Below are 109,739 nucleotides of genomic sequence, written 5' to 3'. Positions count from 1 at the left end.
CCGGCGACGACGAAGGCGACGATGACCTTGGCCTGGTCGCCATTGATCGCTTCGAGCGTTTTCAGGCTCTTGCCGATCTCGTCCTTGTCATAGTCGGCATTGTCCAGCGCCATGTTGGGGTCGAGGCACTCGCCCTGTCCGGATTTGCGCAAGGCGTCGCTCTTGTCGAGCACGGTTTTCGCCGGATCGATAAAATGGCTCCGCTGCGCTGGATCGATCTCCAGGCCAAGCTGATCGTAGAACGGCCGCACCACCGCCGTTGGTGATCCTGGCTGGATGGGTGCGGCAGGTTCGCTGGGCGGCCATGCAACCGGCGGCGTTGCCGGCTCCCCCGCACCGCCCGGCGTATTGGCGGGCGGCGCCCCGCTGTCTGCAGGAGCGCTGGCCGAGGGCGCGCCTTCGGCCGGAGCGTTCGCCGGCGGGGCGCCAAACAACCCCTGCGCCGCCGCGCCGCTCATACCCCACGCCAGTATGAAAGAAACCGACAATGCCAGAACACAGGAACGGGCCATAACGTCACCAAGGCTTTGGCCAGTCATGCTTTCGATTGGCATGCATTCGATTGGCCGGACATCCAGCCACGCAACCTTCGGGCCTGGTCCAGAACCATGCAGAGTTTGTTGGCGTAGACAAGGCCACGCCATTCAAATTGCTTGCCTGGCGCGATCGATATCGCGCCAGGCAAGCCACATCAGGTTATTTCAGTGCAATGACAGGCGGATTTGGCCCATCACTGGCGTTGCCGTTGATCTCGTTGTTGCCGTAAGACTGGATCAGGCCACCATTGTTGATCGCCGTGCCAGTGGTATTGCCGCTGACCGTAGAGTTGCCAACCCGTATCAGGGTGCCCGGTCCATCGGCCCGAAGGCCCCCATTCGCCCCGTTGTTGGCCGCGACGACACGATCAACCATGATGTTGATGGCTGCACCCCCGGCCGTATTGAACAAGCTGACGCCAGAGTTGGTGTTGCCGGACACATTGCTGTTCGAGACGGTTATGTTGATCCCGCCGCTGCTGCCGGTGCCGTCGGCCTTCACCCCAGCAAGATTGTTGTTCTCGACCGAAGAGTTTTCGATAACGACCTTCGCCGATCCGGTGCCGGTCGGCTGGACATGGATGCCGTCATTGTTGCCGGTGATCTGGGAGTTGCTGACATAGAGTTCAGCTGCCACGGACGGCGCGAAGTTGATACCCATGCCATTTGGCGCGGCGCCCGTATTATCGCGAATGACGCAGTCCTCGATAAGCAATGCGGCCCCGACAAGGAACCGAACCCCGTTGAGACCGGGCGTAGCCGGCGTGCTGTCGATGTCGAGACCACGAAGAACGACAACGTCAGTGGCCAACGCATTGACGATGATGCCATTCGTCCCTGCGTTCAACACACCTGCCTCGACATCCTCGCAAGCGATGGTGATCGATTTGGTGATTGTCACCGCACCGAAGCCACCTGGATCGATGCAGTTGATTTCGCCGCCGGCCGCGGTCTTCGAGATTGCGCCGGCAAAAGTCTTGCAAGGCGCTGTGCGGCTGCAGGGATTGGCATCGTCACCAACGCCGGAAACCCATGTTCGGGTTGCCTGCGCGGAAGCCGGCGTGGCGATCACCGCCATCGCCAAGGCGAGAAACAGCGAAGATAATAGGTAGCCTAGAACTTTCATGATCATTCCCCCTAAATGGAACAAGATATTTGTTCACAACCAAGCGGGAGAAGTTTAGCGTTTTGCCTTGTCAAAAGCAACGTGATGGCAAAACCAGATCGCTGGTTTGAATTTCTCACGCGCCCGGCGATCCGCCAAGCTACGCAGCCGCTGCCGCGCCTTTGTTACATTGCCTTCACACTACATTCGAAGTGCTTGACGTTCCACGAAATTTGGAAAGCGTGCCTCGGGGATGGCGAGCGGCGACCTGAATCCGCCGGATCGACGCCCGCGGCCGGGCCGGCCAAGGCCGTGGCATCATTCCGGATCCTGGCCAGCCATGCATTCAAGCTGACTCAGCGTCCAGTCGCTGGTCTTCGAAGCAATGTCCGATACCTTCCACTTGCCATCGACCTGCTTCAGCGACCAGTGCATTTCGCGTTGCGAATCGTCGCCGTCCGCAGACAGCTTGAAGCTCGCCACCACCTGCGCCGTGTCGCCGTCCACCGTCTCGGACAGTTTCAGTGTCTTGGAGACAGTCTTCTGGTCGAAATCCTGCGCATCGAGACCAGGATCGAAGTCGATACAGGCGACCTGATCGGGATTCTTCTTGGTCGCCTGGTCGTTGAGATCGAACAGTTTCGTCACCGGCGCGGTGAAGCGATCCCGGTATTGTGCGTCAGCCTCGAATTTGACCGCCGGAACATAGAAGAACTTCACGGCGTCTGATGCCGGGCCGGCGAAGGCGACTGCGGGCAAGGCTGTCGATAGGGCGGCAAGGAGCACTGACCGTCGCATGCAGAATCTCCGGCGTTTGGTGGCTTGAATCAATCAACACCACGGATCCTGCATACCGGCTTTTTTGCGGCTCATGAAGCCCTGCCCGGTCTCCTTTCAGCCGTCGAGCCAGACGTTCTGGAGATCCATCTCGAAGGTCTGGTGGACGCCGTAGTTCTTCACCTTCTTGTTGGTGTGGCTGTAGAGCTTCTGCCAGAACGGCTGGATGATGACGCCGGAATCCTGCAGGATCTGCTCGACGTCCTTCATCACCTCCTTGCGCTTGGCGACATCGATCAGCGAGAGCGCCTGTTTGAGCTTGGCGTCGAAATCGGGATTGGAGTAGGCCGATTCGTTCCAGGCCTCGCCGGTGCGATAGCCCAGCGCCAGCACCTGGACGCCAAGCGGGCGCATGTACCAGATGGTCATCGAATAGGGATATTTCGTCCAGTCGTTCCAGAAGGTCGAGCCGGGCAGCACGGTCCGCTTCACCTTGATGCCGGCATCGCGCAACTGGCCGGCGATTGCGTCGCCGGTGTTCTTCTGCCAATCGTCCTCGATTGTGATCAACTCATGCTCGAAGTCGGCCTGGCCGGCTTCCGCCATCAGCTTCTTGGCGCCGGCGGCATCACGCTCCTTCTTCGGCAAGGGATAATATTCCGGATGGATCGGGCTGACATGGTGGTTCTCACCAGGCGTGCCGCGCCCGGCATAGCCGAGCTGCAAGACGGCATTGTTGTCGACGGCCATCTGCAACGCGTTGCGCACCCGCTTGTCGTCATAGGGCTTGTGCGTGATGTTGGTGCGGGCAACGAGCGTCGTTGCCGTCGCGACCTCGGTTTTTTCGAGGCCCATCTTGTCGAGGATGTCGATGAAGTCGGCGGGCGACTCGAAATTGAGGTCGATCTCGCCGGAATCGAAGGCGTTCACCGTGGCGTTGAAGTCGGTGCCGTAGTCGACGAATTCGACGCCGTCGAGCGGCGCCTCGCCGCCCCACCATTTGCCGTTCTCGCGGCGCTTCACCACCGCCTTCTGGCCGACATCGTAAGAGACCAGTTCGAACGGTCCCGTGCCGATCGGCTTCTTGACCGGATCGGCGCCGTCGGCATCGAAGTTGCGGTGCACGAGGAGCGCGGGATAGTCGGTGAAGTTCGGGATCAGCGAAATGTCGGGCTCGCTGAGCTTCAGCTTGACCGTATGATCGTCGACCTTGGTGATCGCGCCGTCCCTCGCCTTGCCGGTTTTTGCGTCGATCAGCGCGCCGACGCGCGCGGCCATCGAATTGCCGGCGACACCTTTCTCGCACCAGCGCGCCACATTGTAGGCGACATCATCGGCATTGAAGGCATCGCCATTGTTCCAGGTGATGCCCTTGCGCACATGCAGGACATATTCGGTGGCGTCGTCGTTGATATCCCAGCTTTCCAGCAGCACCGGCTCGAAGGTGAATTGCCTGGTGTAGCGCACCAGCGGTTCCAGCCAGCTGCGCGAAATGTTGGCCAGTTCCACCCAGTCATAGGTGCGCGGGTCCTTCTGCGCCTTGACCGACATCGAGACGCGCAACGTGCCGCCCTTCTTCGGCTCCTCGGCCAAGGCTTGTCGCGGCGCGGCAAGACCGATCATGCCGTAGGCCAAAGCCGTCGATGCGCCGAAGGCGCTGGCCAGCGCCAGGAACTCGCGCCGGTCCATGCGGCCGGCTCGCGCCTCTTGCGCCATGGCCTCGATAGCGCTCGGGACGCGATCGCCGTTGCTTCTGAAAAGTGTCATTTTCTTCCTCCCTTATGGTTCCCGTCGGGTCTTCGCCCTTTTCGTCAACTCACTGTGTCGGGCAGCTTCTCCTCGCGCCGCGCGATCAGATCCCTGAGACCCTCGGCAATACCCTCATCAAGCTTCGGCTCCTCGTAATCGGCAAGCATGTTGCGGGCCTTCTCGCGGCCGCGCGTGTCGTGGTCCTTCGCCCCTTCGGCATTCCACTGTTCGTAGGAATTGAAGTCCATGATCGAGGGCATGAAGAAGGCGGACTCGAAATGTTCCAGCGTGTGCTGCGTGCCGAGGAAATGACCCTGCGGTCCGACCTCGCGGATCGCCGCCATGGCTTCCTTGAAATCATCGAAGGACAGCCCGCCGGCATATTTGTACCAGCCGACAAGCTGCTCGCAGTCTGTCGCGAATTTCGAATAGCCGCAGGTCAGGCCGGCCTCCAGCCAGCCGGCGGAATGCCAGATGTAATTGGCGCCGGACAGGATGGCGGCATGCATGAGCATGTTCGCCTCGTAGCCCGCCTGGGCATCGTTCAGCTTGGAGCCGACATGGAAGCCCGAGGTGCGCCACGGCAGCCGGTATTTCCGCGCCAGCGCGCCCATCAGATACATCATCTGGGCGGCCTCGGGCGTGCCGCCCATCGGCGCGCCGGTCTTCATGTCGACCGTGACCATGAACTGGCCGTAGACCTGCGGCGAGCCTGGGCGGATAAGCTGGGTCAGCGCCACGCCGGCAAGCGCCTCGGCGTTGACCTGCGCCACAGCGCCGACGGCGGAAGCCGACGTCGAAGCGCCGCATAGCGCGAAAGGCGCCAGGATCAGCGGCTGGTTGTGGCTCGCATAGACCCGCATGGCGTCGATCATGGTGGCGTCCCATACCAGCGGCGAATTGCAGTTGGTGATCGCCACCAGCACCGGGTTGTCGCGGACGAACTCTTCGCCGAAGACGATGCCAGCCATCGCCATCGTATCCTCGGCGCGCTCCTTCGACGTCACTATGCCCATGAACGGCTTGTCGGAATGTTTCAGCGCCGAGTGGATGATGTGCAGATGCCGCTTCGGCACGGCGATTTCCATGGGCTCGCAGATGACCGAGCTCGAGGAATGCAGCGCGGGGGCCATGTAGGCCATTTTGTGAAAATTGTTGAGATCGGCGAGCGTGCCATAGCGCCTGTTGTTGTCGAGGTCGCGGACGTAGGGCGCGCCATACATCGGCACGAAGATCGAGTTGTTGCCGCCGACGCGCACCGTGCGCTCGGGGTTGCGCGCATGGAGCGTGAACTCGGACGGCACCTTCGAGACGAGCTCCATCAGCAGCGCGCGGTCGATGCGGACACGCGTCTCCCTGACATCGGCGCCGGCCGCCTTCCAGAGCTCGATCGCGCCGTCGTCGCGGAATTCGCAGCCCACCTCCTCGAGGATCTTGAGCGATTCCTCGTGGATCAGTTCCACCGCCTCGTCAGGGACGATCTCATAGACGGGGATCTTTCGCACCAAGGTCGGAAAGGAAGCGATCGGCGCGCTTCTAAGCGCCTTGCGGCCAAGACGGCCACCGCCGCGGCGGTGGGTTTGTTCGGTCAATTCAACGGCCGGTGCGTTCATGGAGCCTCCTTCTTCCCGCCACTCACGTTAGCGACCCGAAATATGACTGTGACGCTGGAAAATCCTGATCTTCTGTATAAGCTCACCTTATGCGAAGCCTGCGCCACCTCCTGCCCTCCGCCGGCAGCCTGATCGTCTTCGAGGCGGCCGGCCGGCTATCGAGCTTCACCGCCGCCGGGCGCGAGCTCGGCATGACGCAGGCCGCTGTCTCCTACGCGGTGCGCGGGCTGGAGGAACAGCTCGGAGCCAAGCTGTTCCAGCGCCGCCACCGGCAGGTCAGCCTGACCGAAGCCGGCGAACGCTTCCACGCCGATGTCTCGCTGGGGCTGTCGCATATCCGCAAGTCGGCCGAGGATCTGCGCCTGCAAGCGACCGGCGGCCATGTGACGCTTGCCGCATCGACTGCCTTCGGCTCGTTCTGGATGATGCCGCGCCTGCAGCAGTTCCGTGACGAATTGCCGGGCATCGATCTGCGTATCCAGACCGCCGACCGCGACCTCGACATCATCGCCGAAGGTATTCCGCTGGCCGTGCGCGGCGGCGAGCCCCGGGACTGGCCGGATTATCATTCGCTGCCGCTTGCCGACGAGGAGATCTTCCCCGTCGCAGGCACCAGTTACCTGGCGAAATTCGGCATGCCGAAGACTGTTGGGGATCTGGCCGCGCACCGTCTCATCCATCTCGAAGAGCCATATCGCGAGGCGGCCAGTTGGGACGAATGGTTCCAGTCGGCCGGCGGCAACCTCGGCGACACCGCGCGCGGCCTGCGCATCAACGACTATGGCCTGGTGATCCAGGGCGTGATGGAGGGGCAAGGCATCGCGCTCGGCTGGCGCCACCTCGCCGAGCGGCTGCTGGCGACCGGACTGCTGGTGCAGGTGACGGATCATGTGCTCAAGACCGGCAAGGCCTTCTACGTCGTCTGGCCGAAGAACCGGGAGCTGAGCGAGAATGCACGCAAGGTAAGGGATTGGCTGGCGGCGCAGGCATAAAGCCGTTCGGCGGCAGTTCGCCCTCGCCCGCACGACACGAATCCGCCTATACTGCCGTCATGCCCATTCGCCAGCTTTCCGAAACGATGATCAACCAGATCGCCGCCGGCGAAGTCATCGAGCGTCCGGCGAGCGTGGTGAAGGAACTGGTCGAGAATGCGCTGGATGCCGGCGCATCACGCGTCGAAATCGTCACCGCTGGCGGCGGGCTGAACCTGATCCGCGTCACCGATGACGGTTCCGGCATCCCCGAACCGGAGCTTTCGCTGGCGATCGCGCGCCACTGCACCTCCAAGCTCGTCGAGGATATCAACGACATCCGCTCGCTAGGCTTTCGCGGCGAGGCGCTGCCGTCGATCGGCTCGGTGTCGCGGCTGTCGATCCGGTCGCGCACGGCTTCGGGCGACAGCGCCGCCGAGATCGGCATCGAGGGCGGCCGCGTGCTCCCCGTCAGACCGGCCGCAGCCAACCGCGGCACCACGGTCGAGGTGCGCGACCTGTTCTTTGCCACGCCGGCGCGGCTCAAATTCATGAAAGGTGAGCGTGCCGAGAGCTCGGCCACCAGCGATGTGGTCAAGCGCATCGCCATCGCCTTTCCGGCCGTGCGGTTCACGCTGGCCGGTTCCGACCGCTCGACGCTGGAATTGCCGGCGACAGACGACACTGCGGAAGGCAGCCTGCGCCGAGTCGCCCAGGTGATGGGGGCCGAGTTTCCCGACAATTCCATTGCCATCGACGCGATGCGCGACGGCGTACATTTGACCGGCCATGTGTCGATCCCGTCGTTCACCCGCGCCAATGCGCTGCAGCAATATGCCTATGTCAATGGCCGGCCTGTACGCGACAAGCTGATCGCCGGCGCCATTCGCGGCGCGTTCGCTGATGTCCTGCCGCGCGACCGCCACGCGGTGACGGTGCTGTTTCTTTCGCTCGATCCGGCGATCGTCGACGTCAACGTCCACCCGGCCAAGGCCGATGTGCGGTTCCGCGATCCCGGCCTGGTGCGCGGCCTGATCGTCGGAGCCATCCGCCAGGCACTGGCCGACGCCGGCATCCGCTCGGCCACGACCGGAGCCGCCGGCATGATGGCGGCGTTCCGGCCGGGCGCCGCCTCCTATGATCATGGCGGCCCGGCCAACGGCCATCGTAGCTACGACGCAGCCTACCGCGCGTCCGGCTCCGCCGGTTTCGACCCCGTGCGCTCGCCGCAGCGTCCGCTCGACATGCAATTCGGAGCCTTCGAGCGCGCCGGCGCAAGGCATGGCGGGTTTGGCGAGCCCGGCCAGGCGGCGTTCGATACCGGCCCGCTTGCCAGCGCCGATGCGCGCGCCGGACAGAGCGAAGCGGCCGAGACGCTGCTTGGCACGGTGCTCGGTGCGGCTCGCGCCCAGGTGCATGAGAACTATATCGTTGCCCAGACCAGGGATTCACTCGTCATCGTCGATCAGCACGCGGCGCATGAGCGGCTGGTTTACGAAGCGCTGAAGAACGCCCTGCACTCACGGCCGGTGCCGTCGCAGATGCTGCTTCTGCCTGAGATTATCGATCTGCCGGAAGAGGACGCCGAGCGGCTCGCCATGCATTCCGAAACGCTCGCCCGGTTCGGCCTCGGCATCGAACGTTTCGGCCCGGGCGCCGTCGCGGTGCGCGAGACGCCGTCAATGCTTGGCGAGACCAATGTCCAGCAATTGGTGCTCGACCTCGCCGACGAGATCGCCGACAACGACACGGTCGAGACGCTCAAGGAAAGGCTGGACAAGATCGCCGCGACCATGGCCTGCCACGGCTCGGTGCGTTCCGGCCGGCTGCTCAAGGCCGAGGAGATGAACGCGCTGCTGCGCCAGATGGAGGCGACGCCCGGTTCCGGCACCTGCAACCATGGCCGCCCGACCTATATCGAGCTCAAGCTCGCCGATATCGAGCGGCTGTTCGGGCGACGGTAAGCATGTGAGCGGCGGGTCGACGGTCCGGTTCCAGTTCGAAGCCGAGGTGATCCACTGGAGGGGTCCTACGCCGTACTTCTTCGTGCCAATCCCCCAGCAGCATAGCGAAGAGATCAAGAAAGTCGCGAAGTTCGCGACCTATGGCTGGGGAGTGATACCTGTCGAAGCGACCATTGACGGCTTCATGTTCGGCACATCCCTGTTCCCCAAGGACGGAAGCTATCTTTTGCCCCTGAAGGACGATGTCAGGCGCAAGTGCAATCTGACGGCAGGCGATTCGATTTCTGCTTCCATCGCGATACACCTTCGCGGACGATAACGCGGCCCATGGACGATCCTGTCGATGGGAGCCGTCTCATTTCCTCAGGCGGTACTTCCTGGTCTTGCGGTCAAAGACATAGACCTCCTCATAGCCCGCACGGCCGTCTCGGAAATTCACGGAGATGATGTCCTTGCCTCGCTCGGTCTGCTTCTGCACATTCCAGTAGATCGGCGTCATCAGCATGCCTGCATTGCAGTCTTCGTCGTCGAAATCGATGGTCTGCACGACCTTCTTCCGCTTCTTGTTGATGACCAGCATCTTCTCCATGCAGATATAGTCGTCTGTCTTCGTGTAGATTCCAGCGAACCTATCCGTTGCAGTTTGCGCCCAGAACGGAATTTCGACGTTGCCGTCGATCTTGCCCTCGTGCGTATCGTCGAAGCCAGCGACCCTCTTGAGATTGACCGGAAATTTGTCCGCGCCCTTGCTCCAGTTGCCCGTCAGGACACCGTCGCCGAGTTCCAGAGAAAACGGGCATCCGGTAACGTCGAAGGGCGTTTTGGAGCCGATGACGATGACGCGCTGAAACTCCTTGTCATCGGCAATCTCGCAAAGCACGATGCTGGCGCCATTGGCTTTGCCGTAGAGCGTGATCGGGCTTTGCTTCCCGTCGTAGACGAGGCTGCCCTGGACTGTAAGGCCGCTGCCGAACGCATAGGTCTGCAGGGATAAATGGACGGGGTTGGGACCAATGGAGCCTTCGTAGTTCTCCACATGATACCAACCCGCCGTGGCCTTGCCGCTGAGCAGCAACAAGCAGAAAAAAGCTGATACGAACTGCCTGACCATCCCGCCCCCCCGGTGAATTCCACTCACCATAGCCAGCCGGTGGGGTCCTGTCTGCATCGCAGCGCCGTTCGGCTATCTTGTGGGGTCAAACAATTCCGGAGCGGCTCTCGTCTTGATTCGGGAAAGGCAGACAACCCTTTGATCTAACGCTTCAAATTGACCACGATGACACCGCCGAGCGCCAGCGCGCCGCCGAGGATGCCGAGCAGGGTCGGCACTTCACCCAGCCAGAAGAAGCCGATCAAGGCGGACATCGGCGAGACCAGATAGAGGAAGTTCGAGGCACGGGCGGCCGGGAGACGCGACAGCGCGGTTGCCCAGGCGGCATAGGCGATCAGGCTGGGCACGATGCCGAGAAAGATCACGGCGCCGAGGCCGGCTGTGTTGGCGACTGCAGCCTGTGCAAAGCCGCTCGGCAGAAACGGTGACAGGCAAAGTGCGCCAAGGATCATATTCGAGGCCGAGATGGTCAGCGGGTGATGGCGGGCAAACAGCGGCTTTTGGACGATCGTGTTGACGGCCGAGCACAGCGCCGAGCCAAGAACCAACAGCGCACCCGCATTGAAGTGCAGGCCATTCCCGTCGGCCACGGCGATGATGCCGATGCCACCAAAGGAAATGGCTGTGCCAAGCCAGGCCCACCCCGAAAAACGCTCGCCAAGCAATGCCATCGCCATAATGGCGGTGAAGATCGGGCTGACATTGATGATGAAGCCGGCAGCACCAGCCGAGACAGTCAATTCGCCGAAGTTGAGCATGACGGTGTAGAGCGCGACAAAAATCGCCCCGCCAAAGACGAGGCGCCACACCTCGTCGAGCCTGGGCAGCGCCGGACGCTTGACAGCAAGGAAGATCGCTGCCGGCACAGCGGCGATGGCAAAGCGCAGGGCACCGAGTTCCAGCGGCCCGAAGGCGCCAAGGCCGGCGCGGATGGCCGGAAAGGCCGAGGCCCAGCCGACCACCGTCAGCGCCACGGCGATGGCGGCGGTGGTATCCATCCGCTGTGTCTGATTCAACGTGCCCGTCATCGCGCTCATCTCACTGTCCTCATGCTGTTCCCGTCCTGGAAGCCACAAAACGCCTTTTCCCGCTTGTTGACAAACGACCAAATCGAGGATCAGCTGTGACTATGGATCACAGCTCAGACACAATGGTGCCGCTCGAAACCCTGCGAGCCTTCGATGCGGCGGCGCGCACCGGCAGTTTTTCGGCGGCCGCCGAGAAGCTCAACCTCACCCATGGCGCCGTCAGCCGGCAGATCGCCAAGCTCGAGGACTGGCTGGGCCTGAAAGTGTTCGATCGCGGCGCGCGCGGCGTGACGCTGACGATCGAGGGCAACCGGCTGCATCTGCGCACGTCGGAGGCTTTCGCGCTGATTTCGAGCCATTCCGACCGCTGGGTCGAGCCGCGCGGCACGGCGGTGGTGCGGCTGACTTCGATCCCCTCGGTGAGCGGCCTGTGGCTGATGCCGCGCATGGCGGCTTTGGAGAACAACCCCACCAAGCTGCGCATCGTGCTCGATGTCGATATCCGCCAGGCCGACCTTGCCGATGAAGGCATCGATTTGTCGATCCGCTGCGGCCGGGGCGGCATTCCGGGCCGCATTTCAGTGCAGTTGTTCGAGGAGCACGTCTTCCCCGTGGCCTCACCGGAACTGGCGCGCGAGATCGGGCGCGGCGACCCGGCCCGGCTGCTCAAGTTTCCGCTGATCAACGATTCCGACGCCTCGGCCTGGCGTGCCTGGTTCGCCGCGCAAGGCATGGATTATCGCCCGCGCCCGCAGGACCGGCGCTTCGAGGACTACAATCTGGTGCTGGATGCCGCGGCCTATGGGCTCGGCATCGCGCTGGCGCGTCCGCCGTTGACCGGGCATCAGCTGCAGGCGGGCCGAATCACGGCGGTCGACGAGCGCACCGCGCTCAGTCCGGTGTCCTATTGGCTCGACCGGCCGCTGGGGCGGCCACGCACCGCAGCGTCGGACCTTGCCCGCCGTATCGCGCAGCAAGCCGGATTGGCGCCGGACAAGATCGAGGCGTTCATCGAAGCCGAGCGGTAGGTCTGCTGACCCGATTCGTCGTTCAGCGGAGCAGCAGCAGAACGAAGCCGAAGACCACGGTTGCCAGCAAACCGGTCATGATCGAAATAAAGCCGATTCTCACCAGCAGGCCCTCGGGATTGGGTGCCGCGGCGGCGCCGGATTGATTGGCCGGCCTTCGCCGCCCCGACTGCATCCCCAGGGCGGCGGCGTTCTGCGCCACCGGAACCTGCGGCGGGATAAACGACAGCAAGGACACCCCGACAGCCCTGGCGGGTGCGTTGTCGTTAGCCGTTGCCGAAGGCGGTACGTTGCTGCGCTGCGTTTCGGCTTCGGGCGCTGTTCTCCTTGCCGCGATCGTTGCCAAGACCGCCTCGTCGCGCGTGTCGAGCTGGGCCTGATAGGCCTCGACGATGCCGGAAGAAGCAATCTGCTGCGATTTGACGGCCATCGGCGCCGCTGGCATCGCCAGCAAAGCGGGCGCCGTGCGTTGGGCGAACAAGGAGGGCGCGGCGGGCTGGACCAGTTCCCTGACCAGCGCCGTCCTGACCGGATCGGCTTTAGCCACCGGCACGGGCTCAGGCGTCATCGCCTCCTTGAGCAAGGAAGCCAGGCGGGCGGAAGAAATATCCATCATGCCCCCGATAAAAGCGCTTTTCAGTGTGTCCTAGCGCCTCAGCATTGTCCGAGGCTTGTCGCAAGCTTGACCTGGCGGGCGATTTGTGGCGATGAAATCCGTATGAACCTCGGCACCACCGCATGATGAACCGTTTCGAAGGCCCGGGCGGCAAGGAAGCCCGCATCCGCTATCTCGATGGCGATTTCCAGGTCACCAGCCCCGGCTCGTTCGTGCGCTGCGCGGTGACCGGTGAAAACATCCCGCTGGACGAGCTGAAATACTGGAGCGTCGCCAGGCAGGAGCCTTACGTGAACGCCACCGCTTCACTGCGACGCGAGATCGAGATGCATCCGGAGCTGCGCAAGCGGAGCTAGCTCTTGAGCTTGCGCTGACGCCAGGCATCCAACGTCTCGTGGATGATGCGTTCCGGCACATTGTCGAGTTCGAAAACCGTATCGATTTCCAGCACCTTGAGCTTGTCGAGAAAGTCCTGCGAGGCGCCGTGGCGCAACCGGGCGGCGTCCTTGGCCGTGGTGATGAGGCCGAGGCCTTGGGCGCGCGCCGTCGCCGCCAGTTCGGCGAGTTCGTCCTCGGCATAGAAATGATGGTCCGGAAAGGGCTTTGAGAGAACCACCTCGCCGCCGGCCTCGCTCACCGTGTCGAAGAATTTGTCGGGATGGCCGATGCCGGCGAAGGCGAGGAACCGCTTGCCGGCAAGCCCCGCCTTGCTGCTTGGCTCCGTATGCGCCTCGAAGATCGGCCGGCCGGCGCGCGCCGCCTGGCGCACCACGGCATCGGCGGCGGTGCCCTCGCCCATCTTCAACAGCCCGCTGGTGAAGACCAGCTGGTCCACGATCCTGGCCCTGAGCGGTCCGCCCGGAATGACGCGGCCATTGCCGATGCCGTAGCGGGCATCGACGACGACCAGCGCGTAGTCGATATGGATGCGCGCGCTCTGAAAGCCGTCATCCATGATCAGGAAATCGCAGCCATGCTTTGCCATGAGCAGCCGGGCGCCGGCGGCGCGGTTCGGCGTCACCGCGACCGGGGCATGTTCGGCCAGAAGCAGCGGCTCGTCGCCGACATGTTTGGCGGCATCGTGATGAGGATCGACGACATGCGGCTCGGCGAAGGAGCCGCCATGCCCGCGCGACAGGAAACCGGGCTTCAGCCGCATGCGCTTGGCCTGCTCGGCGAGCGCGATGGCGACCGGCGTCTTGCCCGTGCCGCCGACGGTAAAATTGCCGACGCACAGGACCGGCGCCTCGATCTTCTCGCGCCTCGCCCGCCGCATGCCGCGCCCGGCAACCATCGCATAGATGGCCGACAGCGGCGACAGTGCCAGGACCTTCCAGTCCGGCTCTTCCCACCAGAATGGTGGTGCTTCGGAGGCCACGCTAGCGCCCGTTGGCGCCCTTCAGGCGCGACTTGACGACCAGCGGCTGGATATAGGGTTCGAGCGATTTCAGCGTGCGCGCCAGCGCGCCGCGCATCTCGTCGACGGTCGCCACCCCCGCCGCCATCATCTCGTGGCGCGCCACTTCGTTGGTCAAAAGGAAATTGACCGCGCCGGCCAGCATGTCGCGATCGCGCACCAGCTTGGCGCCGCCGCTGTCGATCAGGCGCTGATAGGCCTCGCGGAAATTCTGGACATTGCGGCCGGCCAGAACCGCGGTGTCGAGCATGGCCGGCTCGAGCGGATTCTGCCCGCCCTCTGAAGTCAGCGAGCGGCCGACAAAGGCAATTTCGGTCAGCCGGAGATAGAGGCCCATCTCGCCGATCGTGTCGCCGAGCAGGATATCGGTGTCGGGCCCGATTCGGTCGCCCTTGCTGCGGCGCGCGACCTTCAGCCCCATGCCGGAAATCTGCGCGGCAAGCGCCTCGGCACGATCGGGATGGCGCGGGACGACGATGGTCAGGAGGCCATGGTGACGCTTGTGCAGCGTCGCATGGACTTCCGCAGCGACCACTTCCTCGCCGTCATGGGTCGAGATCGCCGCCCAGGTCGGGCGGCCGCCGATCTGCCGCTGCAAGGAGGCCAGTACCCGTTCGTCGACCGGCGGCGGGTTGGTGTCGACCTTGAGGTTGCCCGACACAGTGACCGGCCGGGCGCCCAGCGCGCGAAACCGCTCGCCGTCGACATCGGACTGGGCAACGACATGGGCAAGGTTCTCGAACAATGCCTCGGCGATATTGGCCCGCTTCTTCCATGAAGTGAACGAGCGGTCGGACAACCTGCCATTGACCAGCACCTGCGGCACATGGCGCGCGCCAAGCTCTAGGATGGTCATCGGCCAGATCTCGGATTCGGCGATGATCGCCAGGTCCGGCCGCCAGTGATCGAGGAACCGGCTGACCGCCGGTTTCAGGTCGAGCGGTACGTATTGGTGGATGATGCGGTCGCCGAGCCGCTCGTCGGCGACCTGCGCCGATGTCACCGTCCCTGTCGTCAGCACGATGTTGACGCCATAGTCGAGAATGCTTTCGACCAGCGGCACCACGGCTATGGTCTCGCCGACGCTCGCGGCGTGGATCCAGATCACCGGCCCTTCGGGGCGTGGGCGGCCGGCGACGCCGTAGCGTTCGCGGCGGCGGTGACGGTCTTCCTTGCCGCGCGAAGTGCGCCAGGCGACGTAGGGCCCGACCAGCGGATAGGCCGCGGCACCGGCGAAGCGGTATGCCGTCAGCATGGCGCGCGCCCAGCGGCCACTCATCGCCGGCGATCCACGAGACGGTAGGCCTCGGCCGTCGCGGCATTGAGGGCGGTGGTGATTTCCTGGCGCTTTCGCTCCATTTCGGCGTCATCGGCGTCGGCCGCGACAAAGATCGGCTCGCCGATGGTCACCGCGGAACGGCCGAAAGGCAGGTTGATGGTGGTCTTGTCCCAGCTCTTTTCCAGCACCTTGCGGCGGCTGGTGGCGATGGCGACAGGCAGTAGCGGCCGCCCAGAGAGCCGCGCCAGGAGAACGATACCGAGCCCTGCGTCGCGCGGGGTGCCATGCGGAATGTCTGCGATCATCGCGACGTTCTTGCCTGACGTGAGCGACTTTTTGAGGGCGATCAAGGCCTTGGCCCCACCCTTGTCGAGATGCCGGGCATTGTCGCGCCCGCCCGAACCGCGCACCGCCTCGATGCCGAATTTCTCCAGCATCAGCGCATTGAGCTCGGCATCGGCGCTGCGGGACACCATGGCGACCAGCGGCTTGCGCTTGGGGTAGTAGGCCGGCGTCAAAAGATGCTGGCCGTGCCACAAAGCGATGATGCCGGGCTCGAATTCGGAATAGGCGCCGCCCGAAAAGCGCGCCGAGCCGGCGACCAGGGGGCTGGTCAGGCGAACCAGGCGCACGAACTGCGCGAGCAGGCTGGCAATGGCGTTCTTGACGAATCGCGATTGCGCGAGCGGCTCGCGCACCTTGCGCCAGAACGCCTTGGTCGCGCGGCTGCCGCCCCTGCCAGAAGGCGCGGCATCGCCGGCTGGCCCTTTCGCCAGGTCATGCTCCATCGAAGTCAACCGGCGGCCTTGTTGTCGGGATCCAGCAGACGGTGCAGATGAACGACGAAATAACGCATATGGGCATTGTCCACGCTGGCTTGCGCCTTGGCCTTCCACGCCGTGTGCGCGGTTTGATAATCCGGGTAGATGCCGACAATGTCGAGCCCGTCGAGATCGCGGAACTCGGTGCCCCCAAGCTTCTTCAGTTCGCCGCCGAACACCAGATGCAAAAGCTGTTTCTTCCCGTCTTCCGCGGTCATGTCGGTCCTTCACATATTGTGAGTTTGTGACAGGTCTAGACCAAAGCCGCCGACTTTGGAACCTGCGAATGTGCTTTCACGCGTCCAGCCCGGCAATGACGTCGACGAGGACCGCCAGCAATTCACCGCTGCCGCCGGCGAGCGCGCCGTGGCGGATCACCTCGCCGGCATAGAGCGGCGCGCGGCCGTTCGGGTCGAGCAACTGGCCGCCGGCCTCGCGCAGGATAAGATCGGCGGCGGCGATGTCCCAGTCATGCGCATTCGGCTTGACGAAAGTGGCATCCAGCGTGCCGTTGGCGATCATCGCCAGGCGATAGGCCAGCGAGGGGCTGTAGGGCGCCCGTACCAGCCGCTTCTGCCAATCGGACGGCAGCAGGTCGATCAGCTGCTTCAACCCGGAAATCTCGGCCTTGTCGCCAAGCGTGCGCACGCCAATGCGCCTGCCGTTGCGGAACGCGCCCTGGCCGGGCAGCGCCCAGTAGGTCTCGTCCATGGCCGGGCATTCGAGCACGCCGGCGAGCGTGCGGCCTTCTTCGACGACGGCGACGCTGACGCACCAGGTGCGCTGCCCCTCGAGGAAGCCGCGCGTACCATCGATCGGATCGACAACGAAGGTGCGGCGCGCCGAAAGCCGAACTGGGTCGTCGACCGTCTCTTCCGACAGCCAGCCATAGTCCGGCCGCGCCGCCAGCAGCGTGGCGCGCAGATAGGCATCGGCGGCGTGGTCTGCTTCGCTGACCGGCGAGGTGCCGCCCTTCATCCAGACCTGCGGGCTGTTGCCGAAGTAGCGCATGGCGATGACACCCGCCTCGCGGGCGGCATCGCGCAGCAGCGGCAGATCGCCAATGGTATCGGAAGGGGCAGCGGTCAGTTCAGGCTCCGGCAAGGGTCATGCCTTCGATCAGGAGCGTCGGCGCGGCGGTGCCGAAATTGCGGTCGAGGTCATCGGCCGGCACCATGTTGAGGAACATCGTCTTCAGGTTCGAGGCGATGGTGACTTCGGCGACCGGATAGGCCAGTTCGCCATTCTCGATCCAGAAGCCGGAGGCGCCACGGCTGTATTCGCCGGTCACCATGTCGACGCCCTGGCCGAACACTTCGGTGACGTAGAAGCCGCGCTTGAGCGACTTGATCAAATCCTCCGGCGAGCGTTCGCCCGGCTCGATGGCGAGATTGGTGGAGGATGGCGAGACGGAAGAGCCGCTGCGCGAGCCGCGCCCGTTGGTGACCAGCCCCAGTTCCCGCGCCGCCGAGGTCGACAGGAACCAGTGGTTGAGCACGCCCTTTTCGACCATGAGAAGCTTGTCGCCCTCGACGCCCTCACCATCGAAGGGGCGCGAGGCCTGGCCGCGCGGCCTGAGCGGCTCGTCGGTGACGGTGATGGCGGAGGCGGCCACCTGCTTGCCCATCATGTCGCGCAGGAACGAGGTCTTGCGCGCGACGGACGCGCCGTTGATGGCGCCGGCAAGATGGCCGGCGATGCCGCGCGCCACGCGCGGATCGAACACCACGTCGACCGGCCCGGTCGCCGCCTTGCGCGCGCCGATACGGCGCACGGCGCGTTCGCCGGCCTTGCGGCCGATATCCTCCGGCGCATCGAGATCGGCAAAGTGCTGGCGCGAGGAGAATTCATAATCGCGCTCCATGCCGGTGCCCTCGCCGGCGATGACGCTGGCGGAGCGCGAGAAGCGCGAGCCGACATAGTGGCCGATGAAGCCGTGCGAGGTGGCCAGCACTATCCCGCCCAGCCCGGCACTGGCGCCGCTGCCGGCCGAATTGGTCACGCCCTTGACGGCAAGTGCCGCCGCTTCGGCCGCAAGGGCTGCTTCCTTCAACTGGTCGGCCGACACTTCCGTGGCGTCGAACAGGTCGAGATCGCGCATTTGCCTTGCCAGCAGCGCCGGATCGGCCAGACCCTGATAGGGATCCTCGGGCGAGACTTTCGCCATGGCAACGGCGCGTTCGGCGAGCATTGCCGGGTCGGACGCGGCGGTGGCCGAGACGCTCGCCACTTTCTGCCCAACGAAGACGCGCAGCGACACGTCCTCGGCCTCCGACGATTCGGTGGCCTCGACCTTGCCGAGTCTAACCGATACGCCGGTGGAGCGGCCGCGCACGGCAACCGCGTCGGCGGCATCGGCGCCGGCCTTCTTGGCGGCCTCGACGAGTGCTGCGACGCGGTCGGTCAGTTTTTTAGCGTCTGATGTGTCGGCCATGCCTGTGATCCTGCTTATCGCGGCCGGCTTGCGGCCGCGCCCACCCATCTATTGTTCCGGTCCGGCTTGTGCAATGGCACAGGCTTCAATCAAAATGCATCGTTACATGGTTCCCATCGCGAACCCTGTGACGGAAAATCGGCCCGCAGCCTGCACGGAGCATCCTTCATGACACCTTTCCATCTCGCCATCCCGGTCCGTGATCTCGATGAAACCCGCACTTTCTATGGCGAGGTGCTGGGTTGCGCGATCGGCCGCTCCTCGGCGACCTGGGTGGACTTCGATCTTTACGGCCACCAGATGTCGGCGCATTTGCGGCCGCAGGCCGCGCAAGCCGCCAGCGATGGCAAGGTCGACGGCATTCTGGTGCCAATCCCGCATTTCGGCGCCGTGCTCTTGATGGATGACTGGCAGCGTCTGGCGACGCGACTGGAGGCGCGCGACGACATAGACTGGCTGGAACGGCCGATGGTCCGCTTCAAGGGCGAGCCCGGCGAACAGGCGACGCTGTTCATCCGCGACCCCTCCGGCAACGCCCTGGAATTCAAGGGTTTCCGCTCGCTGGAGCAGGTTTTCGCGCACTGAGGCCGGCTCAAGAGCCGGCGACCGGCGTCCAGATCACATCCTCTATTTTCTGTGCGCCGGTGGCCAGCATGACAAGCCGGTCGAAGCCGAGCGCGATGCCGCTGGCCTGCGGCATGATGGCAAGGGCGGCGAGAAAATCCTCGTCCAGCGGATAGCGCTCGCCGTAGATGCGCTCCTTCTCGTCCATTTCGAGGATGAAGCGCCGGCGCTGCTCCACGGCATCGGTCAGTTCGCCAAAGCCGTTGGCGAGTTCGACACCGCAGCAATAGAGCTCGAAGCGCTCGGCGACGCGCGCATCACGCGGGCTCGGCCGGGCGAGTGCCGCCTCGGCGACCGGATATTCGCACAGGATGGTGGCGCGGCCGAGGCCGAGATTGGGCTCGATCTTTTCCACCATCACGCGGCTGAACAGGTCGGCCCAGCTGTCGTCGGTCGCCGTGCGCAGGCCGGCTTGAACGAGCGCAGCGTAAAGTGCGTCCCGGTCGGTGCCGCCATCGGCGGCGACCGTGGCCAGGAGATCGATGCCTGCATGGCGGGTGAAGGCGTCCGCCACCGTCAGCCGTTCCGGCGCGGCGAACGGATCGCAGTCGCGGCTCCGGAAGGAGAAGCGCGTCGCCCCTGCCCTCGTTGCGGCCAGGGCCAGCAGGTCGGCGCAATCGCGCATCAGGCTCTCATAGGTCTCGCCCACCCGGTACCATTCGAGCATGGTGAATTCGGGATGGTGCAAGGGGCCGCGCTCGCGGTTACGCCAGACGGCGCCCAAGCTGAAAATCCTGGTTTCGCCGGCGGCGAGCAGCTTCTTGCAGGCGAATTCCGGCGAGGTGTGGAGATAGAGCGGCGCGCGCGTGCCATCCGGCCCGACCGCTTCCGTGACGAAAGCCGCCAGATGCGCCTCATTGCCGGGCGAGACCTGCAGGGCCGCCGTCTCCACCTCGATGAAGTCGTGGGCCGCGAACCACTCCCGCAGCGCGGCCGTCAGGGCGTTGCGCAGCAGCAGGCGCGGGCGGCGGTCGGCGTGAACGTCAGGCGTCCACCAGGGCGAAGCGGCGGTCATGAGCGATTTGAAGGCGTGCCGGCGCGCCTTGGGGGCTGGCGGTTCGCGCCAAGATGCGCTACCAGCGCCGCACAAGCCGGCAAACGCCCACTCACTCTCGCAGGATTTAAAACCGTGGTGAAAGTCATCGCCAGTTCGCTCCGCAAAGGCAATGTCGTCGACAAGGACGGCAAGCTTTATGTGATCCTCTTTGCCGAAAACATCCACCCAGGCAAGGGCACGCCCGTGACGCAGCTCGACATGCGCCGCATCGGCGACGGGGTGAAGGTGTCGGAGCGCTACCGCACCACCGAGCAGGTGGAGCGCGCCTATGTCGAGGAGCGCGAACACACCTTCCTCTACGCCGATGGCGAAGGTTTTCACTTCATGAACCCGGAAACCTACGACCAGGTGGCGGTGAGCGAAGCCGTGGTCGGCGACGCGGCTCCCTATCTGCAGGAAGGCATGCCGGTGCAGGTCTCGCAGTTCAACGGCATCGCGATCGCGCTCGTCCTGCCACAGCGCGCCACCTTCGAAGTCGTCGAAACCGAGCCGACGACCAAGGGCCAGACGGCCTCGTCGTCCTACAAGCCCGCCGTGCTTTCGAACGGCGTGCGCACGGCAGTGCCCCCACACATCGCGCCGGGCACCCGCGTGGTGGTGATGACGGCCGATGGGTCTTATGTGGAGCGGGCTAAGGACTGAAGGGGCGGAGCGTCAGCGAAGCACTATTGCTTGAAGCAGTGTTCGCGGTGCCATTGCAAGAAATGAGGATGCGGGCGCTCGACTTGCCGGCGAGGCGGAAGCGCGTGGCGGGTCTTGTTTACGAACCCTTGCACGCATTCCAGGTCATTGACCTGCCGTGAGATCAGGATTTCCAGGTCGTCGGAGAGGCTGATCAGTCCGCGATCGAACATCCAATGTGCGGTACCTGATAGAGCGAGCCCATTGTTGACGACATCGGGCCCGTTCGCTTCGACGGGTCGAATATGTGCCGCGGCGACTTCTGCCCGACCACCGCCATTTATCAACTTCAGTCCCGTGATCGCGCAGCGCTCATCATAGGCGCGCAAGACGATACGGCGGAAAATGCGGTCCCGTACGATTCGCGATCCGATGTAACTTATGCGGTCACGGCCGTGCTCGAACTGGAATGGCGCCTCTTCATCCTGAAAGCCGGATGAAATGCCGATTTCATCGACGCGTGGCAGCAGCGGCTCGCGGGCATCAAGGCCCAGATCGAGGATGCGGTTGAAGTCGCTCGGGCTGATCGGTCGTACGGCCGATTGAGCGCGACCGGAAATCCGTCCCTGGTCGTTAAGCAGCCCTCGCTCAACAAGCCCGTCCATCCCATTGAATGGAACGGGATTGGCGAAATCGAGGTATGATCCCGGCTCAATCAACGCGAGATACATGCCCGGCGCCACCGGATCAGGGATAACCTGCTGGACTTTGGCTAGGGCGAAATAGCCACGGGTCTCGTCTACTTTGCTAGGTTCGTAGTAGATGATCCAATCGCCAACGCATGCTTCCACACGGCGCAGATACTGGCCGGGGAACTGATATCGCTCAGCGGGGCTGTCATCGTAGATCGAATCTGAGCGATGGATGAAGACCCCGAATCCCATGATCTGCCTGTAGCTTTGGGGATACCTCGGCAAGATGTAGCATCAAAACTCTTAGGAGCCTGTAGCAAAGGGCTCATCCAGTTCGTCCTTTGAGCGAAGAGGAGAACGCCATGAGAAAACTCATCGTCACCGAATTCATCAGCGTCGACGGCATTGCCGAGGTCGAGAGATTGCCGGGCGTGACCTGGAACGACGAGATGAACAGGTTCAAGGAAGATGAACTTGCCGATAGCGGCGCCATGCTTCTGGGACGCACGACCTATGATATTTTTGCCGGCTCATGGCCTGGGGAGACCGGAGATTTTGCCGACCGGTTCAACGCGCTGCCGAAATACGTCGCCTCGATGAGTTTGAAGGCGCTCGACTGGAAACCGGCTGAATTGCTCACAGGCTCTCTGCCGGATGCGGTGAGGACGCTGAAGCAAGGCAGCGGCGGCAATATCTATGTGCATGGCAGCCTCAGCGTCGCGCAGGAATTGCTGCGCCACGGGCTGGTCGACCGCGTCAGGCTGCTCTGCTATCCCGGCGCCGTCGGCCAGGGCAAGCCGCTGTTTGCGCCGGGCGAACAAGTGCCGCTCGAGCTGATTTCGGCCACGCCGTTCAGCAACGGCGTTGTTGCGCTGGAGTATGCGCCGGCGAAGTCGTAGTCGGCCTGCCGCCGCTCACCCGGTCTTCTTCCCTCGCCTCCCCTTGATGGTGGCGCCGTTGCGCGCCTCCACCACCCGCTCCACCTCGCGCTTCAGCTGATCCTTGATATCAGCCGTCTCGCTCATCAGGGCTTCGATCTTCAGGAAATCGAGCACGCGGTATTTTGATACGGCCGGGCGGACCAGTATGTCGGGGCGGCATTGTTTGAGCTTGTTGGCGATGATCGACTGCATCATCAGCTGCGTGGCGCCGAACATCAGGTCGACGGAGGTGGGATGCTTGCGATCGGCCTCTTCCGGCGCGCCGACGACGTCGACGCCGATGATGATGTCGGCGTCGTTCTCGATGAGATCGAAGGGCACGGGGTTGTAGATGCCGCCGTCGATCAGCAGCCTGCCGTCGCGCGTCACCGGGCGGAACACGGCGGGGATGGCGGCCGAAGCGGCAAGCGCTGAGTGCAGGTCGCCTTCGTCGAAGACAGCGAGCTTGTGGCCGAAATAGTCGGTCGCGGTCACCTTCAGCGGGATTTTCAGTTCGGCGAAGGTTTCGGGAATGGCCTCGGGCAGGAACGCCTTCAGGATGCGCTCGACATTGAACTGGCTGACCCGGATGCCATTCTGCATGGCCTCCGCGATCGTGCCCGGCCGCGCGCGCCACATGCGGCTCGCCACTTCGGCGCGGCGGCCGAGGATCGAGCGGGCATAGTCGTGGATGTCCCTGCCGGTCATGCCCGCGGCCATGCCGGCGCCCATGATGGCGCCGATCGACGAGCCGGCGATCGACACCGGCTTGATGCCGAGCTCGTCCAGCGCCTCGATGACATGGATGTGCGCCAGACCGCGCGCACCGCCGCCGCCGAAGGCTATGCCGAAGGTCGGGCTCATCCTTTGCCGGCTCCGGCCAGCGGCGGCCCGACCACCATGATGGTCGGCTCGGCCGTCAGCAGCTTCCTGGCCGCCGCCTTGACCTGATCGAGCGTCACCGCGTTGATGTAGCCGGCACGGCGCTGCATATAGTCGATGCCGAGATCGTCGAGCTGCAATTCGACCAGCGTCGCGGCGATCGAACTCGAAGAGTCCAGATTGGTGATGGCATAGGCGCCGATCAGGTACTTCTTGGTCGCCGCGAGTTCAGCCTCGGTCGGGCCATCCTCCGCCAACTGCCTGGCGACATCGCGCACGATGCCGAGCGTCTCGGCCGCGCGGTCGGAGCGCGTGCCGKTGGTGACGATCAGCGCATTGGCATGGTCCTGGTTGACCAGCGAGGAATTGACGCTGTAGGCCAGTCCGCGCTTTTCGCGCACCTCGGCGAACAGGCGCGAGGTGAAGGTGCCGCCGCCCAGGATCTCGTTCATCAGCACGGCGGGGAAGAAATCAGCCGATTTGCGCTTCACGCCCGGCCAGGCGAGCTGCAGCGAGGTCTGCGGCAGGTCGTAATTGACCTCGAGGCGCTGCGCCAGCTTCGGCTCGACGTCGGCGACGGGAGCGAGCGCCTGGCTTTGCGGCAGGTCGCCGAACACCATGTCCAGCTTCTTCTTCAGCGTCTCGGGATCGATGGCGCCGACCACGGCGACATGCAGGCCGCCGCGCGCGAACACCGCCTTGTGCAAGGCCTTCAGGTCGTCCTGCGTGATGGCGGCGATGCTCTGCCTGGTGCCCTGGTCGGAGCGCGAATAGGGATGGTCGCCATAGATGGCGCGCGCCCATTTGTGCTGCGCCACCGTGTCGGGATCGTTCTCGCTGGCGATGATGCCGGACAGGATCTGGGCGCGGATGCGGTCGATCGGCGCCTGGTCGAAGCGCGGCTCGTTGACCGCCAGACGCAACAGGTCGAAGGCCTCGTCGCGCTGCTCGGCCAACATGCGCATGGAGCCATAGACGCCGTCGCGGCTCTCCTCGAAGCTCATCTCGGCGCCGGCGTCGTCGAGCCTGATCTGGAAGGCTTCCGAATCGAGAGGTCCGGCGCCCTCGTCGAACAGGCCGGTCATCAGATTGGCCAGGCCCTCCTTGCCCACCGGATCCTGCGTCGAGCCGCCGCCGAAGACGAAGCGGACGGCGACGATCGGTACGGAATAGTCCTCGACGAGCCAGGCGGTGATGCCTTTTGAGGAGGTGACCTGCTGGATGTCCATGGCGCGGGCGGCCAGTGCGGGCAGGACCAGGAAGAGGATGGAGAGGACAAGGGTTGCAAGGGCGGTGCGCGTTCTTCCTTGTCCCTTTGTGGGAAAACGGAAAGAGCCAGGGTGCTGGTTCGTCATCATCAATTCCCCGCCTGTTGCTGCGGCAAGAGATAGCCAGTCGTCGAGCGGGCCGGCACCAGGTAGCGCGCCGCGGCGGCCTTGACCTCGTCGGCCGTGACCTTGCGGATGCGGTCCGGCCATTGCTGGACATCCTGCACATTGCCGCCGGTGGCCAGCGTCGAGCCATAGATCTCGGCCATGGAATCCTGCTTGTCGCGGGCAAAGACCATCGACCTGATGTAGCGGTCCTTGGCCTTTTCCAGCTCATCCGGCGTGACGCCGCCGCTGGCGATGCGCGCCACCTCCGCATCGACCGCGGCTTCGACGTCGGCCAGCTTGGCGTCGCCGCGCGGCGCGCCATAGACGGTGAAATTGGTGTCGTCGAGCATGGTGCCCTGGAAATACGCGCCTGCGTTGGAAGCGATGCCTTGCTTGACCACCAGCGCCTGGTAGAGCCGGCTGCGGTTACCGCCGCCGAGGATTTCGGCGAGCAGGTCGAGCGCCTCGGCCTCGCCCGGCTTGGCGGTGTGATAGGACGGCACCACCCATTGTGTGGAGAAACTCGGCACGCTGACGCGGGCGTCGGTGAGCGTGACCGTGCGCTTGGTGTTCTGCTCCGGCTCGACCGGGCGGATGCGCGGCGGCAGGTCCGGCCCGCGCGCCACCTTGCCATAGGTCCTTTCGGCCAGCGCCTTGACCGTCTCCGGCTCGACATCGCCGGCCACGATCAGCACGGCGTTGTTGGGCCGGTAGTATTTGTCATAGAAGGCGGTGGCGTCGGTGCGGTTGAGTTGCTCCATCTCCTGCATCCAGCCGATGACCGGAATGCGGTAGGGCTGGTTCTGCCACAGCGTGGCATCGACTTCCTCGTCGAGCACCGCCTGCGGATTGTTGTCGATGCGCGAGCGGCGCTCTTCGAGGATGACATCGCGCTCGGTCTTGATGACGTCGTCGGTGAGGATGAGGTTGCGCATGCGGTCGGCTTCGAAACCCATCATCTGCTCGAGCGCCGAGGGCGCCACCGTCTCGTGGAAAGCGGTGTAGTCGTAGGAGGTGAAGGCGTTGTTGGAGCCGCCAATGTCGGAGACGGCGCGGTCGAACTCGCCGGCGGCGTGATTTGTCGTCGCCTTGAACATCAGATGTTCGAAGAAATGGGCGATGCCGGATTTGCCGGGCGGCTCGTCGGCGCTGCCGATCTTGTACCACACCATATGGGTGACGATCGGCGCGCGATGGTCGGGAATGACGACCACCTCCATGCCGTTGTCGAGGAGGAAATCCGTCACCTTGAACTCGGCCGGCTTCGTGTCGGGCGACACGGAGCCGTCGGCCAGCACGGGACTGGTCAGCGTGAAGGCCAGCGATGTTGCCAGCAGGGTCGTCCGCAGCCATTCAGCCCTGGATGTCATCAATGGCTCCGGTTTTCTTTTCGAGACGATAGGCAAGGTGCCGGCGACAAGCAAAGTGAATTGTTGTTGCCGGCAAAAGGCGGCGGCAAAGAGGCCGCCGCTCAACGCAGGCGATCAGGCGGCCTCGATGAAGCGGATGATGGTTTCGCCGTAGTTGCGTTCGTCCAGCACCGAAAAGCCGGGGCCTGGTTCGAAGGGAACCGCCGCCGTCTCCTCGACCACGCAGAGCGCGCCGGGGCGCAGCCAGCCGCCGGCCTTCGCCGATTGCAGGGCGCGCTCGCCCAGGCCCTTGCCATAGGGCGGGTCGGCGAAGACCAGGCCGAACGGCGCCAGCGTGCCCGCCTCGCCAAGACCGGTGGCGTCACGGCGAAAGATCTTGGTGCGGCCGGTCAGGCCGAAAGCCTCGACATTGTCGCGGATCAGACCACGGCCTTCGGCCGATTCCTCGATGAAGACGCCATAGGAGGCGCCGCGCGACAGCGCTTCCAGACCAAGCGCCCCGGTGCCGGCGAACAGGTCGAGCACGCGCGCACCGTCCAGATGTTCGGCAAAGCGGTGCGCCAGCACATTGAAGACGGCCTCGCGGGTGCGGTCGGTCGTCGGACGGATGGCGCTGCTGCGGGGCGTCGCCAGCGGACGCCCACGAAACTCACCGCCGACGATTCTCATCTTGTACGGGGACCCTTGGGGCCGCCGCGCGGCCGTTCACCGCCGCCACCGGCCGGACGCTCGCCACGCGAATTGCCGAACGGCTTTGCGCCGCCCGGTTTGCCAGCGGGCTTGCCATAGGCCGGCTTGAACGAGGCCTTGCGGGCCTTGGCCTCCGCCGCCTTGGCGGCGTCGGCTTCCGCCCTGCCCTTGCCGATCGGCCGCGCGCCCGGCGCCATCCAGACATTGGCCTTGCGCTGGCCGGGCGGCTCGATCGGCCGCTGCTCGCGCTCGGGTTTCTTGCCGCCAAAACCGCCGCGCGGCTTGTCGCCGAAGCCACTGCGCGGTTTGTCGCCGAAACCGCCCCTTGGCTTGTCACCGAAGCCGCCGCGTTCGGGCCGGGGCCCGCGTTCGCCAAAGCTCTTTTCCGGCCGCTCGCCCCTGTCGGGACTGGTCGACAGCTTGCCGAGCGCTTCGTCGCGGCTGCCTTCACGGCGCTTGCGGTTCTTGATCAACCCGCCCTCGCCGATCGGCCGGCGTTCGCCGTCGCGGACGAATTTCGGCCGCTCGGCCTCCGGCTCGCGAACCTCGGTGCGCCGCACTGGCTTGTTGGAAAAGGGCTTGGTTATCTCGGCGTCGAAATTGGCGCCGGATTCCTCCACCAGGCGCTCGCCAAGCTGGTCGCGCAGCACGCGGCCCTTGATCTCCAGCACGTGGCCCTCGGGAAGGTCCTCGAGCTGGAACGGGCCATAGGAGATGCGGATCAGCCGCGTGACGTCGAGGCCGAGCGCGCCGAGGATGTTCTTCACTTCGCGGTTCTTGCCTTCGCGCAGGCCGATCGTCAGCCAGGCATTGGAGCCCTGCTCGCGGTCGAGGCTCGCTTCGATGGCGCCGTAGAAGACCCCGTCAACGGCAATGCCTTCGCGCAGGCCGGCAAGCGCGCTTTCCTCGACCTTGCCGTGGACGCGCACGCGGTAGCGGCGCAGCCAGCCGGTGGCCGGCAGTTCGAGCACGCGCGACAGGCCGCCATCATTGGTGAGCAGCAGCAGGCCCTCGGTGTTGATGTCGAGCCGGCCAATGGTCATCAGGCGCGGCAATTCGGCAGGCAGCACGTCGAAGACTGTCTTGCGGCCTTCGGGATCGCGGTTGGTGGTAACGACGCCTGCCGGCTTGTGGAACAGGAACAGGCGCGTGCGTTCGATCGGCGGGATCTCCATGCCGTCGAGATGGATGATATCGCCAGGCATGACGTTGAAGGCCGGCGACGTCAGAGCGCGGCCGTTGACCTTGACGCGGCCGGCGGCGATCAGTTCCTCGGCGTCGCGGCGCGAGGCAAGCCCGGCGCGCGCCAGCCGCTTGGCAATGCGCTCGCCGGCCTCTTCGGTGGCCTCCGGGGCGCGCGGGCGAGGCTTGAAGCCCGCCGATGCCCCTTGGGGCCGGTCACTGAAATCACGCTTGGGGCGATCACCGCCAAAGTCGCGCTTGGGACGGTCGGCAAAATCACGCTTCGGGCGATCGCCGAAATCACGCTTGGGACGGTCGAAGCGCTTTTCACCGCCCTCCACCGATGCGGCAACCGGACGGTCGCCACGCGGCGCATAGGGCTTTCGCGGTCCCTCGCGCTTTTCGTACGGCTTGCGCTCGCCCTCAGTCGCCGTCGGACGGTCGCCACGCGGCGCATAGGGCTTTCGCGGCCCTTCGCGCTTCTCGTAGGGCTTGCGCTCGCCTTCGGCCGCCATCGGACGATCGCCACGCGGCGCGTAGGGTTTGCGCGGTCCCTCGCGTTTCTCGTACGGCTTGCGCTCGCCCTCAGTCGCCGTCGGACGGTCGCCGCGCGGTGCATAGGGCTTACGCGGTCCTTCGCGCTTCTCGTAGGGCTTGCGCTCGCCTTCGGCCGCCATCGGACGATCGCCACGCGGCGCGTAGGGTTTGCGCGGTCCCTCGCGCTTCTCGTAGGGCTTGCCTGCCGGGCGTGGGCCCTTGCTGAATGGCTTGTCGCCGCCCTTGAAGTCGCGCTTCGGGCGTTCGCCCTCGGCGGCCATCGGCCGATCACCGCGCGGCGCATAGGGTTTCTTGGCGCCGAAGGATGGCATGCCACCGGCTCGCGGAGCCGCAGGTTTCTTGCCCGGGCCTTTTTGACGCGGAGATTTCTTGTCGGTGTCGTCCATGTGGCCTTTGTCCGTTTGCGCTGCTACAGCGTGGCGCATCCTTTCGGGCGCGCAACGAACGCTGTAGCACTTTGATTTGGCGCATGATCTTTTCCGAAAATCGAGTCCGATTTTCGGGTTGATGCGCTCCATAACAGGATCGCCGGAGTTTGTCAGGGAAAAGTGGAACCCGGTTTTCCCGGGAAAACAGGATCACCGGAGTTTGTCAGCGAAAAGTGGAGACTGGTTTTCCCGAGAAGACAAACGAAAACCAAAAAGCCAGGAGTGGCGAGGAGATAATCGGAATGGAAACCGCGTGAAGCGGCCGGATTTCATGGCGCTGGCGCTTAAGGAGGCCGAAGCGGCAGCCTTGCGCGGCGAAGTGCCGGTCGGCGCCGTCATCGCCAACGGCAGCACGGTCGTTGCAAAAGCCGGCAACCGCACACGCGAGCTTGCCGACCCGACGGCGCATGCCGAGATGCTGGTCATCCGTGAAGCCTGCGGCAAACTCTCAAGCGAGCGGCTCACCGGCCACGATCTCTATGTGACGCTGGAACCTTGCGCCATGTGCGCCGGCGCCATCTCCTTCGCCAGGCTGCGGCGTCTCTACTTCGGCGCCGCCGACGAAAAGGGCGGTGCGGTGGTCAATGGCATGCGCTTCTTCGCCTCGCCGACCTGCCACCACACGCCCGACATCTATCCGGGCCTGGGCGAGACCGAAGCTGCCCTGCTTTTGAAGGATTTTTTCAGGGAACGTCGCGACTGAACCGCGCCGAGCCGCCCGAAAAGGGCAGCGCGGCCGTTCTTACAGAGACGGCAACCAGTCGAACCAGCCGGACTTCTTGCCTTCCGCCTCTTTCTTCAGACGGCGTTCCTTCTTGTATTCGTCCTCGCCGAGTTCGTTCTGCGGCGCCGTGTCGGCCGCGACACGATAGGCCAATGGCGGCTCGCTCAGATATCTGCGGGTGTTGGGGTCGCCCTGCTTGCTGACGGCAAGACGACGCTGGATCTCCGCGGCGCGGCCCTTGTCGGAATCAGCGGGTGTCCATGCCGGTGGGTGGCTGGAGCCTGAATCCGCCATCGCCTTCTTGACCGAGGCCGGATCGGTCTGCACATCGTCGACGATCTCAGCTTGGTAGCTCGGATCGTTCTGGTGGGCGGTGGCGTCGGCGCGCAGCCGCGCACGGCGCTGCTCGGGCGATTCGGGCCACTCAGCGCTTGCCGATTGGATGCTGTCCTGCGGTGCAGGCAGTGCTTCCTTCTGTCCGGGTGCGGGCTTCACCAAGGTGGGGCGCGGCTTGTAGTCGATCGGATCCTTGCGCTTCGGCGCGAAGGAAACGGCGCCGGTGAGATCGCCCGCAAGCTGTTCGGCAGCGGTCTTGTCGGTGCCGTAGGTTGGAGAGCCCATGCAGCCGGATAGAGCGAGCCCCGATGCGACAATCGGCGCCAGCAGCGCAAGGCGCGCCTTATATCTCTCGGTCATGCCAAAAAGTCCCACTCTAGACAGCCTCTCGATCGCCACCGGTCTTATGACCGGTCCCCATCGTCCAAGCACTTGCGACGGAAATCCGGCGACAATTTGTCTTCCGGAGTTTCGCGTGTTTACCTCAACCGCTCGTTAAGGGCAACGCACGGGCGGATTTGCACCGCCCGGCGTGGCATTTGTGCACTATTGATCTCTTGCATGTCGATTCCCAAAACCGCGGCGCACCCTCGGGTCAGGCCGAGGGCATGCTTTTGGGCGACTTGCACCTAAAGCCGGCCGAGCGCCTTCAGCTCATGCAGAACGGCGGCATCGCGAGCGGAGACATCGGGAAATGCCGGATCCTGCCCGACATCGGCGGTGTAACGCCAGGAACGTGCGCATTTGACGAGGCCCCGATCCTCGGCTTTCTCGACCACCACGGCAACACCCTTGACGTCGTCGAGAGTGAAGGCGCCTCCTGGCGCCTGGCCATGGGTAGTGACGAGATCGCTGGTGATCGCCATCTCGGCCATGTCGACGTCCGATATCGCCGCCTCGAGCGTTGCGTCGTTGATGGTGACGACCGGCACTGCCTCCAGCGAGGAGCCGATGACCTTCTGGGCACGCGCGATCTCGAGCGCGCCGGTGACGACGCGGCGCACCTGCCGCACCTTGCGCCATTTTTCCGCCAGCGCCTCGTTCTTCCAATCCGCCGGGATGTCCGGGAACTGGTCGAGATGCACCGACACTGCATCGGGATGCCGGTCGAGCCAGGCCTCTTCCATGGTGAAGGGCAGCATCGGCGCCAGCCATTTCACCAGGCAGTCGAAGAGATGGCGCACCACCTGCACCGAGGCCTTGCGCTTCACGCTCGACGGCGCGTCGCAGTAGAGCGCGTCCTTGCGGATGTCGAAATAGAAGGCCGACAGCTCGACCACCATGAAATCGACGAGCGCGCGGGTGATGCGCTTGAACTCGAAGGCGTCGTAGCCCTGGCGCACCACCTCGTCGAGCTCGGCCAGCCGATGCAGCATCAGCCGCTCCAGCTCCGGCATCGCTTGCAGCGGCACGGTCTCGCCATCGTCATGGGCAAGCGTGCCCAGCATCCAGCGGATGGTGTTTCTGAGCTTGCGGTAGGCATCGATATTGGTCTGCAGCACGTTCTTGCCGAGCCGCTGGTCTTCCCAATAGTCCGTCGTCACCACCCACAGGCGCAATATGTCGGCGCCCGACTGCTTGATGACGTCCTGCGGCACCACGGTATTGCCGAGCGACTTTGACATCTTGCGTCCGTCCTCGTCCATGGTGAAGCCATGGGTGACGACGGTGTCGTAAGGCGCCCTGCCCCTTGTGCCGCAGCTTTCGAGCAGCGAGGAGTGGAACCAGCCGCGATGCTGGTCGGACCCTTCGAGATAGACGTCGGCCGGCCATTTCAGGTCGGGACGGTCCTCCAGCGTGAAGACATGCGTCGAGCCCGAATCGAACCAGACGTCGAGGATGTCCATCACCTGCTTCCACTTGGAAGCATCATGGTTGCCGAGGAAGCGCTCCTTGGCGTTCGCGGCGAACCAGGCGTCGGCGCCCTCTTCCTCGAAGGCGTCCATGATGCGCTGGTTGACCGCCTCGTCCTTCAGAACGTTGCCGTCCTCGTCGGCGAAGACGGCGATCGGCACGCCCCAGGCGCGCTGGCGCGACAGCACCCAGTCGGGGCGCTCCTCGATCATGGCGCGGATGCGGTTCTGGCCGGCGGCCGGCACGAAGCGCGTGTCGTCGATGGCCTTCAAGGCCCGGCTGCGCAGCGTCGTGCCGTCGCCGAGGTCCTTGTCCATGTAGACGAACCATTGCGGCGTGTTGCGGAAGATCACCGGCTTCTTCGACCGCCAGGAATGCGGGTAGCTGTGTTTCAGGCGGCCGCGCGCGAAGAGCGCGTTACGCTTGATCAGCTCGTCGATGACGGCCTGGTTGGCGTTTCCCTTCTTGCCATTGTCGTCGATGACACGCGCGGCCCCGCCCTCGCGATCCGGGCCGAAGCCAGGCGCGTCCCTGGTGAAGAAGCCGGCATCGTCGACGGTGAAGGGGATGACGGTGTCGATGCCGCGTGCGCGCAGCTGGGGCGCGGCGTCCATCCAGGCGTCAAAATCCTCGCGGCCGTGGCCGGGCGCGGTGTGGACGAAGCCGGTGCCGGCATCGTCGGTCACATGCTCGCCCGCGACCATCGGCACCGGGAACTCGTAACCGCCGCCGAGACCCTTGAAGGGGTGCGAAAGCACAAGATTTCCGAGCTGTTCGGCGCTGACGTCGTGAAGACGCTTCAAGGTGACCTTGGCCTTGGCCTGGCTGTCCTCGGCCAGGGCGTCGGCGAAGATCAGCTTCTCACCCGGCTGCGGGCCAAACGCGTTCTCGGCCGCCGTCACCTCGTAGAGGCCATAGGCAACGCGCGGCGAATAGCTGACGGCGCGGTTGCCCGGGATGGTCCAGGGCGTGGTCGTCCAGATGACGACATGGGCGTCCAGCAGATCCAGCGACCGCCCGCTGAGGTCCGGATTGAGTTCCGCCGGCTGCCCGTCCACGACATTGGCGACGACGAGGTTGGCCACCGGAAACTTTGCCCAGATCGTGTCCGACTCATAGTCCTGGTACTCGATCTCGGCCTCGGCCAACGCGGTGCGCTCGACGACGCTCCACATCACCGGCTTCGAGCCGCGATAGAGCTGGCCCGACATGGCGAATTTCAACAGCTCGCCGGCGATGCGCGACTCGGCGTGGAAAGCCATCGTCGTATAGGGATTCTTGAAGTCGCCGATGACGCCAAGCCGCTGGAACTCACCGCCCTGCACGGAGATCCAGTGCGCGGCGAATTCACGGCATTCCTTGCGGAATTCGTTGACCGGCACCTCGTCCTTGTTCTTGCCCTTGGCGCGGTACTGCTCCTCGATCTTCCACTCGATCGGCAGGCCGTGGCAGTCCCAGCCGGGCACGTAGTTGGAGTCGTAGCCGCGCATCTGGAACGAGCGGGTGATGACGTCCTTGAGGATCTTGTTCAGCGCATGGCCGATATGGATGTTGCCGTTGGCGTAGGGCGGGCCGTCATGCAGCACGTATTTCGTGCGGCCGGCGGCACTCTCACGCAGCTTGGCGTAGAGGTCCATGTCCTGCCAGCGCTTGACCAGCACCGGCTCCTTCTCGGGCAAGCCGGCGCGCATCGGGAAATCCGTCTGCGGCAAATAAAGCGTCTTGGAATAGTCGATCGTTTCAACAGTGTCGGTCATTGATCTGCCATCTGCGTAGCCCCGTCGGCACAAAGCCCGGGCGTTGAGGTCTTTGATTGACGCCTATCGTTTTCCCAAAACCGGACCCACTTTTGGGCGATATGCGTCGATGTTCTGAAAAAAGCGCGAGGGGCGCGCGCGAAACTCCCGGCGGTTCCGGCGGCGCTCAGGCCACCCGGAACACCGGGCCAGTAATTCGTATCGCGATCGCGAAAAGGCGCGAAAAGCTCATCATGGCGTGGCTTTTAGCGGAGATGGACGCAGGAATAAAGCGTCTCGTTCGATTCGCCTACATCTTGAAGTCGAAGCGATAGGTGGTCGACACACCGACCATGAACTGGTTGCGGTCGCCGCGCTCCCTGACCAGGCTGGAATCGGCCGCCGGCCCCTCCAGGCGCGAATATTCGCCGAACAGGCTGGCGGTCATCGGATCGGTCACCTTCCAGGTCACCGCGCCGCCGAAGCCGACGGATTTCAGGCCGCCGCCAGGATTGTACTGGCTCAGGCCCGAGGCCACGGCTTCCTGCGCATTGACGCCATAATAGGCGTCGAAATAGTTGGCCGAAGCGAAGGACACGCGCGGGCCGCCCGAAATCCTAACGGTTGGGGTCACATCGTAGAAGGCGTCGGCGGCGATATCGGCGACAAAGCCGTTGTGAGCACGGATGCCATGCCGCAATTCGGCACGCGCGCGCATCCAGTCCGTCGGATAGAATTCGAAGAAGCCGCCGACTTCGCCGCCCCAGCGGACAGGATCGAGCCCCTTGAGTTCGTCGTCGCTGCTGCGCGAAAACAGGAACTTGCCGGTCAGGCCGGCGCGAACGCCGCCATCATCGACCAAAGCCAGCGAAATGTTGTCGTTGCGCGAGGTGAAGCGTGCCTGGGGGCCGGCCTTGCCCAGGGATATGATGGGCTGGGCGCTGAGCATGTATTTCTTGCCGCCCTCGAAATTCGGCGCGACGAGGCCAGTGGCGCCAACCGTCAGATACCAGTCGCCGGACAGCCAGCCCAAGGGACCGTCACCGGCCTCGGCCGCGGAGGCGCCCAGCAAGGAGGCGGTCAGAAGCAGCGGAATCGCCCGGACAATACGCATCGATACCCCTTACGCGAAACACGCCGGAACAAACACCCGGCATCGCTCAAGCCATGGCGCCAGTTCGGTAAAATTTGACTTAACATCCGTAACAGTTGCGTCGGCCAACCTTGTGTCCGGCCACGCCGGATCAGGCGCGGCGCGGCGCGGTCGGCAGGTCCAGCAGCCCTCTCACGGTCTTGCTGCCCTTGCCGACAATGCGCACCGATCCGTCGTCGCCCACCTCCACCGTCGCACCGTTGGCAAAGCTTAGCGACCAGCCGTCGCCCCTGGCGTTGCGGCGGCGGTCGGTAAGCTCGATACCGGCAGCGGTGACAAGGGCGACGATCCCGTCAGCGTTCATCGCTTTCCTTCCGACACGGGCCTTCAATTGAGGTCGAGCCCGGCGGTAAGATCGCCGAGCGGCGGTTCACCATGCACCGCAACGGCCCTGTCGCGAACCACGATGCCGTGCAGCACCGGCAGTTCGAAGCGCTCCGTGATGAAGCGCAGGATCGAAGTCGTGTCGTAGGGCGTCTGATCGACATAGCCGTGCTTGGCGAAGGGCGAAACGATGATGGCGGGGACGCGTGAGCCTGGCCCCCAGCGGTCGCCCTTGGGCGGAGCTACGTGATCCCAGATGCCGCCATTCTCGTCATAGGTGACGACCACCAGCATATGCGGCCATTGCGGGCTTTTCTCCAGATGGGCGACGACGTCGGCGATATGGCGATCTCCGGCTTGGATGTCGGCATAGCCGGAATGCTCGTTGAGATTGCCCTGCGGCTTGTAGAAGGAAACCTGTGGCAGGGCGCCGTCGTCGATCGCCTGGATGAAGCTAACGCCGCCCAGCCCACCGTCACGCAGATGTTCGCGCCTGGCTTCGGTGCCGGGCGCGTAATTGGCATAATAGTTGAACGGTTGGTGGTGGTACTGGAAATTCGGAACCGGCGCGTTGTTGCCATGGTCGAGCGTGTACTGCCAGGCGCCCGAATACCATGCCCAGGTGACGTGCTTGAGGCTAAGCATGTCGCCGATGGTCGGCTCCGTCTGGGGCGGCAGCGTGGTGGGCTTGGACGGATCCGCAAGGAGCCTATCGCCGCCAGGCGCCGGATCGTTGCCGCTCGGTTGGTAAGGCGGCTGCATCGTGTTCACCGCGTGGAAGTCCGGCGTCAGATTGCCATCGGAGACAAATTTCGGAATGCCGTCGCGCGCCGATTTCGGCGAATTGTCGGCGATCTTCAGCGCTGTGCCGCTATCATCCGTCACCGAAATCGATGGTTTGGCCGGGCTCTTGTCGGCATCGGCGTAGTAAGGCGCGCAAGCGCAGATCAGCCATTGGTGGTTGAAAAACGAGCCGCCGAACCCACCCATGAAGAAATGATCGGCCAGCACGTATTTCTGCGCGACCGCCCACATGTCGGTCTTGGAAGCGTCCCAGTTGCTCATCGGCATGGCGCCTGAATCGGCCCAGGCAACGAACATGTCGTTCTTGCCGCCGTTGATCTGCATCTGGTTCTGGTAGTAGCGATGCCAGAGATCGTGCGTCGTGACGCTGAGCGGCACGTTGAAACCCTTCGGGTCGTTCACGGTGAACGGCGCGTTTGGAAGGTGCTCGGTCATCGCCTGCGTCACCGGCGGCGTGACGCCCTTGGCGGTCAGCCCGTCCCACACCGGCGGCAGTTCGGACAGCACCGAGCCGTCACGGTCGCGCTGCTGCAGGCTTTCCTGGCTGGCTTTGTCGATGCCTTCGGCACCGGGAAAATGGCCATAGAGATTGTCGAAGGCGCGGTTCTCGGCGAAGATGACGACCACCGTTTCTATCTTGGCGATGCCATCCGGCGGATCGCCGGGCTGTGCTGCGAGTGCGCAAGCCGCAGTGGCAGCGAACAGGGCGAGAGTTGAGGAAAACAGGGCGAGTCCGTGGGATCGCTTCATTGTCATACCTCCCTGATGCAAAGCCGGATGACACCAGCTTCGCGGCGCCTTTGCAATAGCCACCGCGCTGGACGGGTAGTGCCATTGGGATTACCTTCCTTTCAACCGCAGGATGCGCGGCCAGATGTGAAGGGAGACGGATCATGACCTTGCAAGGCGATGCCCTGAAAGACGCGATCGGCCGGACGCGGGACAAATGGGGATGGTTTGTGGGGCTCGGCGTGCTTTTGCTGATCTTCGGCGGCATTGCCTTTGGCAATCTGTTCATCGCCACGGTCGCCTCGGTCTATGTCGTCGGCTGGCTGATGCTGATGGCCGGCATCATCGAGATCCTCCATGCTTTCGGGGTAAAGACCTGGAGCCGCTTCTTCTACTGGCTGCTCAGCGGGCTGCTTTACGCCATCGCTGGCTTCTTCGCCTTCGACAATCCGCTGCTGGCCTCGGCGGTGCTGACCTTCCTGCTGGCCGTTGCGCTCGTCGCCTCCGGCGCGCTGCGGGCCTGGGTCGGCTACAGCCACCGTCCGGAACAGGGCTGGGGCTGGATCGTCGCGGCAGGCCTCATCAGCGTGCTTGCCGGCCTGATCATCGCCATGGGTTGGCCGGTCAACAGCCTGTGGGTGCTCGGACTGTTCCTGGCGATCGACCTGATCTTCCAGGGCTGGAGCTTCATCGCGATCGGACTGGCGCTGAAAAAGTAAGTCAGAAAGCAATGGCCGCGTCGAGCTGCGAAAGCGGCTTGACGCCGGCGAGCAGCGCACTCGCCTCGGCTTCATCGCGCTTCATCTGCACCACCAATGCATCGAGGCCGTCGAATTTGATCTCGCTGCGCAGGAAGCCGAAGAACGAGACCTCGCAGGTCTCGCCGTAGAGATCGCCGGAAAAATCGAAGACGAAGGTTTCCAGAAGCGGCGCGCCATTGTCGTCGACGGTCGGGCGCCGGCCAAAGCTGGCTACACCATCATGCAACGTGCCGTCGGCGCGGCGGAAGCGGACGGCATAAATCCCTTCCTTCAGAGTCGCTTCCGGTGAAAGCCTCATGTTGGCAGTAGGAAAGCCCAGCGTGCGGCCGAGCTGCTGGCCGCCGATCACTTCAGCCTCGACCGTGAAGCGATAGCCGAGCAGGCCGGCAGCCTCGGCCACCTCGCCATCGCAGAGCAAGGCCCGGATCCGGCTTGACGAAACCACCTCCGCGCCCTCGTCGCGAAAAGCGTCGACGAGCGTGACGCCAAAGCCATGGCGTTCGCCGGCCGCCATCAGATAGGCCGGTCCGCCCTGGCGGTCCTTGCCGAAATGGAAATCGAACCCGGTCACCGCGTGGGTGATGCCGAGCGTCCTCTCCAGCACGCCGGTGACGAAGGCTTCCGCCGACAGCGCGGCAAAGTCGCGCGTGAACGGTTGCTCGACGAGCGCGGCAAAGCCCAGCAAGGACAAGAGCCGCGCCTTCATCGGCGGCGGCGTCAGCACGAACAACGGCATGTCGGGCCTGAAGACCTTCCGCGGGTGCGGTTCGAAGCTCAGCACCAGGGCCGGCACGTCACGCCGCACAGCCTCGGCCAGCGCCCGTTCAAGCACCGCCTGATGGCCACGGTGGACGCCGTCGAAATTGCCGATCGCGACAACGCCGCCACGCAAGTCGGCGGGCAGTGGCGCCGTCGCGGTGAGATGCTGGAAGCCTACCATCACCACCTACTGCAGTCTGACCATGACGGCCACGGGACGATAGCCGTGCCGCTCCAGGAAGAGCCCGAGCTTGGCCGGATCCGGCCGGGATGCATCGCCGTAGTCGCGGGCATGGATGCCGCCGGAGACATAGAGAACGTCGAAACCATTGTCGGCCGCGCCCTTCACATCGGTCATCATCCCATCGCCGATGGCCAATATCCGGGAACGCTCGACCGGCCGGCCAAGCACCTCCGCCACCTCCTTCATCGCGAGATCGTAGATCGGTGCGTAGGGCTTTCCCGCGATCAACGTGCGGCCGCCGAGCTGGGCATAGTCGCGCGCCAGGGCGCCGGCGCACCAGATGATGCGCTCGCCCCGCTCCACCATGATATCGGGATTGGCGCAGATGAACGGCAGGTTCCTGGCCCGCAACCGGCGCAAAAGGTCGGTATAATCCTCAGGCTTCTCGACCTCGTCATCGAACAGTCCGGTGCATACGACGCCGGCGGCCTCGAATTCCTCGACGAGCTCGACATCGAGACCGTCATAGAGGGTGAGATCGCGGTCGGCGCCGATGTGGAAGATCTTGCGTGGACCTTCGGCGATCAGGTCGCGGGTCACATCGCCCGAGGTCACGACACGGTCGTAGGCTGACGGCGGAACACCGATCACACTCATCTGGGCCACGACATCGGCGCTGCGGCGTGGCGAATTGGTGATGAGAACAACGGGAATACCGGCAGCCCTTGCCCTGGCCAGCGCCGCCGCGGCCGCCGGAAAATGCCATTCGCCATTGTGCACCACGCCCCAGACATCGCAAAGAATTGCCGAATAGGCTTTGCAGACGTCTTCGAGCGAGCCGACGATGTCAGGCGAATTCGCCATGCCGTTTCCTTCAATATGAGCGTTGCGAGTGCCGTGGCCGACGGTTCGCCGCAGCGGATTCGAATTATCCGAACCGATCCATGCTGTCACCAGCTTTCACCGGGAGATCGGCGCGAAGGCCACCCGCGCGCCCGATCGGGAGCATCCGCCGGCGGCCAAAACCGCGACTGTACAGCGTTTGGTTAACGCGCGTTGAAAGCCCGGCTCGATCTTGGACATATTACGGCAACCTGAAATTTAACGATTTATGACAGTGTCTCGACCGATAATCGATTTGGCGGGGGTAGTTTGGTGCAATGATCCGGAGATTCGGAAGCGATCGGCGTGGCAATTATGCACTCATGACGGTCCTCGCCACGGTACCAATCATGGGCGGCCTGGCGCTCGGCGTCGACTATACGGAAATGACGCGCCAGCGACAAAATGCCTTGAACGCCCTGGACGCCGCCGGCGTCGCCACTGCCCAGCAGATCGTTGCCGGCGCCAGCGACGCCGACGCCAAGGCGTATGCCAAGAATTTCTTCGAAGCCAATCTCGCGCATATCGATCCAGCCAACACCACGCTGGCCGTGACGCTGCCCAACAACAACGCGGGCGGCGGCACCTTGAAGCTCTGCAGTACCTTGACCTACAAACCCTACTTCCTGCCGACGGCAAAAATGCTGGTGGGCGGCAGCACCGCCAACAGCGACATCAGCTTCGGCGCGTGCTCGGAAGTCCGCCTGAAGAATACGCTGGAAGTGTCGCTGGTGCTCGACAATTCCGGCTCGATGACGGAACTCGGCAAAGGATCCAACAAGGTACGGTTCGACCTCCTCAAGGATGCCGCCAAACAGCTGGTCGACCAGTTGGCTGGCCAGGCCCAGATGATGAAGCAGGTCACCAAGCCGGTCCAGTTCAGCCTGGTTCCCTTCGCCGCGTCGGTCAATGTTGGCCCCGGCAACGCCTCGGCATCCTGGATGGACACCACCGGGATTTCGCCGATCCATCATGAGAATTTCGACTGGGCGAGCATGAGTTCGACCTATTCGTCCACCAAGTACGCCCAGAATATCGCCGGCGTCTGGTACGCCAAGGGCACCGGTTGGGACGCAACCCAGAAGGACCAGCCGCTGACCCGCTTCTCCATCTACAACCAGATGAAGCGCACGGCCTCGGCCACCTACGTGGCGCAGTTCAAATGCACCTCGACCTATTCCAACGGCTCCTGCAAGACCTGGCAAAGCGGCTACAACTATACCTATGGAAACGTCGCTTCCTGGGGCGGCTGTGTCGAGTCGCGGCCTTATCCTTACAATATCGACGACACCGCGGCGGCGACCGGGACGCCGGCGACGCTGTTCGTGCCCATGTTCGCGCCCGATGAAACCGATCTCACCGACAGCAACATCCCGGCTCGCCCCGCCAACAACAATTGGATTGCGGACGGGTCGTCGGGCAACAGCGCGGCACGCCAGAGCTATATGCCGAAATATTTTACCGACCCGGGCACCACGGTTACTCCAGCCTACGGCATGGATGCCGGCCCCAATACGAGTTGCAGCACCACGCCTATCACGCCGCTGACCGATGTTTCCACGACGGCCGGTGCGGGCGCGGTCAAGTCTGCGATCGACGCCATGGCTGCGGATGGCGCCACCAATGTGCCTGAAGGCATGGCATGGGGCTGGAGGAGCCTTTCCAGCGCTGCCCCGTTCACCGAGGGCAGACCCGAGACAGAAAGAGGCAACGACAAGGTTCTGATCGTCCTGACCGATGGTGCGAACACCTATTACACACCAACGTCGGTGACGGCCCAGACCTACTCTGGAACCAACTGGAACTATGGTGGAAACGATCTGGCGGGCAGCAAAGCCATCTATTCGGCGCTGGGCTACATCGTGCCGTTCAGCAACGCCTACAGCTATGGTCGGATGTTCCTTGGCACCAGCGGCAGCGTCAGCAAGACCGACTATTCAAACGCCAACTACACCAAGGCGATGAACGAGTACTTCACGACGTTGTGCAACAATGCCAAGGCCGCCAACATCATGGTCATGACCATTGCGCTCGACCTCGATGCCAATAAGGCGGCGGAGAAAACACAGATGGATGCGCTGAAGGCCTGCTCGTCGGATTCCCGCTTCAGCAAGGATCCGGCCGATCCGAGTAAGCCGATGAAACTGTTCTGGAATTCGACCGGGGCGACACTGTCCGACGATTTCAAGGCGATCGGCAACGAACTGTCCAACCTGCGCATCGTCAGCTGATCGACAGGTTCCGCTCGCGAGAACGCCCTGCCCCGACAGGGCGTTTCGCTGTTGGACCGGGTCGGGCCGCAGGCTTGCATTGGTTAGCGGTTGGTGAAGCGCCAGCCAAGCAATAGAGCGGTTTCCCAAACCCGTCCTTCAGCGTTTTGTGAAAAGCTGGCGTCAATCGAGAATCCGCCGGCGGGGGCCGCTGCAAGACATGCTTGAACTTTGGCGTCAGTTCCGCCGCGACAGGCGCGGCAACTATGCACTTATGACTGTCGTGGCGATGGTGCCGCTGATGGGCGGCCTGGCGATCGCGGTCGACTTCACGGAAATGAACCGCGAAAAGCAAATGGTGACGAATGCGCTCGACGCCGCCAATTTCGCCACGGCGCGCCGGCTGACGGAAGGCGCGACCGACGACCAGTTGAAGGCTTATGCGCTCGACTTCTTCAATGCCAATTTGAACGATATCGATCCGGCCAGCGCGACGCTCAACGTCACCTTGCCCAGCAGCACCAGCGGCGGCGGCCTGATGACAATGACGGCGCAGCTTGCCTACAAGCCCTATTTCTATCCTGGCTTCGCCCAGATCGTCGGCAAATCGACAATCGATGCGAACCAGAATATCACCTTCAGCGTCACCTCCCAGGTCAGGCTGAAGAACACGCTGGAAGTCGCCCTGGTGCTCGACAATTCCGGATCGATGACCACGCTCGGCACGGGCTCGGGCCAAAAGCGCATCGATCTTCTCAAGACCGCGTCCAAGCAGCTTGTCGACACGCTGGCCCAGCAGGCGGTCATGATCAAGCAGGTCGACAAGCCGGTGCAGTTCGGCCTCGTGCCCTTTGCCGCTTCGGTCAATGTCGGCCCCGCCAATGGCAACGCATCGTGGATGGACACGGAGGGCCTGTCGCCGGTGTCGAACGAGAATTTCGACTGGTCGACGCTGAATGCGGCCAACAAATACGCCCAGCAGACCAACGGCATCTGGTACAAACGCGGCACCGGCTGGGGCAGCGAGGAAGGCCAGACGCTGACCCGGTTTTCACTCTACCGGGACATGAAGGTGGTCACCAACCACGAGCGTGTCGTCAACAGCAAGCGGGTGGTTTGCGACGAGTACAATTCGAACAACACCTGCAGACGCAGCCACGACGAATATGACTACATCGATTCCTACGGTCCGTTCGCCAGCTGGCAAGGCTGCGTGGAGGCCCGACCCTATCCCTACAACGTCAACGACGCTTCGCCGTCCGGTGGCTCGGCCAACACCGGCATAGGCGTCGGTGATCCGGCAACGATGTTCGTGCCGATGTTCGCCCCGGACGAACCCGGCAATCACTGGAAGCTCACGCAGGACCCCGACGAAGCCGCGCCTGTGACCTACGGCGCGGTGAACAGCTGGTGGAACGACGATCCTACGAGCAGCACCGGTCAATCGCGGCTGCGCAACATGGCCAAGTATTTCCAGCCGCGGCCGATCGATGCGCCGGCCCTGCCCGCCGGCAACGGCCCGAACTACAGCTGCACCACCAACCCGATCACGCCGCTGACCGATGTCAGCGTGGCCGATGGAGCCACCTCGATCAAGGCGGCGATAGACCTGATGCAGCCGAATGGCGGCACCAATGTTCCAGAAGGCCTGGCGTGGGGCTGGCGGGTGGTATCAAGCGGCGAACCGTTCACGCAAGGGCGCCCGGAAACGGAAAAGGGCAACGACAAGGTCGTGATCGTGCTGACCGACGGCGCCAACACCTACTATACGCCGTCTTCGCTGGGCTATTCGGACCCCGCCAACTCGAAATCGACCTACGCGTCCTACGGCTATCTCAACCCGGGTTACAACGGCACCTCGGTCGGGCGCATGTTCATGGGCACATCGAGCGCCATCGGTCAGTTCGACTATTCGAACGGCAATTACACCAATGCGCTCAACGAGCAGATGGCAACGCTTTGCAACAACGCCAAGGCGGCCAACATCATGGTGATGACGGTGGCGCTCGATCTGTCTACGACCAAGGCCAGCGACAAGCTGGCGATCGACGCGCTGAAATCCTGCTCGTCGGACTCGCGCTTCCGCAAGGACCCGACCGATCCGAGCAAACCGGCGAAGCTGTTCTGGAACGCGACGGGCGCCAGCCTGTCGAACGATTTCAAGGAAATCGGCAACGAACTGTCGAACCTGCGGGTGGTCGGCTAGGCACATCCCATCGGGGTCACTTTCGGCGACATGACCCCGCCCTGGCGCAACGCCTGGTCCCGGCAAGCCCTTGCGGGCGCCTGCCGTGACGGGCAGACATCGACCACTCGCGGGATCGCATCGCGGGCATGCCCGGGGACGAACAATGCCCGATACAGCCAACCATATCGCCTTCGCGCTGGTCTGCCTCGGCATGGTGCTGACGCCCGGCCCGAACATGATCTACCTGATCTCGCGTTCCCTGTCGCAAGGGCCGAAGGCCGGACTGATCTCGCTTGGCGGGGTCGCGGTCGGCTTCCTGTTCTATGTGCTGTCGGCGGCGTTCGGCATCACCGCGCTGCTGCTCGCCGTCCCCTATGCCTATGAGGTGCTGCGCTTTGCCGGCGTGCTCTATCTCTTGTGGCTGGCCTGGCAAGCGGTGAAGCCGGGCGGACGTTCGCCGTTCCAGGTGCGCGACCTGCCGAAAGACAGGCCGCGCAAGCTGTTCGCCATGGGCCTGATGACCAATCTGCTCAACCCCAAGGTGGCCGTTCTCTATCTGTCGCTGCTGCCGCAATTCATCAGCATCGGCAAAGGCCACGTCCTGTCGCAGCTGCTGGTTCTGGGCGCGACGCAGATTTCGATCAGCCTGACCGTCAATGCCATCATAGCGGTGACGGCCGGATCGATCGCCACCTTCCTTGCCGGACGGCCATTGTGGCTGGTCATCCAGCGCTGGATGATGGGAGGCGTGCTTACGGCGCTGGCGCTGAAAATGGCGACAGACGCGCAACGCTGATAGCCAGGCGCCAGGCTTCGTTTTCAGCCGCTGAAGGCTTTTTTCAAAAAGGCACGAACGTCGCTTACAGACTGATCGGCCGCAGCCGCGTTGTACTCCACCCGATGGCCATATTCCTCCCTGCCGGCCTTCAATCCCGGAGAGGCAAATGCGTGACGAGCGCCTTTGAAGACCTCAAGCTGCACGGCGCTGCCCTTGCCGCCGTGCTCAGCCACCATCGCCTGGCATTTCTGGGCGGGGGTCCAATCGTCTAGTTCGCCGATCAGGATCAAGGTCGGAACCGCCATGTCGCCGTTGGCAGCCGAACAATTCGGATAGTAGGCAATCGCAGCCTTGAACTTGCGCTCCATAAGCTGCTCGGCGCCGCCGGCCTGCACGGCCTCGAGCGTTGTTGTTCCGCCGGCGGAGGAGCCCGACAAAGCTATGCGCCGCGGATCGACAAAACTTAACTTCGACAGAAACTCCAGAGCGCCATAGGCGTCATAGACACGATCAGCCAGCAGGCCGCGATGATCGCACGTCTCGCGAATGCCTCGCGCTGAAGCTGTCGACAAACAGGGCAACGTAACCCCAGGAAGACAGCCGCTCGGACCAGCTTTTCCGGACGCTTGGGAACAGGCCCGTACATCCATGGAGAACGACGACGGCCGGGAAAGGCCCCTCACCCGGCGGCCGTGTCAGATATCCGATCAATGGCGTGCCCGGTCGAGCTTTGAGCACTTGCCCGCTTTGTTGCGCGATGCGGGCCTGAAATGGCGTTGGCAGCACCGCCGCACTTTCAAATTGCACCTGCTGGCTGCCATCTGCGCGCGCGACATTGAGGTGGCCTGCGATACCAAGGCAGGCCAGCCAAACAATTCTTTTCAATAGTTCCAGCGCCTTGCGTGCCATCGGCAGACTCCTACCATTTGGCCGCCGGCGGCGGCCAACACCTCCAGGGCTTTGCCGGGCGTTACAGACTTGCTCCGCATTTGGGGGAACTATGTCTCCCTACATAGGCCGGCGGACCGGCCGGATCTGTGCCGGCTCGACCACCTTGCGGTAGAGGTGCCAGGTGGCATGGCCCAGGATCGGCATAACCACGGCCAGCCCGGCAAACAACGGGATCGAACCGATCACCAGAAGCACGGCAACCAGCAGGCCCCACAGCGCCATCTGCAGCGGGTTCGCCATCACCGCCCGGGCCGAGGTTTCGATCGCCGAGACGGCACCGACATCACGGTCAAGCAGCAGCGGGAAGGCGATCACCGTTGTGGCCAGAACCACCACGGCAAAGACAAAGCCGGCCGCATTGCCAAGCAGGATCAAGGTCCAGCCCTTGCCGGTCGTCAGCAGGTCGCGGACAAAGGCGCCGATCGAGGCCGGCGGCTGGTCGCCGAACAGGCTGGTATAGATCGATTGCGCGGTGAACAGCCATAACAGGAACAGCGCAAACAGCATGACACCGATGACCGCGATCGACGGCAATGCCGGGGATCGGCGCACGTCCAGTGCATGGCGCCAATTCGTGTTCATGCCGAGCTCGCGCCGGCGGCTGATTTCGTAGAGCCCGATCGCGGCAAAAGGCCCAACCAGGGCAAAGCCCGACATCAGCGGATAGACGAGCTGAATGGCGTTGGAACCCGAACTCCACTGGGTAAGGATCAGGCCGACGACCGGATAGATTAAACACAGGAACACGTAGTGGGAGGGTTTTGCCCAGAAATCCTCGGCGCCGAGCTTGAGCGCGTCCCAAAGGTCCGCCGTGGTGATACGGCGCACCGCGGGCTGCACATGCATCCCATAGGCGTCCGCCATGACATGAAAGCCGGCCATAACCATCCTCCCGTGTGTCGGGGCGGTCACCGCCGTGATGGCCGCCCGCAGCTGCCACTAGTAGATGTGGCAGCATAGCCGATTTGCCAGGGGTTGTCGCCGAATCGATGATCCTGCTCGGGTCCTCACGGGATTGTCATCGCCCTGCCGGCAAAAGCCGGCCGCGCGGAATCTACCCCGGCGCGTTGAAGACCGCCTCGATGTGGTGGCCGTCCGGATCGATGACGAAGGCGGCATAGTAATGCGGACCATAGTCAGGCCGCGGGCCCGGGGCGCCGTTGTCACTGCCGCCATGCGCAAGGGCGGCTGCATGAAATTGCGCAACGCTCTGGCGATCCGGGGCGGCAAAGGCCAGATGAAAACCCGGACCAGGCGGCCGCTGGCCTTTCGGGCGAAGTTTAAGCGCCAGCTTGTCGCCGCCACCGGCAATCCCGTAGCCCACCGCCTGGTCGGGCTCGCCGGGCCTGAGATCATCCCAGACCCTGACATAGCCGAGCGGCGCCAGCACGGCATCGTAGAAGGCCGCCGCGCGCTCGATGTTGGCGACGCCGAAGGAGATGTGGTGCAGCATGTCTTGGAAAATCCTTGTCCCTCGCTGGCATTGACCGCTTTCGTTTGTGCGGCAGCCAATGCTCCGCTCAGTTCACAGAACGTGATCGCTAGCCAGCCGGCCAAACATCCGGAAATCATGGTAGCCGCCCTTGAACCAGGCCTTCTGCCGCAGCGTGCCCTCGTAGCGGAAACCCGCCTTCTCCAGCACACGGTCGGATCCGGGATTGCCTGGCAGGGTCCAGGCCTCGATGCGGTTCAGGCCGAAAAACTGGTGGCCACAAACGGCCACGGCAGCAGCCGCTTCGCTCATCAGGCCCTTGCCCCAGAAATCCGGATGCAGTTCGTAGCCGATCTCGCCGCATTTCGATTTCTTGACGAACCAATTGAAGCGGATCGCGCCGGCCAACGTCCTGGATTCGCGATCCTCGATCATCCAGGCGCACCCTTTCCCGGTGGGGTAGGCCTTTCGCATCCAACGCATCGTCCGCTCGGCAACCGACTTGCCCGGCGCATCGGGCCAGTTCGAAAACCGGATGACTTCAGGGATCGACAGGATGCCGCCGAACGCGGCGGTATCCTCCGGGGTCGGAGCACGCAGCAGCAGGCGCGGCGTGGAGAGTGTCGGAAAGGCACGGTCGTTCTCTGGCATCGGAGTCTCGCATCGCAAGGAACCGTCCGGGCCGCGATGACCGGAAGGGGTGCTTCAAGACTACGCGATGCGATCGGCGAAGGCCAAGACACCCGTTTTTCAAGCAATTTTCTCCGCTTGCCCGTCAAAAGCCATGATCGCGACTATTCAGGCAGGAATGACCAATATCATCCACGCCCCTGTCGAACCGCGCCAGACCAGGCGCGCCTTGCTGATCGGCCTTGCAGCCATGGCCATGCTTTCCGCCTGCAGCACCGTCTCTGTGCCGACGGGCGAAGGCGCAGGCGTGTCTTCTTCCGCCACAGCTACCCTCGCGGGCTTTCGCGCCACTGCCGGGCTCGGCCCGCTGACGCCGGACACCCAGCTCGAGCAAGCGGCGCTCCAGCAGGCCGGCTACATGGCCTCGCGGGAGCGCATGAGCCACACGACAGGCTGGGGCAAGGACTTCGCCTCGCGCATGAAGGACAATGGCGTGCGCGGCGCCGCGGCCGAGAACATCGCCGAAGGCCGCTTCGACCAGCAGAAACTGTTCGACATCTGGATGCATTCGCAGGGCCACCGGCGCAACATACTGGATCCGGATTTCAGCCGCTTCGGGCTCGCCTATGTCCGTGACGGGCGCGACCCCAACCTGCGCTACTGGTCGCTGGTGCTCGGCAGATAAGCTTCATTTTCCCGTTTCATGCATGGGCGGCATGCATTACTTCGTCGTCGCCTTGAATTTTCCCATCAGATAGGGGCCGGAGCGCACCGGTGCGTATTTCGGCGCCTCGCCAGCGGCAAGGCAGGCGTCCAGCACGTCGATCTCGGCGTCCCAGTTCGGCTGATGGAAGAAGGCCATGGACTGCCGCCGGTCCTTGCCGCCCTGTTCCGCGGGTGGATTGACAACGCGATGCACGGTGGAGACCCAGCGGTCGTTGGTCCAGCGTGCCATCAGGTCGCCGATATTGATGACGAAGGCTCCCGGGATCGGCGGCACCTCGGTCCATCCTCCATCCGGCGTGATGATCTCCAGGCCGCGTGACCCGGCCTGCGGCAAAAGGATGGTCAAGCTGCCATAGTCGGTGTGCGCGCCGGCACGTATCTGGCCTGGCTTCGGCGCGACGTGCTGTTCGGGATAGTTAAGCGCCCTGAGCGCACTGATCGGCGCGTCGAGATAGCTGTCGAAGTGATTTTCAGGCAGGCCGAGCGCGGTGGCGAAGACACGCATGATGCGCAGCGCCAGATCCTCGAGCGCGGCATAATAGGCTTTCCAGGCGTCGACGAATCCGTCCGGCTCTTCAGGCCAGATGGTTTCGGCATAGCAGAAGGCCAGCGCTTCTGGATCGGACATGCCTTGCGGCACCCTAAGTGGTCCGCCGTTGAAGCTCTCCTTGAGGTCTGGCGGCGTGTCGACGTTGCGGGATTTGGCCAGCGCCTCGAGTTCGGGGCCGAGATAACCGTAGGGATAGCCCTTGTAGGGCGCCTTCGAGCGCTGCTTCTCATCCGGCGGCAGATCGAAGAAGGCCCGCGCCTTCGACCACGCCGTCTCGATCACCGCCTGCGGAATACCGTGATTGGTCACAGCCAGAAACCCGGTGGCGCGGCAGATGCGGTCGACCTCGGCGCCAAGCGCCTTCTTCTCCCGTCCGCCGGCGTTTTCGAAACGCTTGAGGTCGAATACCGGAAACGTCTGATTTTGCATGGTGCGTGCGTCCAGCCTTGTCGATTGCGGAACGATGCAAGCCGCTTGCGCGATGGGCTAGGACCAACGGACGCGGCAGCCCTAGTCCATATTGACGGCAGGCGTACCGCCGGCCGTCTGCCTAGTCCATATGCGCGGCAGGTGCGCCTCCGGCGGCCGGACGAGCCTTTGGCTTGCGCAGCAGGAAGACGAACGGGATGGCGGCCAGCGTCATCATCATCAGGATTTTGAAGTCGTTGACGTAAGAGATCATCATTGCCTGGAGATTGACCATGCGATCGACCACCGACAGCGCCATCGGATCGCCGCCCGCGGCCGCTGGCGAGACCGCCCAGAGATTGGGATTGAACGGATTGATGAAGGCCGAAAGCTCGGCGTGGTTGATCTGCGTGTTGCGCACCAGAAGCACCGTCACGACCGAGACGCCGATCGACGAGCCAAGATTGCGCACCAGGCTGAACAACGAGGTTGCGTCGGTGCGGAAGCGCGCGTCAAGCGTGGCGAAGGCGACCGTCGACAGCGGCACGAACACCATTCCCATGCCCAGGCCCTGGATCACACCGGAGCTGAGGATCAGCCAGTTGTCCATCTGCGGCGTGAAGCTCGCCATTGTGTAAAGCGACTGCGCGGTCAGCAGAAAGCCGATGACGACGAGAATTCTGGCGTCGATCTTGTTCATGAGCCGCCCGACGACGAGCATCGAAATCATCGTGCCGATACCGCGTGGACCTATGACGATACCGATGGTGACGGTCGGATAGCCGAAAATGGTCGACAGCATCGGCGGCAGCAGCGACATCGAGGCCAGGATCAGCACCCCCATGATGAAGATGAACGCCAGGCCGGTCACGAAGTTGCGGTCGAGGAATATCTTGGGGTCGATAAAGGGATGTTCCGCCGTCACTGTGTGAATGATGAACACCCAGAAACCGGTGATGGCCAGGCCGAGTTCGATCCATATCTCGACCGAGGAAAACCAGTCGACCTCGCCGCCGCGATCCAGCATCAGCTGCAGTGCGCCGACCCCGAGCGATATCATGGCAAAGCCGAAGAAATCGAAACTGCGCACCCGCCGGGCAACGGCCGGCAGATAGGCCGCCATGCCAAGGAAGGCGACGATGCCGACCGGCAGGTTGATGAAGAACACCCAGCGCCAGTTGAAATTGTCGGTCAGCCAGCCACCCAGCGTCGGGCCCAGGATCGGTCCAAGCATGATGCCGGCGCCCCAGATGGCCATGGCCTGGCCGTGACGCTCCTTGGGGTTGATGTCGAGCAGGAAGGTCTGCGACAGCGGCACGATGGCGGCGCCGAACACGCCTTGCATCAGCCGGAACAGCACAATGGTTTCAAGGCTCCATGCCAGGCCGCACAGCATGGAGAAGACGGTGAAGCCGACCACGGTCGTGAGGAACAATTCCTTGCGGCCGAAGCGGTCGGCGAGCCAGCCGGTGACCGGCGTCATGATGGCGGCGGCGACGATGTAGGAGGTGAGCACCCAGTTGATGTTGTCGGGAGAGGCGCCGAGATCGCCTGTCATGGTCGGCAGCGCGACGTTGGCGATGGTGGTGTCGAGCGCCTGCATGACCGTCGCCAGCATGAGCGCGACCGTGATCAGGCCGCGATGCGGCACTTCTCGAAATGGCTCTGGCGTGCTCATGATGCGGAACTTCCAGCCGGTAACAAAAACGTGTACACAGGGGTTTCCGGGCGGCAACGCCTTCCGTTGAGAGACCTTCATCGCGGTGGGACGCGACTATCGATGTGGGGGTTACATCGACCGAAAGTCTCTGATGAGCGGATGCCTGCCGCCCGGAAACATGAGGACCGAAGGGTCCGTGTCGAAGATTTCAGATTTCAGCCAGGCCGCGACACGGCTTGAGCCAAACGCTGATCCTTCTCACTTCTCCCCTCAGACCAATCTTGGCTGTCCGCTTCCACCCGTCTCACCGCGGCGGGCTTCCGCCGACCTTACTGCGCGACCTCGCCAGCCGTGGCGTGGCCGAATATTGCGGGAAAGCCGCGGGCAACGCCGGTATCGACGGTGACCGAGGCGCTCATGCCGGTCCGCAGCGCCATCCTGGCGTCGGGATCGGTCAGTTCCAGGCGCACCGGAATGCGTTGCGTGACCTTGACCCAGTTGCCGGTGGCGTTCTGGGCGGGCAGCAGCGAGAATTCAGCACCCGTTCCCGCACCGATCGCCTTGACCGTCGCCTCGAAGGTCTTGCCCGGATAGGTATCGACGACGATCTCGGCCTTCTGGCCCGGCTTCATGTTGGTGAGCTGGGTTTCCTTGAAATTGGCATCGATCCAGGTGTCGTTGGTCTCGACCAGCGAAAACAGCGGCGTGCCGGAACCGACGAACTGGCCGACCTTGAAGGACGAGGCCTGGGAGACGACGCCATCGGCGGGGGCCTTCACCGTGGTCCGCGCCAGGTCGTAGGCGGCCTTGTCGCGCGCGGCGAGTGCCGCCATCACCGTCGGATGCTTGTCGGTTTCGATGTCGGGGTTGCCGCCGAGCGCGGCCTTGGCGCTGATGATGCCCTGCTGGGCGACGGCGACCTGCTGCTTTGCCTTGTCGAGGTCGTTGCGAGCCTCATCCAGCGACGATTTGGCGTTGATGCCCTTCTGCGCGAGATCGGCGGCGCGGTCATATTGCGACTGCGCGTAGTCGACCTCGCTGCCGGCGGACTTCTCCTGAGCCATCGACTGGCTGTAGGCGGCGCGCAGCTGCTCGACATTGAGGCGCGCGGCGGCAACCGCTGCGTCGGCCTGGGCAAGCGCGATCCGGTAAGGCTCGGGATCGATGGTGAACAGAAGGTCGCCCTGCTTGACCATTTGATGGTCCGATATGGCGACCTGGACGATGCGGCCGGCCGTGTCCGAGGCGATCGACACCTTGGCCTGCTGCAGGTTGGCGTTCTCCGTCTCCTGGTAGCGTCCGCCGGTCACCCAGACGTAGCCGCCACCGATGACCAGCGCCGTCGGCACGACAAGCATCAGGAAGAAGCGGCCCGTGCGGCGCTTCTTCTTCGGCGCCAGGACCGGCTCCACGGGAGGAGCGACCGCGACAGGAGCGGCAGCCGGCTGGGCCGGCGCTTCCATCTCCACCTTGGCGGCATTTTCGTCGACTTTGGCTACCGCGTTCATGCTGCTGCGCCTTTCGTAGGCTCGACTTTTTCCGAGATATCGCCGTCGGCGAGATTCTGCGCCATCGCATCGAGCGCCCTGATCAGCACGCGCCGATCCTCCGGCGAAACGCCGACAAGCGATTCTTCATAGACTTCACCGGCCAGACTCTTGACCTCGGCATAGGCGGCGCTCGCCTTGGCGGTCGGGAAGATCATGCGCACGCGACGGTCGGCGGCGTCGGCGCGGCGCTCGATCCAGCCGCCCTCCTCCATCCGGTCGACGAGACGCGAGACACTGATCGGCTCGATTTCGAGCAATTCCGCGAGCCGGGCCTGGGTAACGCCCTCTTCCTTGGCGACGCGCACCATAAGGCGCCATTGCGCCGACGACAGGCCGAGCCCGCTGGCGCGCGTTTCGAAACGCTTGCGCATCAGCCGCTGCACGTCGTGGATCAGAAATCCCAGTCTGTCTATGCCATCAGAAACCATGAGCGATACATATAATAAGCGTGCTTACTATTCAAGATGCCACGTCGCGATGAGAGCCGGCAAATGTGCAAGACGGTCGTGCAACGCCATCTTGGTTAGCGATTGGTGAATGCCCTTGCCTCCGAAGGACAGCCGGACAGGTGGAGCGCGCCGTTTCACAGGCGGTTTCGCACGACCAGCGTGACGACGAAGAAGGCGCCGAGCGAACTGGTGATGATGCCGATCGGCAGTTCCTGCGGCGGCAGCAGGGTTCGCGCCAGAAGGTCGCTTGCCAGCAACAGCACCGCGCCGAACAGCGCGCAGCTGGCGATCAGGCGCAGATGCAAGGGACCGGCCAGCGGCCGCGACAGATGCGGTATCATCAGCCCGACAAAGCCGATGACGCCGGCGACCGAGACGAGGATCGCCGTCGAGAAGGCAGCGACGAGAAACGTCGTCCTGCGCATGCGCGCCACCGGCACGCCGAGGCTTTCGGCGGCACTTTCACCGGCCAGGAAGGCGTCCAGCCGGCGGTGGTTCCAGAGCCCGTAGGCCGCGATCGTGCCGGCGCCCAAGGCGCCCAGCCAGACATTGTCCCAGCGCGCCAGACCGAGCCCGCCCATCGTCCAGAACAGCACCGAATGGGCGGCGCGCTGGTCTCCGGCAAAGACCAGATAGTTGGTCAAGGCGGTGAACAGGAAGGAGACTGCAAGGCCGGCGAGGATCAGCCGTTCCGGCCCCTGCCCCCTGACCCGCGCCACAAGCAGCAGGACGATGCAGGCGGCCAATATGCCGCCGGTGAAGGCGGCTACTGGCAAGGTCCAGATCCCAAAGCTGTCGCCGAAGACGGTGATGACGGAAACAGCGCCGGCGGCAGCCCCCGACGACAGGCCGAACAGGAAGGGATCGGCGAGATCGTTGCGGGTCACGGTCTGCAGCAATGCGCCTGTTATGCCGAGGCCGCCGCCGACACACACCGCCAGGATCGTACGCGGCAGCCTGAGGTCGACGACGATCTTGCCGACCGGGCCAGACACCTGGTGTTCGTTCAAGCCGACGGCATGGCCAAGCGAGGCGATGACGTCGCTCAGCGGGATCAGCGTCGAACCATAAGCGATCGACAGCAGCACGAGGGCGACGACCGCCACCGTGCCCGCCACCATGGCCAGCGCGAATGCCTTGTGCCCTGAAAGCGCACCGGGCCCGGGGGCAAGAAGCATCAGAACGCTTCCGGATGCATCGCCTTGGCGATCTTGCCGATCGCCTCGATGTTGGCGGGCCCGGGCGTCAGTTCGGCGTAGCGCAGCGCCACGAAGCGCTCGTTCTTGACCGCGTCGGTCTCTTTCATCGCCGGATGGGCCTTCAGGAAATCGAGCAGTTTCTTGTAGCCGCCGCCATCCTGGTAATCGAGCAGGATGAGGAATTGCGGGTTGCGCGACGCCACGGTTTCCCAGTCGGTGTTGCCCCAGCTGGTATCCATGTCGGCCATGATGTTGTCGCCGCCGGCCGCCGTGATCATGGCGCTCGGAATGGCGAATTTTCCGGCGGTGAACGGCTTGTCCTCGCCGGAATCATAGAGGAACACGCGCGTCCCCTTGGCATTGCCGACCTTGGCGGTGATATCGGCCAATTGCGCCTTCCAGCCGGAGACGAGCCTCTCCGCGTCCGCCTCCTTGCCAAAAATCTTGCCGAGCTTTTCAACGTCGCCATAGAGCAGGTCCATGGAGGCGGCCGGGCGGTTCTTGTCGAGATGGACACAGCTTTCGCTCAGCACCAGCGTCCTGATGCCGTGCGGGGCGAGCGTGTCGGGCGTCACGTCACCGCCGGGCTTCATGCCATAGTACCAGCCGGCAAAGAAGAAATCGGGCTCGACGGCGACGAGATTCTCGATCGTCGGGTATTTGGGCGCGAGTTCCGGGATGGCGCCTTGCTCGGCCTTGAATTCGGGACCGACCTTGTACCATCCGGTGATGCCGGTCAGGCCGACGATCGACGGCTGCAGCTTCAGCGCGAAGGCCATCTCGGCCATGTTGAGATCATGGATGACGGCTCGCTTGGGCGGCGCGTCGAAGGTCAGCGGCTTGCCGCAGCTGTCGACGGTGACCGGGAAGGCGAAGGCCGTCGAGGCCAGCAGCGAGAAGACGAGCGACAGTGCAAGACGTTTCACGGATTTTGCTCCTAGGTTGAACTGTGTCGGAAGAAGGGATGGGTTTCGATCAAGAAGGCGGCGCGGCGCGGTTCGGAACATCGAAGACCGTCAGTTCGCGGTCCTCGGTTGGATGGCGCAGGCGAAACACGTCGACGCCGAAAATCTCGTGGATCAGTTTCTGGGTCAGCGCCTCGCGGGGTGCTGCCAGCGCATGCAGCCGCGCTTCGTGCATCACCGCGACCCGGGTAGCGAAGGGCGTCACCAGAGCCAGATCGTGCAGCACCGCGATCACCGTCATGCCGAAGCCGGCCACGAGTTCGAGCAGCTCGGCACGGGCGCGCGGGTCGAGATGGTTGGTCGGCTCGTCGAGGAACAACACTTTCGGTTGCTGCGCGATGGCGCGCGCCAGCTGGGCGCGCTGGCGTTCGCCGCCCGACAGCGAGCCGATCGTGCGGCCAAGCAGCGGCAACAGGCCGGTCCGGCGCAGCGCGTCGACGACGATGTCGCGCTCCTCGCTCCTGCGTCTGCGGCCCGCATGCGGGACGCGGCCGAGTTCGACATAGTCGATCACCGCCAGCCGCGGGTCCGGCTGGTCGGTCTGGCCGACGACGGCGATGTGCAGCGCGCGCTCGGCGGTCGAGATCCTGTCCATCCGGCGCCCGCCAAGCTTCACCTCGCCGGAACTTGGCCTGAGCATGCCGGACAGCATGCGCAGCAGCGTCGTCTTGCCGGCGCCGTTGGGGCCGATGATGGCGAGGCGATCACCTGATGCTACCGACAGGCTGACCGCCTGGACCAGATCCCAGCCATTCGCCGTCGCGCTCAAATCGCGGGCTTCCAGAAGCGGCATTGTCATCGGCTGCCACCCGCGCACTTGCCCGGTCCGGGGATGCGGGCCAGCGTCTTGCCGGCCAGTCGCGGCGGGCGTTGTCCGGAATTGCACCAGCCGTCGGCGAGCGAGGCATAAAGCCTGGCAAATCGCACGAGATCGCCGGCATCGGCCTCGGCGTCGATGGAGCCGAAGAGATAGGAAGCCTTGCCTGGAGCCTGGAAGGCCACCGTGAGCGGCCGCGCGCAGCCCGCCATGCATTCGACGCCTTCGACCGTGAAGCTATGCGCCACGGCGGGCTCATGGTGGGCTGTGAGCCGGGACCGCAAATCGGCACACAGGCCTTCGCCCGACCTGATCCCGGTCGGGATGTCGCGGCAAAGCGTGCACACGATGATGCGATGATCGATGGCGCCGTCCAACGTTCCGTCACTTTCCAAAACTGGCGACGGAAGGATGTTGGCGAGCCGGCCGACAAGACCGACGTCCACGTCTCCTCCCGGCACACCCCGTCCGGTCAACTCAGTGATGGCAGGTCTCCTGGCTCGCGGGTCTCAGCGCAATCCTGCCTTCCCAGCCTTGCCGGCCAGTGGCATGTCGGATCTTGCTCACCGCTTACAGTTGCGGGGGCAGCCACGGCATCAACCTTTTGCGGGTCTCACCGTGTTCCCTTTTCACCCCTCGCCTTTCGACTCGGGGACCATCACCACGCCATCGTAGATTCCCGCCGATCGCGCCGCAACGGTTTTTGGTCCGATCTCGAATGCGCCGGCAAAATCATCTGATTTGTTATAACGTTACATACACAGTCAGGCAACGATGTCAATCAGGGCCGCTACATAGAAGCGCTTTGGATCTTTGTTTTCGATGCTGAGCGACATGCACTAGCCAAGGGCGAGTCTGACGCCTTCGGCGAGATGCTCCGCATCGGCCTTGTTCTCGAACGGAACGCCGCGCAGCGCATAGTCGATCGGTAAAAACGGATCGCCCTCCTCGATGAGGACGATCTGCCGCCGCGCCTTCTCCATGTCGCCCATCTGCGCATAGCAGGCCGCCAGCCTTGTGCGGATCCACGGCGCCGGGCGCGTCGCCAGCTCCAGCGCTTCCGCCGCCTGCCGGTATTCCCCCATCATATAGAGCGCGAGTGCCCGGTCGAACTGGTACCAGTGCGGGTGCAAGGGATCGATGCGGATGCCGCGCGCCAGCCAGTCGAGCGCCTCGAGCGGCCGGCCGCGCATGGTCAGCAGCATGCCCATCTGCCCGATGCTGTCGGCATCGTAGGGGTTGAGCTGCAGCGCGATGCGCAAATGATGTTCCGCCGCTTCGTGGTCGCGCATATAGAGGCGGATCAGCGACTGCACGCGGTGACCGGTCGGCTGGTCCGGCGACAGAGCGAGGCCCTTGTCGGCAAGGTCGCGCGCATTTTCCAACACCGCATCGCTGGCACGTCCGAACTCTCCGTCCAAAGCCCGCACCAGGGCAAGATAGGTATAGGCCAGGCCGTAGTTCGGGTCCTTGGCGATGGCCGCCTCGAACAGGATTTCCGCGCTGCGCTGGTCGGTCTGTGCGGGATCGCGCAACATCGCAAAGCCACGCAGCAGAAGCTCGTAGGCGGCAAGGCTGGTTATCGGCTTGCGTGAGGCCTGTTCCAGCCCGGCATTGGCGACCCTCGTGACCAACCGGCTGACGATCTGCTCGACGATCTGACGCTCGATCGCGAACAGGCCATCGCCCTGCGACTGGTAGCGGTCGCCCCAGAGCTGGCTGGCGGTGGCGATGTCGATGAGGCTGACGGCCACGACGACATGCTCGCCCTGCCGGCGCAGCGAGCCCTCAACCAGATAGTCGGCACCGATACGGGCACGGATCTGCGGCCACTCGGCGCGGCCATAGGAGCCGAAAGAAAAACTTGAGTTGCGCGCCAGCACGGTGACCGTGCCGAAGCGAGCGACGCCGTTGATGAGATCCTCGGCGAAACCGTCGACCATGGCCTCGTCGACCGGGTCCCCGCTCTCGTTGCGGAAGCGCACCACCGCCACGATCGGCTGGGCGCCGATCTTCGGCGCGGCTTCCATCCCGGCCGCCAGCATATAGCCGCGCTTGGAGACCGTGCGCACCATCTCGCCGCCCAACACCTTGCGGATTTCGCGCACCGACTGCGTCAGCGAATCCTCGGTGACATAGACGCCCGGCCAGACGGCATCCATCAGCTCCGACTTCGGCACGACCCGGCCCATGTTGCGGGCAAGGTGCGAGAGCAGCGCATAGGCCTTGGGGCGCAGGAACAGCGGCTCGTTGACGTCACGCAGCGTGCCCATGGCAAGGTCGAGTGTGAACCCGCCAAACCGGAACACCTGGTCGGCAACCGCGGCAGTCATCGGGACACCCCTTCCCCGGGCATGGGATCATGCCGCATCAATTCCCACGTCGACGCGGCACGGACACATGCATTATTGCCCAATGCGCAATTTCGATCAAACTGGCCGTCGACACGGTCAGTAATGTCGGCGCGCCAATGCGAGGAACCATGAACCCGACCGAGAAAGCGCTGTGGTTTGTCGAAAGCCATCTGCCGGAGGCGATCTCGCTGGACGACGTCGCGGCAAGCAGCGGCGTGTCGCGCTTTCATGTGACGCGCGCCTTCGGCGCCGCCACCGGCCGCTCCGTCATGGGCTATATGCGCGCGCGGCGCTTGAGCGAGGCGGCGCGCAGGCTGGCCGAAGGGGCGCCCGACATCCTCTCGGTTGCGCTCGAGGCCGGCTACAACTCGCATGAGGCCTTCACCCGGGCTTTCCGCGACCAGTTCGGCACCACGCCGGAGCTGGTGCGCGCGCAAGGCTCGACCAACACGCTCGACCTCGTGGAGCCTATCCTGATGGACCAGTCCTTTCTCACCAACCTCGAGCCGCCGCGCTTCGAGACCAGCCGGCCGTTCCTGATCGCGGGGCTGGGCGAACGCTACAGTTGCGAAACCAGCGCCGCCATTCCGATGCAGTGGCAGCGCTTTGGCCCGTATATCGGCAACATTCCGGGCGAGACCGGCGACGTCGCCTATGGCGTCTGCGTCAACGGCGACGATGCCGGCAATTTCGACTACATCGCCGGCGTCGAGGTCTCAGACTTTTCCGACCTTCCCCGAGAGTTCAGCCGCGTTCGGGTACCCGCGCAGAAATATGCGGTGTTTTCGCATCGCGAGCACATCTCGACCATCCGCCGCACGGTCAACACGATCTGGAACAAATGGCTGCCGGCCTCAGGGCACGAAATAGCGGACGCGCCGGAATTCGAACGCTACGGCCCGGAGTTCGATCCGCGAAGCGGCAATGGCGGGCTGGAGATCTGGATACCGGTCAAGGGTTAATCGGCACTACAATTTCAAATCCCAGGTCTGACCGACCAGATCCTTGCCGAAGGAATGGTGGCGCTCTTCATCGATCAGCCTGAAGCCGGCCGCCTGGTAGATGCGACGGGCCGAGCCCAGTATGTCGTTGGTCCAAAGCGTCAGCGTCTTGTAACCCTTGGCTCGCGCGAAGGCGATGCATTCGTCGACAAGGCGCGCGCCGATGCCAAGGCCGCGGGCCGAAGGCTCGACATAAAGCAACCTGAGCTTCGCCACCTCGGGCGACTTGCGCACGACGAAGACCGAACCGACAACCTCGCCATCGCGCTCGGCGATCCAGCTGCACTCCCATTTCGGGTCGAAGGATTTAACGAACTCGCTGAGGATTTCGGCGACCAGTGCCTCGTAGGTTTCGTCCCAGCCATAATCCTGCGCGTAGAGCATCCCCTGTCGGCGGGTGATCCAGCCGATGTCGCCGATCTGCAGCGGCCGCAGCAGATAAGGGATTTTCGGCTCGGCGCTTTCGTCGAGCAGTGCCTGGACCGTGCGCATGGACTTCACGAGCCGGTCCTGCTCGGATGTAGGCAGCCGATCGAGCAGCGCCGCGACCTGATCGTGAGAATCCTTGTTGAGCGGCGCGAAGGCATTCCTGCCCGCCGGCGTCAGCGCGATCGAGGATTGCCTGGCGTCCGAAACCAGAGTCGACCTGGAGATCAGGTCATCACGTTCGAACTTCTTCAACAAACGGCTGACATAGCCGGCGTCGAGACCGAGATCGCGCCCGAGGTCGGTCGCTGTCAGGCCGTCGCGGTGCGCCAGCTCGTAAAGCACGCGCGCCTCGGTCAGCGAGAAGGCGCTTTTCAGCAACCCTTCGTCAAGCAGGCCGATCTGGCGGGTGTAGAAGCGATTGAACGCCCGCACCGCATCGATCAGATGCTTGTTGGGCGCTTCGTTGCCGGGCTGATGGTGAATCGTCATGGGTATCTCCTGCCTTTCACAGGATCATCCATTTACTTGACGGAGTCAACTATGTGACTCGATCACATCATCGGCAACACCGGCCAGCGATCAACGATCCTGCCCTGGGAAAGCACCGCGATCGGCCCGAATTGCTGCAGCACGGCCTCGCTCTGTGTCGGCCGCAGGAACGCGTAATCGCCGGGCCTGGCGACGGCATCGGCGGGCAGACCCATGAATTGCTGGTTGGAAGACAGGCCGAGCAAGCCGTCCGTCTTCATGCCCAGGGGAAAGACAGGCTCGGCCATCCATTTGCCGCCATAGAGATAGCAGCCCTTGCGTGGGAACCGGCCAAGCGCCTGCAGCAGGCGAGAAACGGCCGGCGGGCCCGGCAGCATCGGTTCGACCACCTTCAGGATCGGCGTCGCGATGAAGGCGGCTGGCTTGAAACCATCGAGGCCCGCTGTGTCGAAATCGCTGGGCAGCACGAAAGCCGAACCCATCGACACTTCATTGGCGGCACCACCGTGATGCAGCAGCGCGGTCTTGCTGCCGCCAATGTTCAGGATGCGGCGTTGGTCCGGGCCGAGGCACGCGACGAAAGCGGCGGCCCGCTCCGAAGCCTGCGCTAGTGCCTTGGCCGGGCCGCCGAACAGGCCTGGAATGTGCGGCGCATGCGCCTCATAGGCCATGACGCCTTCGCAGCGCAGCCCTTTATGAGCCGGCAGCGCGCGCAACGCTTTCGACAGGGCCCCGGGGCTGGCGAAGCCGCCGCGATGCAGCCCGACATCGATCTCGAAGGCGATGCGCAGCTGGCTATCGAGTTCGGCAGCGAGAATGCCGTATTCCGCCAGTCTTTCGTCGCTGTCGATCAGCCAGCAGACGCGCGACCAGTCGGCGTCACCCTTCACCAGTGCCGCCCTTGCCGCGCTGACCGGCATCGGCTTGCCGTAAAGCAGATCCGCATTTGGAAACGCCTTCAGCACCGCCTCACTGATCGGCGGATGGAAGGTCATGAAGCGACCGGTTCCGAGCGCCTTGCCGATATGTGCAAGCAGCGGCAGGCAAGCGAGCGACTTGTCGACCAGTCGCACGGCAAGGTTCGGGTCAAGCCTGGTTTTGACCAGAGCAATGTTGGCGTCCAGCCGGTCGAGGTCGAGTAGCAGACAGGGCTGGAGGATACCGGCTTGCTTCAGTGCATCCGAGAGCGAGGAAAAATAGGCGCTCATGGTTCGATGCCGAACAGTCCAGCCATGTAGGGCGAGACGAAGCGGTTTTGCGGATCGATGTCGCGGCGCACCGCCATCGCATCGTCCCAGCGCGGATAGAGCTTCTTGAAGTCCGCCGCTTTCAGGCTGTGCATCTTGCCCCAATGCGGCCTGCCGCCATATCTGCGCAAGATCGGCTCGGCGGCTCGCATGAAGGGCAGCGGATCGCTCGCTGCGTCATGGTGGATGGCGATCGAGCAGCTTGGCCTGTTGTAGAAGGGCGAGAGCCAGAACTGGTCGGGCGCGACGCTGCGCACTTCCATTGGAAAATAGACTTCCGGAAAGCGCTTTTCGGTCAGCTCGATGATTTCGGCCAATGCCTTCGGCCCTTCCTCGAAGGGAAGGTGATATTCCATCTCGTTGAATTTGGTCTGGCGGTCGCTGGCATAGACGTTGAGCCAATCCTGCACATAGTCCTCGGACGGCACTTTGGCGACCGCGCCGAGGATCAGCCGGCGGCGCAGCGACGGCAGCCAGGCAAGCCCGGTGCGCAAGCGGCGCAGCGTGCGCAACGAGCCCTCGTCATCCTCGGTCGGGCGAGCGGTGGTCGCCTCGGTGCTGAAATCGCTGGCGATGAACTGCGCATAACCGGAAAACGGAATGTAGTAGAATTCGGCAGAGCGGTGCGCGGTCATCATCTTCTCGAAGTCGCGCAGCATGTCGGCGATCGGCAGCACCCATTTGCGGCGGCGCAACCGATAGGTCGCGATGTTGTTCAGCGTCACCTCGCTCAGGATACCGAAGGCACCGAGCGCTACGCCGATGGCGTGGATCGTGTCCTGGTCCCCTGCCCTGGTGAAGTCGCGGACCTTGCCAAGCCCGTCAACGATCTGCACCGTCTCCAATTGCGTGTGATAGGCGCCGAGCGTCGGTCCCGAACCGTGGGTGGCGGTTCCCAGCGCGCCGCCGATCGCCTGGCGGTCAATGTCGCCCATATTGGGCAGGCCCTGGCCGATGCCTTGCAGGATGTGCATGAGCGAACCAAGCCGCGTCCCTGCCCGCACGCGCGCCCGATGCTTTTGCGCGTCATGCGAGACAAGCCCCTCAACCCTGTCCAGGGACAGGATCGTGCCTTGCGACTTCACCAGCGGTGTGAAGGAATGGCCAGCGCCGACCACGCGGATGGGGCCCGGCGCGGTGCGAACCAGATCGCCGATCTCGCCGGCATCGGCGGGGCTGGCGATCAGCCGGGGCTCAGCGGTGACATAGCCGGACCAGTTGCTCCAGTTGGACATGTTACCTCCCGTCAGGCTCTTTGTTGGACCATGATCTCTTCCGAAAACCAGCTTCCATTCTTCGGGATCATGCGCTGGCGCGGCGACGCCGCGCCACAAGGATGAACAGGCCGAGCAACAGCACACTGGCCAGGGCGCTGCCGGCGGCGAATTCCGGAACCGGGCGGAAATCCTTGCCGTCGATGAGCAGTGATGCCGCGACCGGCCCGATCGCCAGGCCGAAGAGCTGCGCGGCCGGCACCAGGAGCACGGCGGTGCGCGTCTCATCGGCCGTGATCGCCAGCCGGATCTGGTAAGGCACGATGAACAGGAGGATAAAACCCATGACCAGGGCGGCGACCCAGAAGGTGGCGAGGGCCGGTCCGCTGGCCAGGACGAGCGAGGCGACCAACGCGACGGCGCCAATGACTGCGATGGCAATGCGGTAATCAATGCGCGCTTCGAACACGGTCGCCGTCATCGCGCCCGTGACTTGCACCGCGAGGCTCGCCGAGACAATCAGGCCGACGGTGCGGCCATCAATGCCGAACTGGGCGCCAAGCGGTTCCAGAAACGCCCAGACCGAGCCGAAGAACATGAAATAGCAGAAGACGCACGACAGCGCGGTGATCGAGGGAACCGTCAGCACATTGGCCAGGTTCTCGTCCTTGGGCAGGTCGGCATAGTCAGCAGGGACGACGAAGGCGACGACGAGCGACAGGACACAGACGACCGCGAGAATGAGGAAGCCGCCAGCCGATCCGGCGGCCGGGATGACATAGAGCGCCAGAAGCAGGGCCAGCGCGCATTGCGCCAGGGTCTGCATGGTGACGAAGAAGCCGCCGATGCGTTCGGCCCGCCGCGAACGGGCGATCAATTCGGTGGCGACGGCAACCAGTCCGCCTTCGGCAAGCCCCGCCAGGGCGCGTGCCTCCATCAGCGGATTGGCGCCGCCGGCATAGGCCGTCCAGACATTCGCCAGCGCCAGCAGGAGCAGCAGCACCGCACTTTTCCAGCGCATGTTGCGGGCCGACAGCAGCATCGCGACGATCGCCGAACCGATGGCGATGGCGATCATCTCGGCGGTGGCGACCAGCGCCAGTTCGTCGCCGCTGACATGGCCCTCCGTGTAGAGCGCGCCGAGCAGGACGGGCTGCAGGCCGAGAATGAGCAGGCCGACCGACCCGATCCACAGCGCCGAGGCAAGCTGCCCGCCGGTCGGGTTGCCGACCAGCCAGTCGCCGCTTCCGGCCTGCGCGTCACCAGATGCCAAAGCCGCCTCCCAACGTCCCTTGCCGCACGGCAAAAAAGCTGACAACCTGTCAGCATTTCGGAAACTGATACTTGATCAGATTTTTTGTCAACCAGAATTTGGCAATTCGTGCGAAAGACCGGTGCATGACACAAGCAAGGCGAACAGCGACCGAACCGAGGCGCAAGCCCAAGCAGGAGCGCAGCCGCGAGCGCATCGACGCCATCCTGTCGACGACCATGCGGCTGATCGGCGAAAAGGGCATCGATGCCGTCACCATGAAGGAAGTCGGCGCGCTGGCGGGCGGACCGATCGCCACCGTCTATCACTACTTCCCCAACAAGTCGGCGATCCTGGCGATGCTTTACGAGCGGTTTTCGGAGGTGAGCCGCGCGCGATTGACCGATATCCTCGCCGATGTCCGCGAAGCCAGGGACGTGATCGCCGCCGCCGACCGGCTGCTTGACGACTACCTCGGCCGCGTCGCCGGCGATCCCGCCATCCAGGATCTGCAGAACGCCATCCAGGCCGACAAGGCGTTGAAAAATCTCGACATCGCCGAAACCCGGTATCAGGCCAGGATGTTCTGCGACCATGTCACCGCCTTGATCGAGCCGGGCAAGCATGAGCAGTTCGAACGCATGGTTCTGTTGATCTTCCAGCTCGCCGGCGGCGTGGTGCGCCTGGCGCTCGCGGAAGGCGAAGCGGAAAGCCGTCGGACCATCGAGGATTACCGGTCGATCATCCACACACAGCTGCGGTTGTTTCTCTAAGCCGCAATCCGTGGAAAAAATTACCGCCTTTCGCGGCTGCCGAGCGCCTTGACTCTCACGGGTCGGCGGCCTATTTCAGCGCCACGTTAGCACTCGCCATTGGTGAGTGCTAACTATGTGTCCGGCTTCGCCGGACGGAGGAACTGTTTCTCACCGTTCTCATTCGAGGAAGAAAAAATGGCAAAGTCGAAGTTCCGCCCGCTTCATGACCGCGTGGTCGTTCGCCGGGTCGAATCCGAATCCAAGACCGCCGGCGGGATCATCATCCCGGATACGGCGAAGGAAAAGCCGCAGGAAGGCGAGATCATCGCCGTCGGCTCCGGCGCGCGCGACGAAAGCGGCAAGCTGGTCCCCCTGGACGTCAAGGCTGGCGACCGCATCCTGTTCGGCAAGTGGTCGGGCACCGAAGTCAAGCTCAATGGCGAGGACCTTCTGATCATGAAGGAATCCGACATCATGGGCATCATCGGCTGATCATCGGCCTCACCGTCAACTGAATTCCGGGCTTTATCCCAAGCCCCTGCCAGGAGCTAAAAATGGCTGCTAAAGACGTAAAATTCTCTCGTGATGCCCGTGAGCGCATGCTGCGCGGCGTCAACATCCTCGCCGACGCGGTGAAGGTCACGCTCGGCCCCAAGGGCCGCAACGTCGTCATCGACAAGTCGTTCGGCGCACCGCGCATCACCAAGGACGGCGTCACCGTCGCCAAGGAAATCGAGCTTGAGGACAAGTTCGAGAACATGGGCGCGCAGATGGTCCGCGAAGTTGCTTCGAAGACCAACGACATCGCCGGCGACGGCACCACGACCGCGACCGTTCTGGCTCAGTCGATCGTCCAGGAAGGCCACAAGGCGGTTGCCGCCGGCATGAACCCGATGGACCTGAAGCGCGGCATCGACCTCGCCGTCACCGAAGTCGTCACGGCTCTCGGCAAGGCTGCCAAGAAGATCAAGACCTCCGAGGAAGTTGCCCAGGTCGGCACGATCTCGGCCAATGGCGACGAGTCGGTCGGCAAGATGATCGCGGAAGCGATGCAGAAGGTCGGCAACGAAGGCGTCATCACCGTCGAGGAAGCCAAGACCGCCGAGACCGAACTCGAAGTCGTCGAAGGCATGCAGTTCGACCGCGGCTATCTCTCGCCCTACTTCGTCACCAACGCCGACAAGATGGTTGCCGATCTCGAGGACGCCTACATCCTGCTCCACGAGAAGAAGCTCTCCAACCTGCAGGCCATGCTGCCGGTTCTCGAAGCTGTCGTGCAGACCTCGAAGCCGCTGCTCATCATCTCGGAAGACGTCGAAGGCGAGGCCCTGGCCACGCTGGTCGTCAACAAGCTGCGTGGCGGCCTGAAGATCGCCGCCGTCAAGGCGCCGGGCTTCGGTGATCGCCGCAAGGCCATGCTGGAAGACATCGCCATCCTCACCGGTGGCCAGGTCATTTCGGAAGACCTCGGCATCAAGCTCGAGAATGTCGGCCTCAACATGCTCGGCCGCGCCAAGAAGGTGTCGATCTCCAAGGAGAACACCACCATCGTCGACGGCGCCGGCAAGAAGGCCGAGATCCAGGGCCGCGTTGCCCAGATCAAGCAGCAGATCGAAGAGACCACTTCGGACTACGACAAGGAGAAGCTGCAGGAACGTCTCGCGAAGCTCGCGGGCGGCGTTGCGGTGATCCGCGTCGGCGGTGCGACGGAAGTCGAAGTCAAGGAAAAGAAGGACCGCGTTGACGACGCCCTGAACGCGACCCGCGCGGCCGTGGAAGAAGGCATCGTTGCCGGCGGTGGCGTGGCCCTGCTGCGCGCTTCGGCCAACATCAAGGCCACCGGCGCCAATGCCGACCAGGCTGCTGGCATCAACATCGTGCGTCGTGCGCTGCAGGCTCCGGCCCGCCAGATCGCCTCGAACGCCGGTGCGGAAGCTTCGATCGTTGCCGGCAAGATCCTTGAGAACAAGGGCGCGACCTTCGGCTACAACGCCCAGACCGGCGAATATGGCGACATGATCGCCATGGGTATCGTCGATCCGGTCAAGGTTGTGCGCACGGCTCTCCAGGACGCGGCCTCGGTCGCCGGCCTGCTGGTCACCACCGAAGCCATGATCGCGGAGGCTCCGAAGAAGGAGTCGGCTGGCGGCGGCATGCCCGGCGGCATGGGCGGTGGCGGCATGGGCGGCATGGGCGGCATGGACTTCTAAGAAGTCCATAAAGCACGCCCATGAACCAACATGGCTCAAGTCCGTAAGCGGGCTTGAGTGGCGGCATGGATTTCTAATTCAGCCAATCCAGCTAAGCTTACGGAAAGGGCGCCGCACGGCGCCCTTTTTCGTTGTCTTGCCCTAACCACACCGCCTTGCCCTTGGTTTCCTGCGACAATGGCGGCCATCGGCTCTGCTCCACCCGATCGGGCAGTTCCTCTTCATGAGAATTTTCCCAGCAAAATCAGCAACTTCGATTGCACTTTGGCGATATTGCGTAAATTTGTCAGACAATATTTTTTAACACATTCGCGGTTACTAAAGGGCGAGAGCACGGCGAAGTTGCTCCAGCGTGTGGCGTGTCTGGTGACCATCGATGCAGTTTTTCCGGCGATTTTTGCGGAACCGCGACGGCAACGTGCTGATCATCTCGGCACTGGTGATGCCGGTCCTGATCGGCATGGCCGCGCTGGTGACCGAATATGGCGCGGCGCTGGTCGAGCGGGCCGACAATCAGCGCGTGGCCGACCTGTCGGCCTATGCGGGCGCCCTCGCCTATAATGTGAACAAGTCCACTTCGCAGATGACGGCCACCGCCGTCGGCGTCGCGGTGCTCAACGGGGTTCCCGCCGCCAATGTACAGGTCAGCCTGGTTGCGTCCCCGAAAACGACCGGCGTCAACGCCGTTTCGGTGTCGATCAACACCTACCGTACGCTGTTCCTGGCACGCGTCCTCGACAATCGCCAGCAATTGCAGATCTATGCCAATTCGGTGGCCGAGCTCGGCGCGCAGCCGCAGACACCCGGCTGCATGCTGGCGCTCGACGGCACGCAGACCGGCCTGACGCTGAGCGGCGGCACCTCGATCACGGCGCAGAAGTGCACAGTTTCATCCAACAACACGGTGACCGTCCCCTGCGGCACCAGCATTTCGGCGCTCGGCGTCAACTACAATTCCGCCGCCGCCCCGAGCCAACCTTGCAACGGCATCACCGGCCCAGGCGGGGCCGCAGCGGTGATCACCAAGAAATCGACCCCCGACCCGCTGGCCGGCAACGCCGCGGTCGCGGCCGCAGTGGCCCGCATTGCGACAGTGGCCGCGCTTTCGACGACAGCCGCGCCAACAGCGCCGACCACTCCCAACGGCAAAGACATCGATTTCGGCTGGAACCAAGGCCCCACTCAGAGCCAGGCGAACGCACTCGGCTGCACCGCCAGTTGGGCATCGTCGTCATACACCTGGACGCTGGACTGCGGCAGCAAAACCAAGGTCAATCTTGGGACCATCACCATCGGCGGCGGCATCAACCTCAACTTCGCCACAAGCGGCGCGGCAACGACCGTCTACAATATCACCGGCGACCTCACGACCAGTGCCACCACCAATTTCGGGCCAGGCACCTACAACTTAGCCAAGACCCTCACCACGGCGGGAACCACCACGTTCGGGGCCGGCACCTACAATTTCGGTCAGCAGGTGACCACAGCCGGAACAACGACCTTTGGCGCCGGCACGTTCAACTTCACCAAAGGGCTGACCACCGGAGGTGGCGGCACCACGACCTTCGGCGCCGGCACGTTCAAGATCGGCCGCAGCGACAACGCCTGCAACGGCTCGGGGCAGGTCAGCCTCTGCAACACCTCCACCTTGACCTTTGGCGGACCGAGCATTTTTGAGCTCCCCGGCGGCTATACCAACACCGGCGGCTCGACGCTCACCTTCGGCTCCGGCACGACCAATTCCTACAAGATCGGCCCCGGCAGCAATGGCGACGCCATCACGTTGGGCGGCGGTTCAACGACGATCATGGCCGACGCGACCGGCGCCAACAGTGTTTTTCAGGTCGTCGGCAATGTGAATGGCGGCGGCGGCGGCAGCTGCTTTGTGGTGCCGGTCGCCGCGCAGCATGATATCGCCGGCAACTTCATCGGCTCGGGCGCCATCCTGCTCGGCGCCGGCGTCTACACCGTGGACGGCTATTTCGCGCTGGGCGGCAATGGCGGCGGCAGCGCCAACTGCAACGGCAGCACGATCAGCGTCAGCGGCACCAATGTGACGCTTGTTCTGTCGGGCAAGACCAAATCCAGTTCGGGAAGCTGCAACGGCTATGTCTTCTGCGTGGCCGCCGGCTACAGCAACATCGTGCTCACGGCACCGCAGTCGGGAGCGACGGCGAAGCTGGCGGTGATCGGCCCCACCGGCAGTTCCAACACTGGCGGCGCGACCTTCGCCGAAGGCGGCTCCAACGCCCAGATATCGGGCGCATTCTATTTTCCCTACGGCCCGATCATCATGAATGGCGGCTCGAGCGTGCTGGGATCGAACACCGACCCGAGCAAGTGCCTGCAGATGATCGGCTCACGCATCACGCTGTCGGGCGGCACCACGGCCGCATCGGAATGCATCGCTGCCTCGAGTGCCGGCGGCAGCAGCAAGGTGAGCCTCGTGCAATGAGAAAGCACTTACGCCCCGACCGTCGCCTGTCGGCCAGCTGGCGTTTCGCGCTCACGGACTTCCTGCGGCGCCAGAAAGCCGGCGTGTCAGCGGTCGAGTTCGCTCTGGTCAGCCCCGTGCTGCTGGTCATCCTGGCCGGAACCGTCGACATAGGCGGCTCGCTGAAGGCCAAGTTCGAATTGAGTTCGGCGGTCTCGGCCGGCTCGAACTATGCGCTGCTCAATGGCGACAAGGTCAATGCCGCCGGCGGCGGCGCGCTGGCCGGCAACATTGCGACGGTGGTCACCAGCGGCCTGAGCGGCAATGGCGGCAGCATCCAGGTCGTCGTCAACAACGGTGCGGCACTTGCCTACAACGCCACCACGTCCACGGCCACCCAAAGCGGCACGGCCGCCAATGCCGATCTCTGCTACTGCCCAGGCAGTTCCGGGGCCGTGGCATGGAGCGCCCCGATGGCATGCGGCAGCATCTGCAGCGGTGGCGGCATTGCGGGAAAATTCGTGACGATCACGGCTAGCAAGCCCTATACGCCGCTTTTCGGCGGCTTCGGCATCGTCAGCAACGGCAACATCACCATCAAGGCAGTGGTACAACCGCAATGAGCCGTCGCCGATCCTTCCTGCGCGACAGATCCGGTGCCAACGCCGTAGAGTTCGCGATGCTGTCGGTGCCGCTGCTGATGGTGCTGATGGGCACGTTCGAGTTCGGCCGCATGTACTGGGCCCAGCATGTTCTGAATGAAATCGCCGCGGCAGGGGCGCGTTGCGTCGGCGTGCTGCAGAGTGGATGTACGCAGAACGGCGTCTACAACGCCGCCAGCGCCATCAGCTATATCAGCAGCAGGGCGGCCACCGACGGCATCGTCCTCAGCAACGCCAACATCACCGTCAGCAACAACACCACCTGCTCGGGCTTGTCCGGCTTTTCGAGCGTCCGGGTTTCCTACACATTCACGACCGTGCTGCCGGCCTTCCTGACGTCGCTGGCGAATGGTCCGAACCTCAGCGCCAGCGCCTGCTTCCCGAACCAGGGGGCTTGACTTCAGACACCGGCCTGTGCGCGTTGCCGTACCTCGCCCGCAAGCACCGCGGCTTCGATCAGCGCCGCGACCTCGTCCGCCACCGCCTGTAGCGGGGCGCGGTCTCGGGTGGCGCGGGCGATCACCATCAGCCCTTCCAGCGACGACTCGACCAGCAGCGCCAGAGCGTGGGCGCGGCGCTCGGGCACCCCGGCCCTGACGAAGGCGTCACGCAACAGGCCTATCCACTGCTCGAAGGCCGATCGGCACAAATCCGCCAGCTCCGGCACGTCGGTTGGTGAGTCCAGCACGACGGGCGCGATCGGACAGCCCAGCGAAAACTGGTTGTCTTCCAGCATGCGCCCTACCGCCTGGTAGATATGATGGACGGCCACAGCCGGATCCCTTTCGGCGGCCAGCGTTTCGCCCAGCCTCGCCGTCACCCCGGCAACGCTGTCACGCGTCACCTCGATCACCAGTTGGTCCTTGCCGCCCGGAAAATGGAAGTAGAGCGAACCGCGCGGCGCGCCGCTGGCACTCAATATGTCGTTGAGCGAGGTGCCGTGATAGCCGCGCTGCCGGAGCAGCAGCGCGGTCGTGTCGAGTATGCGGGTGCGGGTGTCGTTCGCCATGTCAACCTCTGTCAGCAGCGATCATTATAGGGCTTGTGTCGAATATGACAATCGGTCTACATAATATGTAGATCAGTCTACATATCGGAGGCAACGACATGCACAGCTATCGTCTTGACGGGTCGGGCGGGACCGAATGCCTGGTGATGCGCGACGAGCCGGAGCCTCGGCCGAAACCACATGAGATCGTGGTGCGCGTCCGCGCCGCCTCGCTCAACCGCCGCGATACGATGATCCTCAACGGCACCTATCCGCTGCCGCCGCGCCAGAGCGTCGTTCCATTGAGCGACGGAGCTGGAGACGTTGTCGCCATCGGCGAGGCCGTCACCCGCTTCGCCGTTGGTGACCGTGTCACCGGCAGCTATTTCGCACGCTGGATCGACGGCCGCATCAACGCCGGGCTCATCGACCAACTCGGCTGCACGCTGGACGGCATGCTGGTGGAGTACGCGGTTCTCGACGAACAATGGGCGACGCGCCTGCCCGATCATCTCGAATGGCATGAGGCGGCGACGCTGAGCTGCGCCGGCGTGACCGCCTGGAATGCGGTGACGGGTGCCGGAATTCCAAAGCCAGGCCAATGGGTTCTGGTCATCGGTTCGGGCGGCGTCTCGCTCTTTGCACTGCAGTTCGCCAAGCTGCTCGGCTGCCGCGTCGCCGCCGTCACCTCGCGTGGAGAGAAAGCCGACAGGCTGCGGGCGCTGGGCGCCGACCTGGTGATCTCGACGGCTGATATGCCCGAATGGGGCGCGGCCGTCCGCGACCAGACCGGCGGCGTCGATCTCGTCGTCGAGACCGGTGGCCCGGCGACCTTCGCGCAGTCGTTGATCGCCAGCACGCTTTACGGACACATCGTGCTGCTCACCCTGCAGGATGCGAAAGGCGGATCGATCCAGCTGCCTGCGGCACTCTACCAGCGCAGCCTCGCCACCATCAGTCGCCTCTTCGTCGGCAGCCGGAGCAATCTCGAAGCCATGCTGCGCGCAGTTTCGCAGCACCGCCTGCGGCCCGTCATCGACAAGGTCTTTGCATTCACCGAGGCCCGCGATGCCTATCGCTATTTCCAGCAGGGCGACGTGTTCGGGAAGGTGGTCGTCGACGGCGCCTGACCCATCAGATCTCAAACCAGGGGAGAACGACAATGACCATTCGCGAAGCCTCGGCCAAGTGGCAAGGGACGCTGAAAGAGGGTTCTGGCCGGGTGAAGCTCGGCAGCGGCGTCTTCGAAGGCGCCTATTCCTTCCCGTCGCGTTTCGAGAGCGGTCCAGGCACCAACCCGGAAGAGCTGATCGCCGCGGCGCATGCCGGCTGCTTCTCGATGGCGCTCAGCGCCATACTGGGCATAGCCCATCATATACCGACAAGCATCAGCACCGTTGCCAAGGTGCATCTGGGCGCAACCGCCGCGGGGCCGACGATCACCCGCATCGAGCTTGAGACGCAAGCCGAGATTCCGGGGCTTTCTCCGGACGAATTCCAGAACCTCGCCGAGCGGGCAAAAACGACATGCCTCGTTTCGCGCGCCCTGGCCGGCGTGGCCTCCATCACGCTCAAGGCCGAGCTCCTCGCGACCACCACCACGGCACACTGACATCAGGAGAACGAGATGAAACAGGACAGCACCATCATCCTCCATCCGGACGACCGCTCCGGACAGACGGCCGAGATCATGCGACGCTTCAACGATGTGTTTCAGTTGCACGACCCGTCCGCACTCCCCGACCTGATTGCCGAAGAGTGCGTCATCGAAAACACCGCGCCGGCGCCTGATGGCGCCTGTCATGCCGGGCGGGAAGCCTGCGTCGAGCTGTGGTCGGCGATCGCCACTCAGCCGGGCACGCGCTTCGACCTCGAGGAGACCTTTGTCGCCGGCGACCGGGCGACCATCCGCTGGCGCTACTGGATGGCCGACGGCAACTCCGTACGCGGCGTCAATCTGATGCGTGTCCAGGACGGACGCATCGTCGAGGCAATGGGCTATGTGAAGGGATAGGTGGCCGGTCGCCGCTACCGATCAGCCAAGGCCAGCTTGGCGCCGAGCATGACAAACGCACCGGCGAAGGTTCGGCGCATCCAGGTCAGCACCATCGGCCGCGACACGACATGGCTGCGGATCGAAGCGGCGAAGATGCCGTAGCCGACGAAAACCACGAAGGTCAAAAGCATGAAGACGGAGCTCAGTTCCAGCATCTTCGACAGCGCATTGGGCTCGGTGGTGCTGACAAATTGCGGCAGGAAGGCGAAGAAGAAGATCGACAGTTTCGGGTTGAGCACGTTGACGAGGATGCCGGTGGCAATCACCTTGCCGGCTGAGCGCGGCGCGACATTGTCCTCGACGCTGAGGCCGCCCTTCTCCTTCAGCGTGTTCCAGGCCATGTAGAGCAGATAGGCGACGCCGAGATATTTCAGCGTCTCGAAGGCGACCGCGCTGGTGTGCAGCAATGCGGCAAGGCCGGTGATGGCGGCCGCCATATGCGGGATGATGCCGAGCGTGCAGCCGAAGGCGGCAATGATCGAGGCCCGCGCACCGCGCGAAAGTCCGGCGCTCAGCGTGTAGAGAACGCCAGTGCCGGGCGAGGCCACGACGATCAGCGACGTCAACAGAAATTCGATGCTCACGATGGTTCCTCCACGGCCCAGCCCTGACGCAGCGTAGCCAGCAAGGAAGCTGCGTCAAGCAGCCCACAATTCTAGGACGTCGGCAATGCGTGCTCCCGGCGCGCCATCAGACACTCGGCATCGCCAGGCATGCAGGCACGGCAGACGTCCGGTCGGACGTCGTAAATGCCGCAAGCCGTCGCTTTGCCGACTTCGCCGGTCAGGGCCGAACAGCGCACGCCCTCGCAGCGCATGCCGGACAGGTCGAGGGCTATATATTTTTCAGGGATGCGGTCGAGTTGCGCGTCATCCTCGGTGGAGAAGCGTGGCCATTCGGCCGAATAGGAACAGCACGCGCCGCAGCTCTGGCAGTCGAAAAGCGGAGCGGTTTCGTATCGCGACGGCGAAAGGTCTGCGGCAGCGACCAGGGCAAGCAGCCCCGGTGCGGCAGGATTGCGATCGGCGTTTTGCGGCAAGGCGCTATTTCTTCTTGCCTGTCTTGCGCGCCGGCGCTTCGGCCGATGACTTGAACAGATCGGTCGCGGGGTCGGCAGCTTCGCTGGCCTTCGCGGCCGCCGGCTTGGCGGGCTTTGCGGCAGGAGCCGGTGCTGCCGGCTGGTCCTTGGCGGAGAATTTAATGGCCATGTCAGTCCTCGTCGGCGAAACGCGATGATGGGGCGCGCGGATTGCGCAAGCGGCCGATCAACGCCGAAACCGCCGTGATGTTCATTTCCTCGGGCGACCAGTTCCTGGCTTCCGCGATGTGATGCGGCGCCAGCTCGCGATGCGTGCTGCCGCTGTAGGCGGCGTCCTGGTAGGTCACCCGCTCCAGGGTCTTCTTGTCCTCTCGGACATATTCGATCAGGTAGTTCGGGGCTTCGGCACGGCCGCGCACGCCGACGCGCACCTGGGCATCGCCATGGGCGCGCTTGCAGCGTTCGAGTTTTTCCAGCACGCGCCGGACATATTCGACCGGCTTGTCGAGGGTCTCGACCATGTCGGCGATGGTCGCATCGGAGGCGATCGGCGTTGGCGGTACACGCTTGGTGGCCATCAGCGTTTTCCGGCTCGTTTCGGCTGTGCGGCAAGTGCGGCGGCCGCCGCCATCTCTTCGGCTTCCTTTTCCAGGCGCAGTTCGCGCAAGCGGGCGGTCTTGGCTTCCCGCGCCTCGCTGACGGCGTCGCGCTCGGATAGGATGCGGTTGAGCGACATCGACTGGGTCTGCGTCTTGCTGAACAGCGACACCGCCGGATCGGCGGCGGTCTTCGAATGGGCGGTCAAAGTCTTTCTCCTGTCAGGAGCCTGGTGCCGTTGGGGCAAGACCGGCTCTTCGGTCAAGACCACGCACAAAGCAACACGGCATCGGGGCAATACGGCGGCGGATTCAAATTGCTGAGGCGTCCCTTAGCACGTTCGGTCCGATGCGCAGCGCATTTTCGGCGGCAGCAAGCGTAAAATGAAAAAGGCCAGGCACCGCCTGACCTTCCCTGGGGAGCACCGCGCATCCAGTGGCATCCAGAAGGATGCACAGGCATGCGCAGGAAACGCTCCTCTCATGCGCATGATGTGCTTTGGAAACTCAGGTCTCCATAGCCATGCGCCAGAATTCGCCCTTCACCGGTGCCAGTACATCCGTGGTCACCGGGAGGGCTGAATTCTTTCTTCAGGCCGCCTTCAACTGGTCGGCCGACATCTTGCCGGACTTGTTGTCGCGGACCATCTCGTAGCCGAGCTTCTGGCCCTCGACGATGTCACGCATGCCGGCGCGCTCTACGGCCGAGATGTGGACGAAAACGTCGGCCGAACCGTCGTCAGGCTGAATAAAACCAAAACCTTTGGTGGCGTTGAACCATTTAACTGTGCCGGTGCTCATGACGAACCCTTTCCATGGCAAATATTCGTTAATCGCGGTGCGAATGCACAACGATTTTTGTCTCGATTTTTGATGTGGGAAGTTCGTCAAAGACGCGCTTGAAAGCGCGGATAACAAAAGTCAGTCAAACAAATATCGACAGAGTTCTTGTAGAGGCATTTCGCGACGATGTCAAATTCTACGCAAACGGGCAGCTGCATTCGTTCAAGCCGCCATCCGATCCAGTTGCAGGACGGCACGCTGGAGCGCCTCAAAGCAAACCGGATCGATGGCCGTGCCGATATCGTTAGCCATGATCTCGAAGGCTTTCGACACGGGCATCGCCGCGCGATACGGACGCTCCGCCGTCAGCGCATCGAAGATATCGGCCGTGGTGACGATGCGTGTATCGAGGTCAATCGCATCCGCCCCGACGCCGCGCGGATAGCCCTTGCCGTCGAGCCTTTCGTGATGCGCGCCGGCGATACGCGAGAGCTCGCGGAACGCACCGATCCGCGACAAGATGATCTCGCCAAGCGCGGGATGATGGCGCACGGCCGTCCATTCAGCGTCATCAAGCTTGCCGGCTTTATCCAGGATCTGGTTGGAAACGCCAAGCTTGCCTATGTCATGCAGCAAGGCGGCACGTTTCAGCCGCCGCCGACGTTGGTCATCCAGCCCAAGTCCTTCGGCAATCAGATCGGTGAACAGGGCGACGCGTTCGCTGTGGCCGTTGGTGAAAGGCGATTTGGCGTCGACCACCTTGGCAAAGGCAGCGGCGACGTCATCCAGATAGTCATCGTTGATCGGCAGGCGCTCGTCCCCGGGTGACAATTCGATCACCGCAATCGCAAGCTCGGGCGAATCGAGCATCGCCCAGAATCCCGGTGCGCCAGCCGCCCTTTCACACGCCGCGACAAGTCGCGGTTCGAACCAGGTACCGGAACGTGCGCGCAACTCTGCGATCGCTCCCTCGGCACCGGCACTGGCGTAGAAGACGTCAGCGATCTGGGCGACAAGCGCGATGCGCGCAAGAGGCGATATCGCTTCACCGGCCAGACGAGCCGGCTGCCCCTGCCCGTTCCAATGCTCGTCAAGATCCATGACGCCTCTCGCCACAGGCTCCGGGAATCGCATTTGCCTGACAATCTCGGCGCCGGTCTGGCAACGGGTCTGGAAGAGCTCGTTGGCGATTGTGCCACCGTTCATGGCGACATTGAGCAATGCGCGGAACCGCTCGGCAAGCTTCGCCTTCATACCGGTGCGCGACAGCACGAAGCGCAGGATCTGCGGCAGACTGTCATTGACGAGATGGAAATCGTGTTTCAAGGCGATGTCATCTGCGAGATAGAGGCTGCAGATGCGCGCCGCATTGCTGCTGCAACCGACATCCTTGAGCAGAAGCGTATAGTAGAGATTTGAAAGCTCTATCTGCGACAGGCCGATCTCCCGGCCAATATGAAAGCCGATCCAGCAGGCGCGGACGCAGTGCCCTGTTGGATGGCCTTCGCTGATGTCGAGCGCATAGCTCAGAGCGCTGACCAGTTCGGAGAGCCCGACGCCCTCCTTCTCGACATCCGTCATGTTGCCACCCCTGACATTTTTGGATGAAAACACACGCTCGCTTAACGTTTCGTTCCACTTCGTGGTGTGTGCGGTTGCAAGGGCTTGCGCTTGCCGGTCGGCCAATACAGGTTTTACGTCATGGTCTGAAGGATTGCTCGGCCCGTGGCCGGAGGCCACCGTTAGCTTGCAGTGTCGCCCTACATGATCGTGCTGATCATCGGCAGGATTTCGTAGCGGAAGCCGCGACCCGACCTTGCCACCGGATCGCCATCGGTCACCGCCCTAGCCTCGGCCTCGCCGCCGGCACGCAGGATCAGCAGGCCCCAGGGGCCCGCCGGATCGGCAACGGGACCAGCCATGATCATCACGCCCTCGCGCAGCTTGGCGCGCAAATAGTCGGCATGCCGGCCCATCAGCTCCCTTTCCTCCTCCGTCATGGTGAAGGCGAAGTCCGGCCGCGGCGGGATCAGCCGGCAATGGAAGATTTTTGTCGTCGTGGCTTCACGCGGTGCTTCATTGCCGGCCATCGATCGTCCTCCAGGAGCGAGTCCTTGTTGCTGTGCGTCGTTCTTATTCGTCGGGCCCAGGCTCCGGCCACGGCTCTTTCGCCGCCTCCCCATACCAGTGCCGCATCGCCGGCATTGCCAGCACGGCGTCGACATAGGCCCTGGTGTCGGGCGCGAGCTCCCCGCCATAGGTATCGAAGCGGGTGACGACCGGCGCGTACATGGCATCGGCTGTCGTGAAATGACCAAACAGGAAGGGGCCGCCCTTGCCGTATTTTTCGCGGCACTCGCGCCAAAGCGCCTCGATGCGCGCCCGCTGCACTTCCCCTTCCGCGTCGAGCGGCTTGTGGCCTTTCGACCGCCGCAAATTCATCGGCCAGCCGTAGCGTACCTCGCGAAAACCGGAATGCATCTCGGTCGCCGCCGCGCGCGCCAGAGCGCGGGCGCCGATATCGGCCGGCCAGAGCTTTTTCTCGGGAAACAGGTCGGCAAGATACTCAAGGATGGCAAGGGTTTCCCAGATAATCCTGCCATTGTGATTCAGGACGGGCACCTGGCCGGTCGGCGACACTTTCGCCAGATTGGCAAAGGTCTCGGGTGTGCGCAGCCGCACAAAGCCTTCTTCGAACGGGATCTCCAGATGGCGCATCGCCACCCATGGCCGCAGCGACCATGAGGAAAAGCATTTGTTGCCGATGTAGAGTGTGAATTCCGCCATTTCTCTCCCCATGCGCACGGGTGCGTCTGCGCAACCTAACCCGCCAGCCTTGTCGTCGGAAGCGGGCGCGCGCACTCCCCTGCTTCCGACACGGCCTGGAACTTAACCGACGCCGGCTCGTTTGTTCCCGGCGGACGAATTCCTCCGAATTCAAACTCCCAGGAGATGCGGACAATGGTGAACAAGGATCAGGTCGCCGGTCTGGCCAAGCAAGTCAAGGGCTCGGTCAAACAGGCCGCCGGCAAGGCGACTGGCAACAGACAGACCCAGGCCGAGGGCATGGCCGACAAGGTCGCCGGCAAGGTGCAGAAGGCCTATGGCGACGTGAAGGACAAGGTCAAGAAGGCGTTCTGATCCCGCATCAAGACATATCTTTCCCTATTGAAAAAGGCGGCCGCCAGGGCCGCCTTTTTCATGTGCTCCAGCCCTTGCTGAAGGCGTTGGTGAAGATGACCTCGCCTTGGTCGTCGGTCGCCTCGCCCAGCGCCACGTCCATGCCGTCGCTGGTCACCCTGGCCACGGCGAACCCTCCCATATAGGCGGCCTTCGGCTTGAACAGGTCGAGCCCCTCATGGCGGTAGATCAGCGGGGTGTCATGCTGATGGCCGTGGAAGATGCCGACGACGTTGTAGCCCTTCAGCGCCGCCAGCAGCGCCTGCCTGTCGGCCTCGCCCCACCAATGCGGCGCACCGGCGCCGTCAACATCATAGGTGCGCTTGGCCGGATCCCACCGCTCGGTCGAAAACGTGTCCCAGCCATAGTGCTGGAACAGGATGACGGGGCGGCCATCCGCCGCATAGGTCGCCAGATCCTGCTTGAGCCAAGGCAGGCTCGAATCGGCGCCATGACCGGTGTCGCCGGTGAAACGATGCGTCTGGACGAGGTGCAGGCCGCCCCAGTCCCATGAATAGCAATCCGTGTCGACATCGTAGCTGGTGGCCGGTACGGGCGGCTTGAAGAACACGCCGGGGCGGTGGTTGACCTCGACATAGTCGCGCAGCTCGCGCCGATACCAGTCGGCATGATGCGGCGGACCGTTCTGGTCGAGATCATGATTGCCCAGTCCGACATAGACCGGCATGTGGACGCGATCCGGGCCAACGCCCTGGCTGTAGCGCTGGCTGAACTGCAGCAGCTGCGTACCCTCGCTGGGCTCTGTGATCTGGCCGCCGCCATCGTCGGTGATGTCGCCGCCGACGACAAGACCGAGCGGCATGCCGATCCGGCTGCCGGCCGAACGCAGGCCGGTGGCGACGCCATTGATCGCGGCCGGCCAGTGCTTGTCGTTGATGGCGTTCAGCGTCGCGACACTGCGCAGCAGCGCGGCGTCGGTCTTGCCTTCCTGCTGGCAGTTGGGGCTGAGGCCGCTCGCCATGCGGCAGGCATGGACATCGGCGATGAACAGGAAGGTGGCGTCGATGGGCTGGATGCGCTGCCCGGTCTGCCCGCGCGCCGGGCGTGGAAGCGCGCCGGCCGCGGCAAGACCCGCGGCCTGCATCAGAAAGCTGCGTCGTGAAAGCAATCGTGGCGCCCGGTGATTCATGACAGGCGGAATTTCAGCACAAGCGACGTCCGTCCGTCCAGCTTCAGCAATATCGCCGGCGCGTTGACCATCGACACCGCCATGAACGTCTGCCACTTCTGCTTGCACTTGTATTTGCAGAAAACGGGGCATCATGAAGAGCGCGCTTATCGGCATGGCATTGGCGGTTGTGCTGCCGGCAAGTGTTGCGTCTGCCGGTCCATGCGTCGATGCGAAGTCGGCGAAAAACGGGTTCATCCTGGCAATGCCCGGCATCCGAAGCGAGTTTAGGCCCGTCACCGGCGGGATGATCTCCGTCGCCAACACCTATGAATCGCAGTCACCGCAGAAGCAGTTCCTGTTCGCCGGCCTGATCGAGGTTTTTCGCGACAGCGACACCGGCCGAGTGGCAGCGATCCCGTTTTCCGACCTGCGAAAACTGTTTCCGCTGAAGGCAGGAGCCAAGAGCACGATCGAGTTCATAGAGCTGTCGCCGGACAAGGAGCCGACGGCCACCAAGACACTGACACTGGTCGTCAAGGGCAAGGAAACCTTCAGCCTGGGCGGCTGCAAGTACAACGTTCTGGCGGTCAAGGAGACCTTCAAGAACGGAGCCGGCGAGACGCTCGATACGTTCACCGCGCTCTATGCGCCCGATCTGCAAGCCTCGCTTGCCCGGCGCTATGATGAAGGCACCAGCGCGGAAGTGGTCAACGGCTACGAGACGATCAAGCCGCTGGCCGAATAGGGACGGCTGCCGGTTCTCATCGCGACATCGGCCGCAAAGCCGGGCCGCAGCGATCCACCCGCCTCAGAGTCAGAGGGTGCCGGACCGTCGCAGCACCCTGCGACGCCGCCGCACCGCCGGTTCGCCCCGCCATGACGCAGCCTGGGAGATGCTGCGCTCCAAAGCCGCAAGGCAATCGCGCAAAGGGCCGGCGTCCTGCGCCGTCTTGGCCATCGACATGGCGCCGGAATAGGTGGCGATGGCAAGTGCCGCGAAATGCCGGGGATCGGTGCCTTGTTCCCTGCCCTCCTGCTGGTCGGCCATGACCTTGTCGGCGATCGCCTGGCGCCAGGCTGCAAAGATGCCGGCCAGGGCAGCGCGGAAATCGGGATCGGCAAGCGAAAGCTCATGCGCCAGATTGTTGAGCGGGCAGCCGCGCACGAAACCCTGCTGCTCTAGTTCCACCGCCACGGCCTCGAACACGGCCCGCACGCCTTCGCGGGCCGAAGCCGCGGCCACCACAGGCGCGATCCATGTCTCCTCGACCGCCGTCGCCACGCGCTCTTCGATCACCGCCAGGGCCAGCGCCTTCTTGGTCGGAAAGTGATGATGCAACGCGCCGCCGCTGACCCCCGCCGCGGTCATGAGATCGCCGAAGCTGGTCGCGTGATAGCCGCGCGCCTGAAACGCGGCCTCGGCGACATCGAGCACTTTCCTGCGCATGCCTTCGGGGTCGTTGACGCGGTTTCGTGGTCTTGGGCCTGGTCGATTGGTCATCTCTGCTGACATTGCGCGACGATAGCAGGTTGACAAAACAGGACAACCGGTCTGTTTTAAAACAGGATGATCATCCTGTTTTTGGAGGCTGCCGATGAATCTGCCGTTGAACGCCGCTCCGCAGGCCGCGATGCTTGCCTCACCCGTCGTCGAGCTGAGGCAGTACACATTGAACCCCGGGCAGCGTGAGACGCTGATTGCCCTCTTCGACCGGGAATTCATCGAAAACCAGGAGGCGACGGGAATGACCATCATCGGCCAGTTCCGCGATCTGGACCGTCCGGACATGGTCGTCTGGCTGCGCGGCTTCGGCGGCATGGACGCCCGCAAGGAGGGGCTGGCCGCCTTCTACGACGGCCCGATCTGGGCGGCGCACCGCGATGCGGCCAATGCGACGATGATCGATTCCGACGATGTGCTGCTGCTGAAGCCGGCATGGCCGGGCGCGGGCCTCGACCTGTCAGGACTTCAGCGGCCGATTTTTGCCGAGCAGGAAAACTCCAGCGAGGAGAACCGCTTGGCTGGCATTGTTGTCATCCGGATTCATCATTTGCGATCGGGAGCAGAGACCGAATTCGCCAGCCGCTTCGCGGCGGAGGCAGCGCCGATGATGAAGGCGCCCGGCGTTCGTCTCCTCGCCGCCTTTGTCACGGAGCATGCCGAAAACAGTTTTCCACGGCTGCCGGTAAGGGCTAACGACAACGTCTTCCTTTCCGTCACCCGGTTCGACAGCGCCGAGACGCATGCAAGCCACGAAGCCGCCCTCGCCGCCGCGCCGGCATGGCAGGCCTTTTGGCAGGCCGTCCAGTTTGACCTGACCAAACCGACCGAGACCTTGCGGCTGTCGCCGACGTCGCGATCCCTGCTCGGGCGCTAGGCTTCGAATGCCTCGACGATGGCCCGCGCGACAAAGGCCGGGTCCTCCCAATGCGGGTTGTGGCCGCACGCTTCGGCGCGCACAAGGTGTGCTCCCGAAAGGCAACGCGACAGAGCCTGCTGATGCGCCTCGCCAAACAGCGGATCCCACGCGCCGGCGATGATCAGCGTTGGGGTTCGCACCTCTTGCGCCGTACTCGTAAGGTCGGCCCGGCGGATCTCCTCCAGAATGGCGCGCCAGCGGGGCGCAGGCATTGCCGACGCGTCTTTCGCCAGGCCGGCGAGAAACGGCCGGGGCACATCGGGCCGACAGGCATGCCACCACTCATAGAAGGGGTCGGCTGGCAATATCGGGTCGCGCAGAGCCTGGACACCCGCGACAAGCGGGTGATCCGATGTGAAATCGGGCTTCAACGTGCCGGCCATGACCACCAGTCCGCCGATGAACTCGCCGTGCCGCGCGGCCAAAGCGACGGCGACCATGGCGCCCAGCGAATGGCCGACGACAACGGGCCGATCAAGCTGCAAATGCTGGATCAGGCCGGCAATGTCATCGGCGAAGTCGGCGATACCAAAGCCCTTGCCCGCCGGCGACGCGCCGTGGCCGCGCAGGTCGGGCATGATCAGCCGGCGGCCGGCCAGATGCGGCGCCAGGAGCGAAAAGCTTCGGCTGGTGTCGGTGAAGCCGTGCAGCAGAACCAGCGCCGGCTCAGTGCCTGAGACCTCCACATAGGCGATCTCGAGGCCGCCGGCATTGATGAATTGCTTGCGGCCGGCCCAGGTGTCCTGTTCCGCCCAGGCATCCGGAGCCGGTTCCAGCGCGACCGATGTCACAGGCCGAGCTTTTCCTTGACCGCGGCAAGGCCGGGCTTGCCGTCGAAGGTGGTGACGCCGGCGAGCCAGGCGTCGAGGCGGTTCTTGTTCAGCGTGATCGCCTTCAGCGCCCCATCCTCCGGCTTCATGCCATCATTGATCAGATAGCCCATGCCGACATTCTCGAAATCGATGTCGAAGGCGAGATTCTTCAGCAACTGCGCGACATTGGGGCATTGCTGCAGATAGCCCTTGCGCACCTGCGTGGTCACCGTCGCGGCGCCGAAATTCGGGCCGAAGAATTTGTCGCCACCGGTCAGATATTTGAAATCATACATGGTGTTCATCGGATGCGGGGCCCAGCCCTGGAAGACGATGAACTGCTTTTCCTTGATCTCATAGCCGACCTCGGAAAGCATGCCGGCTTCACTCGACTCGACCACGTGCCAGCCGTCAAGACCGAGCGACACGTCGGCGATGGCGTCCATCATCAGCTGGTTCGAACCGGGCTCGATGCCGTACATCTTCTTGCCGAACTTGTCGGCGAATTTGTGCAGGTCGGCGAAGTCCTTGACGCCGGCATCCCAGACATAGGTCGGAACGGCGAAGGTGTATTTGGCGCCTTCGAGATTGACGCGGACATTCTCGACCGAGCCATCCTTCTTGTAAGGCTCGTAATAGGTGACCATGGCCGGATCCCAATAGCCGAGGAACAAGTCCAGGTCGTTGTTCTTCATGCCTTCGTAGATAACGTTGATGCCCAGCACCGAGCTTTGCGGCTGGTAGCCGAGCGCCCCGAGCACGACGTTGGCGACGCCGGTGGTGAAGGCAAGATCGTTCCAGCCCGGCTCGGCCATGCGAACCGCCCTGCATTGCTCGGCCTCGGCCGCCTGAGCCGCGTGAGCGCTCAACATCAGGGCTGCGAGACAGACGCCATTCACAAGCATGCGTACCATTTCGATTCTCCTCGTCATCGCTGAATTGACCAACTGGTCTTTTTATTGTCCCGTCGGTCAATTGTTGATCTGAGCGGACGAAAATGTCAACGTGGATTCGCAATGCCGGGATCGAACCCATGAAACTCAAGCGTCTCAGCGACATACGCCGCAAGGAGTTGCGGCAGGCCGCCTTCGCGGTGCTGGAGCGCGAAGGCATTGCGGGCGCGACCCTGGAAAAGGTGGCCGCCCACGCCGGCGCCTCCAAGGGCATCGTGCTGCACTATTTCCGCAACAAGCAGGAACTGTTCGAGCATGCGATGCGGGAGGCCAACGCCGTGCTGCGCGACGCCGTGGTCGCCCGGCTTCGCCAGGCGCGCACGCCAATGGAGCGGCTCGACGCGGTGATCGACGGCAATTTCGAGGAGCATCTGTTCCTGCCGCCGCTTTGCCATGCCTGGCTTTCGCTGTGCGCCGAGGTGCCGCGCGATGCGAAGCTGGCGCGTATCCAGAAGGTGCTGCACGCGCGCATGCGCTCTAACCTATTGTCCGGCCTGCACGGCCTTGCCTCGCCGAGCGACGCCGACGACATCGCGCTTGGCGTCACCGCGCTGATCGACGGGCTCTGGCTGCGGCTCGGCCTGGAGCCGGGCAGCGTGTCGCGGGAACAGGCGATCCGCCAGGTCAAGGATTTCGTCGCCGCTCGCCTGGCCATGCATCAGGCTGTGACCATCGGCGCGTAAACCTGCCCTGGAGGCCCAGCCGGCCGCGCTTGTCCATGCCAACGTTGGCAACCGGCGAAGTTCATACCGTGGGATAGGCCGGCTGCTTGACCCGGGCCGCGGCTATGCGGTGCTCTGGCATTGGCCAAAGCGATCTCGGAGCGCCCGATGAGACTTCAGGACAAGCGCACGCTGGTAACCGGCGGCTCGGACGGCATCGGCCTGGCGATCGCCGAGGCATTCCTGCGCGAGGGCGCCGATGTCCTGATCGTCGGCCGCGACGCCGGCAAGCTAGAAGCCGCACGCCATAGGCTGACGGGGCTCGGCTCGCCCGGCGCGGTGGAGACCTTATCCGCCGATCTTGCTACCAGCTCCGGAATCGCGACTGTTATCGAGGGCGTGAAAGGGACCGGCCGGCCGTTCGACGTTCTCGTCAACAATGCCGGTGTCGCCTATCTCGTGCCGTTCGAGAGCGTCAGCGAGGCGCAGTTCCAGCACTCCTTCGCGCTCAATGTGGCGGCGGCGTTCTTCCTTACCCAGGGGCTGTTGCCGCATTTCGGCGCCGGTGCGTCCGTCATCAACATCTCCTCCTATTTCGCCGGCAAGATGATCCCGAAACGGCCCTCCAGTTTCTATTCCCTGTCCAAGGGCGCGTTGAACTCGCTGACCAAATCGCTGGCCTTCGAGCTCGGCCCGCGCGGCATCCGCGTCAACGCCATCGCGCCCGGCACGGTCGACACCGCCATGCGGCGCAAGACCGTCGACAATCTTCCGGCGGAGGCAAAGGCCGAGCTTAAGGCCTATCTCGAACGCAGCTATCCGCTGGGCCGCATCGGGCGCCCGGATGATCTCGCCGGCATGGCGGTTTATCTGGCTTGCGACGAGGCCGCCTGGACCAGCGGCGGGATCTTCGCGATCGACGGCGGGTACACGGCGGGGTGAGGAGCTAATCTCCCCCCTCGTTGGGGAGATGGCCGGCAGGCCAGAGGGGGGTGCTGTCCCGCCAGCGTTTCAGTTCTTGTTCACTCAATTCCGAGGCGTCCAACCCGCTACCTCGCCTTCCAAATGCCGTGATCCTTCGCGCCCCCCTCTGCCCTGCCGGGCATCTCCACCACGAGGGGGGAGATTAGCTAACCCTTCAACCGATTTGCATCCCTACCCTCCGCAATCTCCGCTTGAAGCCATTTGTGCAACGCGATACGCCCTTGCCCAAATCGACAGACCGGAGACTTGCCGTGAGCGCTCAAAAGACCAGAACCGAAACCGATACGTTCGGCCCGATCGAGGTTGCCGCCGACCGTTATTGGGGCGCGCAGGCGCAGCGTTCCCTGGGCAATTTCAAGATCGGCTGGGAAAAGCAGCCGGCCTCGATCGTGCGTGCGCTGGGCATCGTCAAGCGCGCGGCGGCGGAAGCCAATATGGAGCTGAAGCGGCTCGATCCGGCGATCGGCAAGGCGATCATCGCGGCGGCGCAAGAGGTCATCGACGGCAAGCTCAACGACCATTTCCCGCTGGTGGTCTGGCAGACCGGCTCGGGCACTCAGTCCAACATGAATGCCAATGAGGTGATCTCCAACCGGGCGATCGAGATGCTGGGCGGCGCCATGGGCTCGAAGAAGCCGGTGCACCCCAACGATCACGTCAATATGAGCCAGTCGTCGAACGACACCTATCCGACGGCCATGCACATCGCGTGTGCCGAGCGCATCGTGCACGATCTGCTGCCGGCGCTGAAGCACCTGCACAAGGCGCTGGACGCCAAGGCCAGGGCCTTCAACCACATCATCAAGATCGGACGCACCCACACGCAAGATGCCACGCCGCTGACGCTGGGCCAGGAATTTTCCGGCTACGCCGCGCAGGTCGCCTCTTCGATCAAGCGCATCGAAATGACGCTGCCCGGCCTGCAGGAACTGGCGCAGGGCGGCACCGCCGTCGGCACCGGCCTCAACGCGCCAGTGGGCTTCGCCGAGCGGGTGGCGGATCGCATCGCCGCCATCACCGGCATCGCCTTCGTCACCGCGCCGAACAAATTCGAAGCGCTCGCGGCGCACGATTCCATGGTGTTCTCGCATGGCGCCATCAACGCCGCGGCGGCAGCACTCTTCAAGATCGCCAACGACATCCGTTTCCTCGGTTCGGGCCCGCGATCGGGCCTTGGCGAATTGTCGCTGCCGGAAAACGAACCCGGCTCGTCGATCATGCCGGGCAAGGTCAATCCGACGCAGTGCGAGGCGATGACGCAGGTCTGCGTCCAGGTGTTCGGCAACAATGCGGCACTGACCTTCGCCGGCAGCCAGGGCCATTTCGAGCTCAATGTCTACAACCCGCTGATGGCCTACAACTTCTTGCAGTCGGTGCAGTTGCTCGCCGACGCTTCGGTCTCCTTCACCGACAATTGCGTCGTCGGCATCGAAGCGCGCGAAGACAACATCAAGGCGGCACTCGACCGCTCGCTGATGCTGGTGACCGCACTTGCGCCCACCATCGGCTACGACAACGCCGCCAAGATCGCCAAGACGGCGCACAAGAACGGCACCACGCTGCGCGAGGAAGCGCTGGCCACTGGGCTGGTCAGCGAGGCCGATTATGACCGGCTGGTGCGGCCGGAGGACATGACGCACCCGGGGTAAGACTGTCTTTCGGCGGGAGAATTTACTCCCGCCTCCGCATCGCCCGACACGAATTTCGCGTTTTTCCGCCATTCACGGAAATGTATGGCCTGTGAACAATGTGTCGCCGGATAGGCGGCTTTGGTGAACAGTCGGCATCGTCTATCTGATGGCCATTCAACCCATTCGGAGAGACACCATGTCCATCAACACTTCCGCCGCCGGCGCCGGCACCGCGTCCAACAGCTCTGTCACCATCCTGCTTGGCCGCATCCTGCTCGCGGTCATTTTCCTGCTTTCCGGTTTCGGCAAGCTGACCGCCATTTCCGGCACCGCTGCCTATTTCGGCGGCCTCGGCCTGCCGGCTCCGACCGCAACGGCTGTGGTCGTCGGCCTCATCGAACTGCTCGGCGGCCTCGCCATCCTCGTCGGTTTCCAGACCCGTGTCGCCGCCTGGGTGCTGGCGATCTTCACCGTCGCCACCGGGCTGGTCGCCCATACCGGCTGGGCCGACCAGATGCAGATGATCCAGTTCCTCAAGAACCTCGCCATCACCGGCGGCTTCCTGCTGCTGGCTTCGTCGGGCGCCGGCGCCTACTCGATCGACGCCAAGCGCGGCTGAATCTTCCTCCCAAGCCTCGACAAAAGCGGCGCGGAATTTTCCGCGCCGCTTTTTCGTTGTCTGGAATAGCCGGTCCGGTTTCGGCCGCAGCCTCACAGGCGTAGACTGCGCGGCAGCCGGCTCGAGCCCAACCGGGCGCCGGCAAGGGAGGTGGCCATGACCCGCGATGCTTTGCTTCTGGTTTCGCGACTGCTGTTTGCCGTGCTGTTCGTACCGTCCGGCTTCCAGGCGCTCGCCAACATTGCCGGCACATCCGACTATTTCGCCGGCCTCGGCCTGCCGCTGCCGGCGCTCGCCGCCTGGGGCACGGGCCTGTTCGAATTGATCGCAGGCTTGCTGATACTCGTCGGCCTCCAGACCACGATCGTGGCGCTGCTGCTGGCGGCCTTCTGTGTCGTCGCAGGCTTCATCGGCCACTATGGCCAGGGGGCTGACGATGCGACACTCACCTTCCTGCACCAACAGATGCTGATGAAGGACATTGCGATATCAGGCGGTTTCCTGGCGCTGGCCATGGCTGGCGCGGGCGCCTGGTCGGCCGACGGACGTGGTTTTGGTGTCGGCGCGGACGTGACCTGAGCCTCTGCCTGCCAGAACGCCCTACTTCACCGAAACGCTCGGCCCGCCCTCGACAGCCAGCACCAGGCGCCGATTGGTGATCCGCGCCAGTTGCGCCAGGCGGCCGGCCGGCCGCTCGCCGTAGAGATCGGAGAGCGACGCCGGCAAGACCAGCGCCAGCACACCGTTGGCGCGCTGTTCCCATTTCAGCCTCGGCATGATGCCGGGCATCGAGGCCGTCAGCAGGTAGACCACCCGCATCATCGCCGCCAGCACGCGAGCCCGCTCGAGGTAGCGTGGCGTCGCCAGCGCCTTGATTTCGGGTGCGATGGATTCGTTGAAGATGCCGTCATGGCGATAGGCGTTGGCCAAAGCCAGGAAGGCACGGCCGGGATGGTCGACGCCGAAGAAGGAGGCGTGCGCAATGATGTTGAGCGACTGCCTGCCGCGATATTCCGGGTGCGCGCGCCAGCCGATGTCGGCCAGCAAGGCGGCGGCGTGGCGGTAGCGCGCCTCGTCCTCGGTCTCGTCTATGCCGAAGGCGGCGAAGGATTTGGCCGTCCAGTCGACCAGTTCATGCGCGTGGGTGACCGAGCGCGAACGCAAACGGGCGAGCTCCTCGGACGCCGAAATCAACGGATCGGCCTTCTGCTCGGCCTCGTCGAGCAGCGAATAGAGAAAGCCCTCGCGCACGCCGAGCGCCGAGACGATGATCTTCGACGGCTGCATCGCCGCCATGATCTCCTGCAGCACGATGGCGCCATAGGGCAGCAGAGACCGGCGGTTCTTCGAAACGCCCTCGATGCCCTTGACCTTCTCGATCTCGGCCTTGGCCACCTGCTTGAGAAAATTCGCCGCGCTCTCGGCCGACATCTCGTAATGGTGCATGACGCCGAGCGGGTAGTTGGTCATCTCCATGTGCAGCCGGGCGAGGTTTCGCCAGGTGCCGCCAACGGCGTAGAAGGGCCGGCCCTGCCCGCCCTTCAGCAGCTTGGCCCGTGCCAGCTCGTCGCGCGCGATCTTCTGCGCCTGGGCGAGCGAGTTCTTCGCCATATCCTGCAGGCGCAGGCCGCCAAGCGGCAGCGTTATGCCGTCGCCGATCGCCTCGCCATTGACGTCGACCAGTTCCAGGCTGCCGCCGCCCAGGTCGCCGGCGATGCCATTGGCCGGATGGAAGCCGGAAATGACGCCAAGCGCCGAATAATAGGCTTCCTGGCGCCCGCTGATCACGCGGATCTCGGTCTTCAGAACCTCTTCGGCGCGATGGATGAAGTCGGGGCCGTTGATCGCTTCGCGCGCGGCGGCGGTGGCCAGCACATACATATGCTCGGCGCCGGCCTGATCGGAGAGCGCGCGAAAGCGGCGGAACTCTTCCATCGAGCGGGTCACCGCCTCGGGGTCGAGCTTTCCGGTCGAAACGATGCCGCGGCCAAGACCGGCCAGCATCTTTTCGTTGAACAGCATCGTCGGCGAGCGCGCCAGCCCTTCATAGACAACGAGGCGGATCGAATTCGACCCGATGTCGATGATGGACAGCGGTCGGCGGTCCTGCAACCGGCCCTGGGAATCAGACAGCATCACGCGGACGCTGCAGCGTTCTTCTTGCGGCGCTTGAACTGCGCGATGCGCTTGGGCGCATGCGACTTCAGCGCATCACCCCGTCCCGACAGGCTCGGATTGGTCATGAAATATTCCTGCGCGTTGAACGGTTCCTCGCCCTCTTCCAGCACCACGCGCCGTGAGGTTCCATCCGCCAATACGTCGAAACTTTGCTGATTGTCCATGATGTTGCCCAGCATGATCTGGCCCAAAATCTGTTCATGCACAGTTGGGTTGGTGATCGGCACCATGGTCTCGACTCGACGGTCGAGATTGCGCGGCATCAGGTCGGCCGAGGAGATGTAGACGATCGCTTCGTCCGACGGCAGGCCATGGCCGTTGCCGAAGCAATAGATGCGGCTGTGTTCGAGGAAGCGTCCGACGATCGATTTGACCCTGATGTTTTCCGACAGGCCCGGCACCTGCGGCCGCAAGCAGCAAATGCCGCGCACGACGAGGTCGATCTCGACACCGGCGCGGCTGGCATCGTAGAGCGCGTCGATGATGATCGGATCGACCAGCGCGTTCATCTTCATCCAGATGCGCGCCGGCTTTCCTTCCAGTGCATGGGCAACTTCGCCGGAAATGTGCTGCAAGATACGGTTCCTGAGCGTGAACGGCGAGATCGCCAGCCGCATTTCGGCGGTCGGCTCGGCATAGCCGGTGATGAAATTGAACAGCTGGGCGACGTCGCGGGCGATCGTCGGATCGGTGGTGAAGAAGGACAGGTCGGTGTAGATGCGCGCGGTCACCGGATGGTAGTTGCCGGTGCCCAGATGCACGTAGTTGCGCAGCTTGCCATCCTCGCGCCGCACCACCAGCGACATTTTCGCGTGGGTCTTCAATTCGAGGAAACCGAACACGACCTGCACGCCGGCGCGCTCGAGGTCGCGCGCCCAGCGGATGTTGGCTTCCTCGTCGAAGCGCGCCTTGAGCTCGACCAGCGCGGTCACCGACTTGCCGGCCTCGGCGGCGTCGACCAGCGCACGCACGATGGGGCTGTCGTTGGAGGTGCGGTAAAGCGTCTGCTTGATCGCCACCACTTCGGGATCGGCCATGGCCTGGCGCAGGAACTGCACCACGACGTCGAAGGATTCGTAGGGGTGATGGACGACGATGTCCTTCTCGCGGATGGCCGCGAAGCAGTCGCCGCCATGCTCGCGGATACGCTCGGGAAAACGCGGATTGTAGGGCGTGAACTTCAGGTCGTCGCGAGGAATGGAGACGATCTCGGAGATCTGGCTGAGCGCCAGCGGACCGGTCAAGACGCTGATACGGCTCGACGAGACGCCAAGCTCGCCGGCGACGAACTCGCGCAATTCGCCAGGCATCAGCCTGTCGAACTCGATGCGGATCACCGACCCGCGGCGGCGGCGCTTCAGCGCCGTCTCGAACAGGCGCACGAGGTCCTCGGACTCCTCCTCGACCTCGATATCGCTGTCACGAATGATACGGAACGTGCCGGAACCCTTGACCTCATAACCGGGGAACAGCTTGCCGATATAGAGGCCGACCGCCTCTTCCAGCGGGATGAAGCGGACATGGTTCTTGCGATCCGGAAGCCGGATGAAGCGCTTCAGCGCCACCGGCAGGCGCAGAAGCGCGCTCATCTCCTCGCCATTCTTGCGGTGGCGCAGCTGCAGCGCCATCGAGAAGCCGAGATTGGGAATAAACGGGAACGGATGCGCCGGGTCGATCGACAACGGGGTGAGCACCGGAAACACCTGGTCCTGGAAATGCTCTTCCAGCCAGACTTTCTCGTCCTTGGTCAGCGCATCGCGCGTAATGCTCTCGATACCTTCCTTGTTGAGCAGCACGGTGAGCGCCGAAAGGCTCTTCTGCTGGTCTTCCTGCAGCCGCTCGACTTCGCGCAGCAGCTGTTCGAGCTGCTGTTCGGGCGTGCGGCCGTCAGGGCTTTTCAGCGTGATGCCTTCGCGCACCTGGCCGGCGAGGCCGGCGACACGCACCATGAAGAACTCGTCGAGATTGGCGGCCGAGATCGACAGGAAGCGGACTCGCTCCAGCAGCGGATGATGGGTGTTCAGCGATTCCTCGAGCACGCGGCGGTTGAACTGCAGCCAGGAAAACTCGCGGTTGACGAAACGATCCGGGTTGCCGCCCTCTGCACTGGCCACCTCGACGTTGACGAATTCGCTCTGCACCGGCTTCAGTTCATTCATCGTCCCTGCCCACAACCGTTCCTTTGAAGCGTCGCCAGATGGCGATGGACGCTCTAACATGCCTTTATGACGTGTGATCGGTAGCGGAATCGCTTTGCGCCCGCGCTCACACGCTTAACCGGCTCAACTTATCCTCTGACAGGGTTTTGCGACAGTTTCATTTCATCGATCTTGCAAAGAGACCTGTTATGATCCAGATGCATGCGAGACTGCGTTAAGGAGACGACGATGGCAGGCGGTTCCATTCCCCATTTCCAGAACGATGCCGGCCATCCGGCGATCGACATCGGGGTCAAGGAATTCATGTGCACGGGCGCCAATCCGCCTTTCGACCACCCGCATGTGTTTCTCGACATGGGCGACGACAATGAGAAAGTTTGCCCCTATTGCTCGACGCTCTACCGCTATTCGCCGAAGCTGAAGGCGACCGAAACGCTGCCGGCGGGCTGCCTCTACATCGACCAGGCCGCCTGATTCCTTCCCGACAGAGCTGATGGACGACACGCGCTCCCGGCAAATCGTCATCGCCGGAGCGGGCGTCGCCGGGCTGACCGCGGCACTTGCTTTTGCCAGACGCGGCTACCCCGCGCGGGTGTTCGAACAGGCGCCGCGCCTGGAAGCCGTAGGCGCCGGCCTCCAGCTCTCTCCCAACGCGACACGCATCCTGCGCGACCTCGGCGTACTCGACCGGCTGTTGCCGGCGGCGGTGCGGCCGGAGGCGGTGGTGCTGAAGGATGCCAGGACGTTGCGCCAACTGGCTCAGGTGCCGTTGGGGCAATCGGGTGAAGACCGCTGGGGAGCCCCGTATCTCGTCGCGCACCGGGCGGACCTGCAGAGCGCGCTGATGGCGCGTGTAGCAGAGATGCCTGATGTCCATCTCACAACCGGTGCGCGCGTCCAAAGAATTGCGACCGGCAGCCATGGTGTCACGGCGACCGTCGAGCTCGGCGGCAAGACGGCAGAGGAACAAGGCTCCTTGCTGGTCGGCGCCGATGGCGTCTGGTCGTCGGTGCGCGGGCTTGTCGATGCGAAAAGGATGGCATCGCCAAGAAGCCGTTTTTCGGGAGAGTTGGCCTGGCGCACCACCGTCGCGGCCGACAGCAGCGCCGGGCAAGCCTTTGTCGCGATCGGCGCGGCCGATTGCGTCACGACTTTCCTGCATCCAGGTTTCCACATGGTCGCCTATCCCGTCAGCAAGGGCGACGCCTTCAACCTCGTCGCCTTCACCAAAGGCGAGCGGATCGCCGAGGGCTGGTCCGGCCATGCCGATCCCGGCATCCTCGCAGCCGCTATGCGCGGCACCGCGCCAGGACTCGTGAGGCTGGTGGAAATGGCCGGCCCTTGGCTGACATGGCCGCTGCATACCGTCGAACAGAAACAGCCCTGGACAACGCCAGCCGGCATCGCGCTGATCGGCGATGCCGCCCATGCGATGACGCCATTCGCGGCGCAGGGCGCGGCGATGGCGATCGAGGATGCGGCGACGCTTGCCACTCTGGTCGCCGACTTCCCCGGCGATCCGCGGCAGAGCCTCAGCATCTGGGAAAATCTGCGACGGCCCCGCGTGGAAAAGGTGCTTAAGCGCGGTGCGCTCAACCGGCTTGCCTGGCACGCCCGAGGCCCGGTGGCGCTGGCCCGCAACCTGGTGCTGGCGACACGACCGGCGGAGAAGCTCGCGGCCGACCTCGACTGGCTCTATGGCTGGCAGCTGCAGAAGATCGTTCGGCGGTAGGGCATCGAGGCCAGCTACCTTGACGTAATGGTTACATCATATGGAAGAATTGCGATTTGAACGGATCCGGAAAAGGCCAAATCGAATCTGCGAAAACATGGGGTGAGTTTCGAGACCGCAGTTCGCGTTTTCTCCGACCCCTTCGCGCTGGTGGAACAGGACAGAGTTGAGGACGGTGAGTACCGCTGGCAAACGACACGCATGGTTGACGGCGCGCTTGTATTGCTGGTTGCCCATGCCGACCGCGAAGAAGACGGCATAGAGGTGATCCGGATCATTTCAGCGCGGCGGGCCGCGCCGATAGAAAGAAAACGTTATGCGCAAAGTCATTCGATATAAGTTTGACCCGGCAAATCCACCTCCGCTGACGGAAGCCCAGAAGGCGGAAATTGCGGCTTTGAAGGCGCGCCCCGAAGATGATGTCGATACCAGTGATATCCCTGAATTGACTGAAGATTTCTGGCAGAACGCTGTTCGAAATCCGTATTTCAGACCGATTAAGCAGCAGCTGACCCTTCGTCTCGATTCTGACCTCGTCGCGTGGTTCAAGGGGCGTACGCCCGACGGTCGCGGTTATCAAAGCGTGATCAACAAGGCATTGCGCGAATACGTGACGAAGCAGGACCGCAAAGCCGGTTAGCTAATTATACAGCCGCAACGACCATCCCAGCGACACAGGCAACGGGTTCCACCAGCCGGTGCGCAGGCCGGCGGTGCGCAACGCCGCCGCCGTCCAGGTGTTGCAGCCGACCAGCGCGTTGAAATGGCCGTTGGCTTCGTAGAAGCGGTCGTAGCTGGAGTAAGCCGCATTCTCGACGACGATCGGGCCACCAGGCCCCCGCTGAAAACTGGCCTCGATGAAATCGAGCAGGGCCGCGAATTGGTCATCCCCAATGTCGAAGCCGGCGACATCGGGATGCGGTTCGACGATATCGCCGGCTACATCGACATGCATGACCGACGCGTCGAGGGTCAGCGCCTTCATGACCGGTACGGCCTTGAGCTCAGACCAGGTCGGTGTTTCCAGATAGAAGGCGCGGCCGCCCCAACCGACGACGATGTAGCGCACTTCCGGAGCATCGGCAGGCAGCCCGGCGTCCACCAGGAAGTGGAAGCGCTTGCGTACGGCATCGTCCACCGGAATGGCGATGTCGGTATGGATCGGGTTCTTCAGCACCAGTATGTGCCGCGTGCCCTCGCTCGCGGACGCCGCCGGCCAGAGCGGGCGCGGCACCAGCGTGCCGAGGACCGCCGCAAGCACGATCGCGGCCAGTACCATAGTGAGGAAACGCAGGACTTTTCTCATCGATGCCCCCTGCTGCCCTGCCGCCAATCGCATGAGGCCATCCATAAGCAAAGAGCCCGGCCGCATTGCGGCCGGGCTCTTGCGCTTGATGTGGAGCCGCTCAGTGCAGGATCTGGCTGAGGAACAGTTTGGTGCGCTCATGGCGCGGGTGGTCGAAGAACTCGGCCGGCGTGTTCTGCTCGACGATCTGGCCCTGATCCATGAAGATCACCCGGTTGGCGACCTTGCGGGCAAAGCCCATTTCGTGGGTGACGCACAGCATGGTCATGCCTTCCTCGGCCAGACCAACCATGGTCTCCAGCACCTCCTTGATCATTTCAGGGTCGAGCGCCGAGGTCGGCTCGTCGAACAGCATGATGCGCGGGTTCATGCACAGCGAGCGCGCGATCGCCACGCGCTGCTGCTGGCCGCCGGACAGCTGGCCCGGATATTTGTTGGCCTGCTCCGGGATTTTCACGCGCTTGAGGAAATGCATGGCGATTTCCTCGGCCTGCTTCTTCGGCGTCTTGCGCACCCAGATCGGCGCCAGCGTGCAGTTCTCCAGGATGGTCAGGTGCGGGAACAGGTTGAAGTGCTGGAACACCATGCCGACCTCGCGGCGCACCTCGTCGATCTTCTTCAAATCGTTGGTCAGTTCCTTGCCGTCGACAATGATCTTGCCCTTCTGGTGCTCTTCCAGCCGGTTGATGCAGCGGATCATCGTCGACTTGCCCGAGCCGGACGGGCCGCAGATGACGATGCGTTCGCCGCGCATCACCTTCAGGTTGATGTCCTTCAGCACATGGAACTCGCCGTACCATTTGTGCATGGCGATGATGTCGATGGCGACATCGGTGGTCGAGATGTGCATCTTGGCGGCGTTGACCTTGATCTCTTCCGCGCTGACGGCGTTTTCGGTGGCCATGACAGGGTCCCCTTGTTCTTTTATCTTTGGTTATGATGCATGTCGTCGTCCCAAAACCGCAACACAGTTTTGGGCGACATGCATCAGCGTTTGTGGCCGGTGTCGAGCCGGCGTTCGGTGTACATTGAATAGCGCGACATGCCGAAGCAGAACAGCCAAAAGACGAAGGCGGCGAACACCAGGCCGGACCTGGCCGTCTGCGGCGTCGCCCAATTGGCGTCCGAGAAGTTCTGCTTGACGACGCCGAGCAGGTCGAACATCGAGATGATGAGGACCAGGCTGGTGTCCTTGAACATGCCGATGAACGTGTTGACGATGCCGGGAATGACCAGCTTCAGCGCCTGTGGCAGCACGATCAGCCCCATCTTCTGCCAATAGCCGAGCCCGAGCGAATCGGCGCCTTCATATTGGCCTTTGGGGATCGCCTGCAGGCCGCCGCGTACGACTTCAGCCATATAGGCGGCGGCAAACAGCGACACGCCGATCAGCGCCCGCAGGAACTTGTCGAAGGTGACGCCGGCGGGCAGGAACAGCGGCAGCATGACGCTGACGAAGAACAGGACGGTGATCAGCGGGATGCCACGCACCGTTTCGATGAAGATCACGCACAGCGTCTTGACGATCGGCATTTTCGAGCGCCGGCCGAGCGCCAGCACGGTGCCCAGCGGCAGCGACACGGCAATGCCGACGAAGGACAGGCTGAGCGTGACCAGCAGGCCGCCCCAGCGCGAGGTCTCGACATGCGGCAGGCCGAGCACGCCGCCGATCAGCAGGAAGAACGAGACGATCGGCAACACCAGGAAGAGCAGGATGGCGTTCAGCCCCTTGCGCGGCACACGGGGGATCAGCATCGGCACCAGCAGCACCACGAACATGATGGCAACCAGGATCGGCCGCCAGCGTTCCTCGATCGGATAGGTGCCGAACATGAACTGGCCGAACTTGGCATTGACGAAGGCCCAGCAGGCGCCGGTCCAGCCATCCGGCTGAATGCCGCCTTGTGCGACGGTCGCGCAGACCGTGCGGTCCGGCCCGGTCCACACGGCATTGATGAACGCCCAGTTGATGACCTGCGGCAGGACCCAGGCAACGATGGCGATGCCAAGGATGGTCATGATGGCGTCGCCGACCGTGCCGACCAGGTTCTTGCGCACCCAGGCGACAGGGCCGCTGACGCTGGCTGGCGCGGGCTGCGCCAGGGCCATTTCGGTGCGCACCCAGGACATATCGTGTTCCTGCATGGCTCTACCTTTCCACCAGCGCCATTCTGGCGTTGACCACGTTCATGACGGCCGAGGTCACCAGGCTGAGTATGAGATAGGCGATCATCATGATCAGCACGCCTTCGACCGCCTGTCCGGTCTGGTTCAGCACCGTGCCGGCCGTCGCCGTCAGGTCCGGATAGCCGATGGCGATCGCCAGCGACGAGTTCTTGGTCAGGTTGAGATACTGGCTGGTCAGCGGCGGGATGACGATGCGCATGGCCTGCGGCACGACAACCAGCCGCAAGATCGACCCGGATCGCAGGCCAAGGGCCGCTGCCGCCTCGGTCTGGCCCTTGCTGACCCCCCGGATGCCGGCGCGCACGATCTCGGCGATGAAGGCCGCGGTGTAGCAGGACAGCGCCAGATAGAGCGACAGGAACTCCGGCTTGACCTGAAAACCGCCGGTCAGGTTGAAGGTCGATTGTTTGGGAAGATCGAAGCTCAGCGGAAAGCCGCTCAGCACATAAGCGAGCAATGGCAGTCCGGCGATCAGCGCCACGGCTGTCCAAAACACCGGAAATTGCTGGCCCGTCGCCATCTGCCGCTGGCGCGCCGTGCGGGCGACGAACCACGCCATGGCGATGCCGACAAGCAAGGCGACGAAGATCAGCCAGGAGCCCTCGCCCCAGACCGGGCGGGGAAAGTAGAAGCCACGCTGGTTGAGGAAGGAGCCGAAGGGCAGATGATAGCTGTCACGCGGCGCCGGCAGAACGGCCAGCACGCCGGAATACCAGAAGAAGATGACCAGCAGCGGCGGGATGTTGCGGAAGACCTCGACATACACCGTGCAGATCTTCTGGATCAGCCAGTTCTGCGACAGGCGGCCGATGCCGATGACGAAACCGATGATCGTGGCGGTGATGATGCCGGCCACGGCGACGATGACGGTGTTGATCAGGCCGACGACGATGGCGCGGCCATAGGTCGAGTCCGACGTATAGGCGATCGGCGTGTCCGAAATGTCGAAACCGGCGCGTCCCCTGAGGAAACCGAAGCCCGACGCTATGTGCAGGCGCTGCAGATTGTCGATGACGTTCTGCACGATCCACCAGACGGAGCCGAACAGGACGATGACGACCAGCGTCTGGAAGAAGAGACTGCGGACTTTCGGATCATTGATGAAGGAAGCCCTGCTGGACTCCTCGCGAAGAACTTCCTGCGATGCCATGCGACCGTCCCCTGGAAAGAGAAACCGGAAGGCAGATGTCTGCCTTCCGGATCACATTTCGGTCAGCGGATCGGCGGAGCGTATTGCAGGCCGCCCTTGGTCCACAGCGCATTGATGCCGCGCGCGATCTTGAGCGGGCTGCCCGAACCGACATTGCGATCGAACATTTCGCCGTAGTTGCCGACCGCCTTGACGATGTTGACGACCCAGTCATTGGAGACGCCGAGATCGGTGCCGATCTTGGTGTCGGCTTCCTGGCCGAGAACACGCTTGATCTCCGGGCTGGCCGAGTTCTTCATCTCATCGACATTGGCCTTGGTGATGCCGAGTTCCTCAGCGTCAAGCAGCGCGAAATAGGTCCACTTGACGATATGGTACCACTGGTCGTCACCCTGGCGCACGGCCGGTCCGAGCGGCTCCTTGGAGATGATCTCGGGCAGCACGACGTGATCGGCAGGCGCGCCCAGCGTCAGGCGGATGCCGTAAAGGCCCGACTGGTCGGTGGTGTAGACGTCGCAGCGGCCGGCATCATAGGCTGCGTTGACCTCTTCGAGCTTTTCGAAGACGACCGGATTATATTCCATCTTGTTCGCCTTGAAGTAGTCGGCGAGGTTGAGCTCGGTGGTGGTGCCGCTCTGCACGCAGACGGCGGCGCCGGAGAGCTGGAGCGCCGAATTGACGCCCGGCAGCTTCTTGGCGTTGATCATGAAGCCCTGGCCGTCATAGTAGGTGGTGCCGACGAAATTCAGGCCAAGTGCGGTGTCGCGATTGATCGTCCAGGTGGTGTTGCGCGACAGGATGTCGACCTCGCCGGACTGCAGCGCGGTGAAACGCTCCTTGGCGCTGAGCGGCGTGAACTTGACCTTGGTGCCGTCACCGAAGACGGCGGCCGCGACAGCGCGGCAGAAATCCGCGTCGATGCCTTGCCAGTCGCCCTTGTCGTCCGGCGCCGAGAACCCGGCCAGACCCGTCGAGACACCGCACTGGATGAAGCCCTTCGCCTTGACGGTGTCGAGCGTCGTCGCCGACGCGGCCGACGCCATAAATCCGAGCGTAGCGGCCCCAAGGATGCCGATAGCAATATGTTTCATGACCCACAGACCCTTTTCTGTTTTCAGGCAAAACCTGATCTTTTTTCCCGTGTGAACGCAGCTTCCCATTCCAGCCCATTCCCGGAATCCCGCATCGTAACCGACGCGCCGCCTCCCATTCACGAACAGCATCGAAGGCGATAATTCCCGTGAGGTCAAGGGAAATGACCGAATCCGAACGTCTTTGAAAATCGATTGCCCGAAATGCCCGAATTGCAGACAAACGCGCCCGCATTTTAGTCACGGCGCGAATAAAGTCGGCAAAGCGCATTCAACGCAAAGGCGGGCCAGCGGCATAATCCATCCCTGGCACCAGCCTGACGTCGCTGATCTGGACACCGGATGTATTGGCACGTCCGAAGACTGTCATCGGACCTGGGAGTCAAAGCGCACGAGACATCAACCACACGCCGGCCGCCACCATCAGCGCACCGGAAATGCGCGAGATCAACGGCCCGCTCGTGGCCGTCTTTTCCAGGAGAACGAGGATGGCGATACCGGCAATCCACAGGATATTCATGACGCCGCCGACGAACAGCAGGGCCATCAGCGCCCAGCAGCAGCCCAGACAATAGAGGCCGTGATCGATGCCCAGCCGAATCGCGCCTGATGGCGCGGAACGGAAGCCGCCATGGCTCATCAGGAACCCGATCGGCCCCTGGCATTGGCGCAGGCAGGCGCCCTTGATCGGGGTCCATTGATAGAGGCCGGCGGCGATCAGGACGAGGCCGCCGAGGATCGTGCTGTCGGTCGCCATCGAGGGATCGAGCAGGGCCAGGCGGACGAGCAGCCATTGCGCGCCGGTCGCGGCGATGCTGAAGACGATCCAGACGGTGAGATAGCCGGTGAAAAACCATCCGGTCGACGCGATGGGGCGGCCATCCGCCTGCGCCTTGCGGCCGATGCCGGCATAGAGCAGCAACAGCGGCGCGACCGAAGGCGTCATCATGCCGACCATCATCACCGCCCACATGGTGAAGATGAAAGCGAAGTCGGCGGGTGCCCAGGCCCGGAAGCCTGGCGCCACGGCGCCGCCCACATCCATGCCGCCCATGTCCGTGCCACCCATGTCCGTGCCATCCATGTCCGTGGTCGACATGTTCATTCCGGCCATATTGCCGCTCGCTCCGGCCGTCATCGGGGACGCGGGCATGGCCATGTCGATGGCGAGCCACAACACATAGGCCCAGGCGAACACCGCAATCACGACAAGCGCGGCCATCACGACCATACGGTCGCGCCGCAGCACCGCCTCCAGCGCCGTGTCGCCCATCGGATCAGGTCAATGCACGACGCCGCTCTGCGTGAGATGCAGATTGGCGAAATGGCTGTGGGTGTCGGCCAGCTCGAACTTGATCGGGCCGGTCGCCTTGGTCCAGCCGCGACCGATCTCGGCCATTGCGTATTCGAAGCCGTGCGGCAGGTCGATGCGAGCCCGATGCTCCGCGCCGGTGACCGGATTCTTGATCGGCTCGCCGCGACCGTCGGTCACGCCCTTGACATGCAGACGTCCGGTTCGCGCGTCGACGTCGACCTCGAATTCGATCGGGGCAAAGATCGGGTCATGGAATTTCTCCAGCGTGGTCGAAAACACCTGGAATATCGTCGCGCCGGGTTCGGTGTCCTGTCCGCCCAGTATGCGAAGCAGCGCTTCACGCTGGGCCTCGCTTGCCCTTTCATCGACCACCACCGCTGCTTCGCCCCTGCCCTCATGGATGGCGCCGGGCCAGCGGAAAATCCCGACGAACCGCAATCCATCGAGTTTAGTGGCCCCGTGATGGCCGCTCTCGATTTCCATGCCGGCAACCGCCTGGCAGAAGCCGTGCGTGGGCGCGGCATTGAACTGGCATGGACAGCCATAGGCACAATTGCAGTTGATGAATTCGCGCGCCTTCATCGTCCATTTGACGTCGGGCATGGCATTCCTCCCCTTGCCGCGCTCCTTGAGCGCGATGGCCGGATCGGGGGATCAGGAGGTAACCGGCCAAAAACCATCCGGCAGCATCTGAGGCAACCCGGCGATTAATATTAGAAATTGATTATATATGTTTCACAGCCGCCCACAATAGGTTGACCGGGGGACGGATCGGCTGCGCCGACGATCACTGCCGCACCTTGGCCGGCTCCCGCCGCAATGCCGTTCAGGTGGAGAATTGGCATATTCGAAGTCCATTCCTGGCGGACGGCGGGCTGTTGCGCCGCCCATGGCACCGCACTATGGCTAGCGCCTTATCAAACAAGGCGAAGACAAAGCATGGCTAAGGACGGCAACGAGGTTTCCGGCAAGATGGGTATCAACACGCGATTGGCCCATTCGGGCAACAACCCGCACGACTATTTCGGCTTCGTCAATCCGCCTGTCGTGCACGCCTCGACCGTGCTGTTCCGCAACGCCGCCGCAATGGCGGGCCGCAACCAGAAATACACCTACGGCACACGCGGCACGCCGACGACGGACGCCCTTGCCCAGGCCATCGACGAGTTGGAGGGATCCGCGGGCACGATCGTGGTGCCGTCGGGCCTCGCGGCGGTGACCATTCCCCTGCTCGCCTTCGTATCGGCCGGCGATCATCTGCTGATCGTCGATAGCGTCTATCATCCGACCCGTAATTTCGCCGACACGATGCTGAAGCGGCTCGGCGTCGAGGTGGAGTACTACGCCCCGGATGTCGGTGCCGGCATCGCGGCGCTGATCAAGCCCAACACCAAAGTGGTGTTCACGGAATCGCCAGCCTCCAATACATTCGAGGTGCAGGACATCCCGGCGATCGCCAAGGCAGCGCATGCGGCCGGCGCCATCGTGATGATGGACAACACCTGGGCGACGCCGCTCTATTTCCGGCCGCTCGACCATGGCGTGGACATTTCCATCCACGCGGCGACGAAGTATCCGGCCGGTCATTCCGACGTGCTGCTCGGCACGGTCTCGGCCAATGAGAGCCACTGGAAGCAGCTCTATGAGAGTTTTTGCACGCTTGGCTGCTGCGCAGGACCCGACGATGTCTACCAGGTGCTGCGCGGCCTGCGCACGATGGGCGTGCGCCTGGAGCATCACCAGCGCAGCGCGCTCGCCATCGCGTCGTGGCTCGAAGGCCAGAAGGGCGTGGCGCGCGTGCTCCACCCTGCCCTTCCCAGCCATCCGGACCACGATTTGTGGAAGCGCGACTTCTGCGGCTCGAGCGGCATCTTTTCCATCGTGCTCGCCGGCGGCGGCCAGAAGGAGCAGCACGCTTTCCTCGACGCGCTGCGGATCTTCGGCCTCGGCTATTCCTGGGGCGGCTATGAGAGCCTTGCGGTGCCGGTCTGGCTCGGCGACCGCGTCGTTGCAAAAGCCCCCTATGAAGGTCCGCTGATCCGCCTGCAGATCGGCCTCGAGGATGTCGACGACCTGAAAGCCGACATTTTGCACGGGCTGGCCGCGGCGACGGCCTAACCGGCGCGCGCGGGCTGACGGCCGGACAGAATCAGCCGGCAGCGGCAAGGCCTTGGCGCTGATGACAAAGCGCGAGCCGCTCACGGCATCCCATCGGAGCGTGGCGCGCAATATTATTCTCCCGAGCCATGACTTTGCGGATTTGTTTGACTTTCAAATCCGCGGGTTCGGCCGCATTGCCTGCTGCACGGCATTTCCGACCAATCCATTTCCAACAAAGCTTGCCATGGCCTTTCGTCTTTTTGTCCCCATCCTTGCCGGCGCAACGCTGCGCGAGCGGCTGCTGGCCTGCATCGGCGCCACGATCGGCATCGCGCTTACCGGCGTGATCAGCGGACTGGCGATGGGCAGCGGCCCGCATGTGGCCCTGCTGGTGGCGCCGATGGGCGCGTCCGCCGTGCTTCTGTTTGCCGTGCCAGCGAGCCCGTTGGCGCAGCCCTGGTCGATCATCGGCGGCAATTCCATATCGGCGCTGGTGGGTGTGACCGTGGCGCATTTCATCCATGATCCGGTCATGGCCTCTGGCCTCGCCGTGGCGCTCGCCATCGCTGCCATGTCGTTCACACGCTGCCTGCATCCGCCGGGCGGCGCGGCGGCGCTGACGGCGGTGCTCGGCGGACCGGCCGTGGTCAGCGCCGGATTCCTGTTTCCGTTCGTGCCGGTGGCCCTGAATTCGATTATCCTGGTCACGCTCGGCTTGCTGTTCCACAAGCTGGCGCGGCGCAACTACGCGCATGTCGCCGCACCCATAGCCAACAGCCATGGGACCGCCGATCCGCCGGCGCGGCAGCGCGTCGGTTTTCGGCCAGAGGACATCGACGCGGCGCTGACCACGCTCGACGAAACTTTCGACATCGGCCGCGAAGACCTCGAACGGCTTTTGAGACAAGTCGAACTGCAAGCCATGGTGCGCTCGCACCGGACGCTGCTTTGCCAGGACATCATGTCCCGCGACGTGGTTTCGGTGCCCGAGCAGGCCACCGCCGACGAGGCGCGCCGGCAACTGCTCGATCACAACATCCGCACCTTGCCGGTGGTCGACGCGGATGCCCGGCTGGTCGGGGCCGTCGGCCTGCGCGAACTGACCAGGGCCACCGACACGGTGAAGGGCGTGATGTCGAAGGCCGGCACCGCTTCGCCCGACACCCCGGCGATGAGCCTGCTTCCGGTACTGACCGACGGCCGCAGCCACGCCGTGGTCATCGTCGACGGCGAACGGCGTATTCTCGGCCTGATCACCCAGACCGACCTTCTGGCGGCGGCTGCACGCGTGCAGGCCGCAGACAAGGGATTGGCGGCTTAGAGCGTTTCGCCGTTTCACGGAAACAGCGAACCGCTCTAACTCTTTGTTTTGACGCAATTCCCAAGGGAAAGCGCTACGCGCTTTTCCCGGGAAACCCGCCCACACTTTTCCTGGAATTGCTTTAATATAGCTGCGCCAGGTTGCCGAAATCCGGGAACCTTTTTCCGGCGGGCGCATCCAACGTGCAGTCAAGCGTCTATTCGGGCGTCTGTTCGGGGAGATCCGGTCGCGATGAGCAAGCTCGTAATGCCCGCCACGATGCCCGGAGTGGCCGAGGCCTTCTCCAGCGACCTGCTGCTCGTGCAGCGATCCCTGGCGCGCGACGCGGGCGCCTTCCGCACGATCATCAAGACATACAACCAGCGGCTCTACCGCATCGCGCGCGGCATATTGCGCAATGACGCCGAAGCCGAGGACGTCGTCCAGGAGGCCTATGTCCGCGCCTTCGCCAGCCTGGCGGCATTTCGCGGCGATGCCTCGCTCGCCACCTGGCTGTCGCGCATCGTCATCAACGAGGCGCTCGGCCGCCTGCGCAAGAGGCGCCGCATTGTGGCGATGGCCGAAAACCCGGAAGCGCAAGTCATCCGCTTTCCCCTCAACCCCAGCGACGATCCGGAGCGGACAATGGCGCAGCGGCAGATTCTCGCACTTGTCGAACGGGCGACCGACAGCCTGCCCGACATCTACCGCATGGTCTTCGTGGCGCGCGTCATCGAGGGGCTGAGCATGGAGGAAACCGCCGATCTGCTCGGCGTGCGGCCGGAGACCATCAAGACGAGGCTGCACCGGGCACGTAGCCTGTTGCGCAAGGCGCTGGATGACGAGATCGGCCCGGTGCTGCTCGACGCCTTCCCCTTCGCCGGCCGCCGCTGCGAACGGCTGACCAAGGCCGTGATGGGTCGGCTGGGCTTCGAATGATCCCCTCGCGATTTCCCGGGAACGTTTCTCCCGGCAGCGCATCCAATCAGCGTCAACTGGAAATGTAAGCCCGGCGCTTCCTCGCGGCCGGGCGAAGGAGGATGCCATGTTCACCCGATATACCGCCGCCCTTGCCGCCCTGCTCCTCGTCAGCGCTGCCCCGTTCGCGCAAGCCGCCGACAAGCCGACCGACCCGCAGATCGCCCATATCGCCTACACAGCCGGCGTCCTCGACATCGAGGCGGCCAAGCAGGCGATCAAGACATCGAAGAACAAGGAGGTCGTCGCCTTCGCCAAGGACATGGAGCGCGACCACGAGGCGGTGAACAAACAGGCGCTCGACCTGGTCAAGAAGCTCAAGGTGAAGCCCGAGGACAACGCCACCAGCCAGGCGCTGACCAAGGCGGCGGAAGAAGAACGCGCCAAGCTCGCCAAGCTGAAGGGCGCGGCTTTCGACAAGGCCTATATCGAGAATGAAGTCGCCTACCACAAGCAGGTCAACGGCGCGCTCGAAACGCTGCTCATTCCTTCGGCCAGCAATGCCGAGTTGAAGAGCCTGCTCGAGACCGGCCTCAAGATCTTCCAGGGGCATGAGCAGCACGCCGAACATGTCGCCGGCATGCTGAAATGAAATCGGGCGCCTTGATCCGCCTGTCCTGGCTGGCCGTGCTGGCGCTTACCGCGGCGCCGGCGCAGGCCGCAACCATAGAGGTCACCATCGACAAGCTCGTCTTCTCGCCGGCGACCATCGAGGCGAAGGTCGGCGACACGATAGAGTGGGTGAACAGGGACTTGATTGCCCACACGGCCACCGTGAAAGGCGGCTGGGAGGTGATGATCCCGCCGAAGAAGTCGGCAAGCCTGACGTTGAAGACGGCGGGGGCGGTCGACTATTTCTGCCGCTTCCATCCCAACATGAAGGGTCACGTGAACGTCGCGCCGTGATGCGCGCGGGATAGCTGCCATAGGCCGGCATCACAAAAAGCCCCTTCCATTGAGGGTCTTTGCGTTACCGCTCTGGTTGGAGCGGATCTGGGTCTATCGCTTTCTGGCGACCACTAAGAAATTCTGAGCAAAGCGCGCTGGGACACCAGCGCGCCTGCATATCGTCTCAACAGGCCCGACCAACATCTCGCAAAGCCTCGGTAGCAGCCACCCGGGTCGCGGCAAAAACCCATAGCCGATGACCCGTTCGACGACAAACCCGTTGGAAACGAGCATCTGGCGATATGCGTGGATGCTTAACGTACTGCGCACGACGCGCCCCTGTAGTCGGTTGAGAAAGCGGTAGACCAGACCCATTGGCGAGGTTGCGTTCATGTGGATGTTCGAAACCAGCAACCCACCATCGTTCAAGTGCTCATGAATGGCCGACAGTGCGTCCCGCCTAAGAGTGTCTTCAGCGTTCAGGAAGAACCGAAAAGCTGTGACCACGTCGAATCTTCTGGAAAGGGGGGCAACCGTCAGATCGGCTTCCACCAGTTGGACGTTGCCCGGAACCCGCGCGCAAGCGAGCATGGATTGAGAGACGTCGACGCCGACGACCTCACCAAACAATGGGCCTGCAACAGTTGTGACGCGGCCTGTGCCGCAGGCGAAGTCAAGGCAGCTGCGACCCGGCCCGCCAAGAGGCCTAAGAATGTTTTCAACCAGGGAGCGTTCGATACGCAACCACAAGGCAGCATAGTAGCCGGAACGGTAGGTTTTCGTGTAGTCGGCGCCGTAGCCTGGAGTCTGATGGCTCGATCGGTAATCGCTATAAGCGCTCGCCTCGAATGACCGCTCGGTCAATACATCACCACGAGAACCGTCCATCACAACCACCTCCATTCTGGGGCCGCTAATAGATTTCACTCGTCCTGCTCAATCGTCATGCGTTCACATGACGCGGACCTTACAAAGATGTAAGGAAGGGAGCAGAATTCCGTCTATGTCGGGAGGCCGGGATCCGAGGCGATTGCCTGGCAGTACACGCATGGCGCGCCGGCGTATCCGGTCTCGCCCGACGGCTACTCGCTGGACAGCTTCTATTTCGGACGACCGGGCGCAGAGAAAGTGCAGATCGACCTGCTCGGCGACTACAAGAGCAATGTCGCCCCCTATCCTGCCTTCCACGCCTATTTCCGCACCCACAAGCCGCCGTTCCTTGCGGTGTGCGGTGAAAGTGCTGGGGCAATTGGGGTTCACCGTCGGGGCGAAGTGACGGTGGCCGGCCGGCGGTCTCCCGCCTCGGTATGACGCATCACCTCAACGCTTTGCCCTGACCGGCCGCCTGGTCGAGTCGCAGCGAGGCGCGCCTTGCCTCGTCCGGCCTGGTGACGTGCGTCCAGGAGCCGTCATAGCTGGGCTTGCGCCGCTCGATCCAGGCGGCAAGCCCTTCCCTGAGATCGGCGGTCGGGGCCATGCGGGCGAATTGTTCGGCCTCGACAAGCAGTCCTTCCGCGATGCCGAGGTTGATACCGCGCGCCACCGCGGTGAGAATGCTGGCGAGCGCTGCCGGCGAATGCGTGATGATGCGGCGGGCAAGATCGTGCGCCGCCGGCATAAGCTCGGCATGCGGCACGACCTGATTGACCAGCCCAAGTTCGAGTGCCCGCGGCGGCGGAAACCAGTCGCCCGTCAACAGCAATTCCAGTGCGCGCTTGCGTCCGGCAAGCCGCGGCAGGCGCTGCGTGCCGCCGAAGGTCGGCGGCATTGCAAGGTTGATCTCCGGTTTGGAGAACAGGGCGCGGTCGCTGGCGATCGCCAGCGGCACGGCCTCGGTGATCTCGCAGCCACCGCCGAAGGCAATCCCGTTGACGGCGGCGATGATGGGTTTGCGGAAGGCTTCAAGCCTTGCCGTCAGCCTCTGGCCGCGCAGGACGAAATCGCGCAGCGCCACATCCGTGCCGGCCGCGACGCTCAGTGAGAATTCGTGGATATCGCCACCCGCCGAAAACGCCCGGTCCCCTGCTCCAGTGAGGATGACAGCCCGGATGCTGCCATTGACTTCAATGTCGTCGAGGATCGCGAGCAGGCGATCGATGAGGGCGTAGTTCAGCGCATTGAGCTTTTCCGGACGGTTGAGGGTGAGGATGCTCACCCCGTCGCGGGTCTCGTTCAGGACAAGATCTGCCATTGCTCTTCCTTTCCAGATACGACGGAAAGGGATCACGCTTTCGATTGCGTGTATATTCACTAGTCGGTATACACGACCGATGCCTGAAGCCGCCAGCCCAACCCGCAAACGCATCGTCGATGCCGCGACGAGGCTGTTCTATGCCGAGGGAATCGGCCGGGTCAGCGTCGACGCCATTGCCGAAAAGGCGGGCCTCACCAAGCGCACGCTCTACTACCACTTCAAGAGCAAGGACGACCTGATCGCCGCCTATCTCGACGGGCGCGACCAGCCCAATTTGCGGCAGATGGCCGGCTGGTTCGATGCCGCGGAAGGCGGTGCGGACCGCAAGGTCGAGGCGATCTTCAGCAATCTGGCGCGGGCTGCGCGCCACCCGAAGTGGAAGGGATGCGGTTTCCTGCGCACGGCAGCGGAACTCGCTTCGATGCCCGGCCATCCGGCGGTGAAGGTCGGATCACGCCACAAGTCGAATTTCGAGGCATGGCTGGCCGGCGCGTTGTCCCACCGCGGCGTCAAGGAACCGCAGGCGGTGGCACGCGAGATCGTGCTTTTGATCGATGGTTCGTTTTCGATCATGCTGGTCCACCGCAATCCCGAATATATCGAGGCGGCAGGACGAGCCGCGGCGGCGCTTGTCCGGGCGAGATCGCAGAACAAGGAATGACCAACCGTGGCTTGGAACGCGGCCGGCAAGCATGGTATCGCAATGCCAGGAGGCGTTGATGCGTATCATCTTCCGATGTGATCCGACGTTGATTGAGCATTTGCCGCGCCCGATCCCGGCGCGGGGCGCTCTGCCGGAATGGCTGCGCGCGATGCCCGCCACCGCCTATTCGGAGATCCACGGCCGTGACATTCGGACGCTCAAGCAGTGTCCGCCCGTTGTCGATGCGATGACCTATGGCTTCATGGTCCTGCTGCCATGCGACATCGTCGTCGACAAGGGCACCTTTTCCTGGGACTGGCAAATTCCAGAACCGCTCACCCAGAACCACCCCAGAGCGCCATTGAGCTTCCACACGCCGGGGCAGCTCGCCGGCAGCCCGTTTGCTACGCCTGGCCAAGCCGCCCTCAAATTCAACAGCTTCTGGACCATCGAGCTCGAGGATGGCTGGTCGCTGTTCGCGACGCATCCGGTCAATCGCGAGGATCTTCCGTTCCGGCTGGTGACCGGCTTGGTGGATTCCGACCGGTTCAGCGATGGCGGCATCAATTTCCCGGCGGTCTGGACGGAACCTGGGTTCTCCGGCGTGCTCCCGAAAGGAACTCCCGTCGCACAGTGCTTTGCGGTTCCGCGCGCCGCGCCGCAGCTGGAATACGAGGTGTTCGACGAAGAACGGCAGGCGTCTTATGCGCAGACGGTCGCTAGTGTCCTGTCAACGCCCGGCGTCTACCGCAAGCGGTTTCGCGCTAGGCGGGGGCGCGCCGCCGGCGAGTGAGCGACGCAGCGCTTCCTCATCGAGCCATAACCTGCCGCTCGGCGCCGATGTGAGCGCCATGGCGATGACGCCGAACGTGGATGGGCGCAGACGATAGGCCATCGAATACGCCGCCATGGCCCCGTCGAGGTCGCCGGTTTCCTGCAAGACGACGCCCAGATTGACGGCAGCCTCCGGTGCGTCCGGGTTCATCTCAAGCACACGTCGGTAGGCTT

The 109,739-nt window shown here is 63.6% G+C and carries 114 protein-coding genes, 2 pseudogenes and 1 riboswitch (2 of these 117 only partly in view); of the genes and pseudogenes, 45 read left to right on the top strand and 71 right to left on the bottom strand.

Going from position 1 to position 109,739, the window contains the following annotated elements:
* The 5 genes from AC1DPX_RS28380 to AC1DPX_RS28360 form a co-directional block, all read right to left on the bottom strand.
* Window positions 1-512 carry the 5' portion of a YqhG/Tai3 family protein gene (locus tag AC1DPX_RS28380; protein WP_202354859.1) on the bottom strand. It extends 112 nt beyond the left edge of the window, so the window shows 512 of its 624 coding nt (coding positions 1-512); its start codon is at window positions 510-512; its stop codon lies beyond the left edge, outside the window.
* A gap of 184 nt (window positions 513-696) precedes the next feature.
* Window positions 697-1,662, bottom strand: a complete 966-nt coding sequence (locus AC1DPX_RS28375; protein ID WP_244730403.1) for a right-handed parallel beta-helix repeat-containing protein — start codon at window positions 1,660-1,662, stop codon at window positions 697-699.
* Between the two features lie 297 nt (window positions 1,663-1,959).
* Window positions 1,960-2,439 (bottom strand): DUF3828 domain-containing protein, encoded by a 480-nt coding sequence (locus AC1DPX_RS28370; protein WP_477240762.1) that lies wholly within the window; start codon window positions 2,437-2,439, stop codon window positions 1,960-1,962.
* Window positions 2,440-2,535: 96 nt separating this feature from the next.
* Window positions 2,536-4,185: an ABC transporter substrate-binding protein gene (locus tag AC1DPX_RS28365; RefSeq protein WP_202354862.1), complete on the bottom strand. Its 1,650-nt coding sequence runs from the start codon at window positions 4,183-4,185 to the stop codon at window positions 2,536-2,538.
* 44 nt (window positions 4,186-4,229) lie between these two features.
* Entirely contained in the window at window positions 4,230-5,780 is a 1,551-nt protein-coding gene (locus AC1DPX_RS28360; RefSeq protein WP_477240760.1) for a trimethylamine methyltransferase family protein, read from the bottom strand.
* An 89-nt stretch (window positions 5,781-5,869) separates the two neighbouring features.
* Here AC1DPX_RS28360 and AC1DPX_RS28355 point away from each other — a divergent pair, with 89 nt between their 5' ends.
* The 3 genes from AC1DPX_RS28355 to AC1DPX_RS28345 are packed head-to-tail and all read left to right on the top strand — an operon-like array spanning window position 5,870 to window position 9,034.
* Window positions 5,870-6,772: a LysR substrate-binding domain-containing protein gene (locus AC1DPX_RS28355; RefSeq protein ID WP_477240758.1), complete on the top strand. Its 903-nt coding sequence runs from the start codon at window positions 5,870-5,872 to the stop codon at window positions 6,770-6,772.
* 59 nt (window positions 6,773-6,831) lie between these two features.
* Entirely contained in the window at window positions 6,832-8,715 is a 1,884-nt protein-coding gene (gene mutL / locus AC1DPX_RS28350; RefSeq protein ID WP_477240975.1) for a DNA mismatch repair endonuclease MutL, read from the top strand.
* A gap of 4 nt (window positions 8,716-8,719) precedes the next feature.
* The gene (locus AC1DPX_RS28345) at window positions 8,720-9,034 is read left to right on the top strand and encodes a DUF1905 domain-containing protein (RefSeq protein ID WP_477240756.1); all 315 of its coding nucleotides are present in this window, start codon (window positions 8,720-8,722) and stop codon (window positions 9,032-9,034) included.
* Window positions 9,035-9,070: 36 nt separating this feature from the next.
* Here the strand turns inward: AC1DPX_RS28345 and AC1DPX_RS28340 are convergent, their stop codons facing one another.
* Window positions 9,071-9,826, bottom strand: a complete 756-nt coding sequence (locus AC1DPX_RS28340; RefSeq protein ID WP_202354866.1) for a hypothetical protein — start codon at window positions 9,824-9,826, stop codon at window positions 9,071-9,073.
* A gap of 143 nt (window positions 9,827-9,969) precedes the next feature.
* Window positions 9,970-10,863: a DMT family transporter gene (locus AC1DPX_RS28335; RefSeq protein ID WP_202354867.1), complete on the bottom strand. Its 894-nt coding sequence runs from the start codon at window positions 10,861-10,863 to the stop codon at window positions 9,970-9,972.
* Between the two features lie 92 nt (window positions 10,864-10,955).
* On the opposite strand from AC1DPX_RS28335, the gene AC1DPX_RS28330 reads away from it, so the two are divergent.
* Window positions 10,956-11,882 (top strand): LysR family transcriptional regulator, encoded by a 927-nt coding sequence (locus tag AC1DPX_RS28330; protein ID WP_477240754.1) that lies wholly within the window; start codon window positions 10,956-10,958, stop codon window positions 11,880-11,882.
* 22 nt (window positions 11,883-11,904) lie between these two features.
* On the opposite strand, the gene AC1DPX_RS28325 is transcribed toward AC1DPX_RS28330, so the two are convergent.
* Window positions 11,905-12,495, bottom strand: coding sequence for a hypothetical protein (locus tag AC1DPX_RS28325; protein ID WP_477240752.1), 591 nt, complete (start codon window positions 12,493-12,495; stop codon window positions 11,905-11,907).
* A 125-nt stretch (window positions 12,496-12,620) separates the two neighbouring features.
* Here AC1DPX_RS28325 and AC1DPX_RS28320 point away from each other — a divergent pair, with 125 nt between their 5' ends.
* Complete coding sequence (locus tag AC1DPX_RS28320) at window positions 12,621-12,854, top strand: DUF2093 domain-containing protein (protein ID WP_095770527.1); 234 nt, start codon at window positions 12,621-12,623, stop codon at window positions 12,852-12,854.
* Here the strand turns inward: AC1DPX_RS28320 and lpxK are convergent.
* From lpxK to AC1DPX_RS28290, 6 genes are all read right to left on the bottom strand, one after another.
* Window positions 12,851-13,876, bottom strand: a complete 1,026-nt coding sequence (gene lpxK / locus AC1DPX_RS28315; protein ID WP_477240750.1) for a tetraacyldisaccharide 4'-kinase — start codon at window positions 13,874-13,876, stop codon at window positions 12,851-12,853. The genes AC1DPX_RS28320 and lpxK overlap by 4 nt on opposite strands.
* 1 nt (window position 13,877) lies before the next feature.
* A complete protein-coding gene (gene waaA / locus AC1DPX_RS28310) occupies window positions 13,878-15,194 on the bottom strand; it encodes a lipid IV(A) 3-deoxy-D-manno-octulosonic acid transferase (RefSeq protein WP_202354871.1) in 1,317 nt (438 codons plus the stop codon).
* Entirely contained in the window at window positions 15,191-15,982 is a 792-nt protein-coding gene (locus AC1DPX_RS28305) for a lysophospholipid acyltransferase family protein (RefSeq protein WP_477240748.1), read from the bottom strand. The genes waaA and AC1DPX_RS28305 overlap by 4 nt, the downstream gene beginning before the upstream one ends.
* 5 nt (window positions 15,983-15,987) lie before the next feature.
* On the bottom strand, window positions 15,988-16,233 hold the full coding sequence (locus AC1DPX_RS28300; RefSeq protein ID WP_477240746.1) for a DUF4170 domain-containing protein: 246 nt from the start codon (window positions 16,231-16,233) through the stop codon (window positions 15,988-15,990).
* A gap of 76 nt (window positions 16,234-16,309) precedes the next feature.
* Window positions 16,310-17,119 carry a 3'(2'),5'-bisphosphate nucleotidase CysQ gene (locus tag AC1DPX_RS28295; protein ID WP_477240744.1) on the bottom strand — a complete coding sequence of 270 codons (810 nt, stop codon included), beginning with the start codon at window positions 17,117-17,119 and terminating at the stop codon, window positions 16,310-16,312.
* On the bottom strand, window positions 17,106-18,449 hold the full coding sequence (locus AC1DPX_RS28290; RefSeq protein ID WP_477240742.1) for a TldD/PmbA family protein: 1,344 nt from the start codon (window positions 18,447-18,449) through the stop codon (window positions 17,106-17,108). The genes AC1DPX_RS28295 and AC1DPX_RS28290 overlap by 14 nt, the downstream gene beginning before the upstream one ends.
* Window positions 18,450-18,617: 168 nt before the next feature.
* Between AC1DPX_RS28290 and AC1DPX_RS28285 the strand changes: the two genes are divergently transcribed.
* Window positions 18,618-19,034, top strand: coding sequence for a VOC family protein (locus AC1DPX_RS28285; protein ID WP_477240740.1), 417 nt, complete (start codon window positions 18,618-18,620; stop codon window positions 19,032-19,034).
* A 7-nt stretch (window positions 19,035-19,041) separates the two neighbouring features.
* On the opposite strand, the gene epmA is transcribed toward AC1DPX_RS28285, so the two are convergent.
* Entirely contained in the window at window positions 19,042-20,088 is a 1,047-nt protein-coding gene (gene epmA / locus AC1DPX_RS28280) for an EF-P lysine aminoacylase EpmA (protein ID WP_477240738.1), read from the bottom strand.
* A gap of 114 nt (window positions 20,089-20,202) precedes the next feature.
* Here epmA and efp point away from each other — a divergent pair, with 114 nt between their 5' ends.
* Window positions 20,203-20,772, top strand: coding sequence for an elongation factor P (gene efp, locus AC1DPX_RS28275; protein WP_115145366.1), 570 nt, complete (start codon window positions 20,203-20,205; stop codon window positions 20,770-20,772).
* A gap of 23 nt (window positions 20,773-20,795) precedes the next feature.
* Here efp and AC1DPX_RS28270 read toward each other — a convergent pair whose 3' ends face one another.
* The gene (locus AC1DPX_RS28270) at window positions 20,796-21,695 is read right to left on the bottom strand and encodes an HNH endonuclease (protein ID WP_202354876.1); all 900 of its coding nucleotides are present in this window, start codon (window positions 21,693-21,695) and stop codon (window positions 20,796-20,798) included.
* Window positions 21,696-21,805: 110 nt separating this feature from the next.
* On the opposite strand from AC1DPX_RS28270, the gene AC1DPX_RS28265 reads away from it, so the two are divergent.
* On the top strand, window positions 21,806-22,342 hold the full coding sequence (locus AC1DPX_RS28265; RefSeq protein WP_477240736.1) for a dihydrofolate reductase family protein: 537 nt from the start codon (window positions 21,806-21,808) through the stop codon (window positions 22,340-22,342).
* 15 nt (window positions 22,343-22,357) lie between these two features.
* Here AC1DPX_RS28265 and AC1DPX_RS28260 read toward each other — a convergent pair whose 3' ends face one another.
* The 5 genes from AC1DPX_RS28260 to AC1DPX_RS28240 form a co-directional block, all read right to left on the bottom strand.
* A complete protein-coding gene (locus AC1DPX_RS28260) occupies window positions 22,358-23,227 on the bottom strand; it encodes a patatin-like phospholipase family protein (RefSeq protein ID WP_477240734.1) in 870 nt (289 codons plus the stop codon).
* The gene (locus AC1DPX_RS28255; protein ID WP_477240732.1) at window positions 23,224-24,600 is read right to left on the bottom strand and encodes a M16 family metallopeptidase; all 1,377 of its coding nucleotides are present in this window, start codon (window positions 24,598-24,600) and stop codon (window positions 23,224-23,226) included. Before AC1DPX_RS28255 ends, AC1DPX_RS28260 begins: the two co-directional genes overlap by 4 nt.
* 2 nt (window positions 24,601-24,602) lie before the next feature.
* Window positions 24,603-25,991 carry a M16 family metallopeptidase gene (locus tag AC1DPX_RS28250; protein ID WP_477240730.1) on the bottom strand — a complete coding sequence of 463 codons (1,389 nt, stop codon included), beginning with the start codon at window positions 25,989-25,991 and terminating at the stop codon, window positions 24,603-24,605.
* Between the two features lie 114 nt (window positions 25,992-26,105).
* Entirely contained in the window at window positions 26,106-26,660 is a 555-nt protein-coding gene (gene rsmD / locus AC1DPX_RS28245; RefSeq protein WP_202354881.1) for a 16S rRNA (guanine(966)-N(2))-methyltransferase RsmD, read from the bottom strand.
* Window positions 26,657-28,807: a pseudouridine synthase gene (locus AC1DPX_RS28240; RefSeq protein WP_477240728.1), complete on the bottom strand. Its 2,151-nt coding sequence runs from the start codon at window positions 28,805-28,807 to the stop codon at window positions 26,657-26,659. Before AC1DPX_RS28240 ends, rsmD begins: the two co-directional genes overlap by 4 nt.
* Window positions 28,808-29,102: 295 nt before the next feature.
* Between AC1DPX_RS28240 and AC1DPX_RS28235 the strand changes: the two genes are divergently transcribed.
* Complete coding sequence (locus tag AC1DPX_RS28235; RefSeq protein ID WP_477240726.1) at window positions 29,103-29,552, top strand: nucleoside deaminase; 450 nt, start codon at window positions 29,103-29,105, stop codon at window positions 29,550-29,552.
* A gap of 39 nt (window positions 29,553-29,591) precedes the next feature.
* Here the strand turns inward: AC1DPX_RS28235 and AC1DPX_RS28230 are convergent, their stop codons facing one another.
* From AC1DPX_RS28230 to AC1DPX_RS28210, 5 genes are all read right to left on the bottom strand, one after another.
* Window positions 29,592-30,269 carry a hypothetical protein gene (locus tag AC1DPX_RS28230; RefSeq protein WP_202354884.1) on the bottom strand — a complete coding sequence of 226 codons (678 nt, stop codon included), beginning with the start codon at window positions 30,267-30,269 and terminating at the stop codon, window positions 29,592-29,594.
* 269 nt (window positions 30,270-30,538) lie between these two features.
* Entirely contained in the window at window positions 30,539-33,520 is a 2,982-nt protein-coding gene (ileS, locus tag AC1DPX_RS28225; RefSeq protein ID WP_477240724.1) for an isoleucine--tRNA ligase, read from the bottom strand.
* Window positions 33,521-33,809: 289 nt separating this feature from the next.
* Window positions 33,810-34,613 (bottom strand): MipA/OmpV family protein, encoded by an 804-nt coding sequence (locus tag AC1DPX_RS28220; protein ID WP_477240722.1) that lies wholly within the window; start codon window positions 34,611-34,613, stop codon window positions 33,810-33,812.
* Window positions 34,614-34,743: 130 nt separating this feature from the next.
* Entirely contained in the window at window positions 34,744-34,956 is a 213-nt protein-coding gene (locus tag AC1DPX_RS28215; RefSeq protein WP_477240720.1) for a hypothetical protein, read from the bottom strand.
* A 23-nt stretch (window positions 34,957-34,979) separates the two neighbouring features.
* A complete protein-coding gene (locus AC1DPX_RS28210) occupies window positions 34,980-36,530 on the bottom strand; it encodes an acid phosphatase (protein ID WP_477240718.1) in 1,551 nt (516 codons plus the stop codon).
* 143 nt (window positions 36,531-36,673) lie between these two features.
* On the opposite strand from AC1DPX_RS28210, the gene AC1DPX_RS28205 reads away from it, so the two are divergent.
* Complete coding sequence (locus tag AC1DPX_RS28205) at window positions 36,674-37,228, top strand: HdeD family acid-resistance protein (protein WP_202354889.1); 555 nt, start codon at window positions 36,674-36,676, stop codon at window positions 37,226-37,228.
* A gap of 1 nt (window position 37,229) precedes the next feature.
* Here AC1DPX_RS28205 and AC1DPX_RS28200 read toward each other — a convergent pair whose 3' ends face one another.
* Both AC1DPX_RS28200 and AC1DPX_RS28195 read right to left on the bottom strand, forming a co-directional pair.
* The gene (locus AC1DPX_RS28200) at window positions 37,230-38,210 is read right to left on the bottom strand and encodes a bifunctional riboflavin kinase/FAD synthetase (RefSeq protein ID WP_477240716.1); all 981 of its coding nucleotides are present in this window, start codon (window positions 38,208-38,210) and stop codon (window positions 37,230-37,232) included.
* A 6-nt stretch (window positions 38,211-38,216) separates the two neighbouring features.
* Window positions 38,217-39,077 carry a TIGR01459 family HAD-type hydrolase gene (locus AC1DPX_RS28195; RefSeq protein WP_202354891.1) on the bottom strand — a complete coding sequence of 287 codons (861 nt, stop codon included), beginning with the start codon at window positions 39,075-39,077 and terminating at the stop codon, window positions 38,217-38,219.
* A gap of 296 nt (window positions 39,078-39,373) precedes the next feature.
* Here AC1DPX_RS28195 and AC1DPX_RS28190 point away from each other — a divergent pair, with 296 nt between their 5' ends.
* The 3 genes from AC1DPX_RS28190 to AC1DPX_RS28180 all read left to right on the top strand — a co-directional run bounded on the left by AC1DPX_RS28190 (window position 39,374) and on the right by AC1DPX_RS28180 (window position 44,289).
* Window positions 39,374-41,326, top strand: coding sequence for a TadE/TadG family type IV pilus assembly protein (locus AC1DPX_RS28190; RefSeq protein WP_477240714.1), 1,953 nt, complete (start codon window positions 39,374-39,376; stop codon window positions 41,324-41,326).
* A 199-nt stretch (window positions 41,327-41,525) separates the two neighbouring features.
* Complete coding sequence (locus tag AC1DPX_RS28185; RefSeq protein ID WP_202354893.1) at window positions 41,526-43,511, top strand: TadE/TadG family type IV pilus assembly protein; 1,986 nt, start codon at window positions 41,526-41,528, stop codon at window positions 43,509-43,511.
* 145 nt (window positions 43,512-43,656) lie between these two features.
* The gene (locus AC1DPX_RS28180; RefSeq protein ID WP_202354894.1) at window positions 43,657-44,289 is read left to right on the top strand and encodes a LysE family translocator; all 633 of its coding nucleotides are present in this window, start codon (window positions 43,657-43,659) and stop codon (window positions 44,287-44,289) included.
* 23 nt (window positions 44,290-44,312) lie between these two features.
* On the opposite strand, the gene AC1DPX_RS28175 is transcribed toward AC1DPX_RS28180, so the two are convergent.
* Window positions 44,313-44,921, bottom strand: a complete 609-nt coding sequence (locus AC1DPX_RS28175) for a dienelactone hydrolase family protein (RefSeq protein WP_477240712.1) — start codon at window positions 44,919-44,921, stop codon at window positions 44,313-44,315.
* On the opposite strand from AC1DPX_RS28175, the gene AC1DPX_RS28170 reads away from it, so the two are divergent.
* A complete protein-coding gene (locus tag AC1DPX_RS28170) occupies window positions 44,920-45,159 on the top strand; it encodes a hypothetical protein (RefSeq protein WP_477240710.1) in 240 nt (79 codons plus the stop codon). The two genes, AC1DPX_RS28175 and AC1DPX_RS28170, sit on opposite strands and share 2 nt — an antisense overlap.
* Before the next feature lie 120 nt (window positions 45,160-45,279).
* Here AC1DPX_RS28170 and AC1DPX_RS28165 read toward each other — a convergent pair whose 3' ends face one another.
* The 3 genes from AC1DPX_RS28165 to AC1DPX_RS28155 form a co-directional block, all read right to left on the bottom strand.
* On the bottom strand, window positions 45,280-46,104 hold the full coding sequence (locus AC1DPX_RS28165; RefSeq protein ID WP_202354896.1) for a DUF2189 domain-containing protein: 825 nt from the start codon (window positions 46,102-46,104) through the stop codon (window positions 45,280-45,282).
* A 172-nt stretch (window positions 46,105-46,276) separates the two neighbouring features.
* A complete protein-coding gene (locus AC1DPX_RS28160) occupies window positions 46,277-46,675 on the bottom strand; it encodes a VOC family protein (protein ID WP_477240708.1) in 399 nt (132 codons plus the stop codon).
* Between the two features lie 72 nt (window positions 46,676-46,747).
* Window positions 46,748-47,305 carry a GNAT family N-acetyltransferase gene (locus tag AC1DPX_RS28155; RefSeq protein WP_202354898.1) on the bottom strand — a complete coding sequence of 186 codons (558 nt, stop codon included), beginning with the start codon at window positions 47,303-47,305 and terminating at the stop codon, window positions 46,748-46,750.
* 157 nt (window positions 47,306-47,462) lie between these two features.
* Here AC1DPX_RS28155 and AC1DPX_RS28150 point away from each other — a divergent pair, with 157 nt between their 5' ends.
* Entirely contained in the window at window positions 47,463-47,969 is a 507-nt protein-coding gene (locus AC1DPX_RS28150; protein ID WP_477240706.1) for a CAP domain-containing protein, read from the top strand.
* Window positions 47,970-48,005: 36 nt separating this feature from the next.
* Here the strand turns inward: AC1DPX_RS28150 and AC1DPX_RS28145 are convergent, their stop codons facing one another.
* From AC1DPX_RS28145 to AC1DPX_RS28105, 9 genes are all read right to left on the bottom strand, one after another.
* Window positions 48,006-48,989 carry an isopenicillin N synthase family dioxygenase gene (locus tag AC1DPX_RS28145; RefSeq protein ID WP_477240704.1) on the bottom strand — a complete coding sequence of 328 codons (984 nt, stop codon included), beginning with the start codon at window positions 48,987-48,989 and terminating at the stop codon, window positions 48,006-48,008.
* Window positions 48,990-49,110: 121 nt separating this feature from the next.
* Entirely contained in the window at window positions 49,111-50,646 is a 1,536-nt protein-coding gene (locus AC1DPX_RS28140; RefSeq protein WP_202354901.1) for a DHA2 family efflux MFS transporter permease subunit, read from the bottom strand.
* A gap of 311 nt (window positions 50,647-50,957) precedes the next feature.
* The gene (locus AC1DPX_RS28135) at window positions 50,958-52,136 is read right to left on the bottom strand and encodes an HlyD family secretion protein (protein ID WP_477240702.1); all 1,179 of its coding nucleotides are present in this window, start codon (window positions 52,134-52,136) and stop codon (window positions 50,958-50,960) included.
* Window positions 52,133-52,606 (bottom strand): MarR family winged helix-turn-helix transcriptional regulator, encoded by a 474-nt coding sequence (locus AC1DPX_RS28130; protein WP_202354903.1) that lies wholly within the window; start codon window positions 52,604-52,606, stop codon window positions 52,133-52,135. Before AC1DPX_RS28130 ends, AC1DPX_RS28135 begins: the two co-directional genes overlap by 4 nt.
* 155 nt (window positions 52,607-52,761) lie before the next feature.
* Window positions 52,762-53,805 carry a FecCD family ABC transporter permease gene (locus AC1DPX_RS28125; protein ID WP_477240700.1) on the bottom strand — a complete coding sequence of 348 codons (1,044 nt, stop codon included), beginning with the start codon at window positions 53,803-53,805 and terminating at the stop codon, window positions 52,762-52,764.
* Window positions 53,805-54,752 carry an ABC transporter substrate-binding protein gene (locus AC1DPX_RS28120; protein ID WP_477240698.1) on the bottom strand — a complete coding sequence of 316 codons (948 nt, stop codon included), beginning with the start codon at window positions 54,750-54,752 and terminating at the stop codon, window positions 53,805-53,807. The genes AC1DPX_RS28125 and AC1DPX_RS28120 overlap by 1 nt, the downstream gene beginning before the upstream one ends.
* A 49-nt stretch (window positions 54,753-54,801) precedes the next feature.
* On the bottom strand, window positions 54,802-55,590 hold the full coding sequence (locus AC1DPX_RS28115; RefSeq protein WP_477240696.1) for an ABC transporter ATP-binding protein: 789 nt from the start codon (window positions 55,588-55,590) through the stop codon (window positions 54,802-54,804).
* Window positions 55,587-56,054 (bottom strand): DUF1636 family protein, encoded by a 468-nt coding sequence (locus AC1DPX_RS28110; protein WP_477240694.1) that lies wholly within the window; start codon window positions 56,052-56,054, stop codon window positions 55,587-55,589. The genes AC1DPX_RS28115 and AC1DPX_RS28110 overlap by 4 nt, the downstream gene beginning before the upstream one ends.
* 22 nt (window positions 56,055-56,076) lie before the next feature.
* Window positions 56,077-56,283: riboswitch (cobalamin riboswitch) on the bottom strand.
* Between the two features lie 164 nt (window positions 56,284-56,447).
* Window positions 56,448-57,941 (bottom strand): winged helix-turn-helix domain-containing tetratricopeptide repeat protein, encoded by a 1,494-nt coding sequence (locus AC1DPX_RS28105; RefSeq protein ID WP_477240692.1) that lies wholly within the window; start codon window positions 57,939-57,941, stop codon window positions 56,448-56,450.
* Between the two features lie 149 nt (window positions 57,942-58,090).
* On the opposite strand from AC1DPX_RS28105, the gene AC1DPX_RS28100 reads away from it, so the two are divergent.
* On the top strand, window positions 58,091-58,924 hold the full coding sequence (locus tag AC1DPX_RS28100) for an AraC family transcriptional regulator (protein WP_202354908.1): 834 nt from the start codon (window positions 58,091-58,093) through the stop codon (window positions 58,922-58,924).
* A 6-nt stretch (window positions 58,925-58,930) separates the two neighbouring features.
* On the opposite strand, the gene AC1DPX_RS28095 is transcribed toward AC1DPX_RS28100, so the two are convergent.
* From AC1DPX_RS28095 to AC1DPX_RS28080, 4 genes are all read right to left on the bottom strand, one after another.
* A complete protein-coding gene (locus AC1DPX_RS28095) occupies window positions 58,931-59,881 on the bottom strand; it encodes a bifunctional helix-turn-helix transcriptional regulator/GNAT family N-acetyltransferase (RefSeq protein ID WP_477240690.1) in 951 nt (316 codons plus the stop codon).
* A 62-nt stretch (window positions 59,882-59,943) separates the two neighbouring features.
* A complete protein-coding gene (locus AC1DPX_RS28090) occupies window positions 59,944-61,089 on the bottom strand; it encodes an alanine racemase (RefSeq protein ID WP_477240688.1) in 1,146 nt (381 codons plus the stop codon).
* On the bottom strand, window positions 61,086-62,363 hold the full coding sequence (locus AC1DPX_RS28085) for a D-arabinono-1,4-lactone oxidase (RefSeq protein WP_202354911.1): 1,278 nt from the start codon (window positions 62,361-62,363) through the stop codon (window positions 61,086-61,088). The genes AC1DPX_RS28090 and AC1DPX_RS28085 overlap by 4 nt, the downstream gene beginning before the upstream one ends.
* Window positions 62,364-62,430: 67 nt before the next feature.
* Complete coding sequence (locus tag AC1DPX_RS28080) at window positions 62,431-63,615, bottom strand: MFS transporter (RefSeq protein ID WP_477240686.1); 1,185 nt, start codon at window positions 63,613-63,615, stop codon at window positions 62,431-62,433.
* Window positions 63,616-63,740: 125 nt separating this feature from the next.
* Between AC1DPX_RS28080 and AC1DPX_RS28075 the strand changes: the two genes are divergently transcribed.
* From AC1DPX_RS28075 to AC1DPX_RS28050, 6 genes are all read left to right on the top strand, one after another.
* Complete coding sequence (locus tag AC1DPX_RS28075; protein WP_202354913.1) at window positions 63,741-64,367, top strand: TetR/AcrR family transcriptional regulator; 627 nt, start codon at window positions 63,741-63,743, stop codon at window positions 64,365-64,367.
* Window positions 64,368-64,544: 177 nt separating this feature from the next.
* The gene (groES, locus tag AC1DPX_RS28070) at window positions 64,545-64,841 is read left to right on the top strand and encodes a co-chaperone GroES (RefSeq protein ID WP_010915433.1); all 297 of its coding nucleotides are present in this window, start codon (window positions 64,545-64,547) and stop codon (window positions 64,839-64,841) included.
* A 62-nt stretch (window positions 64,842-64,903) separates the two neighbouring features.
* A complete protein-coding gene (groL, locus tag AC1DPX_RS28065) occupies window positions 64,904-66,559 on the top strand; it encodes a chaperonin GroEL (RefSeq protein ID WP_202354914.1) in 1,656 nt (551 codons plus the stop codon).
* A gap of 376 nt (window positions 66,560-66,935) precedes the next feature.
* Window positions 66,936-69,014 carry a pilus assembly protein TadG-related protein gene (locus tag AC1DPX_RS28060; RefSeq protein ID WP_477240684.1) on the top strand — a complete coding sequence of 693 codons (2,079 nt, stop codon included), beginning with the start codon at window positions 66,936-66,938 and terminating at the stop codon, window positions 69,012-69,014.
* Window positions 69,011-69,616: a TadE/TadG family type IV pilus assembly protein gene (locus AC1DPX_RS28055; RefSeq protein ID WP_477240682.1), complete on the top strand. Its 606-nt coding sequence runs from the start codon at window positions 69,011-69,013 to the stop codon at window positions 69,614-69,616. The genes AC1DPX_RS28060 and AC1DPX_RS28055 overlap by 4 nt, the downstream gene beginning before the upstream one ends.
* A complete protein-coding gene (locus AC1DPX_RS28050; RefSeq protein WP_244730413.1) occupies window positions 69,613-70,053 on the top strand; it encodes a TadE/TadG family type IV pilus assembly protein in 441 nt (146 codons plus the stop codon). Before AC1DPX_RS28055 ends, AC1DPX_RS28050 begins: the two co-directional genes overlap by 4 nt.
* 2 nt (window positions 70,054-70,055) lie before the next feature.
* Here AC1DPX_RS28050 and AC1DPX_RS28045 read toward each other — a convergent pair whose 3' ends face one another.
* A complete protein-coding gene (locus tag AC1DPX_RS28045) occupies window positions 70,056-70,664 on the bottom strand; it encodes a TetR/AcrR family transcriptional regulator (protein ID WP_477240680.1) in 609 nt (202 codons plus the stop codon).
* A gap of 98 nt (window positions 70,665-70,762) precedes the next feature.
* Here AC1DPX_RS28045 and AC1DPX_RS28040 point away from each other — a divergent pair, with 98 nt between their 5' ends.
* Genes AC1DPX_RS28040 through AC1DPX_RS28030 form a run of 3 tightly spaced genes read left to right on the top strand, consistent with a single transcriptional unit; the run spans window position 70,763 to window position 72,657 of the window.
* Window positions 70,763-71,773: a zinc-dependent alcohol dehydrogenase family protein gene (locus AC1DPX_RS28040; protein WP_477240678.1), complete on the top strand. Its 1,011-nt coding sequence runs from the start codon at window positions 70,763-70,765 to the stop codon at window positions 71,771-71,773.
* A 32-nt stretch (window positions 71,774-71,805) separates the two neighbouring features.
* Window positions 71,806-72,255, top strand: a complete 450-nt coding sequence (locus tag AC1DPX_RS28035) for an OsmC family protein (protein WP_202354917.1) — start codon at window positions 71,806-71,808, stop codon at window positions 72,253-72,255.
* Window positions 72,256-72,270: 15 nt separating this feature from the next.
* Window positions 72,271-72,657 carry a nuclear transport factor 2 family protein gene (locus AC1DPX_RS28030; protein ID WP_202354918.1) on the top strand — a complete coding sequence of 129 codons (387 nt, stop codon included), beginning with the start codon at window positions 72,271-72,273 and terminating at the stop codon, window positions 72,655-72,657.
* Window positions 72,658-72,671: 14 nt separating this feature from the next.
* Here the strand turns inward: AC1DPX_RS28030 and AC1DPX_RS28025 are convergent, their stop codons facing one another.
* The 9 genes from AC1DPX_RS28025 to AC1DPX_RS27985 all read right to left on the bottom strand — a co-directional run bounded on the left by AC1DPX_RS28025 (window position 72,672) and on the right by AC1DPX_RS27985 (window position 77,904).
* On the bottom strand, window positions 72,672-73,283 hold the full coding sequence (locus AC1DPX_RS28025) for a LysE family translocator (RefSeq protein WP_023766446.1): 612 nt from the start codon (window positions 73,281-73,283) through the stop codon (window positions 72,672-72,674).
* 71 nt (window positions 73,284-73,354) lie between these two features.
* Complete coding sequence (locus AC1DPX_RS28020; RefSeq protein WP_477240676.1) at window positions 73,355-73,738, bottom strand: YkgJ family cysteine cluster protein; 384 nt, start codon at window positions 73,736-73,738, stop codon at window positions 73,355-73,357.
* Between the two features lie 4 nt (window positions 73,739-73,742).
* The gene (locus AC1DPX_RS28015) at window positions 73,743-73,907 is read right to left on the bottom strand and encodes a hypothetical protein (RefSeq protein ID WP_477240674.1); all 165 of its coding nucleotides are present in this window, start codon (window positions 73,905-73,907) and stop codon (window positions 73,743-73,745) included.
* A gap of 1 nt (window position 73,908) precedes the next feature.
* On the bottom strand, window positions 73,909-74,316 hold the full coding sequence (locus AC1DPX_RS28010; RefSeq protein WP_477240672.1) for a hypothetical protein: 408 nt from the start codon (window positions 74,314-74,316) through the stop codon (window positions 73,909-73,911).
* Window positions 74,316-74,543 carry a hypothetical protein gene (locus tag AC1DPX_RS28005; RefSeq protein ID WP_027046702.1) on the bottom strand — a complete coding sequence of 76 codons (228 nt, stop codon included), beginning with the start codon at window positions 74,541-74,543 and terminating at the stop codon, window positions 74,316-74,318. Before AC1DPX_RS28005 ends, AC1DPX_RS28010 begins: the two co-directional genes overlap by 1 nt.
* A gap of 382 nt (window positions 74,544-74,925) precedes the next feature.
* Complete coding sequence (locus AC1DPX_RS28000; protein WP_010915421.1) at window positions 74,926-75,135, bottom strand: cold-shock protein; 210 nt, start codon at window positions 75,133-75,135, stop codon at window positions 74,926-74,928.
* 204 nt (window positions 75,136-75,339) lie between these two features.
* Window positions 75,340-76,698, bottom strand: a complete 1,359-nt coding sequence (locus AC1DPX_RS27995) for an HD-GYP domain-containing protein (RefSeq protein ID WP_477240973.1) — start codon at window positions 76,696-76,698, stop codon at window positions 75,340-75,342.
* Between the two features lie 179 nt (window positions 76,699-76,877).
* Complete coding sequence (locus AC1DPX_RS27990) at window positions 76,878-77,207, bottom strand: YciI family protein (protein ID WP_477240670.1); 330 nt, start codon at window positions 77,205-77,207, stop codon at window positions 76,878-76,880.
* A gap of 43 nt (window positions 77,208-77,250) precedes the next feature.
* Window positions 77,251-77,904, bottom strand: coding sequence for a glutathione S-transferase family protein (locus AC1DPX_RS27985; RefSeq protein WP_477240668.1), 654 nt, complete (start codon window positions 77,902-77,904; stop codon window positions 77,251-77,253).
* A 165-nt stretch (window positions 77,905-78,069) separates the two neighbouring features.
* Between AC1DPX_RS27985 and AC1DPX_RS27980 the strand changes: the two genes are divergently transcribed.
* Window positions 78,070-78,258 carry a CsbD family protein gene (locus AC1DPX_RS27980; RefSeq protein ID WP_202354926.1) on the top strand — a complete coding sequence of 63 codons (189 nt, stop codon included), beginning with the start codon at window positions 78,070-78,072 and terminating at the stop codon, window positions 78,256-78,258.
* Between the two features lie 58 nt (window positions 78,259-78,316).
* Here AC1DPX_RS27980 and AC1DPX_RS27975 read toward each other — a convergent pair whose 3' ends face one another.
* Complete coding sequence (locus AC1DPX_RS27975) at window positions 78,317-79,447, bottom strand: metallophosphoesterase (protein ID WP_477240666.1); 1,131 nt, start codon at window positions 79,445-79,447, stop codon at window positions 78,317-78,319.
* Window positions 79,448-79,580: 133 nt separating this feature from the next.
* On the opposite strand from AC1DPX_RS27975, the gene AC1DPX_RS27970 reads away from it, so the two are divergent.
* The gene (locus AC1DPX_RS27970) at window positions 79,581-80,174 is read left to right on the top strand and encodes a hypothetical protein (RefSeq protein ID WP_477240664.1); all 594 of its coding nucleotides are present in this window, start codon (window positions 79,581-79,583) and stop codon (window positions 80,172-80,174) included.
* 69 nt (window positions 80,175-80,243) lie between these two features.
* Here AC1DPX_RS27970 and AC1DPX_RS27965 read toward each other — a convergent pair whose 3' ends face one another.
* A complete protein-coding gene (locus AC1DPX_RS27965; protein WP_477240662.1) occupies window positions 80,244-80,876 on the bottom strand; it encodes a TetR/AcrR family transcriptional regulator in 633 nt (210 codons plus the stop codon).
* Window positions 80,877-81,024: 148 nt separating this feature from the next.
* On the opposite strand from AC1DPX_RS27965, the gene AC1DPX_RS27960 reads away from it, so the two are divergent.
* Window positions 81,025-81,807 (top strand): NIPSNAP family protein, encoded by a 783-nt coding sequence (locus tag AC1DPX_RS27960; RefSeq protein WP_477240660.1) that lies wholly within the window; start codon window positions 81,025-81,027, stop codon window positions 81,805-81,807.
* Here AC1DPX_RS27960 and AC1DPX_RS27955 read toward each other — a convergent pair.
* Both AC1DPX_RS27955 and choX read right to left on the bottom strand, forming a co-directional pair.
* Window positions 81,804-82,640 carry an alpha/beta fold hydrolase gene (locus AC1DPX_RS27955; RefSeq protein ID WP_477240658.1) on the bottom strand — a complete coding sequence of 279 codons (837 nt, stop codon included), beginning with the start codon at window positions 82,638-82,640 and terminating at the stop codon, window positions 81,804-81,806. The two genes, AC1DPX_RS27960 and AC1DPX_RS27955, sit on opposite strands and share 4 nt — an antisense overlap.
* Window positions 82,637-83,575, bottom strand: a complete 939-nt coding sequence (gene choX, locus AC1DPX_RS27950; protein ID WP_477240656.1) for a choline ABC transporter substrate-binding protein — start codon at window positions 83,573-83,575, stop codon at window positions 82,637-82,639. The genes AC1DPX_RS27955 and choX overlap by 4 nt, the downstream gene beginning before the upstream one ends.
* A 119-nt stretch (window positions 83,576-83,694) precedes the next feature.
* Between choX and betI the strand changes: the two genes are divergently transcribed.
* The 5 genes from betI to AC1DPX_RS27925 all read left to right on the top strand — a co-directional run bounded on the left by betI (window position 83,695) and on the right by AC1DPX_RS27925 (window position 88,089).
* Window positions 83,695-84,297, top strand: coding sequence for a choline-binding transcriptional repressor BetI (betI, locus tag AC1DPX_RS27945; RefSeq protein WP_477240654.1), 603 nt, complete (start codon window positions 83,695-83,697; stop codon window positions 84,295-84,297).
* A gap of 147 nt (window positions 84,298-84,444) precedes the next feature.
* Window positions 84,445-85,218, top strand: a complete 774-nt coding sequence (locus AC1DPX_RS27940; RefSeq protein ID WP_477240652.1) for an SDR family NAD(P)-dependent oxidoreductase — start codon at window positions 84,445-84,447, stop codon at window positions 85,216-85,218.
* A 293-nt stretch (window positions 85,219-85,511) separates the two neighbouring features.
* A complete protein-coding gene (gene fumC, locus AC1DPX_RS27935) occupies window positions 85,512-86,909 on the top strand; it encodes a class II fumarate hydratase (RefSeq protein WP_477240650.1) in 1,398 nt (465 codons plus the stop codon).
* 178 nt (window positions 86,910-87,087) lie between these two features.
* Entirely contained in the window at window positions 87,088-87,510 is a 423-nt protein-coding gene (locus AC1DPX_RS27930) for a DoxX family protein (protein WP_019857403.1), read from the top strand.
* 156 nt (window positions 87,511-87,666) lie between these two features.
* Window positions 87,667-88,089: a DoxX family protein gene (locus AC1DPX_RS27925; protein WP_202354936.1), complete on the top strand. Its 423-nt coding sequence runs from the start codon at window positions 87,667-87,669 to the stop codon at window positions 88,087-88,089.
* Window positions 88,090-88,110: 21 nt separating this feature from the next.
* Here the strand turns inward: AC1DPX_RS27925 and ppx are convergent, their stop codons facing one another.
* Together ppx and AC1DPX_RS27915 are read right to left on the bottom strand one after the other, a co-directional pair.
* Window positions 88,111-89,646 carry an exopolyphosphatase gene (gene ppx, locus AC1DPX_RS27920; RefSeq protein ID WP_477240648.1) on the bottom strand — a complete coding sequence of 512 codons (1,536 nt, stop codon included), beginning with the start codon at window positions 89,644-89,646 and terminating at the stop codon, window positions 88,111-88,113.
* Window positions 89,646-91,847, bottom strand: coding sequence for an RNA degradosome polyphosphate kinase (locus AC1DPX_RS27915; protein WP_202354938.1), 2,202 nt, complete (start codon window positions 91,845-91,847; stop codon window positions 89,646-89,648). Before AC1DPX_RS27915 ends, ppx begins: the two co-directional genes overlap by 1 nt.
* A 228-nt stretch (window positions 91,848-92,075) precedes the next feature.
* On the opposite strand from AC1DPX_RS27915, the gene AC1DPX_RS27910 reads away from it, so the two are divergent.
* From AC1DPX_RS27910 to AC1DPX_RS27895, 4 genes and pseudogenes are all read left to right on the top strand, one after another.
* The gene (locus tag AC1DPX_RS27910; protein WP_015318409.1) at window positions 92,076-92,321 is read left to right on the top strand and encodes a zinc-finger domain-containing protein; all 246 of its coding nucleotides are present in this window, start codon (window positions 92,076-92,078) and stop codon (window positions 92,319-92,321) included.
* Between the two features lie 19 nt (window positions 92,322-92,340).
* A complete protein-coding gene (locus tag AC1DPX_RS27905) occupies window positions 92,341-93,579 on the top strand; it encodes an FAD-dependent monooxygenase (RefSeq protein ID WP_477240646.1) in 1,239 nt (412 codons plus the stop codon).
* A gap of 63 nt (window positions 93,580-93,642) precedes the next feature.
* A pseudogene (locus AC1DPX_RS27900) lies at window positions 93,643-93,918 on the top strand (BrnT family toxin); the annotation flags it as partial.
* Complete coding sequence (locus AC1DPX_RS27895) at window positions 93,896-94,219, top strand: BrnA antitoxin family protein (RefSeq protein ID WP_477240644.1); 324 nt, start codon at window positions 93,896-93,898, stop codon at window positions 94,217-94,219. The pseudogene AC1DPX_RS27900 and the gene AC1DPX_RS27895, both read left to right, overlap by 23 nt.
* On the opposite strand, the gene AC1DPX_RS27890 is transcribed toward AC1DPX_RS27895, so the two are convergent.
* From AC1DPX_RS27890 to AC1DPX_RS27860, 7 genes are all read right to left on the bottom strand, one after another.
* Entirely contained in the window at window positions 94,220-94,885 is a 666-nt protein-coding gene (locus AC1DPX_RS27890; RefSeq protein WP_202354941.1) for a TIGR02117 family protein, read from the bottom strand.
* Between the two features lie 100 nt (window positions 94,886-94,985).
* Window positions 94,986-95,735, bottom strand: coding sequence for an amino acid ABC transporter ATP-binding protein (locus tag AC1DPX_RS27885; RefSeq protein ID WP_031240865.1), 750 nt, complete (start codon window positions 95,733-95,735; stop codon window positions 94,986-94,988).
* Between the two features lie 137 nt (window positions 95,736-95,872).
* Entirely contained in the window at window positions 95,873-97,030 is a 1,158-nt protein-coding gene (locus tag AC1DPX_RS27880; protein WP_477240642.1) for an amino acid ABC transporter permease, read from the bottom strand.
* A gap of 4 nt (window positions 97,031-97,034) precedes the next feature.
* Complete coding sequence (locus AC1DPX_RS27875; protein WP_202354943.1) at window positions 97,035-98,222, bottom strand: amino acid ABC transporter permease; 1,188 nt, start codon at window positions 98,220-98,222, stop codon at window positions 97,035-97,037.
* Between the two features lie 62 nt (window positions 98,223-98,284).
* Window positions 98,285-99,313 carry an amino acid ABC transporter substrate-binding protein gene (locus tag AC1DPX_RS27870; protein ID WP_202354944.1) on the bottom strand — a complete coding sequence of 343 codons (1,029 nt, stop codon included), beginning with the start codon at window positions 99,311-99,313 and terminating at the stop codon, window positions 98,285-98,287.
* 382 nt (window positions 99,314-99,695) lie between these two features.
* Window positions 99,696-100,586, bottom strand: a complete 891-nt coding sequence (locus tag AC1DPX_RS27865; RefSeq protein WP_477240640.1) for a DUF2182 domain-containing protein — start codon at window positions 100,584-100,586, stop codon at window positions 99,696-99,698.
* A 9-nt stretch (window positions 100,587-100,595) separates the two neighbouring features.
* Window positions 100,596-101,231 (bottom strand): DUF1326 domain-containing protein, encoded by a 636-nt coding sequence (locus tag AC1DPX_RS27860; RefSeq protein WP_202354946.1) that lies wholly within the window; start codon window positions 101,229-101,231, stop codon window positions 100,596-100,598.
* A 336-nt stretch (window positions 101,232-101,567) separates the two neighbouring features.
* Between AC1DPX_RS27860 and AC1DPX_RS27855 the strand changes: the two genes are divergently transcribed.
* The 5 genes from AC1DPX_RS27855 to AC1DPX_RS27835 all read left to right on the top strand — a co-directional run bounded on the left by AC1DPX_RS27855 (window position 101,568) and on the right by AC1DPX_RS27835 (window position 105,912).
* Entirely contained in the window at window positions 101,568-102,746 is a 1,179-nt protein-coding gene (locus AC1DPX_RS27855) for a cystathionine beta-lyase (protein ID WP_477240638.1), read from the top strand.
* Between the two features lie 226 nt (window positions 102,747-102,972).
* Complete coding sequence (locus AC1DPX_RS27850) at window positions 102,973-104,049, top strand: HPP family protein (protein ID WP_477240636.1); 1,077 nt, start codon at window positions 102,973-102,975, stop codon at window positions 104,047-104,049.
* Between the two features lie 231 nt (window positions 104,050-104,280).
* On the top strand, window positions 104,281-104,967 hold the full coding sequence (locus AC1DPX_RS27845) for an RNA polymerase sigma factor (RefSeq protein ID WP_202354949.1): 687 nt from the start codon (window positions 104,281-104,283) through the stop codon (window positions 104,965-104,967).
* A gap of 106 nt (window positions 104,968-105,073) precedes the next feature.
* On the top strand, window positions 105,074-105,598 hold the full coding sequence (locus AC1DPX_RS27840; protein ID WP_477240634.1) for a DUF4142 domain-containing protein: 525 nt from the start codon (window positions 105,074-105,076) through the stop codon (window positions 105,596-105,598).
* Window positions 105,595-105,912, top strand: coding sequence for a cupredoxin domain-containing protein (locus tag AC1DPX_RS27835; RefSeq protein ID WP_477240632.1), 318 nt, complete (start codon window positions 105,595-105,597; stop codon window positions 105,910-105,912). Before AC1DPX_RS27840 ends, AC1DPX_RS27835 begins: the two co-directional genes overlap by 4 nt.
* A gap of 93 nt (window positions 105,913-106,005) precedes the next feature.
* Here the strand turns inward: AC1DPX_RS27835 and AC1DPX_RS27830 are convergent, their stop codons facing one another.
* A complete protein-coding gene (locus AC1DPX_RS27830) occupies window positions 106,006-106,782 on the bottom strand; it encodes a class I SAM-dependent DNA methyltransferase (protein ID WP_202354952.1) in 777 nt (258 codons plus the stop codon).
* Window positions 106,783-106,917: 135 nt separating this feature from the next.
* Between AC1DPX_RS27830 and AC1DPX_RS27825 the strand changes: the two are divergent.
* Window positions 106,918-107,133, top strand: a pseudogene (locus AC1DPX_RS27825) (alpha/beta hydrolase); the annotation flags it as partial.
* A 76-nt stretch (window positions 107,134-107,209) separates the two neighbouring features.
* Here AC1DPX_RS27825 and AC1DPX_RS27820 read toward each other — a convergent pair.
* Window positions 107,210-108,085, bottom strand: coding sequence for a crotonase/enoyl-CoA hydratase family protein (locus tag AC1DPX_RS27820; protein ID WP_202354953.1), 876 nt, complete (start codon window positions 108,083-108,085; stop codon window positions 107,210-107,212).
* Window positions 108,086-108,164: 79 nt separating this feature from the next.
* Here AC1DPX_RS27820 and AC1DPX_RS27815 point away from each other — a divergent pair, with 79 nt between their 5' ends.
* Window positions 108,165-108,749, top strand: coding sequence for a TetR/AcrR family transcriptional regulator (locus tag AC1DPX_RS27815; RefSeq protein WP_202354954.1), 585 nt, complete (start codon window positions 108,165-108,167; stop codon window positions 108,747-108,749).
* A gap of 58 nt (window positions 108,750-108,807) precedes the next feature.
* Window positions 108,808-109,524 (top strand): hypothetical protein, encoded by a 717-nt coding sequence (locus AC1DPX_RS27810; RefSeq protein WP_477240630.1) that lies wholly within the window; start codon window positions 108,808-108,810, stop codon window positions 109,522-109,524.
* On the opposite strand, the gene AC1DPX_RS27805 is transcribed toward AC1DPX_RS27810, so the two are convergent.
* On the bottom strand, window positions 109,462-109,739 hold the final stretch of the coding sequence (locus AC1DPX_RS27805) for a tetratricopeptide repeat protein (protein ID WP_477240628.1). It continues 592 nt past the right edge of the window; the window shows 278 of its 870 coding nt (coding positions 593-870); the start codon falls outside the window, past its right edge; the stop codon is at window positions 109,462-109,464. The two genes, AC1DPX_RS27810 and AC1DPX_RS27805, sit on opposite strands and share 63 nt — an antisense overlap.

Source organism: Mesorhizobium sp. 01N446, assembly GCF_056399285.1.
Note: the sequence above shows the minus strand (reverse complement) of the source record. Positions and strands in the feature narration are given on the sequence as shown.

Bases quoted from the DNA above. Each gene is read 5' to 3' on its own strand.
- AC1DPX_RS28330 (WP_477240754.1), top strand. From the start codon at position 10,956: ATGGATCACAGCTCAGACACAATGGTGCCGCTCGAAACCCTGCGAGCC.
- AC1DPX_RS28200 (WP_477240716.1), bottom strand. From the start codon at position 38,210: ATGGTAGGCTTCCAGCATCTCACCGCGACGGCGCCACTGCCCGCCGAC.
- AC1DPX_RS28150 (WP_477240706.1), top strand. From the start codon at position 47,463: ATGACCAATATCATCCACGCCCCTGTCGAACCGCGCCAGACCAGGCGC.
- AC1DPX_RS28305 (WP_477240748.1), bottom strand. From the start codon at position 15,982: ATGGAGCATGACCTGGCGAAAGGGCCAGCCGGCGATGCCGCGCCTTCT.
- AC1DPX_RS27960 (WP_477240660.1), top strand. From the start codon at position 81,025: ATGAATCTGCCGTTGAACGCCGCTCCGCAGGCCGCGATGCTTGCCTCA.
- AC1DPX_RS27870 (WP_202354944.1), bottom strand. From the start codon at position 99,313: ATGAAACATATTGCTATCGGCATCCTTGGGGCCGCTACGCTCGGATTT.
- AC1DPX_RS27845 (WP_202354949.1), top strand. From the start codon at position 104,281: ATGAGCAAGCTCGTAATGCCCGCCACGATGCCCGGAGTGGCCGAGGCC.
- AC1DPX_RS28240 (WP_477240728.1), bottom strand. From the start codon at position 28,807: ATGGACGACACCGACAAGAAATCTCCGCGTCAAAAAGGCCCGGGCAAG.
- AC1DPX_RS28030 (WP_202354918.1), top strand. From the start codon at position 72,271: ATGAAACAGGACAGCACCATCATCCTCCATCCGGACGACCGCTCCGGA.
- AC1DPX_RS27910 (WP_015318409.1), top strand. From the start codon at position 92,076: ATGGCAGGCGGTTCCATTCCCCATTTCCAGAACGATGCCGGCCATCCG.
- AC1DPX_RS28015 (WP_477240674.1), bottom strand. From the start codon at position 73,907: ATGGCCATTAAATTCTCCGCCAAGGACCAGCCGGCAGCACCGGCTCCT.
- AC1DPX_RS27820 (WP_202354953.1), bottom strand. From the start codon at position 108,085: ATGGCAGATCTTGTCCTGAACGAGACCCGCGACGGGGTGAGCATCCTC.
- AC1DPX_RS28060 (WP_477240684.1), top strand. From the start codon at position 66,936: ATGCAGTTTTTCCGGCGATTTTTGCGGAACCGCGACGGCAACGTGCTG.
- betI (WP_477240654.1), top strand. From the start codon at position 83,695: ATGAAACTCAAGCGTCTCAGCGACATACGCCGCAAGGAGTTGCGGCAG.
- AC1DPX_RS28230 (WP_202354884.1), bottom strand. From the start codon at position 30,269: ATGACCGAGAGATATAAGGCGCGCCTTGCGCTGCTGGCGCCGATTGTC.
- AC1DPX_RS28320 (WP_095770527.1), top strand. From the start codon at position 12,621: ATGATGAACCGTTTCGAAGGCCCGGGCGGCAAGGAAGCCCGCATCCGC.
- AC1DPX_RS27865 (WP_477240640.1), bottom strand. From the start codon at position 100,586: ATGGGCGACACGGCGCTGGAGGCGGTGCTGCGGCGCGACCGTATGGTC.
- AC1DPX_RS28370 (WP_477240762.1), bottom strand. From the start codon at position 2,439: ATGCGACGGTCAGTGCTCCTTGCCGCCCTATCGACAGCCTTGCCCGCA.
- AC1DPX_RS27940 (WP_477240652.1), top strand. From the start codon at position 84,445: ATGAGACTTCAGGACAAGCGCACGCTGGTAACCGGCGGCTCGGACGGC.
- AC1DPX_RS27850 (WP_477240636.1), top strand. From the start codon at position 102,973: ATGGCCTTTCGTCTTTTTGTCCCCATCCTTGCCGGCGCAACGCTGCGC.
- AC1DPX_RS27980 (WP_202354926.1), top strand. From the start codon at position 78,070: ATGCGGACAATGGTGAACAAGGATCAGGTCGCCGGTCTGGCCAAGCAA.
- AC1DPX_RS28250 (WP_477240730.1), bottom strand. From the start codon at position 25,991: ATGACATCCAGGGCTGAATGGCTGCGGACGACCCTGCTGGCAACATCG.
- ileS (WP_477240724.1), bottom strand. From the start codon at position 33,520: ATGACCGACACTGTTGAAACGATCGACTATTCCAAGACGCTTTATTTG.
- AC1DPX_RS28220 (WP_477240722.1), bottom strand. From the start codon at position 34,613: ATGCGTATTGTCCGGGCGATTCCGCTGCTTCTGACCGCCTCCTTGCTG.
- AC1DPX_RS28365 (WP_202354862.1), bottom strand. From the start codon at position 4,185: ATGACACTTTTCAGAAGCAACGGCGATCGCGTCCCGAGCGCTATCGAG.
- AC1DPX_RS28260 (WP_477240734.1), bottom strand. From the start codon at position 23,227: ATGAGCCCGACCTTCGGCATAGCCTTCGGCGGCGGCGGTGCGCGCGGT.
- AC1DPX_RS28205 (WP_202354889.1), top strand. From the start codon at position 36,674: ATGACCTTGCAAGGCGATGCCCTGAAAGACGCGATCGGCCGGACGCGG.
- AC1DPX_RS27990 (WP_477240670.1), bottom strand. From the start codon at position 77,207: ATGGCCGGCAATGAAGCACCGCGTGAAGCCACGACGACAAAAATCTTC.
- AC1DPX_RS27965 (WP_477240662.1), bottom strand. From the start codon at position 80,876: ATGCGCAGGAAAGTGCTCGATGTCGCCGAGGCCGCGTTTCAGGCGCGC.
- AC1DPX_RS27890 (WP_202354941.1), bottom strand. From the start codon at position 94,885: ATGAGAAAAGTCCTGCGTTTCCTCACTATGGTACTGGCCGCGATCGTG.
- AC1DPX_RS28190 (WP_477240714.1), top strand. From the start codon at position 39,374: ATGATCCGGAGATTCGGAAGCGATCGGCGTGGCAATTATGCACTCATG.
- AC1DPX_RS28360 (WP_477240760.1), bottom strand. From the start codon at position 5,780: ATGAACGCACCGGCCGTTGAATTGACCGAACAAACCCACCGCCGCGGC.
- AC1DPX_RS28195 (WP_202354891.1), bottom strand. From the start codon at position 39,077: ATGGCGAATTCGCCTGACATCGTCGGCTCGCTCGAAGACGTCTGCAAA.
- AC1DPX_RS28010 (WP_477240672.1), bottom strand. From the start codon at position 74,316: ATGGCCACCAAGCGTGTACCGCCAACGCCGATCGCCTCCGATGCGACC.
- AC1DPX_RS28140 (WP_202354901.1), bottom strand. From the start codon at position 50,646: ATGAGCACGCCAGAGCCATTTCGAGAAGTGCCGCATCGCGGCCTGATC.
- AC1DPX_RS28100 (WP_202354908.1), top strand. From the start codon at position 58,091: ATGAACCCGACCGAGAAAGCGCTGTGGTTTGTCGAAAGCCATCTGCCG.
- AC1DPX_RS28125 (WP_477240700.1), bottom strand. From the start codon at position 53,805: ATGCTTCTTGCCCCCGGGCCCGGTGCGCTTTCAGGGCACAAGGCATTC.
- AC1DPX_RS27830 (WP_202354952.1), bottom strand. From the start codon at position 106,782: ATGGACGGTTCTCGTGGTGATGTATTGACCGAGCGGTCATTCGAGGCG.
- AC1DPX_RS28325 (WP_477240752.1), bottom strand. From the start codon at position 12,495: ATGGATATTTCTTCCGCCCGCCTGGCTTCCTTGCTCAAGGAGGCGATG.
- AC1DPX_RS28040 (WP_477240678.1), top strand. From the start codon at position 70,763: ATGCACAGCTATCGTCTTGACGGGTCGGGCGGGACCGAATGCCTGGTG.
- AC1DPX_RS28340 (WP_202354866.1), bottom strand. From the start codon at position 9,826: ATGGTCAGGCAGTTCGTATCAGCTTTTTTCTGCTTGTTGCTGCTCAGC.
- AC1DPX_RS27915 (WP_202354938.1), bottom strand. From the start codon at position 91,847: ATGAATGAACTGAAGCCGGTGCAGAGCGAATTCGTCAACGTCGAGGTG.
- groL (WP_202354914.1), top strand. From the start codon at position 64,904: ATGGCTGCTAAAGACGTAAAATTCTCTCGTGATGCCCGTGAGCGCATG.
- AC1DPX_RS27880 (WP_477240642.1), bottom strand. From the start codon at position 97,030: ATGCAGGAACACGATATGTCCTGGGTGCGCACCGAAATGGCCCTGGCG.
- AC1DPX_RS28000 (WP_010915421.1), bottom strand. From the start codon at position 75,135: ATGAGCACCGGCACAGTTAAATGGTTCAACGCCACCAAAGGTTTTGGT.
- AC1DPX_RS28045 (WP_477240680.1), bottom strand. From the start codon at position 70,664: ATGGCGAACGACACCCGCACCCGCATACTCGACACGACCGCGCTGCTG.
- AC1DPX_RS28175 (WP_477240712.1), bottom strand. From the start codon at position 44,921: ATGGATGTACGGGCCTGTTCCCAAGCGTCCGGAAAAGCTGGTCCGAGC.
- AC1DPX_RS28135 (WP_477240702.1), bottom strand. From the start codon at position 52,136: ATGAACGCGGTAGCCAAAGTCGACGAAAATGCCGCCAAGGTGGAGATG.
- AC1DPX_RS28145 (WP_477240704.1), bottom strand. From the start codon at position 48,989: ATGCAAAATCAGACGTTTCCGGTATTCGACCTCAAGCGTTTCGAAAAC.
- groES (WP_010915433.1), top strand. From the start codon at position 64,545: ATGGCAAAGTCGAAGTTCCGCCCGCTTCATGACCGCGTGGTCGTTCGC.
- AC1DPX_RS27875 (WP_202354943.1), bottom strand. From the start codon at position 98,222: ATGGCATCGCAGGAAGTTCTTCGCGAGGAGTCCAGCAGGGCTTCCTTC.
- AC1DPX_RS27970 (WP_477240664.1), top strand. From the start codon at position 79,581: ATGAAGAGCGCGCTTATCGGCATGGCATTGGCGGTTGTGCTGCCGGCA.
- AC1DPX_RS28115 (WP_477240696.1), bottom strand. From the start codon at position 55,590: ATGACAATGCCGCTTCTGGAAGCCCGCGATTTGAGCGCGACGGCGAAT.
- AC1DPX_RS28215 (WP_477240720.1), bottom strand. From the start codon at position 34,956: ATGAACGCTGACGGGATCGTCGCCCTTGTCACCGCTGCCGGTATCGAG.
- AC1DPX_RS27885 (WP_031240865.1), bottom strand. From the start codon at position 95,735: ATGCACATCTCGACCACCGATGTCGCCATCGACATCATCGCCATGCAC.
- AC1DPX_RS28170 (WP_477240710.1), top strand. From the start codon at position 44,920: ATGGAGAACGACGACGGCCGGGAAAGGCCCCTCACCCGGCGGCCGTGT.
- AC1DPX_RS28160 (WP_477240708.1), bottom strand. From the start codon at position 46,675: ATGCTGCACCACATCTCCTTCGGCGTCGCCAACATCGAGCGCGCGGCG.
- AC1DPX_RS28270 (WP_202354876.1), bottom strand. From the start codon at position 21,695: ATGGGATTCGGGGTCTTCATCCATCGCTCAGATTCGATCTACGATGAC.
- AC1DPX_RS28210 (WP_477240718.1), bottom strand. From the start codon at position 36,530: ATGAAGCGATCCCACGGACTCGCCCTGTTTTCCTCAACTCTCGCCCTG.
- AC1DPX_RS27975 (WP_477240666.1), bottom strand. From the start codon at position 79,447: ATGAATCACCGGGCGCCACGATTGCTTTCACGACGCAGCTTTCTGATG.
- AC1DPX_RS28155 (WP_202354898.1), bottom strand. From the start codon at position 47,305: ATGCCAGAGAACGACCGTGCCTTTCCGACACTCTCCACGCCGCGCCTG.
- AC1DPX_RS28035 (WP_202354917.1), top strand. From the start codon at position 71,806: ATGACCATTCGCGAAGCCTCGGCCAAGTGGCAAGGGACGCTGAAAGAG.
- AC1DPX_RS27855 (WP_477240638.1), top strand. From the start codon at position 101,568: ATGGCTAAGGACGGCAACGAGGTTTCCGGCAAGATGGGTATCAACACG.
- AC1DPX_RS28180 (WP_202354894.1), top strand. From the start codon at position 43,657: ATGCCCGATACAGCCAACCATATCGCCTTCGCGCTGGTCTGCCTCGGC.
- AC1DPX_RS27995 (WP_477240973.1), bottom strand. From the start codon at position 76,698: ATGACGGATGTCGAGAAGGAGGGCGTCGGGCTCTCCGAACTGGTCAGC.
- AC1DPX_RS27930 (WP_019857403.1), top strand. From the start codon at position 87,088: ATGTCCATCAACACTTCCGCCGCCGGCGCCGGCACCGCGTCCAACAGC.
- AC1DPX_RS28130 (WP_202354903.1), bottom strand. From the start codon at position 52,606: ATGGTTTCTGATGGCATAGACAGACTGGGATTTCTGATCCACGACGTG.
- AC1DPX_RS27815 (WP_202354954.1), top strand. From the start codon at position 108,165: ATGCCTGAAGCCGCCAGCCCAACCCGCAAACGCATCGTCGATGCCGCG.
- AC1DPX_RS28285 (WP_477240740.1), top strand. From the start codon at position 18,618: ATGACACCTTTCCATCTCGCCATCCCGGTCCGTGATCTCGATGAAACC.
- AC1DPX_RS28075 (WP_202354913.1), top strand. From the start codon at position 63,741: ATGACACAAGCAAGGCGAACAGCGACCGAACCGAGGCGCAAGCCCAAG.
- AC1DPX_RS27810 (WP_477240630.1), top strand. From the start codon at position 108,808: ATGCGTATCATCTTCCGATGTGATCCGACGTTGATTGAGCATTTGCCG.
- AC1DPX_RS28105 (WP_477240692.1), bottom strand. From the start codon at position 57,941: ATGACTGCCGCGGTTGCCGACCAGGTGTTCCGGTTTGGCGGGTTCACA.
- AC1DPX_RS28055 (WP_477240682.1), top strand. From the start codon at position 69,011: ATGAGAAAGCACTTACGCCCCGACCGTCGCCTGTCGGCCAGCTGGCGT.
- AC1DPX_RS28300 (WP_477240746.1), bottom strand. From the start codon at position 16,233: ATGACCGCGGAAGACGGGAAGAAACAGCTTTTGCATCTGGTGTTCGGC.
- AC1DPX_RS28165 (WP_202354896.1), bottom strand. From the start codon at position 46,104: ATGGCCGGCTTTCATGTCATGGCGGACGCCTATGGGATGCATGTGCAG.
- epmA (WP_477240738.1), bottom strand. From the start codon at position 20,088: ATGACCGCCGCTTCGCCCTGGTGGACGCCTGACGTTCACGCCGACCGC.
- AC1DPX_RS28095 (WP_477240690.1), bottom strand. From the start codon at position 59,881: ATGACGATTCACCATCAGCCCGGCAACGAAGCGCCCAACAAGCATCTG.
- waaA (WP_202354871.1), bottom strand. From the start codon at position 15,194: ATGAGTGGCCGCTGGGCGCGCGCCATGCTGACGGCATACCGCTTCGCC.
- AC1DPX_RS28290 (WP_477240742.1), bottom strand. From the start codon at position 18,449: ATGGCCGACACATCAGACGCTAAAAAACTGACCGACCGCGTCGCAGCA.
- ppx (WP_477240648.1), bottom strand. From the start codon at position 89,646: ATGCTGTCTGATTCCCAGGGCCGGTTGCAGGACCGCCGACCGCTGTCC.
- AC1DPX_RS28185 (WP_202354893.1), top strand. From the start codon at position 41,526: ATGCTTGAACTTTGGCGTCAGTTCCGCCGCGACAGGCGCGGCAACTAT.
- AC1DPX_RS28375 (WP_244730403.1), bottom strand. From the start codon at position 1,662: ATGAAAGTTCTAGGCTACCTATTATCTTCGCTGTTTCTCGCCTTGGCG.
- AC1DPX_RS28090 (WP_477240688.1), bottom strand. From the start codon at position 61,089: ATGAGCGCCTATTTTTCCTCGCTCTCGGATGCACTGAAGCAAGCCGGT.
- choX (WP_477240656.1), bottom strand. From the start codon at position 83,575: ATGGTACGCATGCTTGTGAATGGCGTCTGTCTCGCAGCCCTGATGTTG.
- AC1DPX_RS27835 (WP_477240632.1), top strand. From the start codon at position 105,595: ATGAAATCGGGCGCCTTGATCCGCCTGTCCTGGCTGGCCGTGCTGGCG.
- AC1DPX_RS27840 (WP_477240634.1), top strand. From the start codon at position 105,074: ATGTTCACCCGATATACCGCCGCCCTTGCCGCCCTGCTCCTCGTCAGC.
- AC1DPX_RS28085 (WP_202354911.1), bottom strand. From the start codon at position 62,363: ATGTCCAACTGGAGCAACTGGTCCGGCTATGTCACCGCTGAGCCCCGG.
- AC1DPX_RS27985 (WP_477240668.1), bottom strand. From the start codon at position 77,904: ATGGCGGAATTCACACTCTACATCGGCAACAAATGCTTTTCCTCATGG.
- AC1DPX_RS27895 (WP_477240644.1), top strand. From the start codon at position 93,896: ATGCGCAAAGTCATTCGATATAAGTTTGACCCGGCAAATCCACCTCCG.
- mutL (WP_477240975.1), top strand. From the start codon at position 6,832: ATGCCCATTCGCCAGCTTTCCGAAACGATGATCAACCAGATCGCCGCC.
- AC1DPX_RS27905 (WP_477240646.1), top strand. From the start codon at position 92,341: ATGGACGACACGCGCTCCCGGCAAATCGTCATCGCCGGAGCGGGCGTC.
- AC1DPX_RS27925 (WP_202354936.1), top strand. From the start codon at position 87,667: ATGACCCGCGATGCTTTGCTTCTGGTTTCGCGACTGCTGTTTGCCGTG.
- AC1DPX_RS28265 (WP_477240736.1), top strand. From the start codon at position 21,806: ATGAGAAAACTCATCGTCACCGAATTCATCAGCGTCGACGGCATTGCC.
- AC1DPX_RS28335 (WP_202354867.1), bottom strand. From the start codon at position 10,863: ATGAGCGCGATGACGGGCACGTTGAATCAGACACAGCGGATGGATACC.
- AC1DPX_RS28050 (WP_244730413.1), top strand. From the start codon at position 69,613: ATGAGCCGTCGCCGATCCTTCCTGCGCGACAGATCCGGTGCCAACGCC.
- AC1DPX_RS28355 (WP_477240758.1), top strand. From the start codon at position 5,870: ATGCGAAGCCTGCGCCACCTCCTGCCCTCCGCCGGCAGCCTGATCGTC.
- AC1DPX_RS27860 (WP_202354946.1), bottom strand. From the start codon at position 101,231: ATGCCCGACGTCAAATGGACGATGAAGGCGCGCGAATTCATCAACTGC.
- rsmD (WP_202354881.1), bottom strand. From the start codon at position 26,660: ATGAGAATCGTCGGCGGTGAGTTTCGTGGGCGTCCGCTGGCGACGCCC.